The 115,343-nt window shown below is 70.5% G+C and carries 95 protein-coding genes (1 of these 95 only partly in view); 52 read left to right on the top strand and 43 right to left on the bottom strand.

The window, feature by feature from the left end:
- Positions 1–558 carry the 3' portion of a mycothiol conjugate amidase Mca gene (gene mca / locus ACWD02_RS10350; protein WP_451207049.1) on the top strand. Its footprint begins 324 nt before the window's first position, so the window shows 558 of its 882 coding nt (coding positions 325–882); its start codon lies beyond the left edge, outside the window; it ends in the stop codon at positions 556–558.
- Positions 559–577: 19 nt separating this feature from the next.
- Positions 578–826 (top strand): hypothetical protein, encoded by a 249-nt coding sequence (locus ACWD02_RS10345; RefSeq protein ID WP_451207473.1) that lies wholly within the window; start codon positions 578–580, stop codon positions 824–826.
- Here the strand turns inward: ACWD02_RS10345 and ACWD02_RS10340 are convergent.
- A complete protein-coding gene (locus ACWD02_RS10340; protein WP_451207046.1) occupies positions 823–4,026 on the bottom strand; it encodes a tetratricopeptide repeat protein in 3,204 nt (1,067 codons plus the stop codon). The genes ACWD02_RS10345 and ACWD02_RS10340 overlap by 4 nt on opposite strands.
- 272 nt (positions 4,027–4,298) lie before the next feature.
- Here ACWD02_RS10340 and ACWD02_RS10335 point away from each other — a divergent pair, with 272 nt between their 5' ends.
- Positions 4,299–6,311: a thioredoxin domain-containing protein gene (locus tag ACWD02_RS10335; RefSeq protein WP_451207043.1), complete on the top strand. Its 2,013-nt coding sequence runs from the start codon at positions 4,299–4,301 to the stop codon at positions 6,309–6,311.
- Positions 6,312–6,431: 120 nt separating this feature from the next.
- Here ACWD02_RS10335 and ACWD02_RS10330 read toward each other — a convergent pair whose 3' ends face one another.
- From ACWD02_RS10330 to trhA, 4 genes are all read right to left on the bottom strand, one after another.
- Positions 6,432–7,160 (bottom strand): Mut7-C RNAse domain-containing protein, encoded by a 729-nt coding sequence (locus ACWD02_RS10330; protein WP_451207040.1) that lies wholly within the window; start codon positions 7,158–7,160, stop codon positions 6,432–6,434.
- Between the two features lie 65 nt (positions 7,161–7,225).
- The gene (locus tag ACWD02_RS10325; protein ID WP_451207037.1) at positions 7,226–7,888 is read right to left on the bottom strand and encodes a TetR/AcrR family transcriptional regulator; all 663 of its coding nucleotides are present in this window, start codon (positions 7,886–7,888) and stop codon (positions 7,226–7,228) included.
- A gap of 5 nt (positions 7,889–7,893) precedes the next feature.
- Positions 7,894–9,450 carry an MFS transporter gene (locus tag ACWD02_RS10320; protein WP_451207034.1) on the bottom strand — a complete coding sequence of 519 codons (1,557 nt, stop codon included), beginning with the start codon at positions 9,448–9,450 and terminating at the stop codon, positions 7,894–7,896.
- A gap of 127 nt (positions 9,451–9,577) precedes the next feature.
- A complete protein-coding gene (gene trhA / locus ACWD02_RS10315; protein WP_451207031.1) occupies positions 9,578–10,342 on the bottom strand; it encodes a PAQR family membrane homeostasis protein TrhA in 765 nt (254 codons plus the stop codon).
- 309 nt (positions 10,343–10,651) lie between these two features.
- On the opposite strand from trhA, the gene ACWD02_RS10310 reads away from it, so the two are divergent.
- Positions 10,652–12,505 (top strand): phosphoenolpyruvate carboxykinase (GTP), encoded by a 1,854-nt coding sequence (locus ACWD02_RS10310; RefSeq protein ID WP_451207029.1) that lies wholly within the window; start codon positions 10,652–10,654, stop codon positions 12,503–12,505.
- 229 nt (positions 12,506–12,734) lie between these two features.
- Positions 12,735–14,453, top strand: a complete 1,719-nt coding sequence (locus tag ACWD02_RS10305) for an Ig-like domain repeat protein (protein WP_451207027.1) — start codon at positions 12,735–12,737, stop codon at positions 14,451–14,453.
- A gap of 51 nt (positions 14,454–14,504) precedes the next feature.
- On the opposite strand, the gene ACWD02_RS10300 is transcribed toward ACWD02_RS10305, so the two are convergent.
- Together ACWD02_RS10300 and ACWD02_RS10295 are read right to left on the bottom strand one after the other, a co-directional pair.
- On the bottom strand, positions 14,505–14,915 hold the full coding sequence (locus ACWD02_RS10300; protein WP_451207024.1) for an SCO4983 family protein: 411 nt from the start codon (positions 14,913–14,915) through the stop codon (positions 14,505–14,507).
- Positions 14,916–15,082: 167 nt separating this feature from the next.
- Positions 15,083–16,294: a pyridoxal phosphate-dependent aminotransferase gene (locus ACWD02_RS10295; protein WP_451207022.1), complete on the bottom strand. Its 1,212-nt coding sequence runs from the start codon at positions 16,292–16,294 to the stop codon at positions 15,083–15,085.
- Between the two features lie 250 nt (positions 16,295–16,544).
- Between ACWD02_RS10295 and ACWD02_RS10290 the strand changes: the two genes are divergently transcribed.
- The 3 genes from ACWD02_RS10290 to ACWD02_RS10280 all read left to right on the top strand — a co-directional run bounded on the left by ACWD02_RS10290 (position 16,545) and on the right by ACWD02_RS10280 (position 19,381).
- Positions 16,545–17,378 carry a S1 family peptidase gene (locus tag ACWD02_RS10290; protein WP_451207019.1) on the top strand — a complete coding sequence of 278 codons (834 nt, stop codon included), beginning with the start codon at positions 16,545–16,547 and terminating at the stop codon, positions 17,376–17,378.
- Positions 17,379–17,611: 233 nt separating this feature from the next.
- Entirely contained in the window at positions 17,612–18,493 is an 882-nt protein-coding gene (locus ACWD02_RS10285; protein ID WP_451207016.1) for a trypsin-like peptidase domain-containing protein, read from the top strand.
- A 276-nt stretch (positions 18,494–18,769) separates the two neighbouring features.
- Complete coding sequence (locus ACWD02_RS10280) at positions 18,770–19,381, top strand: hypothetical protein (RefSeq protein ID WP_451207013.1); 612 nt, start codon at positions 18,770–18,772, stop codon at positions 19,379–19,381.
- A gap of 2,716 nt (positions 19,382–22,097) precedes the next feature.
- On the opposite strand, the gene ACWD02_RS10275 is transcribed toward ACWD02_RS10280, so the two are convergent.
- Both ACWD02_RS10275 and ACWD02_RS10270 read right to left on the bottom strand, forming a co-directional pair.
- The gene (locus tag ACWD02_RS10275; protein ID WP_451207009.1) at positions 22,098–23,696 is read right to left on the bottom strand and encodes an N-acyl-D-amino-acid deacylase family protein; all 1,599 of its coding nucleotides are present in this window, start codon (positions 23,694–23,696) and stop codon (positions 22,098–22,100) included.
- 138 nt (positions 23,697–23,834) lie between these two features.
- Complete coding sequence (locus ACWD02_RS10270; protein WP_451207005.1) at positions 23,835–25,142, bottom strand: amino acid deaminase; 1,308 nt, start codon at positions 25,140–25,142, stop codon at positions 23,835–23,837.
- A gap of 165 nt (positions 25,143–25,307) precedes the next feature.
- Between ACWD02_RS10270 and ACWD02_RS10265 the strand changes: the two genes are divergently transcribed.
- The 4 genes from ACWD02_RS10265 (at position 25,308) to ACWD02_RS10250 (ending at position 29,139) form a co-directional block, all read left to right on the top strand.
- Positions 25,308–26,342 (top strand): sugar kinase, encoded by a 1,035-nt coding sequence (locus ACWD02_RS10265; RefSeq protein ID WP_451207469.1) that lies wholly within the window; start codon positions 25,308–25,310, stop codon positions 26,340–26,342.
- Entirely contained in the window at positions 26,339–27,097 is a 759-nt protein-coding gene (locus ACWD02_RS10260) for an IclR family transcriptional regulator (protein ID WP_361055395.1), read from the top strand. Before ACWD02_RS10265 ends, ACWD02_RS10260 begins: the two co-directional genes overlap by 4 nt.
- A gap of 7 nt (positions 27,098–27,104) precedes the next feature.
- On the top strand, positions 27,105–27,518 hold the full coding sequence (locus ACWD02_RS10255) for a RidA family protein (protein WP_062770654.1): 414 nt from the start codon (positions 27,105–27,107) through the stop codon (positions 27,516–27,518).
- 127 nt (positions 27,519–27,645) lie between these two features.
- Positions 27,646–29,139 carry a GntP family permease gene (locus ACWD02_RS10250; RefSeq protein WP_451207001.1) on the top strand — a complete coding sequence of 498 codons (1,494 nt, stop codon included), beginning with the start codon at positions 27,646–27,648 and terminating at the stop codon, positions 29,137–29,139.
- A 116-nt stretch (positions 29,140–29,255) separates the two neighbouring features.
- On the opposite strand, the gene ACWD02_RS10245 is transcribed toward ACWD02_RS10250, so the two are convergent.
- Both ACWD02_RS10245 and ACWD02_RS10240 read right to left on the bottom strand, forming a co-directional pair.
- The gene (locus ACWD02_RS10245; RefSeq protein WP_451206998.1) at positions 29,256–30,077 is read right to left on the bottom strand and encodes an MBL fold metallo-hydrolase; all 822 of its coding nucleotides are present in this window, start codon (positions 30,075–30,077) and stop codon (positions 29,256–29,258) included.
- A gap of 155 nt (positions 30,078–30,232) precedes the next feature.
- Positions 30,233–34,816 (bottom strand): nSTAND1 domain-containing NTPase, encoded by a 4,584-nt coding sequence (locus ACWD02_RS10240; protein ID WP_451206995.1) that lies wholly within the window; start codon positions 34,814–34,816, stop codon positions 30,233–30,235.
- A gap of 216 nt (positions 34,817–35,032) precedes the next feature.
- Between ACWD02_RS10240 and ACWD02_RS10235 the strand changes: the two genes are divergently transcribed.
- The gene (locus tag ACWD02_RS10235; protein WP_451206994.1) at positions 35,033–35,488 is read left to right on the top strand and encodes a phospholipase A2; all 456 of its coding nucleotides are present in this window, start codon (positions 35,033–35,035) and stop codon (positions 35,486–35,488) included.
- A 98-nt stretch (positions 35,489–35,586) separates the two neighbouring features.
- Here ACWD02_RS10235 and ACWD02_RS10230 read toward each other — a convergent pair whose 3' ends face one another.
- Positions 35,587–36,927: a M14 family metallopeptidase gene (locus ACWD02_RS10230; RefSeq protein ID WP_451206991.1), complete on the bottom strand. Its 1,341-nt coding sequence runs from the start codon at positions 36,925–36,927 to the stop codon at positions 35,587–35,589.
- A gap of 164 nt (positions 36,928–37,091) precedes the next feature.
- Here ACWD02_RS10230 and ACWD02_RS10225 point away from each other — a divergent pair, with 164 nt between their 5' ends.
- Positions 37,092–38,438, top strand: coding sequence for an Nramp family divalent metal transporter (locus ACWD02_RS10225; RefSeq protein WP_451206988.1), 1,347 nt, complete (start codon positions 37,092–37,094; stop codon positions 38,436–38,438).
- Positions 38,439–38,507: 69 nt separating this feature from the next.
- On the opposite strand, the gene ACWD02_RS10220 is transcribed toward ACWD02_RS10225, so the two are convergent.
- Positions 38,508–39,476, bottom strand: coding sequence for a chitinase (locus tag ACWD02_RS10220; protein WP_451207468.1), 969 nt, complete (start codon positions 39,474–39,476; stop codon positions 38,508–38,510).
- Positions 39,477–39,770: 294 nt separating this feature from the next.
- On the opposite strand from ACWD02_RS10220, the gene ACWD02_RS10215 reads away from it, so the two are divergent.
- The 11 genes from ACWD02_RS10215 to ACWD02_RS10165 all read left to right on the top strand — a co-directional run bounded on the left by ACWD02_RS10215 (position 39,771) and on the right by ACWD02_RS10165 (position 49,901).
- Complete coding sequence (locus ACWD02_RS10215; protein WP_451206985.1) at positions 39,771–40,700, top strand: hypothetical protein; 930 nt, start codon at positions 39,771–39,773, stop codon at positions 40,698–40,700.
- 93 nt (positions 40,701–40,793) lie between these two features.
- On the top strand, positions 40,794–41,507 hold the full coding sequence (cpaB, locus tag ACWD02_RS10210) for a Flp pilus assembly protein CpaB (RefSeq protein ID WP_451206982.1): 714 nt from the start codon (positions 40,794–40,796) through the stop codon (positions 41,505–41,507).
- 358 nt (positions 41,508–41,865) lie between these two features.
- The gene (locus tag ACWD02_RS10205) at positions 41,866–43,473 is read left to right on the top strand and encodes an AAA family ATPase (RefSeq protein WP_451206979.1); all 1,608 of its coding nucleotides are present in this window, start codon (positions 41,866–41,868) and stop codon (positions 43,471–43,473) included.
- 173 nt (positions 43,474–43,646) lie between these two features.
- On the top strand, positions 43,647–43,976 hold the full coding sequence (locus ACWD02_RS10200) for a TadE/TadG family type IV pilus assembly protein (RefSeq protein ID WP_451206976.1): 330 nt from the start codon (positions 43,647–43,649) through the stop codon (positions 43,974–43,976).
- A 10-nt stretch (positions 43,977–43,986) separates the two neighbouring features.
- Positions 43,987–45,345 (top strand): CpaF family protein, encoded by a 1,359-nt coding sequence (locus ACWD02_RS10195; protein WP_451206974.1) that lies wholly within the window; start codon positions 43,987–43,989, stop codon positions 45,343–45,345.
- A 49-nt stretch (positions 45,346–45,394) separates the two neighbouring features.
- Positions 45,395–46,336: a type II secretion system F family protein gene (locus tag ACWD02_RS10190; protein ID WP_451206972.1), complete on the top strand. Its 942-nt coding sequence runs from the start codon at positions 45,395–45,397 to the stop codon at positions 46,334–46,336.
- Between the two features lie 26 nt (positions 46,337–46,362).
- Positions 46,363–47,238 carry a DUF5936 domain-containing protein gene (locus tag ACWD02_RS10185; protein ID WP_451207466.1) on the top strand — a complete coding sequence of 292 codons (876 nt, stop codon included), beginning with the start codon at positions 46,363–46,365 and terminating at the stop codon, positions 47,236–47,238.
- Between the two features lie 520 nt (positions 47,239–47,758).
- Complete coding sequence (locus tag ACWD02_RS10180; protein ID WP_451207511.1) at positions 47,759–47,977, top strand: hypothetical protein; 219 nt, start codon at positions 47,759–47,761, stop codon at positions 47,975–47,977.
- Positions 47,974–48,582 (top strand): pilus assembly protein TadG-related protein, encoded by a 609-nt coding sequence (locus ACWD02_RS10175; RefSeq protein ID WP_451207463.1) that lies wholly within the window; start codon positions 47,974–47,976, stop codon positions 48,580–48,582. The genes ACWD02_RS10180 and ACWD02_RS10175 overlap by 4 nt, the downstream gene beginning before the upstream one ends.
- Before the next feature lie 32 nt (positions 48,583–48,614).
- Positions 48,615–49,223, top strand: coding sequence for a hypothetical protein (locus ACWD02_RS10170; protein WP_451206970.1), 609 nt, complete (start codon positions 48,615–48,617; stop codon positions 49,221–49,223).
- Between the two features lie 3 nt (positions 49,224–49,226).
- Positions 49,227–49,901, top strand: coding sequence for an OmpA family protein (locus tag ACWD02_RS10165; protein WP_451206967.1), 675 nt, complete (start codon positions 49,227–49,229; stop codon positions 49,899–49,901).
- Positions 49,902–50,105: 204 nt separating this feature from the next.
- On the opposite strand, the gene ACWD02_RS10160 is transcribed toward ACWD02_RS10165, so the two are convergent.
- A complete protein-coding gene (locus ACWD02_RS10160; RefSeq protein WP_451206964.1) occupies positions 50,106–50,459 on the bottom strand; it encodes an antibiotic biosynthesis monooxygenase family protein in 354 nt (117 codons plus the stop codon).
- A gap of 104 nt (positions 50,460–50,563) precedes the next feature.
- Here ACWD02_RS10160 and ACWD02_RS10155 point away from each other — a divergent pair, with 104 nt between their 5' ends.
- Positions 50,564–51,319 (top strand): class I SAM-dependent methyltransferase, encoded by a 756-nt coding sequence (locus tag ACWD02_RS10155; protein WP_451206961.1) that lies wholly within the window; start codon positions 50,564–50,566, stop codon positions 51,317–51,319.
- Between the two features lie 91 nt (positions 51,320–51,410).
- Here the strand turns inward: ACWD02_RS10155 and ACWD02_RS10150 are convergent, their stop codons facing one another.
- On the bottom strand, positions 51,411–52,598 hold the full coding sequence (locus ACWD02_RS10150; RefSeq protein WP_451206958.1) for a winged helix DNA-binding domain-containing protein: 1,188 nt from the start codon (positions 52,596–52,598) through the stop codon (positions 51,411–51,413).
- A gap of 60 nt (positions 52,599–52,658) precedes the next feature.
- On the opposite strand from ACWD02_RS10150, the gene ACWD02_RS10145 reads away from it, so the two are divergent.
- A complete protein-coding gene (locus ACWD02_RS10145) occupies positions 52,659–53,075 on the top strand; it encodes a winged helix-turn-helix transcriptional regulator (protein WP_451206957.1) in 417 nt (138 codons plus the stop codon).
- Between the two features lie 266 nt (positions 53,076–53,341).
- Here the strand turns inward: ACWD02_RS10145 and ACWD02_RS10140 are convergent, their stop codons facing one another.
- Complete coding sequence (locus tag ACWD02_RS10140) at positions 53,342–53,671, bottom strand: DUF192 domain-containing protein (RefSeq protein WP_451206954.1); 330 nt, start codon at positions 53,669–53,671, stop codon at positions 53,342–53,344.
- A 335-nt stretch (positions 53,672–54,006) separates the two neighbouring features.
- Between ACWD02_RS10140 and ACWD02_RS10135 the strand changes: the two genes are divergently transcribed.
- Entirely contained in the window at positions 54,007–54,591 is a 585-nt protein-coding gene (locus ACWD02_RS10135; protein ID WP_451206951.1) for a hypothetical protein, read from the top strand.
- Positions 54,592–54,607: 16 nt separating this feature from the next.
- Here ACWD02_RS10135 and mgrA read toward each other — a convergent pair whose 3' ends face one another.
- Positions 54,608–55,645: an L-glyceraldehyde 3-phosphate reductase gene (gene mgrA, locus ACWD02_RS10130; RefSeq protein WP_451206948.1), complete on the bottom strand. Its 1,038-nt coding sequence runs from the start codon at positions 55,643–55,645 to the stop codon at positions 54,608–54,610.
- Positions 55,646–55,799: 154 nt separating this feature from the next.
- On the opposite strand from mgrA, the gene ACWD02_RS10125 reads away from it, so the two are divergent.
- The 4 genes from ACWD02_RS10125 to ACWD02_RS10110 all read left to right on the top strand — a co-directional run bounded on the left by ACWD02_RS10125 (position 55,800) and on the right by ACWD02_RS10110 (position 60,798).
- A complete protein-coding gene (locus ACWD02_RS10125) occupies positions 55,800–56,561 on the top strand; it encodes an isoprenyl transferase (protein ID WP_365820672.1) in 762 nt (253 codons plus the stop codon).
- Between the two features lie 328 nt (positions 56,562–56,889).
- A complete protein-coding gene (locus ACWD02_RS10120) occupies positions 56,890–58,212 on the top strand; it encodes a PhoH family protein (protein WP_451206945.1) in 1,323 nt (440 codons plus the stop codon).
- 405 nt (positions 58,213–58,617) lie between these two features.
- Positions 58,618–59,340 carry an aggregation-promoting factor C-terminal-like domain-containing protein gene (locus tag ACWD02_RS10115; protein WP_451206941.1) on the top strand — a complete coding sequence of 241 codons (723 nt, stop codon included), beginning with the start codon at positions 58,618–58,620 and terminating at the stop codon, positions 59,338–59,340.
- A 126-nt stretch (positions 59,341–59,466) separates the two neighbouring features.
- Positions 59,467–60,798: an AI-2E family transporter gene (locus ACWD02_RS10110; RefSeq protein ID WP_451206939.1), complete on the top strand. Its 1,332-nt coding sequence runs from the start codon at positions 59,467–59,469 to the stop codon at positions 60,796–60,798.
- Positions 60,799–60,873: 75 nt separating this feature from the next.
- Here the strand turns inward: ACWD02_RS10110 and ACWD02_RS10105 are convergent, their stop codons facing one another.
- Both ACWD02_RS10105 and ACWD02_RS10100 read right to left on the bottom strand, forming a co-directional pair.
- Positions 60,874–61,404 carry an alkyl hydroperoxide reductase gene (locus ACWD02_RS10105; protein WP_451206936.1) on the bottom strand — a complete coding sequence of 177 codons (531 nt, stop codon included), beginning with the start codon at positions 61,402–61,404 and terminating at the stop codon, positions 60,874–60,876.
- A gap of 15 nt (positions 61,405–61,419) precedes the next feature.
- Positions 61,420–61,974, bottom strand: a complete 555-nt coding sequence (locus ACWD02_RS10100; protein ID WP_361832984.1) for a peroxiredoxin — start codon at positions 61,972–61,974, stop codon at positions 61,420–61,422.
- 129 nt (positions 61,975–62,103) lie between these two features.
- Between ACWD02_RS10100 and ACWD02_RS10095 the strand changes: the two genes are divergently transcribed.
- Complete coding sequence (locus ACWD02_RS10095) at positions 62,104–63,042, top strand: LysR substrate-binding domain-containing protein (protein ID WP_451206933.1); 939 nt, start codon at positions 62,104–62,106, stop codon at positions 63,040–63,042.
- Positions 63,043–63,090: 48 nt separating this feature from the next.
- Here the strand turns inward: ACWD02_RS10095 and ACWD02_RS10090 are convergent, their stop codons facing one another.
- From ACWD02_RS10090 to ACWD02_RS10080, 3 genes are read right to left on the bottom strand one after another with little or no spacing between them, the layout of a single operon-like run.
- Complete coding sequence (locus ACWD02_RS10090) at positions 63,091–65,520, bottom strand: FtsX-like permease family protein (protein WP_451206931.1); 2,430 nt, start codon at positions 65,518–65,520, stop codon at positions 63,091–63,093.
- Positions 65,517–66,203 carry an ABC transporter ATP-binding protein gene (locus ACWD02_RS10085; RefSeq protein ID WP_451206928.1) on the bottom strand — a complete coding sequence of 229 codons (687 nt, stop codon included), beginning with the start codon at positions 66,201–66,203 and terminating at the stop codon, positions 65,517–65,519. The genes ACWD02_RS10090 and ACWD02_RS10085 overlap by 4 nt, the downstream gene beginning before the upstream one ends.
- Positions 66,200–66,727 carry a PadR family transcriptional regulator gene (locus ACWD02_RS10080; protein ID WP_160506940.1) on the bottom strand — a complete coding sequence of 176 codons (528 nt, stop codon included), beginning with the start codon at positions 66,725–66,727 and terminating at the stop codon, positions 66,200–66,202. Before ACWD02_RS10080 ends, ACWD02_RS10085 begins: the two co-directional genes overlap by 4 nt.
- A gap of 237 nt (positions 66,728–66,964) precedes the next feature.
- Between ACWD02_RS10080 and ACWD02_RS10075 the strand changes: the two genes are divergently transcribed.
- Entirely contained in the window at positions 66,965–69,229 is a 2,265-nt protein-coding gene (locus tag ACWD02_RS10075; RefSeq protein ID WP_451206925.1) for a transglycosylase domain-containing protein, read from the top strand.
- A 70-nt stretch (positions 69,230–69,299) separates the two neighbouring features.
- Here ACWD02_RS10075 and ACWD02_RS10070 read toward each other — a convergent pair whose 3' ends face one another.
- From ACWD02_RS10070 to ACWD02_RS10055, 4 genes are all read right to left on the bottom strand, one after another.
- Positions 69,300–71,384: a SpoIIE family protein phosphatase gene (locus tag ACWD02_RS10070; RefSeq protein ID WP_451206922.1), complete on the bottom strand. Its 2,085-nt coding sequence runs from the start codon at positions 71,382–71,384 to the stop codon at positions 69,300–69,302.
- A 55-nt stretch (positions 71,385–71,439) separates the two neighbouring features.
- Positions 71,440–72,132 (bottom strand): class I SAM-dependent methyltransferase, encoded by a 693-nt coding sequence (locus ACWD02_RS10065; RefSeq protein WP_451206920.1) that lies wholly within the window; start codon positions 72,130–72,132, stop codon positions 71,440–71,442.
- Between the two features lie 127 nt (positions 72,133–72,259).
- The gene (gene fomD / locus ACWD02_RS10060; protein ID WP_451206917.1) at positions 72,260–72,946 is read right to left on the bottom strand and encodes a cytidylyl-2-hydroxypropylphosphonate hydrolase; all 687 of its coding nucleotides are present in this window, start codon (positions 72,944–72,946) and stop codon (positions 72,260–72,262) included.
- A gap of 65 nt (positions 72,947–73,011) precedes the next feature.
- Positions 73,012–74,424, bottom strand: coding sequence for a class II fumarate hydratase (locus tag ACWD02_RS10055; protein WP_451206914.1), 1,413 nt, complete (start codon positions 74,422–74,424; stop codon positions 73,012–73,014).
- A 122-nt stretch (positions 74,425–74,546) separates the two neighbouring features.
- Between ACWD02_RS10055 and ACWD02_RS10050 the strand changes: the two genes are divergently transcribed.
- Entirely contained in the window at positions 74,547–76,100 is a 1,554-nt protein-coding gene (locus ACWD02_RS10050; RefSeq protein WP_451206912.1) for a ricin-type beta-trefoil lectin domain protein, read from the top strand.
- Between the two features lie 64 nt (positions 76,101–76,164).
- Here ACWD02_RS10050 and ACWD02_RS10045 read toward each other — a convergent pair whose 3' ends face one another.
- Positions 76,165–77,832 (bottom strand): fumarate hydratase, encoded by a 1,668-nt coding sequence (locus ACWD02_RS10045; protein ID WP_451206909.1) that lies wholly within the window; start codon positions 77,830–77,832, stop codon positions 76,165–76,167.
- Between the two features lie 179 nt (positions 77,833–78,011).
- On the opposite strand from ACWD02_RS10045, the gene ACWD02_RS10040 reads away from it, so the two are divergent.
- Both ACWD02_RS10040 and ACWD02_RS10035 read left to right on the top strand, forming a co-directional pair.
- Entirely contained in the window at positions 78,012–78,692 is a 681-nt protein-coding gene (locus ACWD02_RS10040) for a DUF1707 SHOCT-like domain-containing protein (RefSeq protein ID WP_451206906.1), read from the top strand.
- A 127-nt stretch (positions 78,693–78,819) separates the two neighbouring features.
- On the top strand, positions 78,820–79,197 hold the full coding sequence (locus ACWD02_RS10035; RefSeq protein ID WP_451206903.1) for a WhiB family transcriptional regulator: 378 nt from the start codon (positions 78,820–78,822) through the stop codon (positions 79,195–79,197).
- 171 nt (positions 79,198–79,368) lie between these two features.
- On the opposite strand, the gene glpX is transcribed toward ACWD02_RS10035, so the two are convergent.
- Entirely contained in the window at positions 79,369–80,400 is a 1,032-nt protein-coding gene (glpX, locus tag ACWD02_RS10030; RefSeq protein ID WP_451206901.1) for a class II fructose-bisphosphatase, read from the bottom strand.
- A 174-nt stretch (positions 80,401–80,574) separates the two neighbouring features.
- On the opposite strand from glpX, the gene ACWD02_RS10025 reads away from it, so the two are divergent.
- Positions 80,575–81,093 carry a DUF4245 domain-containing protein gene (locus tag ACWD02_RS10025; protein WP_451206898.1) on the top strand — a complete coding sequence of 173 codons (519 nt, stop codon included), beginning with the start codon at positions 80,575–80,577 and terminating at the stop codon, positions 81,091–81,093.
- A 70-nt stretch (positions 81,094–81,163) separates the two neighbouring features.
- Here the strand turns inward: ACWD02_RS10025 and ACWD02_RS10020 are convergent, their stop codons facing one another.
- The 4 genes from ACWD02_RS10020 to ACWD02_RS10005 form a co-directional block, all read right to left on the bottom strand.
- Positions 81,164–81,754: a malonic semialdehyde reductase gene (locus tag ACWD02_RS10020; RefSeq protein ID WP_451206895.1), complete on the bottom strand. Its 591-nt coding sequence runs from the start codon at positions 81,752–81,754 to the stop codon at positions 81,164–81,166.
- Positions 81,755–81,908: 154 nt separating this feature from the next.
- A complete protein-coding gene (locus tag ACWD02_RS10015) occupies positions 81,909–82,160 on the bottom strand; it encodes an exodeoxyribonuclease VII small subunit (RefSeq protein WP_451206892.1) in 252 nt (83 codons plus the stop codon).
- Between the two features lie 73 nt (positions 82,161–82,233).
- Entirely contained in the window at positions 82,234–83,484 is a 1,251-nt protein-coding gene (xseA, locus tag ACWD02_RS10010) for an exodeoxyribonuclease VII large subunit (protein WP_451206890.1), read from the bottom strand.
- A 121-nt stretch (positions 83,485–83,605) separates the two neighbouring features.
- On the bottom strand, positions 83,606–84,997 hold the full coding sequence (locus ACWD02_RS10005) for an APC family permease (protein ID WP_451206887.1): 1,392 nt from the start codon (positions 84,995–84,997) through the stop codon (positions 83,606–83,608).
- 76 nt (positions 84,998–85,073) lie between these two features.
- Between ACWD02_RS10005 and ACWD02_RS10000 the strand changes: the two genes are divergently transcribed.
- Positions 85,074–86,066, top strand: coding sequence for a 4-hydroxy-3-methylbut-2-enyl diphosphate reductase (locus tag ACWD02_RS10000; RefSeq protein WP_363208989.1), 993 nt, complete (start codon positions 85,074–85,076; stop codon positions 86,064–86,066).
- A 35-nt stretch (positions 86,067–86,101) separates the two neighbouring features.
- Entirely contained in the window at positions 86,102–86,848 is a 747-nt protein-coding gene (ppgK, locus tag ACWD02_RS09995) for a polyphosphate--glucose phosphotransferase (RefSeq protein ID WP_451206883.1), read from the top strand.
- A gap of 51 nt (positions 86,849–86,899) precedes the next feature.
- On the opposite strand, the gene ACWD02_RS09990 is transcribed toward ppgK, so the two are convergent.
- A complete protein-coding gene (locus ACWD02_RS09990; protein ID WP_451206880.1) occupies positions 86,900–87,541 on the bottom strand; it encodes a DUF6542 domain-containing protein in 642 nt (213 codons plus the stop codon).
- Positions 87,542–87,738: 197 nt separating this feature from the next.
- Here ACWD02_RS09990 and ychF point away from each other — a divergent pair, with 197 nt between their 5' ends.
- The 3 genes from ychF (at position 87,739) to ACWD02_RS09975 (ending at position 91,199) form a co-directional block, all read left to right on the top strand.
- Positions 87,739–88,827: a redox-regulated ATPase YchF gene (gene ychF / locus ACWD02_RS09985; protein ID WP_451206877.1), complete on the top strand. Its 1,089-nt coding sequence runs from the start codon at positions 87,739–87,741 to the stop codon at positions 88,825–88,827.
- Positions 88,828–89,271: 444 nt separating this feature from the next.
- Positions 89,272–90,591: a sensor histidine kinase gene (locus ACWD02_RS09980; RefSeq protein WP_451206874.1), complete on the top strand. Its 1,320-nt coding sequence runs from the start codon at positions 89,272–89,274 to the stop codon at positions 90,589–90,591.
- Positions 90,555–91,199, top strand: coding sequence for a LuxR C-terminal-related transcriptional regulator (locus tag ACWD02_RS09975; RefSeq protein ID WP_451206871.1), 645 nt, complete (start codon positions 90,555–90,557; stop codon positions 91,197–91,199). The genes ACWD02_RS09980 and ACWD02_RS09975 overlap by 37 nt, the downstream gene beginning before the upstream one ends.
- Before the next feature lie 88 nt (positions 91,200–91,287).
- Here ACWD02_RS09975 and fusA read toward each other — a convergent pair whose 3' ends face one another.
- Positions 91,288–93,420 (bottom strand): elongation factor G, encoded by a 2,133-nt coding sequence (gene fusA / locus ACWD02_RS09970; protein WP_451206868.1) that lies wholly within the window; start codon positions 93,418–93,420, stop codon positions 91,288–91,290.
- A gap of 343 nt (positions 93,421–93,763) precedes the next feature.
- Here fusA and ACWD02_RS09965 point away from each other — a divergent pair, with 343 nt between their 5' ends.
- Together ACWD02_RS09965 and ACWD02_RS09960 are read left to right on the top strand one after the other, a co-directional pair.
- Positions 93,764–94,411 (top strand): TetR/AcrR family transcriptional regulator, encoded by a 648-nt coding sequence (locus ACWD02_RS09965; protein WP_451206865.1) that lies wholly within the window; start codon positions 93,764–93,766, stop codon positions 94,409–94,411.
- A 143-nt stretch (positions 94,412–94,554) separates the two neighbouring features.
- Entirely contained in the window at positions 94,555–95,250 is a 696-nt protein-coding gene (locus tag ACWD02_RS09960) for a hypothetical protein (protein ID WP_451206862.1), read from the top strand.
- A 16-nt stretch (positions 95,251–95,266) separates the two neighbouring features.
- Here the strand turns inward: ACWD02_RS09960 and ACWD02_RS09955 are convergent, their stop codons facing one another.
- The 4 genes from ACWD02_RS09955 to ACWD02_RS09940 form a co-directional block, all read right to left on the bottom strand.
- Positions 95,267–95,872, bottom strand: coding sequence for a response regulator (locus ACWD02_RS09955; protein WP_451206860.1), 606 nt, complete (start codon positions 95,870–95,872; stop codon positions 95,267–95,269).
- 69 nt (positions 95,873–95,941) lie between these two features.
- Positions 95,942–97,183, bottom strand: coding sequence for a sensor histidine kinase (locus ACWD02_RS09950; protein WP_451206858.1), 1,242 nt, complete (start codon positions 97,181–97,183; stop codon positions 95,942–95,944).
- 246 nt (positions 97,184–97,429) lie between these two features.
- Complete coding sequence (locus tag ACWD02_RS09945) at positions 97,430–99,733, bottom strand: TOMM precursor leader peptide-binding protein (RefSeq protein ID WP_451206856.1); 2,304 nt, start codon at positions 99,731–99,733, stop codon at positions 97,430–97,432.
- The gene (locus ACWD02_RS09940) at positions 99,730–99,909 is read right to left on the bottom strand and encodes a hypothetical protein (protein WP_451206853.1); all 180 of its coding nucleotides are present in this window, start codon (positions 99,907–99,909) and stop codon (positions 99,730–99,732) included. The genes ACWD02_RS09945 and ACWD02_RS09940 overlap by 4 nt, the downstream gene beginning before the upstream one ends.
- Positions 99,910–100,254: 345 nt before the next feature.
- Here ACWD02_RS09940 and ACWD02_RS09935 point away from each other — a divergent pair, with 345 nt between their 5' ends.
- The 7 genes from ACWD02_RS09935 to ACWD02_RS09905 all read left to right on the top strand — a co-directional run bounded on the left by ACWD02_RS09935 (position 100,255) and on the right by ACWD02_RS09905 (position 109,734).
- Complete coding sequence (locus ACWD02_RS09935; RefSeq protein WP_451206850.1) at positions 100,255–101,034, top strand: thioesterase II family protein; 780 nt, start codon at positions 100,255–100,257, stop codon at positions 101,032–101,034.
- A 26-nt stretch (positions 101,035–101,060) separates the two neighbouring features.
- The gene (locus tag ACWD02_RS09930) at positions 101,061–101,708 is read left to right on the top strand and encodes a thermostable hemolysin (protein WP_451206847.1); all 648 of its coding nucleotides are present in this window, start codon (positions 101,061–101,063) and stop codon (positions 101,706–101,708) included.
- Positions 101,709–101,712: 4 nt separating this feature from the next.
- A complete protein-coding gene (locus ACWD02_RS09925) occupies positions 101,713–103,341 on the top strand; it encodes an AMP-binding protein (RefSeq protein WP_451206843.1) in 1,629 nt (542 codons plus the stop codon).
- Positions 103,338–104,273, top strand: coding sequence for a TauD/TfdA family dioxygenase (locus tag ACWD02_RS09920; protein WP_451206840.1), 936 nt, complete (start codon positions 103,338–103,340; stop codon positions 104,271–104,273). Before ACWD02_RS09925 ends, ACWD02_RS09920 begins: the two co-directional genes overlap by 4 nt.
- Positions 104,274–104,376: 103 nt before the next feature.
- Positions 104,377–106,593 (top strand): MMPL family transporter, encoded by a 2,217-nt coding sequence (locus tag ACWD02_RS09915; protein ID WP_451206838.1) that lies wholly within the window; start codon positions 104,377–104,379, stop codon positions 106,591–106,593.
- A gap of 52 nt (positions 106,594–106,645) precedes the next feature.
- Positions 106,646–108,997, top strand: coding sequence for a LuxR C-terminal-related transcriptional regulator (locus ACWD02_RS09910; protein ID WP_451206835.1), 2,352 nt, complete (start codon positions 106,646–106,648; stop codon positions 108,995–108,997).
- A complete protein-coding gene (locus ACWD02_RS09905) occupies positions 108,997–109,734 on the top strand; it encodes a 4'-phosphopantetheinyl transferase family protein (RefSeq protein WP_451206832.1) in 738 nt (245 codons plus the stop codon). Before ACWD02_RS09910 ends, ACWD02_RS09905 begins: the two co-directional genes overlap by 1 nt.
- Before the next feature lie 47 nt (positions 109,735–109,781).
- Here ACWD02_RS09905 and ACWD02_RS09900 read toward each other — a convergent pair whose 3' ends face one another.
- The 5 genes from ACWD02_RS09900 to ACWD02_RS09880 form a co-directional block, all read right to left on the bottom strand.
- A complete protein-coding gene (locus ACWD02_RS09900; protein WP_451206829.1) occupies positions 109,782–110,276 on the bottom strand; it encodes a hypothetical protein in 495 nt (164 codons plus the stop codon).
- Positions 110,277–110,357: 81 nt separating this feature from the next.
- The gene (locus tag ACWD02_RS09895; RefSeq protein ID WP_451206826.1) at positions 110,358–111,554 is read right to left on the bottom strand and encodes an FAD-dependent oxidoreductase; all 1,197 of its coding nucleotides are present in this window, start codon (positions 111,552–111,554) and stop codon (positions 110,358–110,360) included.
- Between the two features lie 81 nt (positions 111,555–111,635).
- Positions 111,636–112,661, bottom strand: a complete 1,026-nt coding sequence (locus ACWD02_RS09890; RefSeq protein WP_451206823.1) for a 3-oxoacyl-ACP synthase III family protein — start codon at positions 112,659–112,661, stop codon at positions 111,636–111,638.
- Positions 112,658–113,329, bottom strand: coding sequence for an SRPBCC family protein (locus tag ACWD02_RS09885; protein WP_451206821.1), 672 nt, complete (start codon positions 113,327–113,329; stop codon positions 112,658–112,660). The genes ACWD02_RS09890 and ACWD02_RS09885 overlap by 4 nt, the downstream gene beginning before the upstream one ends.
- On the bottom strand, positions 113,326–115,140 hold the full coding sequence (locus ACWD02_RS09880) for a thiamine pyrophosphate-binding protein (protein WP_451206818.1): 1,815 nt from the start codon (positions 115,138–115,140) through the stop codon (positions 113,326–113,328). The genes ACWD02_RS09885 and ACWD02_RS09880 overlap by 4 nt, the downstream gene beginning before the upstream one ends.
- Positions 115,141–115,343 lie beyond the last annotated feature (203 nt).

Raw genomic sequence — 115,343 nt, 5'->3', positions numbered from 1 at the left:
GAGGACGTCGACAAGGCGGCCGGTGAGCTGGTCCGGCAGATCCGCTCCTTCCGTCCGCAGGTCATCACGACGTACGACGAGAACGGCGGCTATCCGCACCCCGACCACATCATGACCCACAAGATCACGATGGTGGCGTTCGACGGCGCGGCGGACGCCGAGAAGTACCCGGAGAGCGAGTACGGCCCGGTCTTCCAGCCGCAGAAGCTCTACTACAACCAGGGCTTCAACCGGCCGCGCACCGAGGCGCTCCACCAGGCCATGCTCGACAAGGGCCTGGAATCGCCCTACGGGGACTGGCTGAAGCGGTGGGACGAGTTCGAGCGGGTCGAGCGGACGCTGACCACGCACGTTCCCTGCGCCGACTTCTACGAGGTCCGTGACCGGGCGCTGATCGCGCACGCCACGCAGATCGACCCCGACGGCGGCTGGTTCCGGGTGCCCATGGAGCTCCAGAAGGAGGTCTGGCCCACGGAGGAGTACGAGCTCGCGAAGTCGCTCGTCGATACATCCCTCCCCGAGGACGACCTCTTTGCGGGCATCCGCGACAATGCCTAGCGTGAACGTACATCTGGCAATGACGCATCTCGTCCCTCTCGCCAAAGAGGTCGACGATGACAAGGTGACCCCGGGTGTTCTCGGGTTCATCGTCTTCGCGGTGATGGCTGTCGCCGTCTGGGGGCTGATGAAGTCGATGAACAAGCACATGCGGAAGGTCGACTTCAAGGAGCCCGCGGAGGCCGCCTCCAGCTCGGCCGGCTCCTCCGGCTCGGCAGGCTCCTCCGCGGAGGGCAAGCCCTCCGCGGCCGAGCCCCGCAAGGGCTAGCCCGCCCTCGCCACCGTCACTCCCATCACCTCTCGGGAGTGGCGGTTCGGCACCATGCCCAGGCGCCAGGCCTGCCAGCCGGCCTCCAGGTCGGCGCCGCGCTCCAGGAGCAGGCCGAACGCCTCCATGTAGTCGTCCAGCTTGCCGTCGCGCGTCGGATGACCGGCGCGTGCCAGCTGGCTGAGTTCCTCCTGGGCCACGGCGGTGCCGATCTCCCAGCCGCCGGGCGATCCGTACGGCAGCAGGGTGCAGCGCAGGAAGCGGGCCCAGTCCTCACCCCTGCGGTCGCCGTACGATGCGAACAGCTCGGCCGCCTGGTCGCACAGGGCAAGCGCCTGCTGGGCGCGCGTGTTCCCCGCGTCCACGACCGCGAGTTCCAGGCACGTCCAGGCCTCGCCGTGGGCGACGCCGATGCGCTGGAAGTCGGCGCGGGCGTCCACCAGGAGCTGGCGGGCGAAGCCGGAATTGCGCAGGGAGCCCGTCTGCGCGGCGCGCTGGTCGCGGGTCACCCGGGCCGAGTGGTGCCGGGCGCAGGCCAGGCCGTACACGTCGCGCATCCGCGAGAACATCGTGCGTGAGCGCTCCAGCTCGCGCACCGCCTGGTCGAGACTGCCCGCCTCCTCCAGGGCCTGGCCCAGGTAGTAGGCGCTCCACGCCTCGCCGCGCGCGTCCTCGTTGTCGCGGTGCCGGGACACCGCCTGCCGCAGCCCGTCGACCGCGGCCGACGCGTCGCCGTCCACCAGACGGGCCCGCGCGAGCTGCGTCAGCGCCCAGGCCTCGCCGCGGCCGTCACGCGTGCGCCCGTACAGGTCAAGGGCGCCCCGCAGCTGCTCCTCCGCGCGCGGTACGTCGCCCATGCGCAGGCAGAGCTGGCCGAGCTGGAAGTGCGCCCAGGCCTCGCCGTGCAGGGAGTCGTTCTCGCGGTGCAGGGTCAGGGAGGCCTCCAGGAGCCCCAGCGCCTTGTTGAGGTTGGAACGGTCGCGCTCCACCGCGGCGAGGGCGTGCATCGTCCAGGCGCGGTCACCGGCGAGTTCGTCGGCGTCCTGCAGTGCGAGGGCCTCGCTCAGGCGGGCGGCCGCCTCCGTCAGATTGCCCTGGTGGTGCAGGGTGATCCCCAGCGAACACAGGGCGAGGGCGGCTCCCGCGTCCTGGTGCGCCTCCATGTAGAGGTCCACGACCGAGGTCAGGGTCGTCCGCGCCTGGTCGAGCTCGCCGAGCTGACGGGACGCGATGCCGGTGCGCCACCGCACGCTCCGTACGAGAAGGCCCTGGTCGACGGCCTGCGTCAGTTCGCTGATCTCGCCCAGGCGGTAGAGGTCGCCGCGCAGCAGGCAGTAGTCGCACAGCGCGCCGAGCAGGTTGAGCACCGCTTCCTGGTCGACGCCCTCCGCGTGCCGCAGCGCCGCCGTGATGAAGCTGGACTCGTCGTCCAGCCAGCGCAGGGCCGCCTCCAGGGAGGAGAAGCCGTGCCGGTCGAACTGGCCGGCCCGCGTCGACATCTTGCCGTCGACCAGGCGGATCACCGATCCGGCGAGCTCGCTGTAGCTGACGATGAGACGTTCCTGCGCGGCGGTGCGCTCCGCGGGCTCCTCCTCGTCGATGAGCCGGGCGAGCGCGAAGGCGCGTACGAGATCGTGCAGGCGGTAGCGGCTGCCGCGCACGTGGTCGACGAGACCCGCGCGGGAGAGCGCGGTCAGCTGCCGGGCCGCCTCCTGCTCGTCGGCGCCGAGCAGGGCAGCGGCGGCGGCCGCCCCCATGGAGGCGCGCCCGGCCAGCGCGAGCCTGCGCAGGAGACGCCGGGCGGACTCGGACTGGTCGGTGTAGCGCAGCCACAGGACGCGCTCCACGGGTGCGACCTTTTCGAAGGGCCCGTACGCGGCCAGGTCAGCGGCGAGCTGACGGGTCGTACGCGAGCCGATCGAGGAGCCGGCGACGCGCAGGGCGAGCGGCAGCCCGCCGCACAACTCCCGCACGGCGTCAGCCGATTCGGCGTCGTAGGGCCCGGAGGTGTCCGCCGCGGTCTCGCGCAGAAGCTGCTCGGAGCCCGCCGCGTCGAGCGGCTCCACCGGCAGCTGGTGAACCCAGGCGGGCAGGTCCGCCGGGAGCTCCAGGGGCCCCCGGGTGGTGACGAGGACGAGGCTGTCGGAGCGCTCGGGCACGAGGGTGCGCACCTGCTCAGGGTCGCTCGCGTCGTCGAGGACGACGGTCACGGGGAGCCCGGTCAGATACTGGTGATACAGCTCGCTGAGCCGCTTGACCTGCTGCTCCTGTGAGGAACGCTCGCGGAACAGGAGCTGCTCGCGCGGGGCGCCCAATCGATTCAGCAGATGCAGGAGCGCGTCCCGCGTGGACAGCGGCTGGGAGCTCTCGCCCCGCAGGTCGACGACGCAGGCGCCCCGGAACTGGTCCCGCAGATCGTGCGCGGCCCGCACGGCGAGCGAGGAGCGCCCGGAGCCGGGCGCGCCGTGCAGCACGACGACGGTGGGCCGCGTCTCGGTGCTGGCCCGCGCGGCGTGCACCCACTGGGCGACACGCGCGAGCTCGGCCCGCCGCCCGGCGAACGGGCCTTCGGGCTCAGGCAGTTGGGTGAAGGACTGCTCCAGTACGCTGCGCCTGCGCGCCGCCGCGCTCTTGTCCGTGCCGCGCAGCTGCGGCGAGGTCTTCTTCTTGCCGGAGGAGGGCTGCAGCACGCGCTGCTGGTCCAGGAAGGGCCGGATGCCCCGCACCTCAAGGGCCGTCAGCCACTGCAGCCGCAGTTGTTCGGGCCCGCCCGGCTGGCTGATGGCCCCGGCGCGGCGGCTGGCCGCGGGCACGTGGGCGGCGGTGACCTTCAGGACGGTGGTGGCCGCGCCGACGACGGCGACGGCGGCGCCCGCGCCCATGGCGGTCGAGACCCCGGTCCCGAGGGCGAGGTCGGCGAGACACGCGCCCACAGCGGCAACGGCGGCCACCAGCAGGGGAGTTCCGGCCCCCTCTCTGGCATACCGCTGCCCGAAGGAGAGCTGCCCGGCCTCCGACTCGTCGACCGCCTGCGTATAGGCGGCGTACTCCTCGGCGGCGGTCTGCCCCATGGCGTCCAGCGCGCCCCGGGCCCGCGAGAGCAACACGCCCCCGTCGATGCGCCCGCCGGAGCGCCGCACCTCTTCTTCCACTGCCCGCACCAACAGCCGCTCGGCTTCGGCCCGATGGCTGTCCCGCATATGGGTCCCCCTCCGAGTGCAATGGTCACCTGCGGCCACAAGTGTCCTGCGTACGGGCCCCCGACGCGAGTGAGTCCGAGGATCACGTGGAAGCATCTCGGTGGTCCAGGCCAAGCACCCCTCCTGGTGGACGGACGCGCCGACGCCCCAGGTCGGCGACCGGCTGCACGTCATCGCCCGGAGGCTGCGCAACCGCCGGGCCCGACGGCGCGGCTCGCCGCGAACCGGTGGGACCTGCGCGGCGCACTTCCGTGTGCGCGAGGATGGAGAGCATGCCGAACCGACTGGCCCATGAGACGTCCCCCTATCTTCTTCAGCACGCCGACAACCCCGTCGACTGGTGGCCCTGGTCGGCGGAGGCCTTCGCGCAGGCCCGGGAGCGGGGCGTGCCCGTGCTGCTCAGCGTGGGGTACAGCAGTTGCCACTGGTGTCACGTCATGGCGCACGAGTCCTTCGAGGACGCCGGCACGGCCGCCTTCCTGAACGAGCACTTCGTCAACGTCAAGGTCGACCGCGAGGAGCGGCCCGACATCGACGCCGTCTACATGGAGGCCGTGCAGGCCGCGACCGGGCAGGGCGGCTGGCCCATGACGGTCTTCCTGACGCCCGACGCCGAGCCCTTCTACTTCGGCACGTACTTCCCGCCCGAGCCGCGGCACGGCATGCCCTCCTTCCAGCAGGTCGCCGACGGGGTGCGGCGTGCCTGGACGGACCGGCGTGACGAGGTCGACGAGGTCGCCGGGAAGATCGTGCGCGACCTCTCCGAGCGTCAGCTGGCGTTCGGCTCCGACGAGCTGCCGGGCGAGGACGAGCTCGCCCAGGCGCTGCTCGGCCTGACCCGCGACTACGACGCCTCGCACGGCGGCTTCGGCGGCGCCCCCAAGTTCCCGCCGTCCATGGTCGTCGAGTTCCTGCTGCGGCACTACGCCCGCACCGGCTCGGAGGGCGCCCTCCAGATGGCGGCCGACACCTGCGAGAAGATGGCGCGCGGCGGGATCTACGACCAGCTGGGCGGAGGCTTCGCGCGCTACTCCGTGGACCGGGAGTGGGTCGTGCCCCACTTCGAGAAGATGCTGTACGACAACGCGCTGCTCTGCCGGGTCTACGCCCACCTGTGGCGGGCCACGGGATCGGACCTCGCGCGGCGCGTGGCCCTGGAGACCGCCGACTTCATGGTGCGCGAACTGCGGACGAACGAGGGCGGTTTCGCCTCGGCGCTCGACGCGGACAGCGAGGACGCCGCGACCGGCAAGCACGTCGAGGGCGCGTACTACGTCTGGACGCCCGAGCAGTTGCGCGAGGTGCTCGGCGACGCGGATGCCGAACTGGCCGCCACGTACTTCGGGGTGACCGAGGAAGGCACCTTCGAGGAGGGCGCATCGGTGCTCCAACTGCCGCCCTCGGAGGGCGTGGTGGCGGACGTCGCGCGGCTCGACTCGATCCGGGAGCGGCTGCTCGCGGCGCGCTCCGAGCGGCCCGCGCCCGGCCGTGACGACAAGGTCGTCGCCGCCTGGAACGGTCTCGCCGTGGCCGCGCTCGCCGAGGTCGGCGCGTACTTCGACCGCCCGGACCTGGTGGCGGCCGCGGTCGGTGCCGGTGACCTTCTCGTACGGCTGCACATGGACGACAGGGCGCGGCTCTCCCGTACCTCCAAGGACGGCCACGTCGGCGCCAACGCGGGCGTGTTGGAGGACTACGCCGATGTCGCCGAGGGCTTCCTCGCGCTGGCGTCCGTGACGGGGGAAGGGGTCTGGCTGGAGTTCGCCGGGTTCCTGCTCGACCATGTGCTCGCCCAGTTCGTGGACACGGAGTCCGGGTCCCTGTACGACACCGCCGCGGACGCCGAGCAGTTGATCCGGCGGCCGCAGGACCCCACGGACAACGCGGTGCCCTCCGGGTGGACGGCCGCCGCGGGGGCGCTGCTCTCGTACGCGGCGCAGACCGGGGCCGAACCGCATCGGGCGGCGGCCGAGCGGGCGCTGGGCGTGGTGAAGGGGCTCGCGCCTCGTGCGCCCCGGTTCATCGGGAACGGGCTGGCGGTGGCCGAGGCCGCCCTCGACGGGCCTCGTGAGGTCGCGGTGATCGGCCCGGTGGGCGGGGAGCTGCATCGCACCGCGTTGCTGGGGACCGCGCCGGGGGCCGTCGTCGCCGCGGGGCCTGCCGGTGGCGGTGAGTTTCCGCTGCTCGCGGGGAGGGAGAAGCCGGCGGCTTACGTGTGCCGCCGGTTCGTCTGCGATGCGCCCACCACTGACGCGGGGGAGCTGGCGGCGAAGCTGTCCGGCTGAGGGCTCGGGGGCCCTGGCCTCGGGTGCCGTAAACACCGGCTCCGCCGAGCGCGCCCGCAAACGGGCTGTTTCAGCCCGTCCGGCGTTCTTCGGGGAGGGGCGGGGTCGGGGAGAATTCAGTTACCTCGGGGAGAATTCAGCTACCGCCCGCGCCACGATCCCCTCCAGCCGGTCGTGATGCGCCCCGCGCCAGTACACCCGCCCGCACTCCCCGCACTCCGCGAACACGTCATACGTCCCCCGCGTACCCCCCTCCAGGCGCTCCGCCACGTCCTCCTTGCTCGCCGCTCGCAGCGACCCGTTGCACGCCGTGCAGCGCGACCAAGGCAGCAGGGCGGGAGCGAACCGGCCCAGTACGTCCCGCAGTTGTTCGTCAGGGGCGTCGCTGTAGATGTACGCCCCCGCCCACAGCTCCCGGCGTCGCAGCAAGCCCCGGTCCCGACTCAGCAGCACCCGCCGTTCCGCCGCCGAGCGCGTGGCGAGGGCGGGGTCGCCGATGTCCGTGCTCTCGTACGCCGCGTCGACGCCCAGGAGGCGCAACCTGCGGGCCAGCGTGCCGAGATGAACGTCCAGGAGGAAGCGGAGAGGGGCGCCGGGGACCGGCTGGGGGCGGGGGACGGGGCGGACCTCCACCGACTCGTCCTCGCGCGGCACATGCGAGGCCGCCACCTCCGCGCCGTCCACGACCAGCGAGCCGACCTCCGTCAGCGGCACCCCGAGCGACTCGACGACGTGCCCGAGCGTGGACACGCCGTCCGTAACTGCCTTGGTGGGGCCGCCCCTTCGCCCGTGCGGAACGAAAAGCCCCAGCTCGGGGGCGAAGCGGATGAGGATCTCCGGACCATTCATGCGGTCAGGATGGCATGGGCGAGCAACGGCGGCCGGGGAATTTCCGGTGGCCGTCGGCACCGGCCTCAGGCCTTGGGCGCACCCGTCCCGAAGCCGGTGGTCAGCATGGACAGGGCGCGGTCCACCAGCTCGCCCAGGTCGTCCTCGTGGCCGTGCTCCGCCCAGTACGCGGCCGTCTCCGTGAGCGCGGCGATGAGGCTCATCGCGAACACCCGGACCTCCAGCTCCCCGGGATCACGGCCCGCGCGTTCAGCGATGACGCGGCACAGCATCCGGCCGGTGACCGACATGCTCTCGAGCAGCCGGGAGCGCACGGCGGGTACCTCGATCATCAGGCGCGTACGCAGGCGTGAGACCTCCGGCTCCTCGGTGAAGCCGAGGCCCACCGCCCTGCGCAGCACGTGCCGCAGGGACTCCACGATCGGCTCGTCGACGGGGCGCGCCCGCAGCTCGTCCTCCAGGAGCGGGTCGTACTCGTCGGTGAGGACGATGTCCTCCTTGGTCGGGAAGTAGCGGAAGACGGTCGACGCCGACACCTCCGCGGCCTCCGCGATCTGCTCGACCGTCGTCGCGTCGTACCCCTGCTCGTCGATCAGCCGGTACGTGGCCTCACGGATCGCGATGCGCGTCTTGAGCTTCTTCCGCTCACGGAGCCCGAGCTGTCCCATGTGTCCCGTCTGTCCCAGCTGAGGGTTGTGCGTGGAAGGGGAGATTCGTGCGGCCGTCATGGCGCTCATTGTCGGGCATCCTCCGGCTGCCGTGCCATGTCGGCGTCGTCCGGCGGCGGGGGAGCCTTCGGCAGCAGGGCCGCCACCAGCAGCGCGGTGACCAGCGCCGCGATGCCGCTGACGAGGAGGACGGTCACCATGCCGTCGATGTACGCCTCATTGGCGGAGTCGGCCAGCCGCGAGATCCCCAGCCGTTCGGCGACCGCGTGGGCGGCCACCACCGACTCGCCCGCGGCGTCCGCCGCCGCGTCCGGGATCTTGCCGGTGTCGAGGCGGTCGACGTACACGCCGGAGAGCAGCGAGCCGAGCAGCGCGATCCCGATGGCGCTGCCCACCTGCCGCACGGTCATCATGAGCCCGGCGCCGGAGCCCGCCCGCTCCACGGGAAGCGCTCCGAGGGCCGAGTCCATGGAGGGCACGACGGCGAAGCCGAAGCCGATGCCGGCGATGGTGAGCCACAGCGCGGTGAAGCCGTAGCCGGAGTCGGCCGTCGTACGGCTGCCGAGGATCGCCGCGAAGGCGAGCACGACCAGCCCGGCGCTGATCACCGCACGCGGGCCGAACTTCCGCACGACGGGCTCCGCGCCCCGCGACGCGATCAGCAGTCCGCCCATCATCGGCAGCATCCGCACACCGGTACCGAAGGCGTCATGGCCGAGCACCGCCTGAAGATACTGCGGAAGCACGAACATCAGGCCCGACAGGACGAACATGACGAGCGTCGCCGCGATCGTGTTGAGCAGGAAGCCTCGGTTGCGCAGCAGCGACATGTCCAGCATCGGGCGCGGCATCTTCCGCTCCCGCAGGACGAGCGCGGTGATCAGGACGGCCGCCCCGCCGAACATGCCGAGGATCAGCGGGTCGCCCCAGCCGCGTACGGGCGCCTCGATGATCCCGTAGATGAGCGCGCCGAGCCCGGCCGCGGTGAGCGCGGTGGAGGCGACGTCGACCTTCGGGGACGACGGGTCGGTCGTCTCCGGGAGCAGGAAGACGCAGGCCGTGATGCCGATCGCGACCATCGGGACGTTGATCAGGAAGATCGAACCCCACCAGAAGTGGTCCAGGAGCCAGCCGCCCACGATCGGCCCGAGCGGCGCGCCGAGCGCGGAGGCGGCCGAGACGATGCCGACGGCCTTGGTCCGCTCGCCGGGAGCGAAGAGCGCGGGCAGTACGGCCATGGCGAGGGGCATGACGAGCGCGCCGCCCATGCCCATGATCGCCCGGGCCACGACGACCAGCTCGACGGAGTCGACGAGGGTGCCGATCAGCGAGCCCACGAGGAAGATCCCGAGTCCGGTGATCAGCATCCTGCGGCGCCCGAACCGGTCGCCGAGGAGTCCGGCCGGAAGCATCAGGGCCGCGAACACGACGACGTACGCGTCCGCCATCCACTGTTGCTGGCCCGTACTCGCGTCCAGCTGCCCGGCCATCGTCGGCAGGGCGACGTTGAGGATCGTCATGTCGAAACCGAGCACGAGCATGCTCGCGACGAGGGCGGCGAGGGCCCACCAGCGGCGCGGGTCCTGCCGGTGCGTGGCGGACGAGTTTGTGACAGTGGCCATGAAATTGAGAGTAACTCTCAAATAGGAGTCACCGTCAAGTCGTACGAGCGCCGACGCGCCCAGGCGCACGCAAATGGCCGCGGCTCGAAAGCCGCGGCCATGAAAAGGGGAGAGGTCGGAAGCTGGTCTAGCCGTGCTGGTACGCCACCATGGAGATGCCCACGTAATGGACCGCGAAGGCGGCCAGCGTGAGGGAGTGGAAGACCTCGTGGAAGCCGAAGAACCGCGGGGACGGGTTGGGGCGCTTGATGCCGTAGATCACGCCGCCCGCGCTGTAGAGCAGGCCGCCCACGACCACCAGGACCAGTACGGCGATGCCGCCCGCGCGCAGGAAGTCGGGCAGGAAGAAGACCGCGGCCCAGCCCATCGCGATGTAGCACGGGGTGTAGAGCCAGCGCGGCGCGCCGACCCAGAAGACCCGGAAGAGGATGCCGGCCACCGCCGCTCCCCAGACGCCCCAGAGCAGCCACTGCCCCTTGGAGTCGGGCAGGAGCAGCATCGTCAGCGGGGTGTACGTGCCCGCGATGATCAGGAAGATGTTGGCGTGGTCGAGTCTGCGCAGCACGCCGTCCGCGCGTGGACCCCAGGTGCCCCGGTGGTAGATCGCGCTCACTCCGAAGAGCAGGCAGGCCGTCAGGACGTAGATCCCGCAGGCGATCCGCGCGCGGGTGGAATCCGTGAGCGCCATGAGCACGATGCCGGAGACGAGCACCGCGGGGAACATGCCCGCGTGCAGCCAGCCGCGCATCTTCGGCTTCACTTCTTCGAGATCGGGAAGCGGCAGGGCGTCGAGCACGGACGAGTTGGAGCCGGAGGCCGGGTCGGAGCCGGAGGTCGAGTCGCGGCCGGCGTCCTGGTTGTTCGTGATCGCGTCAGGGACGGGAGCGGTCATATCGGAATCGTACCTACGCAACCGTAAGTTAGGCATCAGTCATGGGGGAACCGTGGCGCACAAGTGGCGATGCTCACGGTGATACCCGAGCGTACAAGTGACGGATTCGTGGCCGGAAGGCCGACCTGGTGAGTGGCGATACTCACGCCGCTCACCTGTGAGGCCCTCTGGACATATGCGCGGATGCGTCGGATGATCAAATGAGTGCGGTCGGCACCGGATGAGCGCCAGAGGGAACAACACGTGAAGCGTCCGGGTCGCAGCCCCCACGGGGCAACAAACCTATAAACCCCTCGTATAGGAGCAATCGTGGCGCGCGACATCGCGGCTCCCCTTCTCTCAGAGACCCTGGGCACCGTTCCCACCAACCACCGGGAGCTCGTCTCCTGGGTGAACGAGATCGCCGAACTGACGCAGCCGGACAGCGTGGTCTGGTGTGACGGATCCGAGGCCGAGTACGAGCGCCTGTGCGAGGAGCTCGTCGCCAAGGGGACGTTCAAGAAGCTCGACCCGATCAAGCGCCCCAACTCGTACTACGCGGCCTCCGACCCGACCGACGTCGCGCGCGTCGAGGACCGCACCTTCATCTGCTCGGCGAAGGAAGAGGACGCGGGCCCGACCAACCACTGGAAGGCCCCCGCCGAGATGCGGGAGATCTTCCAGGGCTCGGGCGGCGAGGGCGGCGTCTTCCGCGGCTCGATGCGCGGCCGCACGATGTACGTCGTGCCGTTCTGCATGGGGCCGGTCGGCTCACCGCTGTCCGCCATCGGTGTGGAGATCACCGACTCCGCGTACGTGGCCGTCTCCATGCGCACCATGACCCGCATGGGTCAGGCCGTCCTGGACGAGCTCGGCGAGGACGGCTTCTTCGTGAAGGCCGTCCACACGCTCGGCGCGCCGCTCGAAGCGGGCGAGGCCGACGTGCCGTGGCCCTGCAACTCCACCAAGTACATCTCGCACTTCCCCGAGGACCGCGAGATCTGGTCGTTCGGCTCGGGCTACGGCGGCAACGCCCTGCTCGGCAAGAAGTGCTACGCCCTGCGCATCGCCTCCGTCATGGCGCGCGACGAGGGCTGGCTCGCCGAGCACATGCTGATCCTCAAGCTCACGCCCCCGCAGGGCGAGTCGAAGTACGTCGCGGCCGCGTTCCCGAGCGCCTGCGGCAAGACCAACCTCGCCATGCTGGAGCCGACGGTCCGCGGCTGGACGGTCGAGACCATCGGTGACGACATCGCCTGGATGCGCTTCGGCGAGGACGGCCGGCTCTACGCGATCAACCCCGAGGCCGGTTTCTTCGGCGTCGCGCCCGGCACCGGCGAGCACACCAACGCCAACGCCATGAAGACCCTGTGGGGCAACTCGGTCTTCACGAACGTCGCGCTCACCGACGACAACGACGTCTGGTGGGAGGGCATGACGGAGGAGACTCCCGCCCACCTCACCGACTGGAAGGGCAACGACTGGACGCCGGAATCCGGCGTCCCGGCGGCCCACCCGAACGCCCGCTTCACCACGCCCGCCTCGCAGTGCCCGATCATCGCGCCCGAGTGGGAGGACCCCAAGGGCGTGCCGATCTCGGCGATCCTCTTCGGCGGCCGTCGCGCCAGCGCGGTGCCGCTGGTGACGGAGTCCTTCAACTGGCAGCACGGCGTCTTCCTCGGCGCGAACGTGGCGAGCGAGAAGACCGCCGCGGCCGAGGGCAAGGTCGGCGAGCTGCGCCGCGACCCGTTCGCCATGCTGCCGTTCTGCGGCTACAACATGGGCGACTACATGGCCCACTGGGTCAAGGTCGGCGCGGACAAGCCCGACCAGTCCAAGCTGCCGAAGATCTACTACGTGAACTGGTTCCGGAAGAACGCCGACGGCAAGTTCGTGTGGCCCGGCTTCGGCGAGAACTCCCGCGTCCTGAAGTGGATCGTGGACCGGCTCGACGGCAAGGCGGAGGGCGTCGAGACGCCCATCGGCATCCTGCCGACCGTCGACTCGCTCGACACCGAGGGCCTCGACCTGGACAAGGCTGACCTGGAGTTTCTGCTCACGGTCGACAAGGAGGTCTGGCGCGACGAGGCCTCGCTGGTCCCCGAGCACCTGAACACCTTCGGCGACCACACGCCCAAGGAACTGTGGGACGAGTACCGCGCCCTGGTGCAGCGCCTCGGCTAGACGTTCCACCAGGCGTTCCGCGCATTCCGGATGAGCCCCGCACAACGGCGTGCGGGGCTCATCCGCGTATATGTGCGGGGCTCATCCGCGTATATCCGCATCTCGCATACGCCGCCTTCACATGCCCCTCACATGTTTCAATGACCCCACACGGGGGGCCGCTGATCGACGCGCGCCCCAAAAGAGCCTGTGGGGGGCCAAGTTGAAGCAATCTCAGCGGTTAAGACGTGTGACGGGTGCCGCGCTCGCGGTGGCTCTGAGCTCGGCCTGTCTGGTCGCCGTCACCGCACCCGCCGCGCACGCCGCCACTCCGTCGGACGAGGTGGCGAAGCTGCCGATCTCCTCGTTCGGGGCGATGGTGGTGGACGACACGCACGAGCGGGTCTACGTCACCGACGGGAACAAGGGCGGCAGCGGGGCGAGCGCCGTCCTGGTCTACAACTTCGCGGGGCAGCGCGTCGGTTCGCTCGCCACCGATCAGCCGGCGTCCGGCATGGCGCTCAGCGCGGACGGGGCGACCCTGCACGTGTCGCAGTCCAACCGCATCCTGACGTTCGACACGGCGACCCAGACCAGGACCGGTGCCTCGGGCACGAACTTCGATGTCACCTGCGGCCGGGAGGTGGCCGTCGCGGGCGGCAAGACGTGGTTCACGGAGACGCCGTACACCGGCAGCTCGTACTGCGAAAGGCCCGACAACACCGCCCTGCTCTACCAGGTGAAGGACGCCTCGTACGTCAACACCGGCTGGAACAGCGAGGGACGGCTGAAGATCGAGTCGGGTCCCGGGGCCCCGGACCGGCTCATCATGGGGCAGGCGGGCGTGAACAGCGCGGCCAACGCGTTCGTCGCCACCTTCGACGCGAGCGGCGCCAACCTGGTGCGCGGCCCGCAGCGGCGCTTCGCGGACGCCGAGGGCAAGGGCGCGCTCGATCTCAAGGACCTCGCCCAGAGCGCCGACGGCAAGCGGATCGCCGTCGCCGACGCGGCGTACGGCACCCGGCTGCTCGACGCCTCCGACCTGGCGGACGCGCCGACCGGCTATCAGTCGCTGCCCGAGGGCGCGAAGGCTTCGGCGGTGGCGTTCAGCGGGGACGGAAAGTACGTGGCGCGCGGCGCGGTCGCCTCCGGCAGCGTCTCCGACCTGCTGATCCAGCCCGCCGACCCGGCGGACGGCACCACCCCGATGGAGTTCGCCTTCGAGGGGGAGCTCGACGGTTCGCGGGTCGTGCCGCGCGGCCTCGACTGGTCCAAGGACGGCTCACGGCTCTTCGCGGTGACCTCGGACGGCGGCTACAACCACTGGCTGCACGTCATCAAGCCGCCGGCCGCCCAGTACGACTCGCGCTTCACCGGCACCCTGAGCACCACGCCGTCGAAGCCCGTCGTCGGTGAACCGCTCGGCATCCGCGGCAAGCTGGAGCTGGACGGTCCCGCGCCAGCGGAGCCGGTGAAGGTGGAGGCGGTCCGCAAGGACGCGGACGGCACGACGGAGGTGGCCCCCGCCAAGGTCGCAGCCGACGGCAGCTTCACCGTCCTGGACGTACCGGACCGGCTCGGCGAGGCGACGTACACGCTGCGGTTCCTCGGCGATGTCACGCACCGTCCTGCCGAGGACGTCACGCTCACCGTCGACGTGGCGAAGGCGCCGACCTCGATCGAGCTGACGGCGCCCGCCGAGGCCACCCGCACGGGTGGCGTCGAGATCACCGGGAAGCTGACCGGGCAGGGGCGCTCGCTGCCCTCCGGGATCGCCCTGAAGGTGACGAGGACCGACCGTTTCGGCACGACGGGCGAGCTGACGTCGGCGTCGGTCGCGGCCGACGGCACGTTCAAGGTCAAGGACCTGCCGAACAAGCGGGGCAAGACCGTCTACGCCGTCAGCTACGAGGGCGACGACCTGCACTCGGGCTCGTCGGCGGAGGCGACGGTGCGGGTGACCGGCTGATCAGGTAGGTGGCGCCCGGTCCGCGGCCTCGCCGGCCGCGGACCGGGGCCGTCAGTGGGCGCCGACGAGGTGCGCGGCGCCGGCGTGCGCGTCCATGCGGTGGGCGGCGAGAATCGCCGCCGCCGTGTCGGCGCGGGACGCGGCCACCACCAGGGCGCGGCCCGCGAGGGCGTGGGCGCGCTGGTGCAGGGCGGTGAGGTGCGGTTCGTGAATCGCGGTCACCACGGCCGAACGGACGGGCGCAAGCCCGCCACGCAGCCGGGCCACCTCGGACGACAGCTGCTCGGCGGCGTCATCCAGGTCGGTGGAGGGCGCGAGGGCGCGCAGCTCGTCCGTGACGGCGAGCAGCGCCGCCAGATGCGCGGCGAGCTGGATGTCCAGCTCCTCCTCGCGGGAGCGGTGCGGGAAGTCGCCCGGGTCGGCCATGGCATGGACCGACTTGGTGCGGATCGGCTCGTACATGGGATGGCCTCCTGGCGGGTAGCTTGAAAGCCATCCTACATTAGATTCTGTCTAAAGTTGAGTCGGGCTGCTTCTGGAGGACCTGGCGGCCTGTAGGCCTGTAGGGCCCGGCGGGTCTGGAGGCCTGTAGGCCTGTAGGGCCCGGCGGGTCTGGCGGGTCTGGAGGCCTAGGGCTGGCTGTAGCCGTCCAGGAAGTTGCCGATGCGGGTCACGGCCTCGGCCAGGTCCGTCGCCGTGGGCAGCGTGACGACCCGGAAGTGATCGGGCTCCGGCCAGTTGAAACCGGTGCCGTGCACGACCATGATCTTCTCGGCGCGGAGCAGGTCGAGCACCATCTGCCGGTCGTCCTTGATCTTGAAGACCTTCGGGTCGAGCCGCGGGAAGAGGTAGAGCGACCCCTTCGGTTTCACGCAGCTCACGCCGGGGATCTGCGTCAGCAGGTCGTACGCCGTGTCGCGCTGCTCCACGAGCCGCCCGCCCGGAAGCACGAGGTCGTTGATCGTCTGCCGTCCGCTGAGCGCGGCGACCACGCCGTGCTGGCCCGGCATGTTCGCGCACAGGCGCATGTTGGCGAGGATCGTCAGGCCCTCGATGTACGAGGACGCGTGCGCCTTCGGGCCCGAGATGGCCACCCAGCCGACGCGGTAACCGGCCACCCGGTACGCCTTCGACATGCCGTTGAAGGTGAGGGTGAGCAGGTCGGGGGCGATGGCGGCGGTGGGGGTGTGGACCGCGTCGTCGTAGAGGATCTTGTCGTAGATCTCGTCCGAGCAGACCAGGAGATTGTGGCGCCGCGCGATGTCGGTCAGGCCGCGCAGCATGTCCTCGCTGTACACGGCGCCCGTCGGGTTGTTCGGGTTGATGATCACGAGCGCCTTGGTGCGGTCGGTCACCTTGCGCTCGATGTCGGCGAGGTCCGGCATCCAGTCCGCCTGCTCGTCGCAGCGGTAGTGCACGGCCGTGCCGCCGGAGAGCGAGACCGCGGCCGTCCACAGCGGATAGTCCGGCGCCGGTACGAGGACCTCGTCGCCGTCGTCGAGCAGGCCCTGCATGGCCATGACGATGAGTTCGGAGACGCCGTTGCCGATGAAGACGTGCTCGACGTCGGTCTCGATGCCCAGGGTCTGGTTGTGCATGACCACCGCGCGGCGGGCGGCGAGGAGGCCCTTCGCGTCGCCGTAGCCGTGCGCGTCGCCGACGTTGCGGAGGATGTCCTCCAGGATCTCCGGCGGGCACTCGAACCCGAAGGCCGCGGGGTTGCCGGTGTTGAGCTTCAGGATGCGGTGGCCCGCCGCTTCCAGCCGCATCGCCTCCTCGAGCACCGGGCCCCGGATCTCGTAACAGACGTTGGCGAGCTTTGTCGACTGGATGACCTGCATGTCCGCGAGCTTACGGCCGCGTAAGGAGAGCCGCCTCGTGTTTTGCGCCACGTCGGGCCGGGGAGTGTCTCCCGGCCGTGTGGCGGGAGGTGAACGGGCTCGGTGCGACTCACCTCTGACCCGGGAGTGTCCTCTCAGCGGTCAGTTGTGTCCGCATGCGGTCTTGTTCTCGCGGGCGAGTACCCCCAACAATGCGCATGACAAAACCGAAGCAACTTCGGTCACATAGTCAACAGAGGGGACCCCCCACATGCACAAGCCTCTCGTCGTCGCGTGCTTCTCCGCCCTGCTCCTCGGAGCAACGGCGGTGCCCGCGACGGCCGTCAGCGACGAACGGCCCGTGAAGGCGAAGGCGGTTGACTTCGCGGGCACCGTGGCGCTGAGCAACTGTTCCGGCTCCGTCGTCCGGGTGCCGGACTCGCAGCCGGGCGACCCGGCGCTCGTGATGTCCAACGGCCACTGCCTGGAGGCCGGCTTCCCGGCGCCCGGCGAGGTCGTCGTCGACAAGCCGTCGTCGCGCAGCTTCACCCTGCTCGACGCCGGTGGCGGCGACGCGGGCACGGTCAAGGCGAGCAAGATCGCCTACGGCACTATGACGGACACCGACCTCTCGCTCTACGAACTCACCAGCACCTACAGCGAGATCGAGAGCCAGTTCGGCATCAAGGCGCTGGAGCTGAACGCGGCGCGGCCGGAGCAGGGCAAGGCGATCACCGTCGCGTCCGGCTACTGGAAGAAGATGTACAAGTGCAGCATCGACGGCTTCGCCCACCGTCTCAAGGAGGGGAACTGGACCTGGAAGGACTCGGTCCGCTACACCCCCGACTGCAAGACGATCGGCGGCACTTCGGGCTCCCCGGTGATCGATGACGCGACCGGCAAGGTCGTCGCCGTCAACAACACCGGCAACGAGAGCGGCGAGGAGTGCACGGACAACAACCCGTGCGAGGTTGACGAGAACGGCAAGGTGACGGTTCGCGAGGGCATCAACTACGCCCAGCAGACGTACGGCGTGGTGCCGTGCGTCGCCCCCGGCAACAAGATCGACCTGAGCCGCGAGGGCTGCGAGCTGCCCAAGCCGTAAGGCTGCTGCGGTCCACGGCGGGACCGCCCTTCCCGGCGGTCCCGCCGAATTGTCAAGAGTTCTCACCCCTTGTCCCCCTCAATGGGCCCCCCGAAGAATGCCCATGACAACCACACAGGGCACAGCCGCTAAGACAGGGCACAGCCAACAAGTCAGGGCACAGCCAGCAAGTCAGGGCAGAGCCAACAAGTCAGGGCTCAGCCAACAAGACAGCTACAAGGGGGGCTCCACACATGAAGAAGGCTCTCGCGGGCGGCTTACTCGCCCTCACCCTCGTAGGGTTCGGCTCCGCACCGGCCGTCGCGGCTCCGGACAGCGCACCGTCCGCACCGTCGACGCGGGCGGCGGGGGAGGCTGCCGCGAAGAAGAGCGTCGACTTCGCCGGAACCGTCGCACTCAGCAACTGCTCGGGCTCCGTCGTCCGCGTGCCGCAGTCGAAGGCGGACGACCCCGCGCTCGTCCTCTCCAACGGCCACTGCCTGGAGAGCGGATTCCCGGCGGCCGGCGAGGTCATCGTCGACCAGCCGTCCACCCGCACCTTCAAGCTGCTCGACGCGAAGGGCGCGGAGAAGGCGACGCTCACGGCGAGCAAGATCTCGTACGCGACGATGACCGACACCGACATCTCGCTCTACCAACTCACCACCAGTTACGCCGACATCAAGAAGAAGTACGGCATCAAGGCGCTGGAGATCGAGGACGCCCACCCGGTCAAGAAGCGGGCGATCACCGTCGTCTCCGGGTACTGGAAGAAGACGTACACCTGCAAGATCGACGGCTTCGCGTACCGGCTCAAGGAAGGCGAGTGGACCTGGAAGGACTCCGTCCGCTACACCCCCGAGTGCCAGACGATCGGCGGCACGTCCGGCTCACCGGTGATCGACCACAAGACCGGCAAGGTCACCGCGGTCAACAACACGGGGAACGAGGACGGCGAACGCTGCACCCTCAACAACCCCTGTGAGGTCGACCGCCGCGGCAACGTGACGGTTCGACAGGGCATCAACTACGCCCAGCAGACGTACGGGATCGTGCCCTGCGTCGGACACGACAGCAAGATCGACCTGGGCCGGAAGGGCTGCAAGCTGCCGCGTCCGGCGGCCGTCACCCCGTAAGGCGGCTTCCGAGCGCTGCCACCCTGCGGGGCGCCTCCGGGGTGCCTCCGGGGGTGGCAGCGCTACGGCGGGAACGGCGAAGGGGGGGCCGGCGAAGGTGGGGCCGGCGAAGGGGGGCTTCCCGTGGGGCCGGTCTTGCCGTGGGGCCGGTTTCGCCGGTGGGGCCGGTCTTGCCGAGCGCAACCGGACGGGCCGCCACCTGGTGACGCGCCACCCTGGCGGTGAGACGTTGCCCGCGCACCTGCCGGACGGGCCGGCGGGGACGAGGGGGTCGTCATGACCAGGATGATCGGCAAGGTGGAGTACGCGAACGACGCCACGGAAGCACTTCAGCTGCTGAAGGCATACAGCGCCCAGATCGGCCTGCCCTGGGGAGTGATCGGCCAGCGTCAGCGGGACGCCTCGGTTCGTATCGCGTGGGTCGAGGACAAGTACAACGGTCTGGACGCGGCCAAGAAGACTCTTGAGGACGACCTGATCGAACAGCGGCGCGGGGAGCGGGTGGCGGAGCGCAAGGCGGCGATCGCGGACCAGGGCGGCGCCCTGGTGAAGGCGGTCGGGGCCAAGACGACCGCCGGCGAGCTCATCGACCAGTGCAAGCACCGCTACGAGCAGGCCAGTCCGCCCGACTTCACCTTCGGGCCCGACATGTCGGAGGACGACTACGCCGCCTTCCGCGTGGAATGGCGGGAGGCCGGAGAACTCGCCGACACCCGCAACTTCGACCAGTTCACCGATTTCCGGGCACTGAAGATCCAGGACAAGGGGGCGCTCGGCAAAGGCCAGGTCGGAGACACCCTGGACACGCGCCGCTGGCAGGGCAACGTATTCCTGACGGTCCTCGGCGCGGAGTTCAACGCCCACATCAACATCCGGAAGAAGTCGTAGTAGCGGGGGGCTTTGCGCGGACGTGGCCGGGAGCCTTGCTGGGCCGGGGGCGTTGTTTCGTACCGGGCCTGGGGCTTCGGGCGGGCCGGGGGCTTCGATCGGTACCGGGGCCATCCGGTTGTCGCGAGGTTGGTGGTTACGGGCCGGGAGTCAAGGGCGCTCCGCTGCGCTACGCGTCGGCTGCGCCGATTCCGCTGCGCTCCACCCTTGACACCCACCCCTCCACCACGCGAGGGAAGACGACCGGACGGCCCAGGGGGCGAGACTCTCGACCACTCCCGTTACGTGGACCGGCTTGCGTGCCGGGCGCGGACTGGTTCTTCCGGGGCGGGCCGGGGGTGGCACGGTGCGCGACCGGCCCCGGGGACCGGTGCCGGTCTCGTCAAGCGTGTGCGGACTGGTTCGTCGCAGGGCGCCCGGGGGGTGGAGGGGTGCGCGGCCAGCCCCGGGGCTGGGTGACGGTTTCGTCGGGCGGGCGCGGACTTATTCGTCGCAGGGCACCCAGAGGTGGCAAGGTGCGCAGCCGGCTCGGGAAGTGGTGGCGGTCCCGTCAAGCGGATGCCGACTGGTTCGTCGCGGGGCGCCCGGGATGGCACGGTGTGCGACCGGCCCAGGGTTGGGTGGCGGTCTCACCAAGCGGATGCGGCCTGGTTCGTGGCGGGGCGCCGGAGGAGTGGAGGGGTGCGCGGCCAGCCCCGGGGACGGGTGAGGGTTTCGTCAAGCGGGGGCGGACTGGTTCGTCGCGGGGCGTCCCTGGGTGGCAGGGTGCGCGGTCGACCCGGGGAGGGGTGGCGGTTTCGTCGAGCGGATGCGGGCCGGTTTGTCGCGGGACGCCCGGCGGTGGAGAGGCGCGGTGGGTCTGGTAGGGACTGCCGGTTCCGTCTAGCGCTCGCGAGCCGGTTTGTTGCGGGGGGAATGTCGGGGGGTTGGGTGGCGGGTCGCGGGTGGGCAGGCGACTGGCCCAGGCCGGAGGGCAGTGTGTGTGGGGGTGGGGGGAGTCGGAGGGCTGTGGCGGGGAAGGTCGGCGACCGGGTATCGGGGCTGCGGGGGCTGTGTCGGCTCGCGGAGATTGCGCAGGAGGCGGGGGTTGCGGGGGTGGGGTGTGCCGAGGCTGGGGGTCCGGCACCTAATTCGCGGAAGGCGCGTTGGCCAACTTGCGCGCCCCCTGACTGTCAGAACGCAACCTTCCCAAAGTAGGTCCCGCCCCAGGCACCGCAACCTCCCTGCCGTTCGGCTCGGCTCGGCTCGGCTCGGTTGGGGCCGGTCCCGCTCTCGTGCCCTTCCGATACGCATCGGTTCGGCCCCGACCTCGGGCCCTTGCGACGCGTCACGGGCGCGATGTGCAATAAAGTCCCAGGAATCGCGCCCCAGAGCCCCTTCTCGCGGGAATTTGTTGCATTCGGCGCCGTCCGGGGTGCACTTCGGCGACTGGCAGGCCGACGCGAGAGGCCCCGGCGAGACATCTCGGCGAGAGGTCGGTCTGGCGGGAGCCCGCGAGGGGCGACGCAACCAGAACGGGAAACCGGCCCGCAGAGACGTCCGCTCGACCAATGCGCCGCCACCTCTCCCTGCACCGCCACCGCCGCACCTGGCGCCCGCCCCGCGACGAACCGGCCCGCACCCGCTTGACGAGACCGCTTCCGACCCCATCTGGCCGCGCGCCTCTCCGCCCCGGGCGCCCTGCGACGAACTGGTCCGCGCCCGCTCGGCGAGACCGTCACCTGTCCCCGATCCGGCCGCGCACGTCTCTACTTCTGGGCGCCCTGCGACGAATTAGTCCGCGTCCGCTTGACGAAACCGTCACCCGGCCCCGGTCTGGCCGCGCACCCTGCCAATCCGGGCGTCCCGAGACGAACCGGCCCGCGCCCGCCTGACGAGATTGACAGTCCCTACCGGGCCGGCCGCGCGCCTCTCCGCCTTCCGGCGCCCCGCGACAAACTGGCTCGCGCCCGCTTGGCGAGACCGCCACCCGTCCCCGGGCCGGCCGCGCACCTGCCGCCCTGGGGCGCCTTGCGACGAACTAGTCCGCATCCGCTTGACGAGACCGCCACCCCTCCCCGGGCCGGTCGCGCACCCTGCCATCCCCGGGCGTCCCGCCACGAACCGGCCCGCGCTCGCTTGACGAGACCGACAGTCCTTACCGAACCGGTCGCGCGCCTCTCCACTCCAGGGCGCCCGCGACGAACCAGTCGGCATCCGCTTGGCGAGACCGCCACCACTTCCCGAGCCGGTCGCGCACCGTGCCACCTCTGGGCGCCCTGCGACGAACCAGTCCGCACACGCTTGCTGAGACCGGCACCTGTCCCCGGGCCGGCTGCGCACCGTGCCACCCCCGGCCCGCCCCGGAAGAACCAGTCCGCGCCCGGCGCGCAAACCGGTCCACGTAGCGGGAGTGGTCGAGAGTCTCGCTCCTTGGGCCGTCCGGTCGTCTTCCCTCGCGTGGTGGAGGGGTGGGTGTCAAGGGTGGAGCGCAGCGGAATCGGCGTAGCCGACGCGACGTAGGAGCGCCCTTGACTCCCGGCCCGTAACCACCAACCTCGGGACAACCGGATGGCCCCGGCCACCCTCAACGCCCCCGGCCCAGCAAGGCTTTGGGTGGTGTCCGCGCAAACCCCCAGCCGCGCCCGCGCAGGGACCCCCCTCGCGATGAAGTATGGCCGCCCGTCCCGCGGCAGTGGGTGCTTCGCGTTCGAGGGGGAGGGGGAGACCGCGCCGCTTAGGGAGTTCGGCGGATTGAGCGGCCCGCGAGGGTGTTCGTGCGTTGGCCGTTCTTCATCACGAACTTGCCGTCGATCAGGACGTGCGGGATGCCCGTCGGGAGGGTGCGGGGAGCGTCGAAGGTGGAGCCCGCCGCGACCGTGTCCGGGTCGAAGAGGACCAGGTCGGCGCGGTAGCCCTCGCGTACGAGGCCTCGGTCGGGGAGGCGGAGGCGGGCCGCGGGGCGTGACGTGAGGTGGGCGACGCACTCCTCCAGGGTGAGGACGCCGAGTTCGCGTACGTAGCGGCCGAGGTACTGCGGGAACGTGCCGTACGCGCGCGGGTGCGGCTTGAAGCCCTGCAGGATGCCGTCGCTGCCGCCCGTGTGCACGCGGTGGCGCATGATCGCCCGGACGTTCTCCTCGTGGCCGACGTGCTGGAGGATCGTCGAGCCGAGTTTGTCGTTGATGAGGAGGCGGCGCGCGGTGACCCAGGGTTCTTCACCGCGCTGCTCGGCGGACTGGGCGACCGTCTTGCCGACGCAGGAGGCGAGCCCCGGGTCGGAGACGCCGGAGATCTCGATCTTGTCCCACTCGATCGGCACGCCGTGACAGCCGTCGGCGCCGATGACCTCCATGTGGTGGCGGATCTTCTCGGCGGTCCCGTCGTCCTGTAGGCGGGCGAGAATCGCGTCGGGGCCGCCCTCGCTGGCCCAGCTCGGCAGCATGGCGACGAGCGTCGTGCAGCCGGGGGTGTAGGGGTAGGTGTCCAGGGTGATGTCGGCGCCGCCGGCGAGCGCGGTGTCCAGGAGCGCGAGCAGGTCGGGCGCCTTGCCCTTGTTCACGCCGAAGTTCATGGTGGCGTGCGCCAGGTGGAGCGGGCAGTTCGCGGTGCGGGTGAGGTTGACCATCTCCTCGTACGCCTGGAGGGCGCCGGCGCCGTAACTGCGGTGGTGGGGGCAGTAGTAGCCCTTGTACTGGGCCACCACCTTGCAGAGCTCGGTCAGTTCGGAGTCGTCGGCGTACATGCCGGGGGTGTAGGTGAGGCCCGACGACATGCCGACGGCGCCCTGCTCCATGCCCTCGGCGACGAGCTGCTTCATCCGCTCGACCTCGGCGGGGCTCGCCGGGCGGTCGTCCCAGCCGACGGCGTACATGCGAACGGCGCCCTGCGGGATGAGGTAGGCCGCGTTGACGGCGGTGCCCTGCCGGTCGAGGCGGTCCAGGTACTCGCCGACCGTGCGCCAGTCGAAGTCGATGTCGCTGCCGTCGCCGTTCCAGCCGGTGATGGCCTGGCGGACCTGGGCGAGGGTGCGGTCGTCGACGGGGGCATAGCTCAGGCCGTCCTGGCCGATGACCTCCAGGGTCACGCCCTGGGCGGCCTTCGCGCTGTGGTCCGGGTCGCGGAGGAGGGCGAGGTCGCTGTGCGCGTGCATGTCGATGAAACCGGGGGCCAGGGCGAGGCCTTGGGCGTCCACTGTCGTGGCCCCCGTGAGACGGGGGCCTTCGCCCTCCTTGCGGATCTCGGTGATCCGCCCCTCGTGTACGCCGACGTCGGCTCGGTACGAGGCACCTCCGGTGCCGTCGATGACGCGTGCGTCCCGGATCACCAGGTCCATGGAGGTGCCTCTCTCTTAGCTTGGTTGTGCGCTGTGTTGTGCACCCCGGCTGCCGGGTGCACCCCGGCCTCCGGCCGGGTTGTTGTTAAGGGGGGTGCCCCCGCCGCCCCCCGCTGCGGGGCCCCCAGGACCCAGGGGTCAGAAATAGGTGCGGATGTACTCCGTGACCGTGCCGTCCGCCTCGACCAGGGGAATCAACTGCCACTTGTCGAAGGACGTGCAGGGGTGGGAAAGACCCAGGCCCACCCAGTCACCCACGGCAAGATCCGCCTCCGGAGTGGTCCGCACCCACCCGTGCTGATCGGAGAGGCCCGTCACCGTGACCCCCGTCGCGGGCCGGTCCACCCCGTCCCGGTGGACGACCTGCGCCTCGGGCAGGTCGATGTCGTACGCCGCGTCCCGCTTGCCCGCGTTCGTGAACGCCTGCTCGGGCGTGGGCCGCGACACCACCTGCGTCCAGAGGCGGAACGCCGGGTGCAGCGCGCCCTCGTCCGGGATGCGGTTGAACGGCGTCAAGTGACGGTAGTGGCCGTCGTCATGGGAGACGTACGCCCCGGAGCGGAGCAACTTCAGTACCGGCGCCGACAGTTCGGGGATCTCCTCGAAGACGTCCGCGACGGCGTCGAACCACGCGCTGCCGCCCGCGCTGACGACGATCTCGTCGAGGTCCGCGAACCGGTTCGCCTTGTCGAACTCGACGGCGAGCGCGGTGAGTCGCCCGAGCCAGGCACGCACCCGCTCGGGCGTCGCCTCCGGGACCTCGCCCTCGTACCCGGCGACGCCCACCAGACGCAGCGTGTCCGCGGCGGCGACCGCGTTGGCGATCTCCACGCACTCGGTCTCCGTACGCACGCCGGTGCGCGCCCCGTCACCCGCACCGAGCTCCACCACGACGTCGACGGGACGCGTCGCGCCCGCCTCGCGCAGAGCGGCGTCCATCAGGGCGACGCCGGGGACGGAGTCGACGTAACAGATGAAGCGGAAGGAGGGGTCCGCCGCCAGCTCGCCCGCGATCCAGCGCAGCGCCGCCGCGTCCACCAGCTCGTTGGCGAGGAAGATCCGCTCGATGCCGTAGGCGCGCGCCACCCGCACCTGGTGCGGCACGGCCAGGGTGATGCCCCACGCGCCCCGCTCCAGCTGGCGGGCGAAGAGCTGCGGCGCCATGGACGTCTTGCCGTGCGGGGCGAAGGCGAGACCGTGCCGCTCGGAGTACGCCTCCATCAGCGCGAGGTTGTGCTCGAGGCGCTCGGCGGAGAGGGCGAGGACGGGGGTGGTGAAACCGCCCGTGAAGAGGTTACGGCGCTGGGCCGCGAGCTCGCCGACCGTAAGGCCCTCCGCGTCCGGCGGAAGGCCCTTGAAGCGGTGATCGACCCGCTCGTCCGCGAGCCGGTCGAGCTCCCGGGCAAGACGTCCGGCGGAGCGGTCGGCTGCGTTGTCGGCGGCCATGGCGCCTCCTCGAAAAGGTGCGTTGCATTATGTGCAACGGTCATTGCGTATGTCGCTTACTGCTGTCTAACATCCGAGCCAACGCCGGGTCAACGGATCCGGGCAGTCGGTTGGCAGTCGTCGAGGGGCAGGAAGATCGTGACCGCAGAGGCCGCGCAGGCAGCGATGGACGCGCAGGCAGCAGTGGACGTCGTCGCGCTCGGCGAGTCCATGGTCACCTTCCTGCCCTCACGCGCCGGACGCCTCGCCGACGTCCCCTCCTTCGGCCGCGGGATCGGCGGCGCCGAGTCGAACGTCGTCTGCGCGCTCGCCGCCGCCGGGCACCGCACCCGCTGGGTCAGCCGCGTCGGCGCCGACGGCTTCGGGGACCACCTCGTCGAGGCGATCGCCCGCTACGGCGTGGACACCGGGTCCGTGGGACGTGACCCGCACCGCCCCACCGGCATCTACTTCCGCACCGCCGACGACCGCGACACCGACGCCCACGAGGTCCTCTACTACCGCGCGGGATCGGCCGCCTCCGCGATGTCCACGGCCAACGTCGATCAGGCCGCACTGCGCTCCGGGCGCCTCCTGCACCTGTCCGGCATCACCGCCGCACTCTCCGCGGACTGCCTGGACCTGCTGCGCGCCCTCACCGATGCGGCGACCGGGGCGGACGGCGTCTCCTTCGACGTCAACCACCGCCCGGGCCTGTGGCCGGACGGCGGCCAGGAGGTGCTCCTCGACCTCGCGCGCGGCGCCGACCTCGTCTTCGTCGGCGAGGACGAGGCCGCCGAGGCCTGGGGCATCACCGGCGGCCCGGACGCGATCCGCGCCGCGCTGCCCGAGCCGCAGCTCCTCGTCGTCAAGCGGGGCGCGGACGGCGCCGTCGCCTACGGCACCGGGGGCAGCCGGTACGAGGAGCCCGCACCCCGCGTCGACGTCGTCGCGGCAGTCGGCGCCGGTGACGCCTTCGCCGCCGGGTTCCTCTCCGCGACGCTGCGGGGGCTTCCCGTGGGCCTGCGGCTGCGCCACGGCCACCTCATGGCCGCCGCCGCCCTCACCGTCCCCGGCGACCTCGCCACGCCCCCGTCGCGGGACCACGCCGACCGTCTCGCCGCCCTCGACGCCGCCGCCTGGGGGAGACTGCACCTCGGCCCCGGCTGGACGGACGGCGTCCCCGTGAACACTGAGGCCAAGGAGGAGGCACGTACATGAGCCAGACCGTCGACCGCGCCCTGTCCATCCTGCCGCTGCTCGCCGAAGGCCCGGCCGATCTCGGCCAGGTCGCCGAGCGCCTCGAAGTGCACAAGTCCACCGCCCTGCGACTCCTTCGCACGCTGCACGAACACGGCCTGGTCTACCGCCAGTCCGACCAGCGCTACCGCCTGGGCGCCCGCCTCTTCGCGCTCGCCCAGGAGGCCGTCGAGAACCTCGACGTACGCGAGATCGCACACCCCCACCTCCTCGCCCTCAACGAGAAGTGCGGCCACACCGTGCACCTCGCGGTCTACGAGGAGCAGGAAGTCCTCTACATCGACAAGGTCGAGAGCCGCTATCCGGTGCGGATGTACTCGCGCATCGGGAAGCCGGTGGCGATCACCGTCGCCGCCGTCGCCAAGCTGCTGATCTCCGACTTTCCCGAGGCCGAGCGCCGCGCGATCGCGGAGAAGCTCGACTACCCCACATACACGTCCCGTTCGACGCCCAACGCCGCCGCGTTCCTCAAGGAACTGAGCGCCGTGCGCGAACAGGGCTGGGCCACCGACCTCGGTGGTCACGAGGAGTCCATCAACTGCATCGGGGCCCCCATCCGCGGTGCGGACGGCCGGGTCGTCGCCGCCATGTCGGTCTCCGCGCCGAATGTCGTCGTCACCGCCGACGAACTCCTCACGCTGCTCCCGCTGGTGCGCCGTACGGCGGACGCCATCAGCCGGGAGTACTCCGGCAAGTCACCCCTCAAGGAAGCCTGAGCACGTCATGACCACCGAGAAGACCGCTCTCACCCCGGCCACCCACACCACTCCGCCCGCGAAGTTCTCCCACGGCGTCAAGAAGGGCAACATCCTTCAGGTCGCCGGTCAGGTCGGCTTCCTCCCCGCCGAGGAGGGCAAGGCCCCCACCCCCGCGGGCCCGACCCTGCGCGAGCAGACCCTCCAGACGTTCGCCAACGTCAAGGCGATCCTCGAAGAAGGTGGCGCGACCTGGGACGACGTGATGATGATGCGCGTCTACCTCACGGACGTGGACCACTTCGCCGAGATGAACGAGATCTACAACGCGTACTTCGAGGAGCAGGGCCTCAAGGCCCCCGCCTCGGCCCGCACCACGGTCTACGTGGGCCTGCCCAAGGGTCTGCTCATCGAGATCGACGCGCTCGCCGTCCTGAGCTGACGCGGCCCGTCCCTCTGATCCAAATCCCGCAAGCCGCTAGTCGTCACGGCGCGGTGCCAACTCCCCCCGAGGCGCCGCGCCGTGATCCCCCCTGCCCTGAAAGCCCCATGCACTTACGAGGTCAAAGATGTCCCCGTCGTCCCCCTTCGCCGCGCTCGCGGCCGCCGCCCCCGCCGAGGAACCACCCCACACCGGCGGAATCCTCACCCTGATCGACGGCACCGCCGGTCTGCTGACCGTCGCCGCGCTCGGCATCGTGCTCCTGCTCTTCCTGATCATCAAGGTCAGGCTGCAGCCCTTCGTGGCGCTGCTCGCGGTGTCCATAGTCGTCGGCCTCTCGGCCGGCCTCTCCGTCACCGAACTCTTCGGCACGGTCCAGAAGTCCGACGCGGTCTCCGTCATCGAGTCCGGCATGGGCGGCATCCTCGGCCATGTGGCGATCATCATCGGCCTCGGCACGATGCTCGGCGCGATCCTCGAAGTCTCGGGCGGCGCCGAGGTGCTGGCATCGCGCCTCCTGGGCCTCTTCGGTGAGAAGCGCGCCCCGCTGGCGATGGGCCTGACGGGTCTGATCTTCGGTATCCCCGTCTTCTTCGACGTCGGCATCTTCGTCCTCGCGCCGATCGTGTACGCCGCCGCCAAGCGCAGCGGCAAGTCGATCCTGCTCTACTGCCTGCCCCTGCTCGCGGGTCTGTCGATGACCCACGCGTTCCTGCCCCCGCACCCCGGCCCGGTGGCCGCCGCCGGTCTGCTCAAGGTGGACCTCGGCTGGGTCATCCTGATGGGCATCGTCTGCGGCATCCCGGCCGTCATCGCCGCCTGGGTCTACTCCGCCTGGATCGGCAAGCGCATCTTCGTGCCCGTCCCGCAGGACATGGTCGAGGCCGCCGACGAGGCGCGCCAGGCGGTCGTCGCCGAGCAGCGTGCGGCCGGCGTCGAGCCGCGCGAGAAGCCGGTGCCCCTCGCCATGGTCTTCGCGATCATCGGAACGCCGCTGTTCCTGATCCTCCTCGCGACCTTCTCGTCGATCGCCTTCGACCCCTCGACCCTCCGCTCGGTCATCGAGTTCTTCGGCAGCCCCTTCGTCGCCCTGACGATCGCCCTGCTGATGGCGTACTACCTGCTCGGCATCCGGCGCGGCTGGTCCCGCAAGTCCCTGGAGACGGTGTCGACCTCGTCCCTGAAGCCGGTCGGCAACATCCTCCTGGTGGTCGGCGCCGGCGGGATCTTCGGCGCGGTCCTCAAGGCGAGCGGCGTGGCCAAGGCCCTCTCGGACACGTTCCAGGACGTCGGCCTGCCGATCATCGTCCTCGCCTACCTGCTCTCCCTGGTGCTCCGTGTCGCCCAGGGCTCGGCGACGGTGGCGATCGTGACGACGGCGGGCATCGTGGCCCCGCTCCTCGCCGAGGGCGACCACTCGCAGGCGTTCGTCGCCCTGGTCATCATGGCGATCTCGGCGGGCTCGATCTTCGCCTCGCACGTGAACGACGGCGGCTTCTGGATGGTGGCGAAGTACTTCGGCATCTCGGAGCGGGACACGCTGAAGACGTGGACGGTCCTGGAGTCGGTGCTGTCGCTGGCCGGGTTCGCGGTCGCGGCCGTGGTGAGCCTGTTCGTGTAGCCGGTCGTTTGGCTGTTCGTGCAGCCGCACCACTTCTCCTTCTCCTACTCCTCGTACGTTTCCTTCCCGTACGTGAGTGAGGGCGCCCCGGGCCGTCACGGTCCGGGGCGTCTTTGTCAGGTCGCGACCGGATGCCCGCCCGCGGGCTCGAACCCGGCCAGCATCTGCTCCAGCGCCGCCTGGTCGGGACCCACGAACGGCGGGGCCCCGGGCGCCGAGCCCAGCGTGTCCATCATCGTCCCGGTGATCCCGAGGGCCGGCGGCAGATGCGTGGAGAGTACGAGCTCGGGCGCCCCGTCCCGCAACGGCCGGAAGCTGCCGAGATACTTCTCCACGTCCACGTTCTGCACCCACGGGCTGTCGACCGTGGCCCACAGGAGCTGCGCGGCCCGCAGGTCCTCCACCGGGACCTCGCGGACGTCGTCGGCCTGCGCCAGCTCGGCGCTGGGCATCGGCCCTCCGAAGCAGTCGGAGCTGAAGCAGACCCCCGACTTGTCGTCGAAGAAGCCGACCGTGGCCGGGTTGTCGAAGAGGGGCGGCCTGAACCCCGTGAGGGTGCGGTCGCCGACGTCCAGGGTCTGCCCCGGGTTGAGGAGGAAGACGCGGTCGAGCGGCAGCGGGCGCTCACAGGACATGATCCCGGCCCCCGCGAACGTGGTCACGACCCGCGCCTGGGGTGCCGCGACCAGCAGATCGAAGATCCCGCCCGTGTGATCCCGGTCCGGGTGGGTGAGCCAGATCCATCGCACGTCGGCGGGATCGAGGACGGTGCTGACCGCCTCCAGGAAGTTCCGGTCGGACAGGCCGAGACCTGTGTCGACGACGACGGGCTGGGTGGCGTGCAGGACGAAGGCGTTGACCGGGATGTGGCCGATCCCCGGCACCTCCAGGCTGTCGCTCAGGACACTGATGTCGGGGCGTACCTTGTGGACGCGCATGACACATCTCCAAGCCCCCTCAGGGATGGTGATCGCGTCGCGGCCCTGATGAGTCCATGCTCGTCCTTTTATGCCGGCACCGCACCCGGACGGGCCGTGTCACGGGGGCCATGTCACGGGGGCCATGTCACGGGGGCCACGTCACGGGGGCCGTGTCACGCACACGTCCTGCCGTGCGGCACCCCCGGAACGTGTTTCTCCCACTCGGCGGCGGAGAACCCTCCCCCGGCGCGTGCGCAGACCCGTTCGACGAGGTACCCGTGACCGAGGCGGTAGGCGTGGGAGGACGTGTGCTCGCCCGCGGCCAGGACGGTCCTGCCGTCCGGGCCGAAGGCGAGCGCGCGGACCGCGTCACCCGCCGTGGGCAGGGCGGCGACCAGGAGCCTGCTGGACGGTACGTCGTACAGCGCGACGCGGCCCCCGCTGTCGCCCGCGGCGAGCGTGCGGCTGTCGGGGCTGAGGGCGAGGGCGGTCACCGGGGACCCGGAACCGTCCCCGCTGACGTCGAACGTGCCGTGCAGGTCCGCGAGCAGCTGGGTGCCGTCGCCGTTCCAGAGGGCGACCCTTCCCGTGGACCCGCCGGTGGCGAGCAGGGTGCTGTCGGCGCTGAAGGCGATGCGGTGCGCGCTCCGTGCCAGGAGGGGTGGACGGGTGGGCCTGCGTCCGGACGGCAGCCGGTAGAGCCCTCCGCTGTCCGCGGCGAAGGCGCCGTCGGGGCGCAGGACCAGGTGGCCGTTGCCCGGTGACCGGCCGTTGAACGCGACGGGCGCCGTCTGAGCGTCGCCGCCCGCACGCAGGTCCACGGTCTCCAACTGCCGTGCGGTGTCCCGCAGTACGAGAAGCCTGGTGCCGTCCGGTGCGAGGGCGAACCCGGTGGCGTCCTCGTCCTCGCGGCCCGCGCGGGCCAGCACGTGCCGGCTCTCCTCGCGGCCCTCCCGTACGTCCCACACATGTACGGACTGCGGGTGACGGCGGCTGGTGTAGCTGTGCCGCGCCCTGATCCCGTACGCAAGGTGGCGGCCGTCGGCGCTGAACGACATCAGCACGTCGCAGCTCCGGTCCGCGCGGTCCACGTCACCCGGCTCGGAAAGACCGCAGTCCGCGGACGTGAGCAGGCGGGGCGCCGCGCCGGGAGAGCCGGGAGAGCTGCGAGAGCCGGGAGCGGTGGGACGCAGCTCGAAGCGCATCCGCCCGCCGGAGCGGCGCGCGAGCGCCAACTGGCTCCCGTCGGGGCTGTACTGCGCCTCGACGACCCTCTCGCGCCGCCAGCCCGAGGTCAGCGCGTTGCCCAGGGCCAGGGTGCGTACGGTCGTGCCGTCCTCCCAGTAGCGGATGGCCCGGTCCTCGGTGTCGATGCGCAGTTGCGTGGCGGTGCCGCCGTTCAGCGAGTGCCGGTACACCGGCCGCCGGGGTTCGGAGGTGCGCCACAGCAGGACCTCCTCGTCGGTGGTGACGCCGAGGAACTCGCCGTCGTCGCTGAACGCGGCGCTCGCGTGGACCGGCGAGGCGAGCCACGACCGGCCGGTCCGCATGTCCCAGGCGCGGGCGGTGTCTCCCAGGGAGACGAGGAACCGGCCGCGCGGGTCGAGGACGATCCGGTGACCGAGCCGCTCGTTCCCGCACACGGTCCTGCGGTCCTTGCGGGAGAGTTTGCCGAGCGGGGAGGAGGGGGTGGGGCCGCCCGCCGTGCCGAGCATCTCCAGCATGGCGGGCCCGTTCGGCTCGGCGGCACGGCAGAACGCCATGACGCGGTCGTCGCGGCTGATCACCACCTCGGGGACGTCCGCGTACGGGGTGAGGGTGACCCGCCGCGCGATGCGGCCGCTCTCCGTGCGCCGTACGCCGATCGACGACAGGTCCTGTACGACGACGTGGCGCCCGGTGGGGGAGAAGGAAGCCGGCTCGGACGGTGTACGGAACGCGGGTCCCACGGGGCGGGCGGACCGCACGTCGTGGACCCGGGAGCGGCTGCCCTTGCCGAGGACGATCCGTCTGCCGTCCGCCGACAGATCCTGCACCTGCCGTCCGCGGTGCCTGATCCGGGCCACGCGCTCGTGGCGCACGACGTCCCAGGCGTGGACGTGCCGGTCGTCGCGGGTGAGCACCACGCGGCCGTTCCCGCTGAGGTGCGCGCCGTGGTACTCGTCGGCGCCGTCGCCCGACGGGGGGCGGAACGCGTCCTGTTCGGCCTGGGCCGCCGAGGCGAGGAGCGCGGCCTCGGCCTCGGGGGTGTGCTGGACGTGCCAGGCCGCCAGGCTCATCCGCATGGCTTCCACCGGATGCGTGTAGCGCAGGCCGTCGGCCCGGGAGGCCAGCTGCCGCGAGGCCGCCTCGGCGTCCCGCTGGACACGGCCCCGGGCCTGCTGCCAGGCGGTGACGCTCGCGAGGAGGACCAGGACCGTCAGGAGGACCAGGCCGGCGCGGGTGTTCCTGCGGCGGCGTGCGTGGCGTGAAGCGGCCGTACGCGCGGCGGCGACGAACCGGGCCTCCGGGGTCGCGCGGCCGGTGTGGGTGCCGGCCAGGGCCTCTGTGGCCGCGGCCAGTTGGGAGCCGCGGTACAGGACGGCGGGGTCACGTCCGCAGCTCTCCCATGCCTCCGCCGCCTCGGTCAGCCGCTGCCGGTCGCGCAGCAGGGCGTGATCGGTGTCGATCCACGTCCGCAGCCTTGGCCAGGCCGACAGGAGGGCTTCGTGGGCGAGTTGGGCGCCGTCGGCGTCCAGGGTGAGCAGCCGGGCGTCGGCGAACGCGGTCATGACGCGGTGCGTGGTGTCCGGGCCCGGCGGCAGCGAGGCCAGCTGCTCGTGGGAGATGCGACGCCGGGCGGTCTGTTGCTCCGGGCCGATCCGGACCATGGCGAGCAGGAGGTGCCGGGCGGCGCTCTGCCCTGCCGGGTCGAGGCCGCGGTACACGTCCTCGGCGGTCGCCTCGACGGCGCCTCTGATGCCGCCGGTGAGGCGATAGGCGGCCACGCTCATCCGCCCGTCCTGCGCGTCGCGCTGCTGCCAGGTGGCGAGCAGCGCGTGCGCGAGGAGCGGCAGGGTGCCCGCGTCGTGCGGCGCGGGGGCGTCACCGTGGACGCCGAGTTCGGCGAGGAAAAGCTCGGCCAGCCCCGGATCGAGGACAAGCCCGTTCCGCCGGGCGGGCCCCTCGATGGCCGCACACAACTCCCCCCGAGCCATGGCCCCAAGCGGCAACTGCCCCTCCCGCAGGGCAACCACAAGCTCCGGATGCCCAAGACAGGCCGCGTAAAAGTCGGCGCGAATACCGACGACGACGAGGACGGGGGGTGACTGCTGGGGTGGGGTGGGCGCGAGGGGCGCGCCGGGTGCATCGGGCGAGGCGGGCGTAGGAGGGGCGATGGGAGTGGGAGGCGTGAGGGGTGTGGTGGGCGCGGCGTGCGTGGTCGGGTCGGCAGACGTGACAGCTGCACGGGAAGCGACGGGCGCGCCGGGTGCATCGGGCGAGGCGGGCGCAGGAGGGGCAACGGGAGCGGGAGGCGCAAGGGGTACGGCGGGCGCGGCGGGTGCAGCAGGCACGGCAGGCCGGACGTGCGTGGCCGGCTCGGCGGGTGCAGTAGGTGCGGCAGGTGCAGCAGGTGCAGCAGGTGCGGCAGGGGCGACGTGCGTCGTCGGGGCGGCGTGCGTGGCAGGTGCACCGGCAGCGACGTGCGTGGTCGGCGCGGCAGGCACGGCACGCACCGCACGGTCGACGTGCGTCGTCGGGGCGGCGTGCGTGGCAGGCGCACCGGCAGCGACGTGCGTGGTCGGCTCGGCAGGTGCAGCAGGTGCAGCAGGTGCAGCAGGTGCAGCAGGTGCAGCAGGTGCGGCAGGTGCGGCAGGGGCGACGTGCGTCGTCGGGGCGGCCGATGTGGCAGGTGCGCCGGAAGTGACGGGGGCGGGCAGGGCGCAGAGCGTTTCGATGAAGCGGCGTCGTTCGTCCTCCGACGTGCACAGGGTGAAGACCTCCTCGAACTGGTCGGCCACCAGCACGAGTCCGCCCACGGCACCGGCACCGCCCACGGCACCGGCACCGGCACCGGCACCGGCACCGGCACCGGCACCGGCACCGGCGCCAGCACCCTTCCCGCCGCCCGCGCCCCCGACCGCTTCCCGCACCGCATCGGCGTACGACGGGGAGGACGGCCCCGCACCGATCTCAAGCCCCGGTACACCGGCGAGCGCCGCGGCGAGGCTGTCGAGCGGGTGGGCCCCCGGGGAGAAGCACACCACCGGCCACGACCGGGATCCGGCCACCGGCAGCACACCGCGGGCCACCGCGGGGACGAGCCCGGCCCGCAGCAACGAGGACTTTCCCGCACCCGAAGGACCCACGACCGCCACCAGGCCCGGCCGCCGCAGCCGCTCCGCGAGACGCGCGGTCAGGGCGGCGGTGGCCCGCTCGCGGCCGAAGAACCACGCGGCGTCCCGCGGACCGAAGGCGGCGAGGCCCGGATAGGGGCAGACCCCCCGCCCGGGCCCGCCCACCGGCGGAGGCGCGAGGGCGATCAACTCGCCGCCCGCGTCCAGCGCCTCGTCGCAGCCGCGGGCCACCTCCGCGGTCGGCGGCTTCTGTCCGTTCTCGACCTTGCTCAGGTAGCCCCGGCTGTAGTGCGCGACCCGCGAAAGATCCGCGAGGGACAGGCCGCGGTCGGCGCGCAGCCGCCGCAAACAGTCGCCGAAGCTCTCCGTCGACGGAAGAGCCCGCAGGTCAGATGGTGTTTCCCGTTTCCCGTCGGACAAGGCGACAGGCACCTCCTTGGCCACCCGCGTCCCGTGCCCCACGCTGAGAACCGGCAACGCTGCGTACTCGGAAAGTTACGCATAGCTGCCGCCGGGCGTGATCCATCCGCGCTCATCCCCTCCTTTGGAGTGATCGGCTCCGGCGGGGTGACCGGCGGCCGTTGCCGTCACCTCCGGGCGGCAAGACGCCCGGTCCGACCCACGAAGGACTCAGTCATGCGTGTACGCACCGCCCTGCGCAAAATCCTCCTCGCGGCGACCACCTGCCTCGCACTGACCGCCGGAGCGGCTCCCGTCGCCGCTGCGGACGACATCCGCGGCGAGGCCGACCGCATCATGAACCTCAACCGGATCGACTTCGTCAATCACCCGCACAACGCTCCGTACGACTGGAGCAACGACGGCTGCACGTGGTGGCCGGACGGCATCTTCTTCGAGGCCTGCGCCCAGCACGACTTCGGTTACCGCAACTACGGCAACCACGGCGCGCTCAAGCTCAGCGCCACGGCGGAGACCAAGGCGTGGATCGACGAGCACTTCTGGCACCAGATGCGGGCCTCCTGCCTGGAGACCCACCCCGAGGGGAGCACCGCGCAGAACCTCTGCCTCGGCGAGGCGAAGATCATGTACGACGGCCTGCGGGCCGGCGTCGCCGACGGTTCCTTCTACTAGGCCGCCCGCGGGCGGCCCGCGCGACTAATCCGCCCACGGCACACCGCGGCCCCGGACCCACCACACGGGTCCGGGGCCGCGGTGCCGTGCCAAAGCCGTCAACTCGTGCAGTACTGCTGCTCCTTGCCGATGGAGCGGTACATGCAGTCCGAGTTCTCCAGGAGCTGCAGGACCGCGTCCCTGTTGCGGTTCGTCTCCCGCTCGATCACCTCGTCGGGCGGGTAGAAGCCGCCGCCGCCCGCGGACGACGGGTACATCTCGAAGGTGTAGCTGAAGATCTTCTGGTTGCCCCAGAGCCAGTCGTTGATCGACCCGTCCGTGATGTAGAGGTCGCTGGACTGCTGCGGCGTGTAGCCGTTGCTCGCGGCCATCTTCCGGCCGATGGCGGCGTGCGCGTCGCGGTCGTCCTGGGTGAGGCCGGGGCCCGTGTCGCTGTACGTGTAGCCGTACGGCCACAGGACCAGCTCGCTGTACGTGTGGAAGTCGATGGAGGCCTTGATCTGCTGCTTGCCGCCGACGATGCGGCTGCGGACGAAGTTGGAGACGACCTGCGTCTCGGGGGCGGACTCGGCGCGGGGGCCGCGGTAGGTCTCGGAGCCCGTGGAGCCGGACGAGCCACCACAGCAGCCCCACCGGTAGGCCCAGTTGCGGTTCAGGTCGGTGCCGACGTTCGAGGAACCGCTGTTGGGCTGGCGGTTCTTGCGCCAGCTGCGGTAGGAGCCGGACGCGATGTCGTACTCGCCGCCGTCCGGGTTCAGGTCCGGCACGATCCAGATCTCGCGCTCGTCGACCATCTTCTTGATGCGCGCGTCCGTGCCGTAGTCGTCGCCGAGTTCGCGCAGGAGGTACAGCGCCATCTCGACCGTCAGGTGTTCGCGGGCGTGCTGGTGGTGGGTGAAGAGGACCTCGGGCTCGGCCTCGTCGGTGCCCACGTTGTCGCTGATCTTGATGGCGACGATGTCCCGGCCCGAGTAGGACTTGCCGATGACCCTCTTGCTCATCAGGGTCGGGTGGGCGGCGATGCGCTGGTTGATCTCCGCGTTCATCTCGGCGTAGTTGTGGTACCTCGCGTCGGCGGGCGGGAAGTCCTTGGCCTCCACGGGCTCCCCGTTCGTACGCTTCGGGGGTCCGGCCAGGGCCTTGAGCTCGTAGCCCGCGTCCCGGAGCCCGGCCGCCTCGCGGCCGTCGGCCGAGACGACCACCGCGCGGGCGTCGACCTCGTCGATCGCGACGCCGGTGCGGGCGAGCGCGGTGCGGGCGGCGGGATCGTCGCCGAGGGGGATCTCGTACTGGCGCGTTTCGTTGTCGGTGGCGGCCGTGCCGCGCGTGGCGGGTCCTGCGGAGTCCGGTGAGGCGTTGGCGGTGATGGGCGCCGCCACGGCGAGGGCGAGAAGGACCGCGAGGGCGGCGGATCTTCTGCCGCGTATGCGGAGTCGCATGAAGTCTCCTGGGGGTGGGGGGGGGTGGTTCAGTGCGACGCGTGCGGTGCGGGTCGTGCGGTGCGGGTTGCGCGGCCCCATCGTCGGGGCATGGCATGCTCCGGTCAACGCAGTCTTCGGCCAACCCCTTGTGTCACGAGCCGCCATGCGGTTTCTTGATCGGCATGGCTGAAACGACAGGCAGCGACCCTGCCGCCACGGGAGACACGGCACCCCGGATGCGCAAGGCGAGCTGGAAGTACATCGGACCCGGAATCGTCGTCGCCGCCACCGGCGTCGGCGCGGGCGACCTCGTCGCGACGCTCATCGCGGGCAGCAAGTTCGGCTACACGCTCATGTGGGCCGCGATCATCGGCTGCCTGGTGAAGATCTCGCTCGCCGAGGCGACGGGCCGCTGGCACCTCGCCACCGGCCGTACCCTCTTCGAGGGCTGGCGCAGCCTCGGGCAGTGGACCACCTGGTACTTCGCGATCTACGTCGTGATCTGGGGCTTCGTCTACGGCGCCACGGCGATGTCGTCCAGCGCCCTGCCGCTGGTCGCGCTCTTCCCGGACGGGCCGAGCCTGAAATTCTGGGCGATCCTCTGTGGCCTGCTCGGCCTCGCCTTCGTCTGGTTCAACCGGTACGCCGTCTTCGAGAAGGTCATGACGGTCGTCATCGGGATGAAGTTCCTGATCGTGGTGTACGTCGCCATCCGCGTCGCCCCCGACCTCGGCAACGCCTTCGCGGGCCTGGTGCCGGTCCTCCCCGACGGTTCGCTCCTGTACACGCTCGGCCTGATCGGCGGGGTCGGCGGCACCATCACCATGGCCGCGTACGGGTACTGGGTGAACTCCAAGGGCTGGACCGACATCAGCTGGCTCAAGGTCATGCGGCTGGACAACCGCGTCGCCTACATCACCACCGGCATCTTCGTCGTCTCGATGATGATCATCGGCGCCGAGCTGCTGCACTCCACGAACATCGCGCTCACCTCCGGCGACCGGGGTCTCATCGACCTCGGCAACGTCCTGGAGGACAAGTTCGGCGCGGTCACCGCGAATCTCTTCCTGATCGGCTTCTTCGCCACGTCCTTCGGCGCCCTGATGGGCGTGTGGCACGGCGTGAGCCTGATGTTCGCGGACTTCGTGGAGCGGCTGCGGCGCGAGCGCTCGGGTGCGATCGAGGCCTCCGGCGCCCAGGGGCCGAGCGAGGGCCCCGACGGCATGGTCAAGGAGGTCGCGGCAGGCAAGCGGGAGAAGTCGGTTCCCTTCCGGGCCTACCTGCTGTGGCTCACCTTCCCGCCGATGGGCCTGCTCTTCCTGGACCAGCCGTTCGGCCTGGTAGTCGCCTACGGCGTGCTCGGCGCTTTCTTCATGCCGTTCCTCGCGCTCACGCTGCTCTGGCTGCTCAACTCCTCGCGCACGCCGAAGCAGTGGCGCAACGGCATCGTGAGCAACGTGATGCTCGCGGGGGCCGGACTGCTCTTCCTGGTGCTGTGCGTGCAGCAGGTGCGCGACCTGCCCTGGTAGGGGCGCGGGGGAGAACAGCAGCGCCGCCGGGGGAGCGGCGGCGCTGCGGGTGCGAGGGGTGCCCGCCGGTTACGGCAGCCCGTGGACGTGCGGCCCGACCGCCTTGGACCAGGAACTTCCGTCGGCGGCGTCCCAGTTCGTCGACCAGGTCATCGCGCCCCGGATGCCGGGGTACGTCTTGGACGGCTTGAAGGAACCGCAGCTCGTGCCCTTCGCCAGGCAGCCGAGTGCCTGGTTCACGACGGCCGGCGAGACGTATCCGCCGCCGGCTGCCTTCGCCGACGCCGGGACACCTATGCCGACCTGCGACGGGGCGAGGCCGCCCTCCAGCTGGATGCAGGCGAGCGCGGTGAGGAAGTCGACCGAGCCCTGGCTGTAGACCTTGCCGTCGCAGCCGAGCATCGAACCGCTGTTGTAGTACTGCATGTTGACGACCGTGAGGATGTCCTTCACGGCGAGCGCGGTCTTGAAGTACTCGTTCGACGTCGACTGCATGTCGATCGTCTGCGGCGCCATGGTCAGCACGAACCCCGAACCGGCCCTACCGGCGAGGGATTTCAGCGCCTGCGACATATAGGTCGAGTTGAGCCCGTTCTCCAGGTCGATGTCGACACCGTCGAAGCCGTACTCCTGCATGAGTGCGTACGCCGAGTCCGCGAAGGCGGTCGCCGAGGCGGCGTCGTTGACGGACACCGCGCCCTTCTCGCCGCCGACCGAGAGGATCACGGACTTCCCGGCCGCCTGCTTGGCCTTGAGGTCCGCCTTGAACTGCTCGACGGTGTACCCGCCGAGCCCGGCCGAGTCCAGGTTGAAGGCGAGCTCACCCGGCGTGCCGGTCGCGTCCGCGAACGACACCGCGATGATGTCGTACTCGTCCTGTACGTCGCTCAGCTTCTGGACGGTGGCGCCGTTGTCGAAGTTCTGCCAGTAGCCGGTCACCGCGTGCTTCGGTACGGCGCGGGTGTCCGCGTCGGCGTCGTCGGCGCCGCCGGTGAGCAGGCCGGTGAGCGCGAGGGCGAGTGCCGTTGTCAGACCGATGACGGACCCTGCCTTCCTGCGTGTCCTGCCGCGTGCGTGGTCCACTTCTGCCTCCGGTGGGGGGAATTGGGGCGCTCGGAGAGCTTTCGCCGGGCCGTACGAGGGGGTTGCCCGGCGCCTTGCCTGGTCGTACAAGCTGGTCCAGACCAATTGCGTTGTCAAGACCTCTGACATCACCCGGACCCCGCGCGTCCGGCCAACCTCAATGTGAACAGTGGGAAGTTGGGTGTTGAGGTGGCGATGACCTGGATAAGGTGCTGAGGCAGAAGTGCACGAAGACCGGGGGGTGTGCGTATGCCGACCGCCATAGCCGTCACCGGCCCTGACCTGGTGCTGCCGTCGCCCGACCGGCACACCCCGTCCGCGGCCGTCCTGCAGAGCGCCGTCCAGTCACCACGGACGTACTCCCTGGACCAGGCGCTCACCGAGATGCACACGCTCATCGAGCACCACGGCTATGTGATCGTCCTCTGCCCCGCGTCGGCCCCGCCCGCCCTCGTCCAGCGCATGCACGCGATCCGCTCCGTCCTGGAGAGCGACCGCATCGCGATCCTGCGCCCCGACCTGCCGCCGCTCGGCCTCGCGGTCCTCGCGCTCCAGCTCCGCCAGCTGTCGATCTGCGACTTCAGCCCGGGTGTCCTCGCATCGGCCGCCCGCCTCCTGTCCCACTACATCTACGCGGGCGCACTGCTCGGCTCGGTGGCGAAGCTGGACCGGGTCCCGGTCACGCTGCAGTCGCACGCCAAGTCATGGGTGCCGGGCGCCCAGTTCGCCGTCCTCGCCACGCCCCGCCCCGAGCTGATCAAGGTGACGGGCGACGCGACGCTGCCGGGCCCCGGCTTCGGCACGAAGATGCTGTACGCCGCCGGACAGCTGGGGTCCGACTGGGTCACCGAGACGCTCGCTGCGGCCTGGCGGACCCAGGAGGTCGCGGAGGCGCGGCTTCCGGGGGATTCCGCGCGCTGGTGGGCCACGGGCAAGCTCGTCGAGTTCGCCGCGGCGATCCCCGACATCTCGGTTCTCTACCAACTGGTGTCGTCCGTCCGGCGGGACGACTGCCACTGGTGCGGTCTCGAACTCATCGGTGACCGCTGCGGGTTCTGTGCCGCGCCACTGCTGTCACCGCCGGAACGCGCGGCACCGGCCGCATCCGCCCCCGCCGCAACCGCCCCCGCCCCTGCTTCGACTCGTGCCGTACGGGCGCTTCCGCGAGGCAGGACGTAAGGCCGGGCTCCGCTGGGTACGAACCCGAACTGAACGCGCGCCACAACGATCACTGTCCGTAGCCGCCCGCACCCGATCGAGGTAGTCCGGTCCATGAACTCACGCCAGCGCCGCGGCGTCATCCTGCTGGTCCTTTCGGTCCTGGCCGCGTTCGGCGCGTTCGCGGGCGTCCTCTCCGTGATCCGGGACGTGAACTCGAAGGTGGGCCCCGAGGTGGCCGCGTACAAGCTCAAGGGGGACATCGCCCCCTACAAGGAGCTCAGCGCGGACCAGTTCGAGAAGGTCGAGATGCCGGAGAGGTGGCTCTCGGACAACGCCGTCACCGATCTCCGCCAGGTCCGCGGCAAGATCGCGGTGACCGAGCTGCGCAAGGGCTCGCTGCTCCAGACGGACATGATCGTGAACCGCCCCGAACTGGAGCCGGGCCAGCAGGAGATCGCCATCATGATCGACGCGGCGACGGGCGTCGCAGGCAAGATCACGCCGGGCTCGACGGTCAACATCTACGCCACGTTCAAGGGCGAGACCGACAACGCCAAGGACCAGTCGAAGGTCATCGTGGAGTCCGCGAAGGTGATCGACGTCGGCAAGCTGACGGCCCTCGACCCCGACCAGGACGACCGCAGCAGCCGTCGTACGGCGACCGAGGCGGTGCCGATCACGTTCGCCCTGGACACCGCGGACGCGCAGCGCGTCGCGTACGCGGAGTCGTTCGCCACGCATGTCCGCCTGGCCCTGGTGGGCCAGGGCGAGGAGGCGGCGATCCCGCGGGGCGACCGGACTTACACACTCGACGAGGACAAGTAGGGGGCCTGCGGATGTGCTGCACGTCTGAACCGCCGCTTCTCGCTCCCGCGACGGGCAGCCGCTCAAGGCCGCCGCTGCGCGGCGGATCTCTCCCGCCCACCCACCTGTTCACCCCGCGGCGTGCGGCGGGCGGGGAGGCCCTGTCCGGTGAGCCGTCGATCGCGGGTGAACGGGTGGGTGGGCGGAAAAAGCCTGTTCGTCGGCGGAGACTGCCGGGGAAGCACGACCACGGCGCTGGCCCCGGCGCAGGCGGGCGAATCCCACTGCCGGGCGCGGACGCTCCGCACGCTGGCTCCGCCGCCCCCGCGCGCCCCGCGCGCCCCGCGCGCCCCGCCGCCCCGCGAGGAGGCGACTCCGTATGACGACCCGGATCCTCCCCGCCGTGGGGGACATGGACGTCGCCCGAGCGCTGTCGACGCTGACCGCTCAGCTGCCCGACGCCGAACCCGCCCTCCCCGTGCCGGACTCGACCACGCTCCTGGACCACTTGGCGCGCCTCGCCGCCGAGTCCATCGACGAGCTACCCGAAGTCGTCCTCATCCATGAGCGCATCGGGCCCGTCCCCGCCCTCGACCTGATCCGCGACCTCGTCCTGCGCTTCCCCGCGGTCGGCGTCGTCCTCATCACCGCCGACACCAGCCCCGGCCTCCTCACCGCCGCGATGGACTCCGGTGCGCGCGGCATCGTCGGCTTCCCGCTCGCCTACGACGCCCTCGCCGAGCGCGTGCACGCGGCGGCGGCCTGGTCCGCGGGGATGCGCAGGCACCTGGGCAGCTCGGGCATGGAGCTCTACGCCGGTACGGGGGAGACCCCCGGCGGCGGACACGTCGTAGCGGTGAGCGGGGCCAAGGGAGGCGTGGGGACCACCCTCGCCACGGTGCAGCTCGCCCTCGCCGCCCGCGCCTCCGGCCGCAGCGTCGCCCTCCTCGACCTGGACCTCCAGGCAGGCGACGTCTCCTCCTACCTCGACGTCCAGTTCCGCCGCTCCATCGCCGACCTCGCGTCGATCACCGACATCACGCCCCGCGTCCTCCAGGACGCCGTCTACACCCACGAGACCGGCATCGGCCTCCTCCTTGCCCCCGGCGAGGGCGAGCGGGGCGAGGAGATCACCGACCGGGTGGCCCGCCAGACACTCGGCGCCCTGCGCAGCCGCTACGACGTCGTGCTCGTCGACTGCGGCACGTACGTCACCGGGGCGAGCGCCGCCGCCGTCGAACTCGCCGACCAGGCCATCCTGTTGGTCACCCCGGACGTCGTCTCCGTACGCGCCGCCAAGCGCATGGTGCGCCTGTGGGACCGCCTCCAGATCCGCAAGGCGGAGGAGACGCTCACGGTCGTCAACCGCCACGGCAAGGGCGCGGAGATCCAGCCGTCCCTGGTGGAACGGGTGACGGGGACGCGAGTGGCCCGCACCACCGTCCCCGCGAACTTCAAGGAGCTGCAGGGCGCGGTCGACGCGGGCCGCATGCAGGACCTGGACAGCAAGTCGACGGTCAAGCAGGCGCTGTGGGCGCTGGCGGGCGAGCTCGGCCTGGTGGACCCGGAGGCGGCGAGCGGCAGCGCCAAGCGGCTGACCCTGCGCAAGCGCGTCAGCGGCGACCGGGGCGCGGTCACCCTGGAGTTCGCCGGGATGTTCCCGCTGCTGCTCGCCGTGATGGGCCTCCTGTGGCAGTGCGCGCTGTACGGCTACACGTTCTCCCTGGCGGGAAACGCCGCGGACGAGGCGGCGCGCGCCGCTACGGCCGCGTACGCGGTGGGAGAGGGCGGCGCGGCGGCGTGCGAGGCCGCGGCCAAGGAGCATCTGCCGTCGGCATGGCAGGGCGCGGAGGTGGCCTGCACGGACGAGGGGACGGTGTGGAAGGCGCACGTGGACGCGGACGTCCCGCTGTTCTTCCCCGGAATCGACGCGGGGTGGAGCGTCAGCGGGGAGGCGGGGGCGGCGAAGGAGGGTGAGGACGGGTGAGGCCATGGAAGAGCCGGCCCGTCCGGTGCGTCCGGCCCGTCCGGACGCATGCGGCCAAGCCGGTGACAGACGGCGCGCGTCGGCTCCGGCACCGGCCCCGGCATCGGCTCCGGCACAGGAATCCCCGCTGGAACGCCCTCAGGACCGCCCTCAGGACCGACCGTGGCGTATCCATGCTCGAATTCGCCGGCTTCCTGCCCGTCCTGCTCCTCATCGGCCTGGCCACCATCCAGCTGGGCCTCGTCGGATACTCCGTCAACCAGGCGGGCTCGGGCGCCCGCGCTGCGGCCCGCGTCGCCTCCCAGGGCGAGGGCGGCGAAGCCGCGGGCATGGCGGCGATGGACGGCAACCTCGACGCCCAGGTCGCCATCAGCGGCGGCGGCGCCACGACCACGGCGGACGTCACCGTCCAGGTCCCCACGCTGCTGCCCTTCGTGGACGCGGGCTGGTCCGTCACGAAGTCGGCCACGATGCCCAACGACGACGACGAAGACGGGAGCTGAGAGAGAACAGATGAGCCTCCGCGACCGCATGGCGACCCCGCACGACCACGGCAAGGGAAACGACCCGAGCCGCGACGACAGCCTCGTCGCCGTCTACCGCTCCAAGCTCCTCGAAGAGATCGACCTCGCCGAGATGTCGTCCCTGACGGCGGCGGACCGCCGCGTCCGCCTGGAACGCGTCATGGGCCACATCATCAGCCGCGAGGGCCCCGTCCTCTCGACCTCGGAGCGCTCCCAGCTCATCCGCCGCGTCGTGGACGAGGCCCTGGGACTCGGCGTACTCGAACCGCTCCTCGCCGACGCCTCCATCACGGAGATCATGGTCAACGGCCCCGACTCGATCTTCGTCGAGCGCGCCGGACGCGTCGAACAGCTCCCCCTCCGCTTCGCGTCGAACGACCAGCTCATGCAGACCATCGAACGCATCGTCTCCACGGTCAACCGCCGCGTCGACGAGTCGAACCCCATGGTCGACGCGCGCCTGCCCACCGGCGAGCGAGTGAACGTGATCATCCCGCCGCTCGCCCTGACCGGCGCGACGCTCACCATCCGCCGCTTCCCCCGCGCGTACACGCTGCACGAGCTCATCGGCCTCGGCTCGCTCGACGAGCACATGCTGCTCCTGCTGTCCGCCTTCGTACGGGCCCGATTCAACATCATCGTCAGCGGCGGCACGGGCTCCGGGAAGACGACTCTCCTGAACGCCCTCTCCGGCCTCCTCCCCTCCCACGAACGCATCATCACCATCGAGGACTCGGCCGAACTCCAGCTGCAGCAGGACCACGTCATCCGTCTCGAATCCCGCCCCCCGAACGTGGAGGGCAAGGGGCAGATCACCATCCGCGACCTCGTACGCAACAGCCTCCGCATGCGCCCCGACCGCATCATCGTCGGTGAGGTCCGAGGCGGCGAGACCCTCGACATGCTGCAGGCCATGTCGACGGGCCACGACGGCTCCCTCGCGACGGTCCACGCGAACACGGCCGAGGACGCCCTGATGCGCCTGCAGACCCTCGGCTCGATGTCCGAGGTCCAGATCCCCTTCGAAGCACTGAAGGACCAGATCAACTCGGCGGTCGACGTGGTCGTCCAGCTCGCCCGGCACGCGGACGGCTCCCGCAAGGTCGCCGAGATCGTCCTGCTCGTCTCGCACGGCCGCGAACAGTTCCGCATCGCCCCGGTGACCCGTTTCGTGCCGCGTCAGCCTGGCGGCAACGGCCTGGACCGCCGCGTGCACGGCTACTTCGAGCATCTGCCGCTGCCGCGCTCAGTGGCCGAGCGGCTGTACGTCGCGGGTGAGCCCGTGCCGCCCGGTTTCGGCGTGGCCCAGGCCATCGACGTACTGAACACGAGAGAGGCGATCGGCTGATGACCGTGACGAGAGGGGCGGCGACCGTGGCGAGAAGGAGGGCCGGCTGATGGACAACCCTGAGCTCCTGGCCCTCGGCGCGACGATCCTGACCGGCACGCTCGCCGTCGCGGGAGTCCACGCGTACGCGTCGGGCCGTGCTCAGCGCCAGGCACTGGTCGACCGCCTGTCGATCGGCCCCGGCACGGCCGACGCCGGCGGCCGTGGTCGCCGCTTCTCGGCCGTCGACCGCCGCCTGCGCCGCACCCGCCTCGGCCGGGCCATCCACCTGCGCCTCTCGGCGACGGGACTCGACCTCACGGCGGGCGAGTTCTTCATCTACGTCGTGGCGGTCGTCGCCGCGCTCTGGCTCATGGCGGCGGCCACACTGGCCCCGTTCTTCGGCCCGATCGCGGGCATCGTGGCCGTCTGGAGCGCGGTCGTGTTCCTCAACTGGCAACGTCAGAAGCGCATCGAGGCGTTCATCAACCAACTCCCGGACGTGGCGCGCATCCTGGCCAACGCGACGGCGGCCGGCCTGGCGCTGCGCACATCGCTGGCGATGGCGGCCGAGGAGCTTGAGGCGCCGGCGGGCGAGGAACTCTCCATGGTGGCGGACCAGTTGACCATGGGCCGTTCGATCGACGACACCCTGGGTGAACTCGCCCAACGCCTCCCGTCCCGCGAACTGGTGGTCCTCGTCACCACCCTGGTCCTCTCCAACAAGGCGGGCGGCTCGGTGGTGAACTCCCTCCGGAACCTCACGCAGACCCTGGAGGACCGCAAGGAGACGCGGCGCGAGGTACGCACGATGCTCTCGGAGGTCCACGCGACGGCCTTCACGGTCCCGCTCCTGGGCCTCGGCTCGCTGCTCCTCATCAACTCCTCCAACGAGGGCGCGCTGGCCAGGGTGACAGGCTCACCGATGGGCCAGACGCTGATCCTGATCGCGCTGGGCCTGTACGCGGTGGGCTTCTTCGTGATCAGGCGCCTCGGCAAGATCGAAGTGTAGGGAGGGGCGACGTGTTCGGTCTGGCGATGGCGGCCGTGATGGGCCTCGCGGTGGCGGGCGTCTGTCAGGGCATCCGCATGTACCGCGCGGAGGCGAAGCTCCCCTCCGACCTGGCGATCGCCCTGGAGGTCGGCGCCACCCGCGTATCGACGGCGGGCTCGGCGGTGGACCGCTTGGGCATGCGCTTCGCACCCCTGGTCCTGCGCCTGATGGGCCCGAAACGGGTGGACGCCAAGCGCCGCAAGATCGACATGGCGGGCAACCCGGGTGGCCTGACGATCGACCGCTATGCGGCACGCAGGGCGGTCTACGGCATCTTCGGCGTCGTGATGGGCCTGGTCTTCCTCACCAACGGCGCCGCGCTCTTCGGCCTCCTGACCTTCGCCTTCGGCGTGACGGCGGCGGACGCGCTGATCTGGCAGGCGATACGGGAACGGCGCGAGGTCATCGACCGCACACTGCCGGACTTCCTGGACGTACTCGCGGTGGTGGTCTCGGCGGGCCTCGGCTTCCGCCAGGCCCTTGACCGCGTGGCGGAACGCTATGAGGGCCCCTGGGCGGACGAACTCCGCATCACCCTGCGCCAGATGGACATGGGAGTGAGCCGCAGACAAGCCTTCGACGAACTGCGCCGCAGGAACGCCTCGGAACAGGTCTCCCAGTTCGTCTCGGCGCTCCAGCAGGGCGAGGAGCTCGGCTCACCGATCGCGGACACGCTCATCCAACTGGCAACGGACATGCGCCGCACGGACGCCCAGAACTCCCGCCGCAGGGCGGCGAAGACGATCCCCAAGGCCACGATGGTCACGCTGGTCTTCATGCTTCCGGCCACGATGATTCTGATCGCGGCGGGAATGTTTCTCGGCTCGGGTTCGGACTTCGGCTCGATCCTGGGGAAGTGAGGGAACCATGAGCGGTCCGTACCACCGCGGGGCGGGTGCCGGTATCCCCCGTACCCCCGGCATCGCCGGTATCAAGCCACTCCGCGAAATCTCTTCGCGGCTGCAACCAAGTATGGGACAGTCGCTCGATGAGCGGGAAGGGCGCGGCAACCCCGGGGTCGGCCCCCGCCGTGCCGCCACTCCCCAACTGGCTTTTGCAAAAGCTGAGTTCACGGTATGCGCGAAAGGGGAAGTCGTGAAACACGTCGGCTCACCGCCTGCCCGGTCGTGGACCTCCACCGCATGCCCCCGGGGTGCGTGATGACCTCGCCACCGGGGAAGGGAACTCGCCAACTTCCGCGCCGCAGAAGGTATTGGTTGCGGAGAGTGGCTGTTGGGTCACAAGATCTCGCGTACGTTGCCTATGACGACAGCGGCGTCGGAATTGGTCGCGCCAGCGGTGCGATGCGCGGTGCGGGCGCGAGTGCGAGTGCGGATGCGTGTACGTGTGCGTGTATCGGGTGGGAGAGAAGGGGCCGTCGTGCTGAAGGAACGCGTACTCAGAGTCTGGGTCGATTGGACCGCCACCGTGACTTCCCGGGTTCGGGGGAGGGAGCGGGATGCGGGGGCTGGGTTTGTGGAGTATGCGGGGTTGATGATTCTTATTGCGGGGATCTTCGTTCTGATCGACGGCTTGGGGCTCGACGGCCAGATTTCCGGAGCGATCCAGGACGCGGTGTCGGACGTGATCGGTGGCTGAGGCGCAGTCGTCGCCTCGATGACACAGGGCAGACTCTCCCCATCTACATCTGGTTGACGGGGATTCTGCTCTTTGTTGCGTTTGCGTTCTTCGCTTTCGCGCAAGCCGCATCTGCGCGGAACGGTGCCCAATCCGCTGCTGATGCTGCAGCCCTGGCGGCTGCGCAAGATGCCAGGGACGAACTCGTCGACGGCCTTGGGGAGTCCATCGGTGAGGGCGATGACTGGCTCGACTGGTTGGACGGCGACGGATTCAACGGCGCCGGCGCCGAAGGCGCGGCGGATGCGCTCGCTGCGGACAACGACTCGTCCGTCGTCGGCTTCGGCCCGGCCGAAGTGAACGGTTATCCGGGTTTCCGGGTGGAGATCGAGACCAACTACACGGTGGGCGATTCGATCATCCCGGGCACGGAGTCCCAGCACGCTCAGGCCGAGGCCACCGCTGTCATCAAGCCGCGCTGCGATGTTGCCCCTTCGGAGGACCCCGAGAAGGCCGTGGAATTCGACTGCGACGGCGGCGAATCTTTCGAGATCGATCCGGACGACTTCAAGCTGGACGATCTTCCGGATGCGTCCGTTCTCTTCTCTGTCCACCTGGCTGACTGATGAGTGGCCGACGAAAGAAGGAATCCGTACCGATGAGCATTCGGCGCACCAAAAAGACCCGCAGGGCAATGACCGCTGTGGCGATCACTACTGGGCTGGTCCTCACGGTCGCCGGCTGTGGTGGTGGGGACGACGGCAACGATGACAAGTCGGAGAAGGGTGCTTCGTCACCCGCGACGACCAAGAGCAGTGGGGGTGACGAGGACAAGGACGAGCAGACCAAGGCTCCGGCAACGGACCAAGTGTTGGCAGAGGTGAAGGGGGAGGAGAACATCACCCTGACGGTCTCGTCTGCCGTTCGTGACGAGGGCGGTTTCGTCACCGTGTCGGGCAAGGTGACCAACAGCGGGGGCAAGTTCTGGGCTGCGGCCAACTGGCGGGGCGAAGAGCGCGAGCTGAACAAGAACGGGTCATCGGTGGCTGGAGCCAACCTGATCGACAACGCGGGGAAGAAGAAGTACCTCGTACTCCGTGACACGGAGGGACGGTGCCTGTGCACGAAATTCACGGGCGGTGTGAAGCCCGGCCAGACCGCTGACTGGTTTGCCCAGTTCCCTGCCCCGCCGGAAGCCACATCCAAGGTCGATTTCCAGGTGGGCGCCATGCCCCCCGCCTCCATCGAAATCTCCGAGGGTGAGTGACCCATGGGCCACCCACGATCACGCAGCCGCACCCGCACCCACACCCGCACCCTCGCCACAGCCACAGTCACCCTCGCGGCCTTGGTCTTCCTCAGCGGCATCCCTGCCCACGCCGACGACGAAGACCCCAGCGCACCCCCGGGCAGCACCACCACATCCCCGCCCCCCGAGGTCGACTCCAACAGCCCGGGGCTGAAGCTGGCCGATGGGGCGACCCTCGCTCCGGCGAAGGTCCTGGACATCAAGTCGGTCGTCGAGGATCTCGGCGGCGAGGAGCGCCGCGAGGACACCAACACGGACGTGAAGTTCGCGCTGCAGGCGGAAGTCCTCTTCCCCAAGGACAGCAACAAGCTGAACCCCGAGGCGAACGCCCGTATCAAGGCGATCGCGGAAGAGGCCAAGGCGCAGAAGGCGACGACCGTCAGGGTGTTCGGCTTCACGGACAACCTCGGCTCCTACAGCCACGGCAAGACCCTGTCCCGTAAGCGCGCGGAAGCGGTGCACGACAAGCTGGCGAGCTACTTGGGCCCCGAGGTCACGTACTCCGTACGCGGCTACAGCGAGGACTATCCGATCGCGGACAACACCTCCGAGCAGGGCCGCAAGAAGAACCGCCGAGTCGAGGTCACTTTCCCGCGAGGGGGGACGGGAGCCAGCGACGCGGGCGCGCAGAGCTAGGCGACGGCACGAGGCAGATGGGTCGAAGCGACGTATCTGAACGAGGACTTCGACAGACTTCGACGGGCTCGTGGCGAGGCAGCCGCACCCCGGCTGACCGACACAACCTCTGGCCCCCCTGGAGCGGACACGCATGCTAGGGGTGCTAGGGGTGCTCGGGGTGCTCGGGGTCGTATCCGGACCCGGCACCCCGCCCCGGGTGCGTCAAGGGAAACGTACGACCACGTCGTACAGCCCCGGGTTCGCCGTGACCGGGGTTTCCTTGGAGTCGCGCGCGGCGTTCGCGCGGTTCGCGAAGGCCGGGTCGGCGGCTGCCGTTTCCCACGCCTCCTGGCTCTCCCAGTGGGCCACGTTCACGAGCTGGAAGCGGCCGTCGGGGGACTGGGCGCGATGCAGCCGGGTGTCGATGAAGCCGGGCTTCTGGCTCATGAGGGCGGCCCGCTGCTCCCACTTCTCGGCGAAGGCGTCGACGTCCTCGGGAGCGATCTCGAAGATGTTGATGAAGGTGACGGGCGAGGGGGCCGACGCGTCACCAGGCCGCTGGTTCTCTGAAGTCATGATCGGACTCTATGCGTGTCCTAATTAAGGCTGGATAAGCGGCAGTTGGGATGCGGGGGACGGCAGTCACCGCAGATGCCCCTGTGTGATGCGAAGATCGGTCCATGAGCGGTTTCGACGTACTTGTGGCGGAAGCGGAGTCGGCACCGACCGAGGGCTGGGACTTCTCCTGGTTCGAGGGGCGGGCCACCGAGGAGCGGCCCTCCTGGCGGTATGCGCACGCCATGGGGGAGCGGCTCGGGCACGCCACCGCGTCGCTCGACATCCAGACCGGCGGCGGCGAGGTCCTCGCGTCCGCGCCTTCCCTGCCGCCGCTCGTAGTCGCCACGGAGGGGTGGGCGCCGAACGTGGCCAAGGCCACCTCGCTGCTGCATCCGCGGGGCGCGGTGGTCGTGGCCTCGCCGGAGGACGCGCCGCTGCCGTTCGCGGCGGAGGCGTTCGACCTGGTCACCAGCCGGCATCCGGTGAAGGCGCACTTCGACGAGATCGCCCGCGTGCTGCGTCCGGGGGGCACGTACTTCGCCCAGCACGTGGGCCCCGCGAGCGTCTTCGAGGTCGTCGAGTACTTCCTCGGTCCGCAGCCCGATGAGGTGCGCAACGCACGCCACCCCGACGGCGAGCGGGCCGAGGCGGAAGCGGCGGGCCTGGAGATCGTCGACCTGCGGGCGGAACGGCTGCGGATGGAGTTCTACGACGTCGGTGCCGTCGTCCACTTCCTGCGCAAGGTGGTGTGGATGGTGCCGGACTTCTCGGTGGAGCGGTACTGGTCGCGGCTGCGGGAACTGCACGCCCAGATCGAGACGGACGGCTCCTTCGTGGCCCACAGCACACGCCACCTCTTCGACGCCCGCAAGCGTTGAGCAGCTGTGCACCAGCAGTGCACCAGCAGTACGGCACCAGCAGCGACACCAGCCGGTGCCGCCGTCCCATGTAAGCCCGGTCGTCGTCCTCCTAGGCGTGCGCCCCCACCTCCACCCTCCCCACCACCAACTCCGCGACCCCCTCCAGCACTTCCCCCACCCGCTCCACCTGCCCCGCGAGCTCCCGCTCCTGGGCCGCGCCCAGTGTGTCCAGGGGCTCAACCGTGACCGTCAGGCGGCGTCCGGAGCGGCGTTGGTGCCAGACTCCGGACACGACTCCGTCGACCAGCAGCACCGGGAAGTTGCCCGCCTGGCCCCCGGCCAGTGCGCGCTCGTAGGCCCGGCCCGGGAAGAGTTTCGCCCGTGGGTGTGAGGCGATCACGTACGCGTCGAAGTACGGCAGCAGTCGCACACCCCGCGCCGGCTCCCCCAGGAACTCCGTGTCCCCCGCGACCACCCACGCGGACGCCGCCCCGTCCGTCCCCGGCGTCTCCATCGACACCTCCTCGATCGTTCCGGCGGATGCCAGCGACGCGAAGACGCCGGCCGCCCAGCCGTCCGGTGCCGCCGCCCACTTGGCGAACTCGCGTGGCTTCGCGGGCCCGTACGCGTACAGGAAGCGCCGGACCAGCTGTCCCGTCGCCACCTCGGCGGACAGCGGCGGGGCATCGGACACCGGCGGGCGCGTGTACGTCACCTTGCGTCCCCGGTTCGGTGCGAAACACAGCACCCCGCGGTGGCCCGCGAGATGCATGACCGAGCGCCACCGCGGCCACATCCCCTGGAAGGCGGGCAGCACCAGGTCGCCCGCCCAGGGCCCCGTACGCGCCACGACCTCCTCGCTCAGCTCGTCGATGGTCAGGCGGACCCCGTCAAGTGCTTCGCCGATCGCGCTCACGATCTCCTCCGTCTGGGTGGGGGAGAGCCGGTCACCCGCCTTGAACGGGCTCGGTCCGGAGGGAAACGCGGACAACGCGGCCGTCCAGAAGGGGAGTTCCGCGGTCGGCAGGAAGTGGATCGTGCCACGCGGCCCGTACGTCTTGACCAGGCTCGGCTCCACACCCCACAGCGCGTCCCGTACGTCCTGCCGGGTCGCCCCGTCCATCCGCAGCCCCACCGAGAGTTCCGCGGCCGACATCACCTGCGCCTGCGCGGCGAGCATCGCGTCGACCACCTCGGCGGGTCCGGCCTCGCCCGGCCTCGCCGGAGTCCGCAGGAACTGCCGCTCCATGCGCCGGGCGTTGGCAGCACTCCATGTGACGGTGGAAGGGGCGCTCATCGGGGTCTCCTTCGGTACTGTCGACCGGGGAACTGGCTCTGCGGACACGAGGAGTGGACCATGCCGAAGAGCGGCGCGGAGGGTAATTCGGGGAGCGCGGATCCGGTGAGCGGCAAGGAGACCAAGACGCTGTACGCCTGCGGGCTCGACGCCGCCGTGGACGTCGTCGGCGGCAAGTGGAAGCCGATGATCCTCTGGGCGTTGTACGCGGGCAGGACGCTGCGCTTCGGCGAGCTCCGGCGGCACATCACCGGCATCAGCGAGAAGGTCCTCATCCAGCAGCTGCGCGAGCTGGAGTCCGACGGCATCGTGCATCGCGAGGTGTACCGGGAGGTGCCGCCGAAGGTGGAGTACTCGCTGACCCCCCTCGGCGCGTCCCTGAACGAGGCGCTGATCCCGCTGGGCGTGTGGGGCGACGACAACATGGAGCAGCTGGTGGCCAACCGCGAGTGCAAGAAGGACGGCAAAGCCGCCTGACGGGGAAAGCGGGCCGATGGTTGCCTGCCGGGGCCGATCGTTGGCCAAGCGTGGCCTACGGGCCGAACAAGCCAAGTGATCCCGGAACAGGTGGCGTTGATTCCGCATCGTTATCCGGACTGGCTCGATCCGGCGGCGAGAATCACGTAAGTTCAGACCAAGGCGAATTCGCGTGAGCAAAGCCACGTGTGCGGCGCCGCGCGGTGGAGGGGACTGCGCGGCCCGCGCGCCCCCTCTCTGCACCTCTTGGCTTCTGCTCGGCCGGGTCACACCTGGACCCGCACCCGCACCCCCCGGCACACGCCCCACCCCGCCATCGCCCCGGCCTCCGCCTCCAGGACGTGCCGGGCCCGTGGCCGGGGGCGGCCGATCCGCCAGGGGCGCATCGTCCGCACGGACAGCACCCGCAGCTCCCGGTCCAGGTATGCCACGTCGACGGTGAACCGCATTCGCACCGTGTGCACGCTGCTCGCCGGGCTCAGCAGCATCGCCCCGGTCACCCCGTCACGGCCGAGCAGCCCGCGCCGCCGTGCGGCCGCGGAGTCCGCGATCTCCAGGGGGAGCGTCCGGCCGGTCGGGAGCAGAAGCATCGCCATGCCGGCCGAAGCTAGTGGCCCGCACGGCCACGGCGTCAAGTGGGCGCCCGTGCCCCGTCCCTCCAACGGGCTACCGCTGGGCGGGGCCGGAATATGCCGCCAAGGCCGAAATGCGGTGGGGGAGCAGGGCCGCGGAGTCGCCGGGCGATTTCGGAGAGTAGTTGTGGCACGCCGATGCGCGCGACTTCCCTCACGAAGGGTTATGGTGGAAACCCCCCCTCGGGCCGGTCCGTCTCCCCCCCACGGACCGGCCCGATTTTTTGTGCCCGCAGGGCCGGGGGTGCGGATGAGCCCACATGATCGTCGGCGCGGGTCGTGCGGCTATCGTCAGGGACATGTCGAATCAGGTCCCCTCATTCCCCCCGCCGCCCGAGAACCCTCAAGCGGGAATACCCGCCTACCCGGGCCCCGCACAGGACCCCGGCCCCGGGTACGGACAGGGGTACGGGCCCGCTTACGGGCAGGGGTACGGACCCGGTCACGGGCAGGGCTTCGGACAGGGCTACGGGCCCATGCCGCCGCAGGGGATGCCGAGCAGCGTGCGCGCCGCGCAGATCATCATCTGGGTGCTGTCCGGGATGTGCGTGCTCGGTTCGATCATCGGCGGCGCGGTCTACGGGCCCGCGGCCGCCGGCGCGGTCATCGGAGCCAACTTCCTGCTGATCCCCCTGTGCGTACTCGCTTCCCTCTTTCAGTCGCCCGGTCACGGGAAGCGCGTCGCGTCGATCGTGCTCAGCAGTGTGCAGATCCTGGTCGGGCTGGGCTCCCTCGGCCGAGGCGCCGGGCTGGGCGGCCTCATCCTCGTGGGTTGCTCGATCGCGCTCGTGATCCTGCTCAGCCAGGGCCCCGCAGGTGCCTGGTTCAAGCGCCCGCGCACCCCCGACCCGGCGCAGTGGCAGGGCCAGGGGTACCCCGGCTGAGGCGTCCACGCCAGAACTAGCCGCGCCCGGCCCAGATGTTCGTGCCCGGCGTCGACACCGCGAACGTGTCGATCTCGGCAAGCTCCTCGTCCGTGAGCTTCGGGCCCGCCAGCGCCGCGACGTTCTCCTCCAGCTGCTTCACGCTGGAGGCGCCGATGAGCGCCGAGGTCATCCGCTCGTCGCGCAGGACCCAGTTGAGGGCCAGCTGTGCGAGCGACTGGTCGCGGCGCGCCGCGATGTCGTTCAGGCCGTTGAGGCGGCGTACGACCTCGTCGCTCAGCAGGTCGGGGTCGAGCGACTTGCCCTGCGTGGCGCGCGAACCCTCCGGGATGCCCTTCAGGTACTTGTTCGTGAGCAGGCCCTGCGCCAGCGGCACGAACGAGATGCAGCCCATGCCCGCGTCCTCGAGCGTGTCGAGCAGGCCGTCGTCCTCGGTCCAGCGGTTGATCATCGAGTACGAGGGCTGGTGGATGAGCGCGGGAACGCCCATCTCCCGCAGCAGGCGCGCCGCTTCGGCGGTCTGCTCGCTGTTGTAGGAGGAGACACCCACGTACAGCGCCTTGCCCTGCTGTACGGCGGAGGCGAGCGCTCCCATCGTCTCTTCGAGCGGGGTCTCGGGGTCGAAGCGGTGCGAGTAGAAGATGTCGACGTAATCGACGCCCATCCGCTTGAGCGAGGCGTCGAGGGACGAAAGCAGGTACTTGCGCGAACCCCACTCGCCGTACGGGCCGGGGTGCATGAGGTAGCCCGCCTTGGTCGAGAGGACCAATTCATCGCGGTACGGGGCGAAGTCCTGGGCGAACAGCTTGCCGAAGTTGAGCTCGGCCGAACCGGCCGGCGGGCCGTAGTTGTTCGCCAGGTCGAAGTGCGTGACGCCCAGGTCGAAGGCGCGGCGCAGGATCGCGCGCTGGCTCTCCAGGGACTTGTCGTCGCCGAAGTTGTGCCACAGGCCGAGGGAGACGGCGGGCAGCTTCAGGCCGCTGCGGCCCGTGCGCCGGTACTCCATGGCGTCGTAACGGTCCGCTGCCGCTTGGTACAGAGACGTGTCGTTCATGGGTATGAAGCTACTTCAGCCATGCAACTTCCGGGGCCCGGCCCGGCGCCACCGGGAGGCGGAGGGCCCGCATCACCCGAGGGCAGCGGCCCGGCCTCACAGCGGTAGGCTTTCGCCTTCGGGGACTGCCATCTGCATGGAGGGGCTGACAGAAGTGAACCTGCGCGACCTGGTGTACGGACTTTACGCACGCCGGGTGGAAGGCCGCCTCGACCACGATCAGGTGCCCAAGCACATCGGGGTCATCCTCGACGGCAACAGGCGCTGGGCGAAGGCATCCGGCGGGACCACCGAACAGGGCCATCAGGCGGGCGCGTACAAGATCGAGGAGTTCCTCGGCTGGTGCGCCGAGACGGACGTCGAGGTCGTCACCCTGTGGATGCTGTCGACGGACAACTTCGACCGCCCCGAGCAGGAGCTCATCCCGCTCCTCGGCATCATCGAGGACACGGTCCGCAGCCTCGCCACCGACGGCCGCTGGCGCGTGCACCACGTGGGCACGATGGACCTCCTTCCCGCCCGCACCCAGGCCGTCCTGAAGGAGGCCGAGCAGGCCACCCACGGCAACAAGGGAATACTGGTCAACGTGGCCGTCGGGTACGGCGGCCGGCAGGAGATCGCCGACGCGGTCCGCTCGCTGATCCTGGACCACGCCGACAAGGGCACGAGCCTGGAGGACGTCGCGGAGACCGTCGACGTCGACCTGATCTCCAAGCACCTCTACACCCGTGGCCAGCCGGACCCCGACCTGGTGATCCGAACGAGTGGTGAGCAGCGTCTGTCCGGCTTCATGCTCTGGCAGTCGGCCCACTCCGAGTACTACTTCTGTGAAGTCTTCTGGCCGGCCTTCCGCAAGGTCGACTTCCTTCGTGCGCTGCGTGACTACGCGGCCAGGCACCGGCGCTACGGCGGCTGACGCCCCACGGGGCACGGGAGGTGCTCGCGTCGGTGGGGCGCGAGTAACCCAGAGTTCACGGACGCGCCGTCATATGCCCTGGCATGGCTGCGCGCGTTCGAGGGAATAAGCCTTCCAGGTCGACATCCGATTCACGGATGTCGTATCTCAGCGGGCGGCATGGGGCCGTCCGCCCGGGAGGCCCTTTGCACCAGGACGACCGTGCGGTGAGTACGGGCGAAGTGGAGGGCCGGAGCTCGGCCCGCGCATGCGGCACGAGACCGGTCCGGACTTCTCCCGGCATCCTTCCCGTCGCTCCCCGACCTCATCCGAGGGGGTACGTCCTTCCGTGGTGACCAGCACAAAGCGCCGCATGCCCGACAGGCGCACCTATGTTCTCGACACCAGCGTTCTGCTCGCTGACCCGAACTCCATGTACCGCTTCGACGAGCACGAAGTCGTGCTGCCCGTCGTCGTGGTCACGGAACTCGAGGCGAAGCGGCACCATCCCGAGCTCGGCTACTTCGCCCGGCAGGCCCTGCGCCTCCTGGACGACTGCCGGGTCCGGCACGGTCGCCTGGACGCGCCGATCCCGATCGGCGACCTGGGCGGCACGCTGCGCGTCGAGCTCAACCACTCCGATCCCGGCGTGCTTCCGGCCGGCTACCGGTTGGGGGACAACGACTCACGGATTCTCGCCGTAGCGCGCAACCTCCAGGCAGAGGGATACGACGTCACCGTCGTGTCGAAGGATCTGCCCCTGAGGATCAAGGCGTCCTCGGTCGGCCTCCTCGCGGAGGAGTACCGCGCCGAGCTCGCCATCACGGACTCCGGCTGGACCGGAATGTCCGAACTGACCCTCTCCGGCGAACAGGTGGACCTCCTCTTCGAGGAAGACACTCTGTATGTACCGGAGGCGGCGGACCTGCCCGTCCACACGGGTCTCACCATCCAGTCGGAGAGGGGCAAGGCGCTCGGCCGTGTCACGGCAGAGGGCAATGTCCGTCTCGTGCGGGGTGACCGTGAGGCCTTCGGCATCAAGGGGAGGAGTGCGGAGCAGCGCATCGCGCTGGATCTGCTGCTCGATCCGGACATCGGCATCCTGTCGATGGGTGGCCGGGCGGGCACCGGCAAGTCGGCTCTGGCGCTCTGTGCGGGACTTGAGGCGGTCCTGGAGCGCCGCCAGCACCAGAAGGTGATGGTCTTCCGGCCGCTGTACGCGGTGGGCGGGCAGGAGCTCGGCTATCTGCCCGGCACCGAGGCCGAGAAGATGGGTCCCTGGGCCCAGGCGGTCTTCGACACGCTGGGCTCGGTCGCCGGCAAGGCGGTCATCGAGGAGGTGACGGCGCGCGGCATGCTCGAAGTGCTCCCGCTCACCCATATCCGAGGGCGCTCGTTGCATGACGCGTTCGTGATCGTCGACGAGGCCCAATCCCTGGAACGGAACGTCCTTTTGACCGTTCTGTCCAGGATCGGGGCGAACTCCCGGGTCGTGCTGACCCATGACGTCGCCCAGCGCGACAACCTCCGAGTGGGGCGCTACGACGGGGTAGTTGCCGTCGTCGAGAAGCTGAAGGGCCATCCGCTCTTCGCCCACGTCACGCTCACCCGCTCCGAGCGTTCGCAGATCGCGGCGCTCGTGACCGAAATGCTGGAGGACGGCCAGATCTGACCAGTTCACCCTGGTTACGCAGTAGTTGGCGCCGCCCGGCGAAGCGAAGGAGCTTAGCCGGGCGGCGTCTTGGCGTCCGCCCTTTTCCGAAAAACTCCTGGGGCAAACGAGGTGTGAGCTTTCACACGGCACGGAGAATTGCCTTGCGGCATCCGGCTGGGGCAGAGTCTGGGTCCTGTCAGGCCCCGCATGCGACACACGTGTACCCCCAGCGGTACGGCAACACAGGAAAACCAGAACTTCATAGTGGCCGTCGCATGCCGCCCGAGCACCACGCGGCGCTCCCGTCACGGGAGTTGCCCACCGGGCCCGTGCCTCCCGTGACCGATACCAAGCGGAGGCCAGCGCCAGGGGCAAGATTGCGTCCGCGAGGTCACCTAGCGGGCGATGCTGGAAGGAAACCGTGTGAGCCGGATTTCGGTCCGGGGATTCGCCGTGGCATCCGCCACCGCGGTCACCACTGTCGGCGCTGTTGTCGGTGTCGCCTCGGGCAGCACCCCGGGCGCCTCGAATGACAACGACTTCGAGGCGACCGCAAGCGACGCGACACTCCTCGCAGACATCCCCGCGGGTCAGCAGGCCCAGGTGCAGACCGCGTCCCTGACGCAGCAGGCCGACGCACAGGCCATGGCTGCGGACACGGCCGCGAAGAAGTCCGCGGCAGAAGCGGCCCGCAAGAAGGCCGCCGAGTCGGCGATCGCGAAGCAGAAGGCCGCCGAGAAGGCGGAGGCAGCCGAGAAGGCGGCCGCCAAGAAGGAGCGCGAGGAGAAGACGGAGGTCAAGGCCAGCCGTTCTTCCGCGCGCGACGCCTCGGACTTCGCCCCGCAGTCCTCGTACTCCGTCTCGCAGGTCCAGGCGATGGCACGGCAGATGGTCCCCGGTGACCAGTTCCAGTGCTTCAGCAACATCGTCAACCACGAGTCCACCTGGAACTACAAGGCCAGCAACCCCTCCTCGGGTGCCTACGGCCTCGTCCAGGCGCTGCCCGGTTCCAAGATGTCCTCGGCCGGTTCCGACTGGCAGACGAACCCCGCCACGCAGATCAAGTGGGGCCTCGGCTACATGAACGACCGCTACGGAAGCCCGTGCGGAGCCTGGGACTTCTGGCAGGCGAACAACTGGTACTGAGCCGCGACTCAGCTCAACCTTTCGAGGCCCCTCACCGTCAACCGGTGGGGGGCCTCAGCCGTGTACGGTCGGACCCGCAACTTCCAGGAGGGAGTGATGGGGAGAGACGGGGGAAGAGGACGGATCATGTCGCGAGTACCGGAGTGGATCGGCCGGCTGGGAGCCGGACTGTCTGAGATGGGGGAGCGGAGGAGCAGGCGGTCGGACTCGGACGACGACTTCGGGGACGACGCCCGGCCTTCGCGGCAGTCGGCCGCGGACGACGCCGAGGGGACGGAGACCGTGGTCCCCGCACCGCCCGCGTACGCCCCGGACGTAGCGGCGAGGCCCGACCCCGTCGACGCGGTGCCGTGGGGCATGCGCGTGGCGGCCGAGGCCGGCTGGCGTCTTCTCGTACTCGCGGGCACGCTCTGGGTGTTGATGAAGGTCATCAGCGCCGTGCAGCTGGTCATCTTCGCCTTCGTGGCGGCGCTGCTCATCACGGCGATGCTGCAGCCGACGGTGGCCCGGCTCAGACGGCTCGGTCTGCCGAGGGGCCTCGCGACCGTCGTCACGGCCGTGCTCGGCTTCGTCGTCATCGGGCTCGTCGGCTGGTTCGTCGTCTGGCAGGTCATGGAGAACGCGGACACGCTCTCCAGCCAGCTCCAGGACGGCATCGACGACTTGCGCAACTGGCTGCTCAACAGCCCGTTCCATGTGACCGAGGACCAGATCAACGACATCGCCAAGAGCCTGCGGGACGCGGTCGGGGCGAACACGGAAGAGCTGACGTCGGCAGGGCTCGAAGGCGTCACCGTGATCGTCGAGACCATGACCGGCATGCTGCTCGCGATGTTCTCGACGCTCTTCCTGCTGTACGACGGCAAGCGCATCTGGCAGTGGGTCCTGAAGCTGGTCCCGGCGCCCGCACGGCCCGGCATCGCGGGCGCGGGGCCGCGTGCGTGGCGCACGCTGACGGCCTATGTGCGCGGCACGGTGATAGTGGCTCTGATCGACGCGATCTTCATCGGGCTCGGCATCTACTTCCTCGGGGTGCCGATGGCGGTGCCGCTGGCCGTCTTCATCTTCCTGTTCGCGTTCATCCCGCTGGTGGGCGCGGTGATCTCGGGTGCGCTCGCCGTGGTGGTGGGTCTGGTGACCCAGGGCGTCTTCACCGGTGTCATGACGCTGGTGGTGGTCCTCGCCGTGCAGCAGATCGAGGGGCACATCCTGCAGCCGTTCATCCTCGGCCGTGCCGTACGGGTGCATCCGCTGGCCGTGGTGCTCTCCGTCGCCGCGGGTGGGCTCGTGGCGGGCATCGGAGGCGCTGTGGTGGCCGTGCCGCTCGTCGCCGTGACGAACACGGTGGTGGGCTATCTGCGGGCGTACTCCCGGGAGGCGGCCCTGAAGCAGTCGCCGCAGCCGCGGGGTGCGACGGCGGCGGACGTCGCTCCGGTGGAGCCGCCACCTTCGGGCTGAATCACGCATTGCGCATCGCGAAAAGGCCCCGCTCAGCAGCTGCTGAGCGGGGCCTTTTCGTCGTGCCGGGAGGCGTTACGCCAGGGACTCCTCGGAGTCCAGCGTGACGCCGACCGCCTGGATCACGGCGGCGATCTTGAAGGCTTCCTGGATCGTCTCGCGATCCACGCCGGCCTTCCGCAGCACCTGCTCGTGCGAGTCGAGGCACTGGCCACAGCCGTTGATCGCGGAGACCGCGAGCGACCACAGCTCGAAGTCGACCTTCTCCACGCCCGGGTTACCGATGACGTTCATCCGCAGGCCGGCCCGCATCGTCCCGTACTCCGGGTCCGAAAGCAGGTGGCGCGTGCGGTAGAAGACGTTGTTCATCGCCATGACGGCCGCGGCCGACTTGGCGGCGGTGTACGCCTCGGGGGAGAGGTTCGCCTTCGCCTCGGGCTCCAGCTCGCGCAGCACCTTGGGGGAGCGGGATGCGATCGCGCAGGCGAACACCGTGCCCCACAGCTGCTGCTGCGGCAGGTCCGAGTTGCCGATGACCGAGCCGAGGTTCAGCTTCAGGTCCTTGGCGTAGTCCGGTACGGCGGACTTCAGTTCGTCGAGTGCCATGTCAGATAGCTCCGTTCACTCGCCCGAGAGCAGCGCGACCGGGTCGAGGGTCTCGTCGCCCTGGGTCCAGTTGCAGGGGCAGAGCTCGTCGGTCTGCAGGGCGTCGAGGACCCGGAGGACCTCCTTGGGGTTACGGCCCACGGAACCGGCGGTCACCATCGTGAACTGGATCTCGTTGTTCTGGTCGACGATGAAGACGGCGCGCTGCGCGAAGCCGTCCTCGCCCTCGATGCCGAGGTCACGCATGAGCTCGTGCTTCGAGTCGGCCAGCATCGGGAAGGGCAGGTCCGTCAGGTCCGGGTGGTCCTTGCGCCAGGCGTGGTGCACGAACTCGGAGTCACCGGAGAAGCCGAGGATCTGGGCGTCGCGGTCAGCGAACTCGTCGTTCAGCTTGCCGAAGGCGGCGATCTCGGTCGGGCACACGAAGGTGAAGTCCTTGGGCCACGCGAAGACGATCTTCCACTTGCCCTCGTAGGTCTTGTGGTCGATCTGCTTGAACTCAGCGCCCTTCTCCAGCGAGACGCAGGCGGTCAGATCGAACTGGGGGAACTTGTCACCGACAGTGAGCACGGACTCTCCTTGCAGCATAGGAACCCCGGTAAGGGGCTCCGCAGGGTTGGACTGCTGTCGATCGTGGCACAGGGTGCATTGATTATGGAAATAGCTACACTCTGTCCTGTTGATCGGAGGTGGCTATCAGTGCCAGTAATAAATAGGGGCAAGCAGCCCAGCCTGGCGCAGCTGCGCGCCTTCGCGGCCGTGGCCGAGCACCTGCACTTCAGGGACGCAGCGGTAGCAATAGGGATGAGTCAGCCCGCGCTCTCCGGTGCCGTGTCCGCCCTGGAGGAGACACTCGGTGTCACCCTGCTCGAGCGTACGACCCGCAAGGTGCTGCTCTCCTCGGCAGGCGAGCGCCTCGCGGTGCGGGCCAGGGCCGTGCTCGAAGAGGTCGGGGCGCTGATGGAGGAGGCCGACGCGGTGCGCGCGCCGTTCACCGGGGCGCTGCGGCTCGGCGTGATCCCGACCGTGGCGCCTTACCTGCTGCCCACGCTCATCGGGCTCGTCCACGAGAAGTACCCGGACCTCGATCTCCAGGTGCACGAGGAGCAGACGTCCTCGCTGATCGAGGGGCTCGGTGCCGGGCGGCTCGACCTGCTCCTTCTCGCCGTGCCGCTCGGCGTGCCCGGTGCCGCCGAACTCCCGCTGTTCGACGAGGACTTCGTGCTCGTCACGCCGCTCGACCACTGGCTCGGCGGCCGCGAGGGAATCCCGCGCGAAGCCCTGCGCGAGCTGAAGCTGCTGCTGCTCGACGAGGGGCACTGCCTGCGCGACCAGGCCCTGGACATCTGCCGGGAGGCCGGGCGCGCGGACGCCCCGGTGACCACGACGGCCGCCGGGCTCTCCACCCTCGTACAGCTGGTGGCCGGCGGGCTCGGTGTGACGCTGCTCCCGCGCACCGCGGTCCGCGTCGAGACCAGCCGCAGCAACCAGCTGCTCACCGGGTACTTCGCGAACCCGGCACCGACCCGGCGGATCGCCCTTGCGATGCGTACGGGCGCCGCGCGCGCGGCGGAGTACGAGGCGCTGGCCGCCGCGATGAGGGGGGCCGTGAAGCCGTTGCCGGTGCGGGTGCTGTGACCCCGCACCGGCAACGTTCCGCCGTATCTGCCGCCCCTGACAGGGGAGTTACTCCGTGCGCAGGCCGTCCGGGCGCATCATGCGCCACAGCGGCGGCAGGCTGAGCACCGTCACGACCGCGACGAGGGCGGCTCCCGCGACCGTCAGGGGGGCGAAGAGCCACCAGTCGGTGACCGACTTCTGGATCATGCGGACCATGACCCAGCCGAGGCCGAGACCGCCCGCCACGGCGAGCGCGAGACCGATCGCGACCGGGATCGCGGTCTGCCACAGGATCGACCACGCCATCGACGCGCGGCGGGTGCCGAACGCGGTGAGGGCGGCAAGCAGGCGCTTGCGCTCCCGCAGTTGCTCGATCATCGAGACCAGCATGGACGCCGCGATCAGCGCCATCGTCGCCATCGCGCCGATCTGCAGACCGGTCTGGATGGTGGCGTACTGCTTGTCGCGCTCGACCGCCCGCAGCGTCATCACGTCGAGGAACGGGTCCACGTGGGCCGCGGTGTTGCGGATGTACTCCTCGGCGTCCCGGGTGCCCGGGTCCACCTGGATCATCGCGGTCGTCGACGCGTCGGCCATCTTGGACATGTCGATCGCGCCGGGCGTCGCGTAGATGCCGTCGTGCAGTTCGCCGCCCGGGTCGGGGCGGGCCTTGACCGTGCGGGAGTCCGCGGGCAGCGTCCAGGGGACGTGCCGCTTGCCGGGGTCGTCCCAGCTGTCGACGCTCAGGTCGACCGGCTTGCCGGGGCGGGCCGACTGGTCGACCCACGCGTTCATCCTCTTGTTGCCGGTGTGCACGACGTAGGTGTCGCCGTCCCGGCACGAACCGATCCGGGCCAGCTCGCGCAGGTTCGCGCAGGTGCCGACCGTCAGCTCGGTCAGGGGCCGGAAGTCCTCGCCGCTCTCCAGCTTGCCCGGACGCACGACGTACGAGGCGGTCGTGGCGATGACGTTCTTGACGCCCTTGGTGGTGCGGAACTTCTCGATCATCCGCTCGGCGAGCTCACCGTCGCCGAAGTCGGCCTTGACGACCAGCTTGGCGCGGGCGGGGTCGTTGTCCGTCGTCTGGTTGAAGTCGTCGTGCATCGCGACGAACAGCATCTGCAGGGCGATGGCACCCGCCACCGCGACCGTGATGCCGCTGACCGCCCGAGCCGCCGTCCCGCTGCTCAACTGGAGCCTTCGGGTGGCGAGTTGCCAGGGCACGGGCCCGCCGCCGCGCAGCCGCGTCACGCTGGTCTCGACGAGCCAGGGCAGCAGCACCGCGAGGCCCACCAGGGTGAGCGTCGCGCCGGCGCCGATGGCGAAGACCGGCGGGGCCATGTCGCCGCCGACCTGGCCGGCGGCCAGCAGGATGCCGAGGCCGAGGAGCGGCATCACGACGCGCCACCACACGCGGCGCTTGCGCGGCTTGGTGCTGCGCACGACGCCCAGGGGCTCGATGGAGACCGCCCGCAGCGAGATCAGCGTCACCAGGACGGAGGTGACCGGCACGGTGAGCAGGACGAGTACGGCGAGGCCGGGCAGCGGCACCACGTCGGACGGGAAGGCGCTGATCTTCCACCCTTCGAGGGTGCCGATCAGCTCGCGCACCCCCAGGAAGAACAGGCCGCCGAGCGCCAGTCCGAGCAGCGCGCCGCACAGGGCTTCGCCCGCCGCGATCCGCCGGACGCTGCGGGCGTCGGCGCCGACCAGGCGCAGCGCGGCCAGCCGCCGGTCGCGCCGGTCGCCGCCGAAGCGGACCGCCGTGCCGATGAAGATGATCACCGGGGTCAGCAGGACCACGCAGATCAGGACCACCAGGACGATCAGCATCGGGTCCAGGGGCTCCGCGGGCTCCTGGTAGCCGAAGTCCGCCACCCGATGGCCGCCCTTGGCCGGGGTGAGGGCGTCGGAGCCGGCGTAGTAGTAGAGCTCCCTGGGGTTGGTCAGCCCCGCGTCGCCGATGGTGCCCGTGACGCGGTACTCGCCGAACCGCTCCTTCAAGAGGGCGCCGTCGGAGCTGTCCAAGAGCTCGCGCAGGGCGGGCGAGACGACCATCTCGCCGTCCGCCGGGATCTTTCCCAGGCCGGGCGGCAGGGTCGGGTGCGCGCCCTCGGCACGCAGCACGCGGCCGCTCACCGTCGCGTCGCGGAAGTCGGTGGGGAGGTCGCGCTGGAGGACCGTGGAGTCCGACCGCTCGACCTTCTTGCCGGAGAACTGCCCCTCGGCAGAGCGGGCCACCGAGCGGTCCTCGCGGTGCTGGAGCAGATTGGGCACGGACGCAGCGCCGAGCAGCAGGGCCACGCCGAGGCCGACGCCGACCGCCGTCAGAAGGGTGCGGGTCCAGCCCTCACGGCCGCCGCCGACGGCGAAGCGGATGCCCATGGCGAGGTCGCGGACGAAGGCGCGGGGTCCCCCCATGGACACGGTCGCGGTGCCGTCGGCGAGCGGCGGCCGGGCAGCCGTATCGGCTTTCGCGCGGGTGTCGAGGCTCATATCGCCCGCTCCATGTCGCGTGACCTGCCGTCGCGTACGACGATCTCGCGGTCGGAGTAGGCGGCGACCCGCGTCTCGTGCGTGACCAGGACGACGGCGGCGTTCGTCGAGCGCGCGGCGTCGGTGAGCAGCTCCATGACGCGCTCGCCGTTGAGGGAGTCCAGGGCGCCGGTCGGTTCGTCGGCGAAGAGCACGCGCGGGCTCGTGGCGAGCGCGCGGGCCACGGCGACGCGCTGGCCCTGCCCGCCGGAGACCTCGCCGGGCCGCTTGGCGGCGACGTCCTCGACCTCCAGGCGCTCCAGCCAGGTACGGGCGGTCGCCTCGGCGTCCTTGCGCCGTGCGCCGTTGAGCCGCAGCGGAAGCGCGACGTTCTCCACGCACGTCAGCTCGGGGACGAGCTGCCCGAACTGGAAGACGAAGCCGAACTCGCTGCGGCGCAGGGCGCTCAGCGTGGCGTCCGGCAGGCCGGTGAGCTCACGGCCGTTGTAGGTGATGGAGCCCGAGTCGGGCCTGACGATCCCCGCGAGGCAGTGCAGGAGGGTGGACTTGCCGGAGCCGGAGGGGCCCATCACGGCGACGACCTCGCCGGGGTGGATGGAGAACTCGGCGTCGTCGAGAGCGGTCGTCGGACCGTACGCCTTGCGGAGTCCGGAGGCGGTGAGAAGGGAACCGGCGGGGGTCATGCGGAGCGGACCTCCTGGGCGAGCTTGCCGAGGCGTGCGGCGGCGAGTTCCAGCCAGCGCAGATCGGCTTCGAGGTGGAAGAGGGCGTGGTCGCAGATCAGCTGGTCGGCGAGGTCGCCCTTGCGCTTGCGGTCGGTGAGTATGCGCATCAGGCGCAGGTGTTCGGCGCGCTGGGCGTCGAGCATCTCCGAGGCGTCGCGCTCGGTGAGGAGGGCGAGGACGACCTTCGTGTAGAGGGTCGACTGGAGGTAGGGCTCGGGTTTCTCGGGGGTGGCGAGCCAGCGCTCGACGTCGGTGATGCCGGCTTCGGTGATCGCGTACCGCTTGCGCTCGGGGCCACCGCCCGCCTCTATGCCGTCGACCTCGACGAGGCCGTTCTTCAGGAGGCGGGACATGGTCGAGTAGACCTGCCCGTAGTGCAGGGGCTTGTCGTGCCCGAACTTCTCGTCGAAGGTGCGCTTGAGGTCGTAGCCGTGGCGCGGGCCCGACTCAAGAAGGCCGAGGAGGGTGTGACCGATGGACATGCGGAGCACTCTACACCGTGTGTATACGTGGTGTGTATACCTGTCACGGGCAGCTCACAGGTTCGAAAGACGGGCAACCTTCTGAGGCCTGTGTTCGTCGGTACTCAAGGGCAGGTGCTCATTGTCACGTCCGGAAAAGACCGGATCGGCAGGAGTTTGTCCCAGGGTGCGGTGTTAGCTTCATGAGCTGACTCGACGTACGCATGAGGACTAGACGGAAGCGGAGCACTCAGAGCCATGGGCCGAGCGGAAGAGCGACAGGCGCGGCAGCGCGGCGCGCGCCGGGCAGCGCGCGTACGCCCAGCCGGCGGCGGCAAGCCCAAGCGCACGGGCATACGCCGCTTCTTCACGCTGAAGAAGATACTCGGGACGTTCTTCGGGCTGTGCCTGCTCGGCATGCTCGGCTTCGTCGTCCTCTACATGATGGTCGACGTGCCCGAGGGCAACGCCGCGGCCAAGCTCCAGAGCAACGTCTACAAGTACAAGAACGGCGATGTCATCGCCAGGACCGGCGAGCTGAACCGCGAGGTCGTCGACCTGGCCAAGGTGCCCAAGAAGGTCCAGCGCACCTTCGTGGCCGCCGAGAACAAGTCCTTCTACAAGGACAGGGGCGTCGACTTCAAGGGCACGGCCCGCGGCCTGATCAACACCGTCACCGGCAAGGGCAAGCAGGGCGGCTCGACGATCACCCAGCAGTACGTCAAGAACTACTACTTGACGCAGGACCAGACGGTGACCCGGAAGTTCAGGGAACTGGTCATCTCGCTGAAGGTGGACCAGAACAGCAGCAAGGACAAGATCCTCGCCGGGTACATCAACACCAGCTACTACGGCCGCGGCGCCTACGGCATCCAGGCCGCCGCCCAGGCGTACTACGGCATCGACGCCGAGAAGCTGGACGTCTCGCAGGGCGCCTACCTCGCCGCGCTCCTCCAGGCCCCGAGCCAGTACGACTGGACGTCCGCCACGCCCGCCAGCCGGAAGCTGGTCGAGGCGCGCTGGAACTACGTGCTCGACAACATGGTCGAGGAGAACTGGCTGTCGGCGAGCGAGCGCGAGGGCCTGAAGTTCAAGAAGCCGCAGGAGCCCAAGGCGGCGCCCGGCCTGGAGGGGCAGGCCGGCTATCTCGTCAGGGAGGCCAAGGCCGAGGTCATGAAGGCCGGTCACCTCAGCGAGGAGCAGTTCGACGCGGGCGGCTACACGATCACGCTCAACATCGACAAGAAGAAGCAGAAGCTTCTCGAGAAGGCCGTCGACAAGAAGCTGAACGACCAGCTCGACCCCGACAAGCGCAAGGCCGACGCCCGGGTGCAGGCGGGCGCCGCGTCCGTCGACCCCAAGACCGGCAAGGTCGTGGCCATGTACGGCGGCGAGGACTTCGTCAAGCACCAGATCAGCAACGCCACCCGGCGTGACTACCAGCCCGCCTCCACCTTCAAGCCGCTGATCCTGGCCGCGGCCCTGGAGAACGGCGCCAAGACGCAGTCCGGCCAGCCGATCACGGCGAGCACGGTCTACGACGGCACCAGCGAGCGCCCGGTCAAGGGCAGCGACGTCGCCTTCGCGCCGCCGAACGAGGACGACAAGAGCTACGGCCCGGTCACCGTCCAGAAGGCGATGAACAAGTCCATCAACTCCGTCTTCGCGCAGATGGGCGTGGACGTCGGCATGGACGAGGTCCTGGAGACCGCGGGCAAGCTGGGCATGGACGTCGAGGACCTGCCCGCCGTACCCGCGCAGACCCTGGGCACCATGGGCGCGAGCCCGCTGGAGATGGCGGGCGTCTACGCCACGCTCGACAACCACGGCAAGAAGGTCACCCCCCAGCTCGTGGCGTCCGTCGAGCACAAGGACCGTTCGATCGAGCTGCCGGACGCGATCGGCGAGCAGGTCGTCAAGCGCGGCACCGCCGACTCGCTCACCTCGGTCCTCACCGGCGTGGTCGACGACGGAACGGGCCGCGCGGTGCGCAGTCCGGTGCAGGACGTGGCGGGCAAGACCGGTACGTCCGACGACAACAAGTCGGCCTGGTTCGTCGGTTACACGCCGAAGCTGGTCACCTCCGTCGGACTGTTCGGCGAGGGCGCCGCGGGCACCGCCGAGCAGAGCAAGCAGGTCTCCATGAAGGGCGCCGGCGGTCTGCCGCGTGTCGACGGCGGCAGCTTCCCGGCACAGATCTGGGCGGCGTACACCTTCGACGCGATGGGCTCGCCCAGCGAGTTCCACCTGGACACCTCCATGGGCGCGGCCGTCGCGCCGCCGCCGGAGCCGACGACGCAGGCCCCGAAGGAGCCGACGGAGGAGCCCTCGGAGACCGAGGACCCGACGACGAAGCCGCCGACGGACGACCCGACGACGGAGAAGCCGACGGAGGAGCCGACCACCGAGGAGCCGACGGAGGAGCCGACCACCGAGGAGCCGACGGGCGACCCGGAGGAGCCGGACCCGACGGACTCCATCGAGATCCCGGAGAACCCGAACGGGCGGCCCGGCAGGGACTGAGGGACACCTGGCACGGCGAAGGCCCCGGAAGCGGACGCTTCCGGGGCCTTCGCCGTGAACTGCTCCGCGCTCAGCTGTGGTTCAGCTCGAACCAGACCACCTTTCCGGTGCTCAGGCGCGTCGCGCCCCAGCGCCGGGCCAGCTTGTTGACCAGGTAGAGCCCGCGGCCGCCCTCGTCCGTGGCCCGCGCCTGACGAAGGCGCGGCAGCTGCGGCACGTCGTCGCCGACCTCGCAGCGCAGCACGTCCGTACGCAACAGGCGCAGGGTCACGGGTCGCGACGCGTACCGCACGGCGTTCGTCACGACCTCGCTGACCAGGAGCTCCAGGGAATCCGTCAGCTCCTCCAGGCCCCAGCGCTCCAGGGCGCTGCGGGCCAGGCGCCTGGCACGGGCGGGCGTGGCGTCCTCCGGCTCCAGGAACCAGTACGCGACGTCGCTCGGCGCGATGCCGTCGAAGCGGGCGGCGAGCAGCGCGATGTCGTCGTCCCGGTCGCCGGGGCCGAGCATGTCGAGCACGTCGTCGCAGAGGGCCTCCAGGGGCGGCGGGTGGTCATGGCCCGTCAACTGGGCGGTGGCGGCGAGCCGTTCGCGCAGCTGCTCTATGCCCGTCCACACGTCACGCAGGCGGGACTCGACGAGGCCGTCCGTGTAGAGCAGCAGCGTGGCGCCCGCGGGCGCGTCGAGCTCCACGGCCTCGAAGTCGACGCCGCCCACGCCGATGGGGGCGCCCGGCGGGACCCGCAGGACCTCCGCGCGGCCGCCCAGGTGCAGCAGGACGGGCGGCGGATGACCGGCGTTGGCGATGGTGATGCGGTGCGCGACCGGGTCGTAGACCGCGTAGAGGCAGGTCGCCATGCGGTCCGAGCCGAGCCGCTGGGCCTGCTCGTCCAGATGGTGCAGGACCTCCTGGGGCGGCAGGTCGAGCCCGGCCAGGGTCTGCGCGGTCGTCCGCAGCTGGCCCATGATCGCCGCCGACGTCATGGAGTGCCCCATGACGTCGCCGACGACGAGCGCGACCCGGCTGCCGGGCAGCGGAATCGCGTCGTACCAGTCGCCGCCGACCCGGGCCGTCTCGGCGGCCGGGAGGTAGCGGGACGCCAGGCGCACGCCGGTCGGACGCGGCAGGGTCTCGGGCAGCATCGTGCGCTGCAGCTCGTCGGCGATGTACGCCTCGCGGCCGTAGAGCACGGCCTTGTCGATGCCGAGCGCGCTGTGCGTGGCCAGCTGCGCCGCGACGAGCAGGTCGTCGTTCTCGAACGCGGGCCGGTCGGGGCGGCGCAGGAACACCGCGGCGCCGATCACCCGGCGCCTGCCCCGCAGCGGCGCGAGGATCGTCCGCTGCCCCGAGGGCACCGTCCGCCCCTCGCCGAGCAGTTCGGGCAGGGCGGCGCGGGCCGCGGGGGCGTCGGCGAAGACCGGGCGCACGCCGCGCAGGACCTCGGCGAGGGCGCCGCCGGGGCGCACCTCGCACAGTTCGTTGGTCGCCACGAGGTCGCTCTGCACCTGGAGGGCGGGCAGGGTGCCGCCCTCGGTGTCGGGCTCCTCGGCCCCTTCCTCGATCGAGCGCAGCCGGTCGGTGCGGCGCAGCCGCAGGATGAGCGCACCGCTCGGCCGCTCCTCGCCGACCGGCAGGGGGTCGCGCAGATAGACCAGTATCGCGTCGGAGAACGTCGGCACCGTGGCCCGGCACAGGCCCATGACGATCTCGTCCAGGTCGATGCCGCGGGCGATGCGCCGGGTCGCGGCGCCCACGAAGCGCAGCCGGTCGCCGTCGCGCCGCATCGCCGCGGGGCCGGAGCCCGCAGGCCGTGGCTGTCCCGTACGCCGCTCCTCACCGCCGGGGGCGCCCGGGGGGACGCCGTCGGGCTTGTCGTGTCCGCCGTCGTGTCCGCCGCCCTGCCCGGTCCCCTGGTCCGGGCGGGGCCGGTGCGGGTCGGGCTGCTGTCCGGGGAGCCCGGACGGCTGGGAGTGCTCGTCGCTCGGGCTCGCGGTGCAGTCGCCCGTACGGGCCTGGGCCTGTGCGGGGAGAGCGGCCGCGCCCGGGGTGTCCCGCGCCTTCCGGGCACGCGCCTGCGCCCCGCGGGGTCCCGCGGGGGCGGCGGGCCGGGCAGCTCGGGGCTGTCGGCCCTCGTCGGGGATGGAGTGCTCCGTCACGCGTTTCGAATCCGTCCGTCCGGGGCTGCGCCTTGGTGTCCGGTGGCTACGTTGGTCAGCCGCGTCGGCAGTGCATAAAGAGCTGGTGCTCGGGTGGTACGTCGGTGCTCGCCGGGGCGTAGGAGTACGTGTCCTCGTCGACGATGTCGAAGCCCGCGTCACGCACGACCTGCCGCAGTTCCTCCCGCAGGTAACCGGATACCCGGATTGTGTGCCCCAGGAACGGGATTCCCGCGTCGTCCAGGTCGGCCTCGACCATGGAAAGCGCGAGCAGGCCGCCGGGGCGCAGCAGTCCGTGCAGCAGCCGCAGAGCGTACGGGATTTCGGCGCGCGGCAGCATCAGGAGCGCGAAGAATGCCGCGATCCCGTCGAACTTCCCGACGCCGTCCGGGCCTTCGGCACGCAGCGCCGCCACGTCGAGCTGCCGGAACTCGGCGTTGTGCGCGGGCACGTTCTTCCTGGCGAGGTCGAGCATGCCCGCGGACAGGTCGATGCCGAGGACGAGGTGCCCGGCGTCGGCGAGTTGACGGGAGGTCGGGACGCCGGTGCCGCACCCCACGTCGAGCACCCTGGACCCGGGCGGCAGCGCCTCGGCGAGCCTGCGGCCCGCGGCCACCTGCCCGTCCTTGTGGGGGAAGGCATCGTCGTACTGCCTGCCGATGGCGTCGAAGGCCTCGGCCTGGCCCGTCCGGTCGGGCAGCGCGCCGGATGGCCCGCCGTACCCGTCGAACTCGCTCGCCTCGCTCACGTTCTGCCGCCCTTCGATGACATCCTGTCAGGCAACGCGCAAGCTCAGGGAGTTGCTGCTGAGTTGCTGCTGTGCGCCCTTGCGGAGGACGATCCTACGTTTGAACCATGGGGGCGCATCAAGGGTCTCATGACGTCACATGCGCGGGCGTGCGGTCCCAGTCATCCGGAAGGGGGGGAATCGCCCAGTCCGGATCGGGGCGCCAGTCCGGCCAGTTGTCCGAAAAGGGCTGCCCCCACGAGCGGATCACGTCGATGGCGGCATGCCCGGCCGCCCGCACTTCCCGTGCCTTTTCGGCGCCCATCAGACCGGCGCTCCGGGCCTGGGCGAACTCGTCCTCGTCGTGCCACTGCACCGTCCGGTCCGGCCGCACGGAGATGTCCAGAAAGTGATCCTCGGAATCGATGCCTCCGGCCCAACGGGTGCGTGGCTCCTCGAGGTTCACGTACCAGCTCCTGAACTGCCACCCCGGGTCCCAGAACAGCCACACCGACCACGGCTCGGCGGGGCGGGCCAGCTTCAGCACGCCGGTGCCGAACCAGCGGTCCCTGAGCAGGGCGCGAGGCTTCGTGTAGCGGGTGGCGAGGGGTTCCTGATGGACGGAGGTCCCGTCGGCCATGACGGGTTTCACGCATTCGGTGCCGGGAGCCAGCCAGACGGCGAGCAGCTCTTCCGTGTCCCGCACGACCGTGACGGGCCGGCAGATGTGGATGCCGTTCCCGGCGTTCTCCTTGTACCGCCACAGGACGTGGGAGCCGGGGGCCCAGCGTGCTGTCTCGCTGCTCGTCGTTGGCGGCGTGGTGAGGTCTGTCATGCAGAGATATTAGTCGGCGCCCGGACAAGCTTCTCAGAACTTGTCCGGGCGTAAAGGAAAACAGCCTATGGATGCGTCATCCGCAGGACGTCCAGTGCCTCGTCCAACTGCGTCAGGGAGAGCTCGCCCCGCTCGACGTACCCGCCCTCCAGGACGACCTCCCGGATGGTCTTCCGCTCGGCGAGGGACTTCTTGGCGACCTTCGCCGCCTCCTCGTAGCCGATGTACTTGTTCAGCGGAGTGACCACGGAGGGCGAGGACTCGGCGTACTCCCTGGCCCGTTCGGTGTTCGCGGTGATCCCGTCCACCGTCCTGTCGGCGAGAAGCCGCGATACGTTGGCGAGGAGCCGCACGGACTCCAGGACGTTCTTGGCGATGACCGGCAGCATGACGTTGAGCTCGAAGTTGCCGGCGGCGCCCGCGGCGGCGACCGTCGCGTCATTGCCGGTGACTTGCGCGGCGACCATGAGCACCGCCTCCGGGATGACCGGATTCACCTTTCCGGGCATGATCGAGGAACCGGGCTGCAGATCGGGCAGGTTGATCTCGGCGAGCCCGGTCCGCGGGCCGGAGGCCATCCAGCGCAGGTCGTTGGCGATCTTCGTGAGGCCGACGCCGATCGTCCGCAGCTGCCCGCTGGTCTCGACGATGCCGTCGCGCGCGCCCTGGGCCTCGAAGTGGTCCCTGGCCTCGGTCAGCGGAAGCCCCGTGGCCCGTGCCACCTCGTCGATCACGGCCGCCGAGAAGCCGGGCGGGGTGTTGATCCCGGTGCCCACAGCCGTGCCGCCGAGCGGCAGTTCGGCGAGGCGTGGCAGCGAGGCGTTGAGCCGCTCCACGCCGTAGCGCACCTGGGCCGCGTACCCGCCGAACTCCTGGCCCAGGGTCACGGGGGTGGCGTCCATCAGGTGCGTGCGCCCGGACTTCACCACGTCGGCGAACTCCGCCGACTTCCGCTCCAGGGCGGTCGCCAGATGTTCGAGCGCGGGGATCAGGTCCTGCGTCACGGCGCCGGTGGCCGCGATGTGGATCGAGGAGGGGAAGACGTCGTTCGACGACTGGGACGCGTTCACGTGGTCGTTCGGGTGGACGTCCTTGCCCAGGCGCTCGGTGGCGAGCGTGGCGAGGACCTCGTTCGTGTTCATGTTGGACGACGTGCCGGAGCCGGTCTGGAAGACGTCCACGGGGAAGTGCTCGTCCCAGCGTCCCTCGACGACCTCGCCCGCGGCGGCCACGATCGCCTCGGCGACGTCCTTGTCGAGCACCCCGAGGTCCGCGTTGACCTTCGCGGCCGCCGCCTTGACCCGGGCGAGAGCGGCGATGTGCGCGCGCTCCAGGCGCTGTCCGGAGACGGGGAAGTTCTCCACCGCCCGCTGCGTCTGCGCCCGCCACTTGGCGTGTTCGGGGACCCGCACCTCGCCCATGGAGTCGTGTTCGATCCGGTACTCACCGCTTGCGCTTGCGCTGGCGTCGCTGGTCATGCCTCGAACCTACCTCTCCGTCAAACCTCGCTGAAAAGTTGAGCACTTGTCTTGTTCTAGGTATTCCCAAGGCTCTTACTCACCAGTAAAAACCGTGGGTAACACCAAACCGGGGAGGCGCAATGAAGCGCACCAGACAGGGCCGCCAGGGCAGGCCGCGATGTATGTTCGCGGCGGCCGTGGCGATGGCGGCGGTGCTCGGCACCGTGGCGGGCACGCCCGCCCAGGCGGCGGACGGCAAGGACCGCGGGAGCCTCGCACCCGCCGCCACGCCCCTGCCGCCGGACCTGGAGAAGATCCGGGCGGCCGAGGCCACCGAGCTCTACGGCGACCCGGCGGAGCGCCCGCTCGCCGACCGCAGGACCGGGCTGATCTCCCTCGGCGACAGCGAGATCTCGGGGGAGGGCGTCGGCACGTACGAACCGGGCACCGACGGCCCCGACAACTGGTGCCACCGCTCCCCGGACGCCGCGATCCACCGCACCGGCATCCCCGCGGACGAGACGTACAACGTCGCCTGCTCGGGAGCGCAGACCGTCAACATCAAGATCGGCGGTCAGCAGCAGTACCCCGACGAGCTGGTGCAGAGCGACAATCTCGCCGTCAAGGCGCGCAACACGAGGATCAAGGCGGTGCTGCTCGTCATCGGGGCCAACGACGACCTCCAGTTCGCGCCCGTGATGACCGACTGCGTGACGCGTTTCCTGCTCAGCCAGGGCGCCTGTGCGGGCAAGTACACGGCGGGCTGGCAGGCGCGGGTCGACGCGCTGGTGCCCAAGGTCGAGCAGTCCGTCCGCGACCTGAAGACCGTCATGAGGGACGCGGGATACGCGGGCGACGACTACAAGCTGGTCGTCATGGGCTACCCGAGCCCGATCGGCCCCGACTTCCGGGACAACCCCAAGTTCCCCGGCAAGCTGGCGTGCGGCGGTCTCGGCTACGACTCCGACACCGAGTGGGGCCGCAACTACGCCGTCCCCACCTTCGAGACCGGCATGCGCAAGGCGGTCAAGGCAGCGGGCGCGACCTACCTCGACAACTCCCGCCTCTTCCACGGCCATGAGGTCTGCATGGAGGACACCTGGGCGCGCGGTCTCTACGTGGACCTCTCCAACCCCTTCCCGCCGGACTCGAATTCGGTCCGCCAGTCCTTCCACCCCAACGCCCGCGGCCATGCCGCCTTCGCCTCCTGCCTGACGCAGATCTACGACTCCGGCCTCAGCGAGGGCGGTTGCGCGGACCCGGCGAGCACGGGCAGCCCGAAGCTCTACCCGGGCGGCTGGGACGACGCGTACAAGCAGCTCAAGAACGCGGGCACGGGGACCTGCGTGGACGTCGACGCGTCGAAGAGCCGTAACGGCACCAAGGTCCAGGGCTGGGACTGCACCGGCAACCGCAACCAGACGTGGTGGTACGACGGCGGGGCCGGCGGGCAGCGGTCGCTGCACACGGGCCTGACCCAGGACCGGTGCCTGGACGTGCCCGACAGCGCGTACAAGGAAGGCACCGCCGTCACGCTGTGGAACTGCCACGGCGGCGGCAACCAGAAGTTCGTCCGTGACGCGGGCACCGTGCGTCCCGCCGCCGACACCGGGCTCTGCCTGACCCTCGCGGGGGCCAAGGAGCCGGTACGGCTGCAGAAGTGCACGGGGGCGGCGAACCAGCGGTTCGCCTGACCGCCCGGACAGGCGAAAGGCCCCCTCCACGCGCGCGTGGAGGGGGCCTTCTCGTTTCGAAGTACTACGCCAGGCCGGGTCCGCGGACCGGGATGGACGTGAACGTCGGCTCCGGGGCCGGGTTCTGGAAGAAGTCGTTGCCCTTGTCGTCGACCACGATGAAGGCCGGGAAGTCCTCCACCTCGATCTTCCACACCGCCTCCATGCCGAGCTCCTCGTACTCGACGACCTCGACCTTCTTGATGCAGTCCTGGGCCAGACGCGCGGCGGGGCCGCCGATCGAGCCCAGGTAGAAGCCGCCGTGCGCGTCACAGGCGTCGGTGACCTGCTTCGAGCGGTTGCCCTTGGCGAGCATGACCTTGGAGCCGCCCGCCGCCTGGAACTGCTCCACGTAGGAGTCCATGCGGCCGGCCGTCGTCGGGCCGAAGGAGCCGGAGGCGTAACCCTCGGGGGTCTTGGCGGGGCCCGCGTAGTAGACCGGGTGGTCCTTCAGGTACTGCGGCATCTCCTCGCCCGCGTCGAGCCGCTCCTTGATCTTGGCGTGCGCGATGTCGCGGGCCACGACGAGGGGGCCGGTGAGCGAGAGGCGGGTCTTCACCGGGTGCTTGGTCAGCTCGGCGAGGATGTCGTCCATGGGCTGGTTGAGGTCGATCTTGACGACGTCGGCGGCCTCGTCGAGGTGCTCGTCGGTCGTGTCGGGCAGGAAGCGCGCCGGGTCCGTCTCCAGCTGCTCCAGGAAGACGCCCTCGGGGGTGATCTTCGCGGTCGCCTGGCGGTCGGCCGAGCAGGAGACGGCGATGGCCACGGGGAGCGAGGCGCCGTGCCGGGGCAGGCGCACCACGCGTACGTCGTGGCAGAAGTACTTGCCGCCGAACTGCGCACCGATGCCGATCTTCTGCGTCAGCTCGAAGACCTTCTCCTCGAGCTCCTTGTCCCGGAAGCCATGGCCGGTCGGGGAGCCCTCGGCGGGCAGCTCGTCCAGGTAGTGCGCGGAGGCGTACTTCGCGGTCTTCAGGGCGAACTCGGCGCTGGTGCCGCCGACGACGATCGCGAGGTGGTACGGCGGGCAGGCGGCCGTGCCGAGCGAGCGGATCTTCTCCTCCAGGAACTTCATCATGGAGGTCTCGTTCAGGACGGCCTTCGTCTCCTGGTAGAGGAACGACTTGTTCGCCGAGCCGCCGCCCTTGGCCATGAAGAGGAACTTGTAGGCGCCGCCGTCGGTCGCGTACAGCTCGATCTGGGCCGGGAGGTTGGAGCCGGTGTTCTTCTCCTCCCACATGTTCAGCGGGGCCATCTGCGAGTAGCGCAGGTTCAGCTTCGTGTACGCGTCGAAGATGCCCTTGGAGAGCGCCTTCTCGTCCTCACCTTCGGTGAGGACGTTCTGGCCGCGCTTGCCCATGACGATGGCCGTGCCGGTGTCCTGGCACATGGGGAGCACGCCCGCGGCCGCGATGTTCGCGTTCTTCAGCAGGTCGAGCGCCACGAACTTGTCGTTGCCCGACGCCTCCGGGTCGTCGACGATGCGCCGCAGCTGGGCCAGGTGCGCGGGCCGCAGGTAGTGCTGGATGTCGTGGATCGCCTCGGCGGCGAGCGTGCGCAGCGCCTCGGGGTCGACCTTGAGGAACGTCCGCCCGTCGGCCTCGAATGTGGAGACGCCCTCGGAGGTCACCAGCCGGTACGGGGTGGTGTCCTCTCCCAGGGGGAGCAGATCGGAGTACTCGAACTCTGGCATTACGGCCATTCCTCACTCGGCAGACAGCGGCGCGGCCTCCATTGGCGACGCGCCAACCAGCGTAGAACGCCATGGGGCGGCCGGGCTTGTGAGGTAAGGCTCAGTAGCGCTCGCGGGAGCCCTCGTGAGTTGTCCACAGGGGTAGTCGCGATCTATCGCGTTTGGGTACGCTGAGTGGTGTGGACCTAGACAAGCGCCCTCAGCAGACCCACCCGGAACCGCGGCCCGCAGGGCTGCGCGCGTCGGACGCCGACCGGGACCGCACGGCGGACATCCTGCGCGAGGCGCTCGCCGAGGGGAGGCTGACCGCCGAGGAGCACGGCGAGCGGATCGACGGCGTCTATCGCGCCAAGACCATGGGTGAACTGGAGCCGCTGGTCAGCGACTTGCCCGCGGCGAGCGGCGCGGCGCACCCGACGGTGACGCCCGAGCCCGTCCCCTCCCGGCCCTCGGACGGCGTGGTGCCCCCGGTCGCCGACGAGAACCTGGTCGCGGTCTTCAGCAGCTCCGTCCGCAAGGGCCGCTGGCGCGTGAGCCGCCGCACGCACGCGTACGCGATCTTCGGCAATGTGGAGATCGACCTCAGCGAGGCGATCTTCGAGCAGCGACAGGTCGTGATCAAGGCGATCTCCGTCTTCGGGAACGTCGAGATCCGCGTCCCGGAGAACATCTCGCTGCGGGGCAACGGCACCGGCGTGCTCGGCAACTTCGAGGTGGACACCCTCGATTCGGCCGAGCGGGACGCGCCGGTCGTCTTCGTCGACGGTTTCACGGTCCTCGGCAACATCGAGGCGCGGCCGAAGCGGGGCAAAGTCGTCCGGGACCTGCACAAGCACCTGCGCAAGCATCTCGGCCACTGAGGGGCGCATCAGGGCCACTGACGGCGTGAAGTTCCGTTAATCGGAACTCAGTGCATAGGCGTGTGCACAGCGGGTAGAGCTTGCTGCATCGTCTCTCGCTCGCGAAGCCGTCGTCAGGAGTAGACCCGTGCCGCAGCCGTCGCATCAGTCCCTGCAGGTCGCTGTTCCGGTCCAGCAGGTGCCAGTGCGCGATCATGATTCGGACGCCCCATGGCACACCGAGGCGGTGTGCCGACGAGACGAGGCCGGGCTGTTCTTCGCCCCGTCAAAGGAGCCGACCGCCTCACGCCTGTCCCGGGAAGAAGCCGCGAAGCGGGTGTGTGCCCGCTGTCCGGTGATGGTCGAATGCCGGGAGCACGCCCTTCTCCAGCCCGAGCCGTACGGCGTCTGGGGCGGCCTGACGGCCGCGGAGCGCCGCGTGGTGCTCGCCCGGCGGCGCCGGCGCGAGGTGGAGCTCAAGAAGGCCGCACACACGTCCGCCGGGCCGATCGCCGCGGCCGGATAGCCGATCGCAGGCGGGCGCGCGGACAGACCGATCGCTGCGGCCGGACACATCGTCCGCGCTTTCGCGACTTCGTACGCCGAAGGGGGCGTCCCCCGCACGGGGCGCCCCCTCCGGTGTGCGCAACTCGCGCCCTGCAGACCCTACTTGGTCACTCGGCGCGGTAGTGTCCGGCTACTTGGCGCGGTCGAAGTCGATGGCGCTGTAGGCGCGCAGTTTCGCGAGCCGGTGGTCGGAATCGATCTTGCGGATCGTGCCCGACTTGGAGCGCATGACCAGGGACGAGGTCGAGGCCGTCTCCGCGGCGTAGCGCACGCCCTGGAGCAGTTCGCCGTCCGTGATGCCGGTCGCCACGAAGAAGACGTTGTCCCCGCGGACCAGGTCGGTCGTCGAAAGCGTGCGGTCCAGGTCGTGGCCCGCGTCGAGCGCGCGCTGGCGCTCCGCGTCGTCCTTCGGCCACAGCTTGCCCTGGATCGTTCCGCCGAGGCACTTGATCGCGCAGGCCGAGATGATGCCTTCGGGGGTGCCGCCGATGCCCATGAGCATGTCGACGCCGGTGCCCTCGCGCACGGCCATGATCGAACCGGCGACGTCGCCGTCCGAGATGAACTTGATGCGCGCGCCGGTCTCGCGGATCTCCTTGACGATGCCCTCGTGGCGGGGGCGGTCCAGGATCATCACCGTGACGTCCTCGGGCGAGCGGCCCTTGGCCTTGGCGACGCGGCGGATGTTGACGGACGCCGGGGCGTTGATGTCGACGTAGTCGGCGGCCTCCGGGCCCGTGACCAGCTTGTCCATGTAGAAGACCGCGGACGGGTCGAACATGGCACCGCGGTCGGCGGCGGCGAGCACGGCGATGGCGTTCGGCATCCCCTTCGCGCACAGGGTCGTGCCGTCGATCGGGTCGACGGCGATGTCGACCTCGGCGCCGGTGGAGTCGCCGATGCGCTCCCCGTTGAAGAGCATCGGGGCCTCGTCCTTCTCGCCCTCACCGATGACGACGATGCCGTTCATCGAGACGGTGGAGACGAGGGTCCGCATGGCCCGGACGGCGGCGCCGTCGGCGCCGATCTTGTCGCCGCGGCCGACCCAGCGGCCCGCGGCCATGGCGGCGGCCTCGGTGACCCGGACGAGCTCCAGGGCGAGGTTGCGGTCGGGAGCCTCGGGAGAGACTTCGAGCTCGGAAGGGAGATGATGCTCGGTCATCGGAGCGCACCTTTCTGCTGATACGACGACGGCCGGATGAGGGTGTGGCATGACTCTATCGGCAGGTCGACAAAATGAGCAGAGGGCCCCACGCATGAGCGGACCGGACGCCCGGGGGAGGTCAATGGAAGACCGGGGGAAGAGCCGTGCCCGGGGCCTGAGAACATGGGGGGCGTGGCAGGCAGACAAGGCAAGCAGACCGTACGGAACATGCTGTGGTCGATGGCGGTGATCGCCCTCGTCGCCGGCGTGATCTACGTCTTCATCCCGCACGACGACTCCAAGGCCCCCGTCAAGCGCGTCGACTACAGCATCGAGCTGCTGACCGCGCGACGGGCCGCGGCCTACCCCGTGGCCGCCCCCGAGGGCCTGGCCAAGGCGTGGAAGCCGACGTCGGTGCGGTTCGACGGCTCCAAGGGCGACAGCTGGCACCTGGGCTTCCTCGACCCGTCCGGTGAGTACGTCGCGGTCAAGCAGTCCACGGCCAAGCCGGTCAAGTTCATCGAGGAGGCCACGCAGCGGGCCGTCCGGACGAAGGCCACCGAGAAGATCGACGGCCAGACGTGGCACCGCTACAAGGGGCAGACGTACGACGCCCTGGTGCGCGAGGACAAGGGCGCGACCACGGTGGTCGCGGGCACGGCGTCGTTCGGTCAGCTGACGGAGATGGCGCAGGCGCTGAAGGCGTCCTGAGTGTCGGGCAGTAACGGGTGAGGGCCCCGGCGGTGTCCGCCGGGGCCCTCACTGTGTCAGCCGGTCACGATCAGACGGTCTGGATGACCTGGTCCAGCTCGAGGCGCGGGGAGCGCGGGAACCAGGCGTTCTCGGCGGGCTTGCCGATGTTGACGACCATCAGCGGGGTGTGGTCGCCGTCCAGGAACTCCTTCTGGACGCCGGCGGCGTCGAAGCCGGTCATCGGGCCCGCGGCCAGGCCCGCGGCGCGCACGCCGATGATGAAGTACGCGGCCTGCAGCGCGGCGTTGAGGTGCGCGGCACCTTCGCGGGCCGGACGCTCCGAGAAGAACACGTCCTTGGCCTGCGGGAAGTGCGGGAACAGCGCCGGCAGCTCCTCGTGGAACTCGTTGTCCGCGGAGAGGATCGCGACGAGCGGGGCGCCCGCGGTCTTCGGCTGGTTGCCCTCGGCCATGTGCTGGACCAGGCGCTCGCGGGCCTCGGGGGAGCGGACCAGCGTGATGCGCAGCGACGACAGGTTGAAGGCGGTCGGGCCGAACTTGACCAGGTCGTAGATCGCCTGCACCTGCTCGTCGGTGACCGGCTCATCGGTGAAGGAGTTCGCGGTGCGGGCCTCGCGGAAGAGCAGGTCCTGTGCGGCGGGGTCAAGGACGAGAGACATGGATCAACCTTCTCGGTGCGTGCGTGGATCAGCTTGCGTCACCGACGGTACGGGGTTGCGGTTTAATCTTCAACAAAAAGCGGGGCCTGGTGATCCGCTTCACAGCGGCGGGGTGAGGCGTGGGGTGGGCGGGGCGTGGGCTCGGTCCTCCGTGTCAGGCGTCCTCGTCGCCGTCCGTGTCCGCGTCGCCGCCGGCCAGGGCCGCGTCCAGGCGGGCGCGGGCGCCGTCCAGCCAGCGGCGGCACACCTTGGCCAGTTCCTCGCCGCGCTCCCACAGGGCGAGCGACTCCTCCAGGGTGGTGCCGCCCGTCTCCAGGCGGCGTACGACCTCGATGAGCTCGTCCCGCGCCTGCTCGTAGCCGAGTGCGTCCGCCGGGCTCGCGGCCTCGTCCGTCTTGCTGGTCATGTGCCCCACCCTAAATGTCGGTTCGTACGGCTTGTGCGGCTCGCGCGTCCTGCGTCCTGCGTCGTCCCGCGTCCTACTCGGCTGGTTCGGCTCCTACGGGCTCCGCCGCTTCCGCGGCTTCCACGGCTCGTACGGTGAAGGCGCCCTCGGCGACCCGCGCCCGCAGTTCCTCGCCGGTGGTCACCTCTTCCGCGGCCCGCACCACGGAACCGTCGGTCTTCTGCAGCACCGCATACCCCCGCTGGAGCGTCGCGGCGGGGGAGAGGCCCACCACGCGCGCGTGGGTGTGCGTCAGCTCCGACTGGGCGCGGTCCAGGAGATGCCCGAGCGTGCGGCGGCTGCGGTCGACGAGCGCCGAGACCTGCTCCTCGCGCTCCTCGATCATGCGGTGCGGATTCTCCATGGAGGGGCGGGCGAGCGCGTGCGCGAGACCCCGGTCCTCGCGGTCGAGGAAGGCGTCCATGCAGCGCCGGGCCCGGTCCCGCAGCCACCGCACGCGCTCGTACTCCTCGCCGACGTCCGGCACGACCTTCTTGGCGGCGTCGGTCGGGGTGGAGGCGCGCAGGTCGGCCACGTAGTCGAGCAGGGGGTTGTCCGGCTCGTGCCCGATCGCCGAAACGACGGGCGTACGGCAGGAGGCGACGGCGCGCACGAGCTGCTCGTCCGAGAACGGCAGCAGATCCTCGACGCTGCCGCCGCCGCGCGCCACGATGATCACGTCCACGGCGTCCAGCGCGTCGAGGTCCTTCACGGCCTGCACGACCTGCGGTACGGCGTGCACGCCCTGGACGGGGACGTTGCGCACCTCGAAGCGGACGGCGGGCCAGCGGTGCCGGGCGTTCTCGAGCACGTCACGCTCGGCGGCGGAGGCGCGGCCGGTGACGAGGCCGATGAGCTGGGGCAGGGAGGGGAGGGCCTTCTTCCGGTCGGCGGCGAAGAGCCCTTCCCCGGCGAGGCTCTTCTTCAACAACTCGATCCGCGCGAGAAGTTCACCCACACCGACGGGCTTTATCTCGACGGCCCGCAGGGACAGCTGCCCCCGGGGTGCGTACCACTCGGGCTTGGCGTGGACCACGACTCGGGCGCCCTCGGAGACGACGTCCGCGACGGCGTCGAACACCTGGCGGTAACAGGTGACGCTGACGGAGATGTCGTGCGAGGGGTCGCGCAACGTCATGAATACGACACCGGCGCCGGGCCTGCGGGACAGCTGGGTGATCTGCCCCTCGACCCACACGGCACCGAGCCGGTCGATCCACCCACCGATGAGCCGCGACACCTCGCCGACGGGCAGCGGTGCGTCAGCGGACGTGTTCAAAGCCATGCACCGAGCGTATCGGCAGGGTCCGACACTGATGCTGATACTCAGGACCCGCTGGCCGTGGCTCGGGGTCCGCGCTCCGGCTCCTGCGCCGAGGATCGGATGCCGCCGGACAAGGGGTGGTTCAGGACTCCCCGCGACGAGCCCGCTGAGCAAGAAGCACGGCAAGCCCCACGACGAACCACGCCGCACCTACCACCTGCGCGGACCCCGCGGCCTCCACGATCACCGCGATGGTGATGGCGGCCCCCAGCACGGGGACGAGTACATGCCGCCACCAGCTCACGGGCCCCCCTTGACGACGCACGGCGAACCACCCCACGACACTCGCGTGCAGAAGCACGAACGCGGTCAAGGCCCCCACATTCACCACCGACACCAGGTGGTCCATCCCGTCGTCCCGCCGAGCCGCCCAGACCGCCGCCACCATCGTGATCACGGCCGCACACAGAAGAGCGACGCGAGGCGTCCCGGAATCGGTCTTCGACAGAGCCCCCGGCAGCCGCCGGTCACGGGCCATGGCATACAGCAGCCGTCCCGCAGCCGCCTGCCCGGCCAGCGCGGCGAAGGCGGCGCCGATCGCCTTGCTGACGGCCACCAGATCGTGCAGCCAGTCCCCGACGGCCGAGTCGACCGCATCGTAGAAAGCGGACCCCTGCTTCCCCGGCTCCGCGGCCAGCTGCGCCGACGACACCGGCTCAAGAAGCGCGACCAGATACGTCTGGGCGATGAACAGCACACCGGCCAGCGCCAAGCAGAACAGCACCGCCCGCGCCACCTTCGCCGAGCCCCCGGTCACCTCCTCCGCGAACGAGGCGATCGCGTCGAAGCCCAGATACGAGAGCACCGCCACCGACACCGCCCCCACCACGGCACCCAGCGCGAACGCCCCCTGCGTACCGTCCCCGCTCAGCGGCGAGAGCCAGTCGCGCTCCGCCCCGTCCCGCGCCAGGACGACGATCGCCGACACCATGAAGACCAGGAGGACCACGATCTCCATGGCGAGGACGAGGAACCCGACCCGCGCGGCCGCCCGTACGCCCCACAGGTTCAGCGCGGTCGTCACCAGGACCGCGATCGCCGTCCACACCCACCGGGACACGGAGGGCACGAGCGCCTCCATCGCGATCCCGGAGAAGAGATAGGCGACGGCCGGGATGAGGAGGTAGTCGAGCATCGCCATCCAGCCGGCGATGAACCCGGGGCCGTTGCCGAGCCCCACGCGCGCGTAGGCGAAGACGGAACCCGCCTGGGGGACCACCTTCACCATCTGGGCGTAGCTGAACGCGGTGAACGCCATCGCGATCGTGGCGATGATGTAGACGAGCGCCACGGCGCCGTGCGACTTGGCGTCAAGCGTCCCGAACACTCCGACCGGCGCCATCGGGGCGATGAACAGCAACCCGTAGACGACGAGATCGCGGAAGCCGAGACTTCGCCGCAGGCCGTCGCCCTCGGCAGCGGGGGCGGTGTGGGCGCCGCCCGTCGGGTCTGGCTTGCCGGAGTAACCGGACATCGTGCCTCCGTAAGTGAACGCAGGCCTCCAGTCTCCCCAAGAAGCCGATCTTTGACGCGCTGGGCTCGGCCTTACGATGGGGGGTATGACTGCTTCGACTCCTGCCCGCCGAGTCCTGCTCGCCGCCCCCCGCGGCTACTGCGCGGGTGTGGACCGTGCCGTGATCGCCGTCGAGAAGGCCCTTGAGCAGTACGGGTCCCCGATCTATGTCCGCCACGAGATCGTTCACAACAAGTACGTGGTGCAGACCCTGGAGAAGAAGGGGGCCATCTTCGTCGACCAGACGGCGGAGGTTCCCGAGGGCTCCATCGTCATGTTCTCCGCGCACGGCGTGGCGCCGACGGTCCACGCGGAGGCCGCCGAGCGGAAACTGGCGACGATCGACGCGACGTGCCCCCTGGTCACGAAGGTCCACAAGGAAGCCGTCCGGTTCGCCAAGGACGACTTCGACATCCTCCTGATCGGCCACGAGGGCCACGAGGAGGTCATCGGCACGTCCGGTGAGGCGCCCGACCACATCACGCTGGTCGACGGCCCCGACGACGTCGCGAACGTCGAGGTCCGTGACCCGGACAAGGTCGTCTGGCTCTCCCAGACCACGCTTTCGGTCGACGAGACCATGGAGACGGTCGACGCCCTGAAGACCAAGTTCCCGGGCCTGATCTCCCCTCCGAGCGACGACATCTGTTACGCCACGCAGAACCGCCAGGTCGCGGTGAAGAAGCTGGCGGAGGACGCCGAGCTGGTCATCGTGGTCGGCTCCAAGAACTCCTCGAACTCGATCCGCATGGTCGAGGTCGCCCTGGACGCGGGCGCGGCCGCCTCGCACCTCGTCGACAACGCCGACGAGATCGACGAGGCCTGGCTGGAGGGTGTGACCACGGTCGGCCTCACCTCGGGCGCCTCCGTCCCCGACATCCTGGTGGACGGCGTCATCGAGTGGCTCGCCGAGCGGGGGTACGGCGACGTGGAGACGGTGAAGACGGCCGACGAGTCGATCACCTTCTCGCTGCCGAAGGAGCTCCGCCGCGACCTGCGCGCCGAGGCCGCGGAGCTGTCGAAGAAGTAACGCGAAGGCCAGGCCCGGGTCGTACGGTGGGTCTCATGCAGATCTTCGGTGTGGACATCGGCGGATCAGGGATCAAGGGCGCTCCCGTGGACCTGGACCGTGGTGACCTGGCAAAGGAACGGCACAAAGTACTGACACCGCAACCGGCCACGCCCGACGGCGTGGCCGACAAGGTGCGCGAGGTGGTCGAGCACTTCGGCTGGACGGGCCCGATCGGCGCCACGTTCCCCGGCGTGATCACGGACGGCACGGCGCGCACGGCGGCCAACGTGGACAAGAGCTGGATCGGCACGGACATCGAGAGCCTGATCGCGGACCGGCTCGGTTCCACCGCGCCGGTCACCGTCCTGAACGACGCGGACGCGGCGGGCGTGGCCGAGATGCACTTCGGGGCCGGCCGCGGCCGTACGGGCACGGTCATCCTGCTCACCCTCGGCACGGGCATCGGCAGCGCCCTCTTCACCGGCGGCCGCCTCGTCCCGAACACGGAGCTCGGCCATCTGGAGCTGCACGGCCACGACGCCGAGAAGCGGGCGTCGTCCAAGGCCAAGGAGGACGAGGACCTCAGCTGGGAGCACTGGGCGCACCGCGTGCAGAAGTATCTGGCGCACGTGGAGATGCTGTTCTCGCCCGAGCTCTTCATCATCGGCGGCGGGGTGAGCCGCAAGTCACACAAGTTCCTGCCGCTGATCAAGGACATCAGGGCAGAGATCGTCCCCGCGGAGCTGCAGAACAACGCGGGGATCGTGGGAGCGGCGATGGCGGCGGCGGAGAAAAAGTAGCTCGAGTCAGGTCCTACGACTTGAGGTAGGCCCTCCGACTTCAGCCAGGCCCTACGAGGTGGGCATGCGCCTCTTCGCCGAGACCGCCGGCCCTCGTGGCGGGGCGGTGACGGGGGAGGCGGCGCGTGCCCGGCGCCGCTGCCCCATGAGCTTGACGCGGCGCACGATCGCGACGAGACCGGCGACGAGCGTCCCGGCGTACAGCCAGCCCGCGTGCAGTGCGAGCGACGTGACGAGCCCCATGAAGTGACCGCCGAAGCCGCCGCCGTTGCCGCCCGAGAGGGGCACGAGACCGACGGCGAAGGCGATCGGCGCGGCCACCGGCGCGGTGAACAGGTCGGCGGGCCGCACCCAGTACGCGGTCAGCGCGCTCACGGGCAGGAAGAGCACGCCGTACGCCACCACGGAGCTGCCGAAGAGCAGCCACAGCAGACAGGCGAGCAGAAACATCGTCGCGGCGCAGAAGAGCCCGCTGCCGAGCCCCGTGAGGCGCGGGTTCGGCATCGCGCGCAGTCTGCGGTAGAGCGGCAGTGCACGCAGTTTGCGTACGACGGGCGGGACGGGGCGGCGGGGACGCGGCGCGGCGCGGTAGACCGCAGCCGCGTCGGCGGATCTGCCCTGCGGGGGCAGGGGCGCGGTGCGTCGCGGCCGGGCCGCCGGGGGCTGAGGGGGACGCGTCCTGTGTTGCTCCACCGGACCAACCTAGGTCGCGCCATACCGATAATCCTGCACGGGACACGCCCTTTGGCTGACCTTGGCCAAGCGTTCGATACAAGTCCGGTACGCCGACGAGCGCGGGGCCCGCACGCCGTAGACTGGGGGATCGCCCTACGGTCGCTCCGGCCCTCCGGGCCGTCCACCCACAGCCTCCACGTACGGGAAGTCGCAACGTGTCGCTCACGATCGGAATCGTCGGTCTGCCCAATGTCGGCAAGTCGACCCTGTTCAACGCCCTGACCAAGAACGACGTCCTTGCGGCCAACTACCCGTTCGCGACGATCGAGCCGAACGTCGGCGTGGTCGGCGTCCCGGACCCCCGCCTCACGAAACTGGCCGAGATCTTCTCCTCGCAGAAGGTCCTGCCGGCCACGGTCGACTTCGTCGACATCGCGGGCATCGTGCGCGGCGCGAGCGAGGGCGAGGGCCTGGGCAACAAGTTCCTCGCGAACATTCGCGAGTCGGACGCGATCTGCCAGGTCATCCGCGCCTTCAAGGACGAGAACGTCGTGCACGTGGACGGCAAGGTCTCGCCCAAGGACGACATCGAGACGATCAACACCGAGCTGATCCTCGCCGACCTCCAGACCATCGAGAAGGTCCTCCCGCGCCTCCAGAAGGAATCGCGCATCAAGAAGGACGTCGCCCCGAAGGTGAAGGCGGTCGAGGAGGCCCAGGCGATCCTGGAGAAGGGCGACACACTCTTCTCCCAGGGCATCGTCCAGGGCTCGGGCAAGGAGGAGCTCCTCCACGACCTCCACCTCCTCACGACCAAGCCCTTCCTCTACGTGTTCAACGTGGACGAGGACGAGCTGACGGACGACGCGTTCAAGGCCGAGCAGAGCGCCTTGGTCGCCCCCGCGGAGGCGATCTTCCTCAACGCCAAGCTGGAGTCGGACCTCGCGGAGCTGGACGAGGACGAGGCCCTCGAACTCCTGCAGTCGGTGGGCCAGGAAGAGCCCGGCCTCGCCACCCTGGCGCACGTGGGCTTCCGCACCCTCGGCCTCCAGACGTACCTCACGGCCGGCCCGAAGGAATCCCGCGCCTGGACGATCCCCCAGGGCGCCACGGCCCCCGAGGCGGCCGGCGTGATCCACACGGACTTCCAGAAGGGCTTCATCAAGGCCGAGGTCATCTCGTTCGAGGACCTGGTCGAGGTCGGCTCGGTCGCGGAGGCCCGCGCGAAGGGCAAGGCGCGCATGGAGGGCAAGGAGTATGTGATGCAGGACGGGGATGTGGTGGAGTTCCGCTTCAACGTGTGAGCCGCGCAATGGCGTGGATCCGGCCCTTTTTAGTGAACAGCCAGGTCAGATGGGGTCGTCCCGAGGTCGGGGCGACCCCGTTCGCGTACCTGCGGCTGGATGTCGGCTGGGTGGGGTTGAACGGGGAGCTGGTGACAAGGGCTCCCCGTCACGGAGTACGGCACCATCCCCATTGCCCGATTCCAGAAGGAACTCCAGCTGACGGATGTCCAGTTGCGGCGGTACCAGCGCTTCTACGGACTTTCCGAGGTCTGCCGTGAGCCGCAGGCGACCGAGACGGAGCTGCTGCCGTGGCCCGTCCGGCAGGGGTGGAAGAAGTACCCCCCACCGGCCACCCAAGAGGGGAGGTAGTACTACCGATTTCCGTGTCTGGACGCCGACACAATGAGGGCACGGGACCTTCGGCCCCGGTACTGCGAATGGCACCAGAGAGGAGCGAGTCCAATGGGCCGCACGATGCAGCTCGGAGAAGGCCGCCCGGCAGGGGAGATCAGGGGATTCTCCGTTGCGGCCGGGGCAGTGGCCCTGCGGCGGGCGCTGAGCCTGTGCTGGATGTCGGCCGCGTCCCTGGGCCGGTCCCTGGCGGTCTCCTCGGCGATACTCCTCGTGGGTCCTGGCCTCGGAATGGTGCCCCGAGCCATGGAGGGCGTACGCAGCCTGGGTGACCGTCAGCGCGAACTGGCCCTGCGCTGGTCCGGCGTGGAGATCAAGGCTCCGGCGAGTCCGCCGCCGCCCGTGCCCGCCGGCGCCTCGGGCGCCGTCGCACGCTACCGCTGGATCATGAGCGACCCGCAGACCCGGCGCGAGTGGGTCTGGGTCCTCGCCGACCCGCTGGCAGGCGCCTTCCTGGCCTTCCTCCCGATCGCCCTGTTCCTCAGCGGCCTCTGGGGCATCTTCCTCGCGTTCTTCGGCGTTCCCCTCTCCACGGAGTGGGACGGCCTCTGGTACCAGTTCATCCCGATCGAGGGCCGGATCACCGCGGTGCTCGCGGGCGTGCTCGGTGTGCTGCAACTCCCGCTGTCCTTGTGGGCGGCGCCGCGAGCCGTACGCAAGCACGCCCTCTACACCCGTGCGATGCTCGCTCCCAGCGAGAGCGAGCTGATGGCCGGACGGATCCAGCACCTCTCCGAGACCCGCTCCGACGCGGTGGACACACAGATGGCCGAGATCCGCCGGATCGAACGCGACCTGCACGATGGCGCCCAGGCCCGCCTGGTGGCGATGGGCATGACCCTGGACGCCGCGGAGCACCTTCTGGAGACCAACCCCGAGGCCGTGCGCGCCCTCCTGATCGAGGCGCGCCAGTCCTCCTCCAAAGCACTGCAGGAGCTGCGCGATCTGGTCCGCGGAATCCATCCCCCGGTGCTCGCCGACCGCGGACTCGCGGACGCGGTAAGGGCGTTGGCCATGGTCTGTCCGGTCCCCACCGAGGTCACGGTCGACCTGCCGGGCCGCCCCGAGATGCCGGTCGAGTCCGCCGCGTACTTCGCGATCTCGGAGATGCTCACCAACGTCGCCAAGCACTCGGGAGCCGTCCGGGCCTGGATCGACATCCGTTACGATCACGGAATGCTGTGCGTCACCGTCACCGACGACGGACACGGTGGCGCGGACGCCTCCCGTGGCACCGGTCTGCGCGGCATCGAGCGACGACTTGCCACATTTGACGGGGTCCTGGCCGTGAACAGCCCCGTCAACGGCCCGACGTTGGTGACGATGGAGCTTCCGTGCGTATTGTCCTCGCCGAAGACCACTTCCTCCTGAGGGACGGGCTGATCCGCCTCCTCGAGGCGTACGGCCACGAGATCGTGGCCGCGGTGGAAAGCGGGACGGAGCTGCTCGCGGCTCTCACCCGGGAGCAGCCGGATGTCGCCGTCGTGGACGTCCGGCTGCCACCGAACTTCACCGACGAGGGTCTGCGCGCGGTCCTGGCCGCCCGCCGCGAGATGCCCGACCTGCCCGTCCTGCTCCTCTCGCAGTACGTGGAGCCGCTGTATGCACGTGAGTTGCTGGGCAGCGGCGGCCGGGGAGTCGGCTACATGCTCAAGGACCGGGTGACCAACGGAACTCAGTTCCTGGACTCCGTCCAGCGGGTGGCCGATGGCGGCACCGCGATGGACCCCGAGGTGATCTCCCAGCTCCTGATGCGCAAGGAGCGCGACGAGAGCGTGGGCAGCCTCTCCGCCCGCGAGCGGGAGGTCCTGGAGTGGCTGGCGCAGGGCCGGTCCAACGCGGGGATCGCCCAAGGGCTCTTCATCTCAGAGAAGGCCGTCGCCAAGCACATCAGCAGCATTTTCACCAAGCTGGGCCTGCTTCCGACCGACGGCGACAACCGCCGCGTCCTGGCGGTCCTCGCCTACCTGGAGAAGTGAACGCGCACCGGCGAGACCCTCGCCTTCTCCACCGACTGCCACCGCCGGAAACCGGCCCCGCTCGTGAGAGCGGGGCCGTCCCTTCGTGCTACCTGGGCGAGGCTTCGGTGGGGGTCCCCACCGGCACCCCCGCATACCCCACCGGACGCGTGGTGAAGGTGCCCCGGCCCTGGGTTCGGCTGCGCAAGCGGGTTGCGTAGCCGAAGAGTTCGGACAGGGGGACCGTTGCCGTGAGGGTGGCCGTGCCGGAGCGGGTGGTGGAGTTCGTTACTCGGGCTCGGCGGGCCGCCAAGTCGCCCAGTACTCCGCCCACCGCCTCCTCCGGCACCGTTGCCGTCAGCTCCGCCACCGGTTCCATCAGCTGCATCGTCGCCTCCCTCAAAGCCGTGCGCAGGGCGAATCTGCCCGCCGTGCGGAATGCCATCTCCGAGCTGTCCTTGGAGTGCGTTGCACCGTCCGTCAGCGTGACCCGTACGCCCGTCACCGGGTGGCCGCCCAGGGGGCCCTCCATGAGCGCGTCCCTGCAGCCCGCCTCCACCGCCCGGATGTACTCCTGGGGGACCCTGCCGCCGGTCACCGTCGCTTCGAAGGCGAACGTGGGCGTCGGGCCCGGGTCCACCTCCAGTGGTTCCACGTTCAGGACCACGTGCGCGAACTGACCCGCTCCTCCGTCCTGTTTCACGTGCCGGTACACCAAGCCCGACACCCCGCGCACCACCGTCTCGCGGTACGCCACCTGCGGGCGGCCCACGCCGATCTCGATGCCGTGGGCACGGCGGATCTTCTCCACCGCGACCTCCAGGTGCAGCTCACCCATGCCGGAGAGCACCGTCTGGCCCGTCTCGCGATCGACCCGGACCGCCAGCGACGGATCCTCCTCGACCAGGCGGGCGAGGGCCGACGAGAGGCGTCCCGTGTCCACGCTCCTGCGTGCCTCCACCGCCACCGAGACCACCGAAGCCGCCACCGCGGGAGGTTCCAGGACCAGAGGGGCCGCGGGGGAGCACAGCGTGGTGCCGGCGCGGGCCGTCTTCAGGCCCACCACGGCCACGATGTCCCCGGCCGTCGCCCGGTCCAGCTCCGCGTGGCGGTCGGCCTGCACGCGCAGGATGCGGCCGATCCGCTCCGTGCGGCCCGTGCCCGCGTCCATCACTGTCTCTCCCTTCGTGATCGTTCCCGAATACACCCGCACATACGTCAGTCGTCCCGTCGCCGTCGCGTTCACCTTGAACGCCAGACCCGCGAACGGCGCCTGCGCGTCAGCGGCCCGCTCCTGCACCGCCTCGCCCAGGGTCCCGCGTACCGCCGGAACGTCCTGCGGCGACGGCAGGTACGCCACGACGGCCTCCAGCAGCGGCTCGATCCCGCGGTTTCGGTACGCCGACCCGCACAGGACCACCACACCCTCACCGCTGAGAGTGAGGTCGCGCAGCGCGGCCGTCAGGGTGGCGGTGGTGAGCGCCGACGTGGCGACGTACTCCTCCATGGCCGTCGGATGCAGCTCGGCCACCCTTTCCTCCAGCTCGGCCCTACGTGCGTGGGCCCGGGCGGTCAGGGGGTGGGGGATCTCCGTCGTCTCGTACGTGTCGTTGCCCGGGGGCCAGAGCAGTGCGCGCATGCGCAGCAGGTCCACCACCCCGGTGAACTCGTCCTCCCGCCCGATCGGCAGCTGCACCACCAGCGGGACCGTGTGCAGGCGTTCCCTGATCGACGCGACCGCCGTGTCGAGGTCGGCGCCCATCCGGTCCAGCTTGTTGACGAACGCGATCCGCGGCACGTCGTACCGGTCCGCCTGCCGCCACACCGACTCGCTCTGCGGTTCCACGCCCGCGACCGCGTCGAACACCGCCACCGCGCCGTCGAGCACCCGCAGCGAACGTTCCACCTCGTCGGCGAAGTCGACGTGCCCGGGGGTGTCGATCAGGTTGATCCGGTGACCGTCCCAGGCGCAGCTGACCGCTGCCGCGAAGATGGTGATCCCGCGGTCGCGTTCCTGCGCGTCGAAGTCGGTGACGGTCGTGCCGTCATGGACCTCACCTCTCTTGTGGGTGGCACCGGTCAGGAACAGGATGCGTTCGGTGACGGTCGTCTTGCCCGCGTCCACGTGGGCGAGGATGCCGATGTTGCGGATCGCGGGTGGGGGTGCTGTATGGCTCGGCTGGTGGCGGGTGTTGGTGTTGGTGGTGGTGCTTGTGGCGTTCGTGGGGGCGTTGGTGCGCATGGCCCTTTGTCCTTCGCTTCGTGCGGGCGGGGCAGCGCGATTTCCGGGCGGGGCTGAGCCAGGTGTCAGCAGACAGGGCACAGGAGTCGAGGAGCCGGGCTTCAGCAGCCTGGACTCAAGGGGTCGCCGCGGAGATTCAGTGACGGCCGCGCAGCCGGCACCGCACGCGCGAAGACACCAGGATCACGTCGAAACGTGTCCGGGGAGGGCGGGCAGCTGTGCGGTGACGCATGGCCCTGCCCCCTCACTTGGTCGATCCTTCGGCTGATCGGAGTCTAGGCAGCAGGGTCCTGCGCCGCACCGGAATATTCCCGGCCCGCGACGCCGTGGATACATTACGGAGATGCCGAGCACCCGTACCCGTGCCGACCTGATAGCCGACACCGCCCTGGCCCTGCTCGCCGAGCGCGGTGCGCGCGGGCTGACCCATCGTGCGGTGGACGAGGCCGCCGGGCTTCCGCTGGGGGCGACCTCCAATCACGCGCGTACCCGGGCCGCGCTCCTCGCGGCCGCGGTGCGGCGGCTCGCCGAGCGGGAGTCGGAGCCGGGCCTCGGCGAGCGTGAGGGCAGGGAGCACGGAGTGGAGGGGTTCGCCTCGGCGCTGGCCCGCGTGATGCGGCGCTCCGTGACGGAAGGAGCGCAACTCACGCGTGCGCGCATGGAGTTGGCGCTCGAAGCAGGTCGGCGGCCGGAGCTGCGTGCGGCCTACGACATCGCGGGGCGGCGCTTCCGGGAGCAGATGACGGCGATCATGTCCGGGCTCGGATTCCCTGACCCCGACCGGCAGGCGCGCTCGCTGATCGCCTGGTGCCAGGGGACGCAGTTCGCGGTGGTGGCGGGGACCGAGACGGATGCCCCGGTCGTCGAGGAGTGGCTGCGGGACGACCTCGTCGAGCTGCTGCACGGAATGCGCGCAGGCCGCTCACGTCGCCGCCTGGCTTCGGTACCGGAACAAAAGCGCTTCGACGGGCCGGTGGGCGGCACTTCCTGAACCCGCAACTTCGACACGGCGGCGGCGGTGGCCCCTCCCGGACCCGTGAAGAGATCACAGACCCGTGCATGAGTTCATGACTGTCGGGACACCTCCGTGCGCCTCCAGAGTGGACACTCTCAGACACTGCGAGGAGAGCGCGCATGGAGGCCACCATCGACCTGCTGGAGCTGCCCGGCGGACGGCTGCGGCATCTCTGGTCGTTGCGTGAGGACGTGGTGGTCGAGTCCGACGCGCTCACGGGGTCCCTGGTGCTCACCTGGGACCAGGGCACCGCTCGCATGGCGAGCCCGGAGCCCACCGTCCTCGAAGTGCTCCGGCGGATGCAGCTGGGGCCGGTGCTTCTCGGCAACGCGCTGGACGGCAACGCGCTGGTCGACGACGGCGAAGGGGGCCGGGACCGCGACGCGAAGGTCTACTTCATGATGCGGCCGGTGTTCGGGCGCTTTCCCCATCTGCTGGTCCGCACCCTCGGGCTCGACGGCCTGAGCGGTCCGCTTCTGTCGATCGCGCCCCTGGCGCACCTGGACGGGGCGTCCCCGGGCGAGGCGAGCCGCGCGTCCCTCGCCGTTCTGCCCCTCGATCAGGCGCGGCCCATCCGCCTCTTCCTCGGGCTGTCCTTCGCCTTCGACCCGCTCACGGCCACCTTCGAGTCGCGTACGGCATCGCATCGTCTGGTCATCCACCGGCAGGAGGCCATGATGGTCTTCGCGCTCGCCCTCGCCCGACCAGTGACGCTCAAGGCCATCATCGCCGTACTGCCGTTGCCCGGCGACGTCACGGAGGGCATCCTCTGCTACCTCGCGGCAGCGGGCGTGGCCGCTCAACCACAAGCCTGACAGGCCCGGTCGGGCCTCACAGCCACCCGGAGTCATTGGCGATGCGGATCGCGTCCACCCTGTTGCGGGCGTTGAGCTTCGCCACCACGGTGGTCAGATAGTTCCGTACGGTCCCCACCGACAGGCGCAGCCGCTTCGCTATCTCACCGGCGTCCGAACCCTGTGACGCGAGGCGCAGCACCTCGGTCTCGCGTGAGGTGAGCGGACTGTCCGCGCTGCCCCATGCCGCCAGCGCGAGTTCCGAGTCGATGACCCGCTGGCCGGCCGCCACTTTCCGTACCGCCTGCGCGAGTTCCTGCGGCGGGGCGTCCTTGAGCAGGTAACCGGAGACCTTGGCGGACATCGCGCGGCGCAGCGTGCCGGGGCGGCCGAGGCTGGTGAGGATCAGGGTGCGGCACTGGGGAAGGCGTTCGTGCAGCTGCTCCGCCGCGCTCAGTCCGTCGAGGCCGGGAAGATCGATGTCGATGATGGCGACGTCCGGCTGGAACTCGCGGGCCGTGGAGAGAATCTCGTCGCCGCGTTCCACGCTCGCCACGACGTCCAGATCATGTTCCAGGTTCAACAAGGCGACCAATGCGCCTCGCAGCATGTACATATCCTCGGCGAGCATTACACGGATCATCGATAGCCCCCCATGATTACCCGTATCGCGAACCCCTGTTGTTGCTCGCGGCCACATGTTATCAGCCGCCTAGAACGCGCCATTCGGATTTATTCGCCCGGTTTTCTGAGGTTGTTCCGCACTGTTTCGGCCGACGGCCTGCGCGGGCACCTCGGCTACGAGGCGGAACCAGCCCCCGCAGGCCGGGGGTATCTCCTTCTCGCGTTCGGTGATCAGTCTGCCGCCGATCTCGCCGAGCCGTTGTTCCAGGTTGCCCAGTCCGTTTCCGCTGTCGGGCGAGGCGTCGTGATAGTCGTCCACCACACCGTCGTTGATGATCGTCAGCCGGGCCGTTCCGTCGTCGACCACCGCGGTGATGTTGCAGCGAGTCGCCTTGCTGTGGCGCAGCAGATTGGTGACGCCCTCGCGCAGGACCGTGGCGAGCGCCGTGCCGGCCTGGGAGCTGATCTCCTCGACGGCCGGGTCCAGGACCACCTCGACCTCGACCTCCGCCGCGTCGAGCACCGACGTGGCCGACGACACCTCGGGTACGAGGGACATGTCGCGGTAGCTGCGGGCCACCCGGCGGACGTCGCCGAGCGCCTGCCGGGAGATGGCGAGGACCTCCTCCACCTCTTGGTCGGCGCGCGGGTGCTGGGCCCGGATCAGCCGCTGGAGGAGCTCGCTCTTGAGGACGATCGCGGAGATGCTGTAGCCGAGGAGGTCGTGCAAGTCCCGTGCCAGGCGCAGGCGTTCACTGGCGACGGCCATTCTGGCTATCTCCGCGCGCGCCGCGTACACCTCGTCGACCAGGGACGACAGGCGGGACAGGCCGTAGATCACCAGGCCGGTGAGCAGAGTGCTCTGGCACATGTAGATGAGGTCGATCACCGACATCCCGGCGATGGCACCGGGCACCAGCAGGCTCAGCCCCGTCACGCCGTAGAGCGGCCAGGCCACCCGGGGTCTCAGGAGGAGCAGCAGCGAGCCGCCGAGGAAGCCCGCCATCGCCCCCCACAGGATGCCGAAGAAGACCAGGGGCAGATACGTGAGCAGGGCCTGGGCGCCCAGGGTGGCGGCTTTCCTCCAGAGGGGGGCGCGGTCGGCTCCCGGTTTGGAATGCACGAGTTGCAGGCCGAATACGGCGGAGAGCGTGACGAGTCCGGTGATGAGCTGAGGCGTGGAAGGCTTCTGGCTCAGCAGGTTGATCGCGGTGATGCCGAGATAGCAGATGAGCGCCGCCAACAGGATGACGTGGGCCAGCCGGGGGGCAGGCCGCGGGCTCCATCGGGAACCAGCCACGTCAGACGTGTCCTTGGTGTCGCTGTGCATCCTCGAAGTGCTCCTCTTCTGCCAGGAGAGCGTACGAGAGCGCGTCTTCTCGGGCGCTCCCGAACCCCGGGCCCGTGGTATTCGGCCACAACGCTCGTCCAGCAGACCTTACGTGGGATGGCTGCGCATCAGTCCCTTCCGGGGAAAACCGTGCTTTCGCATGAACTCGCGCGGCGGGGCTCGGAGTTTGCGTTGTGAGTCGTCCGGGGAAATGCCTCTCCCGCACGCGTGCCGCGTGAACTCGTGTCAGACGAAGAGAGGGATCGGGTTGAGTTCCTCGTACGGCGTGGGTTCCGCGATCCGGCCGAGCGCGACGGGAACGTCGTAGAGGCGACCGGGCGCGTATCTCGCCCAGAAGTGCCGGAGCCCGGGAACGACGACCTTGACCACGGGAAGGCCGATGTCGGGGCGGGTCTGGTCGAGCACGAGCAGATCCATGCCGTGCGAGGCGAGCAGGCCGGTGGCCGCCGAGAGGTCGTCCCGCAGGTCGCCCCTTGCGGTGTAGTCCCAGGAGTGGGGCGCCTTGGGGGCCGCGTCGGGGGCGGGAGCCAGATAGGGCTGGGTGGCCGTCGTCTCGCGCCGCCACCAGTTGACGGCTTCCGGCTGGTCCACGCGGTATCCCGAGCCGTCGAGGCGAGCCCCCGAGACGGCGGGCAGGAGCTGGCCCATCTCCGTCAGGGCCCGGCGCAGCGCGATGCGGGGATCGAGGTGGGCGCCGAAGCCGAAGATGATGTCCTCGGCAGGTTTGTCGGTGCGCCGGGAGAGGGCCACGATCACCGGGATGCCGAGGTCGGACGTGAGGTCGAGCGCCCAGATCTCCCGGTTGAACCTGCCGTAGCCCTCCCGCAGTTGGTCGATGTACGGCTCGGCGAAGGAGTGCAGGTCGATGCCCGGCTGACGCGTGCGGTTGTACCACCACAGGGCCACCGCGTCGCGCTCGACCAGTTCCAGGAAGCCCTGCAGCACGGCGTCCTCGAAGCTGCTGCCGGCCGCGTTGCCGTTCGAGTCGGCGACCGGCTCGTGCGGGGACACCGTGTCGGCGGGGAAGTACAGCATGCCGGTCGGCAGGAGCCGGTGCGTGCCCGTGGCCAGGGACCACAGAGGGGTCCAGTCGACGGGACGGTCCTCGTCGAAGCGTTCCGGTACGTGGGTGAAGGGCGAGCGGGCCGCGTTCCAGCGGGAGCGGTCGCGGAACTGCCGGTCGTCGTACAGCTGGCAGGAGTTGGGGTGCAGGGCCACGTCGCCGAGGCCGCGGAAGGTGTCGCGCACCATCGCCTCGTCACCGCGCCGGGTTCCGCTGTAGCGCTCGATGGCCTCGCCGAGCGCGCTGACCTTCGCCTCCTCGGCGGTCAGGCCCTTCCCGCCGCTGAGCGAACGGAGCCCCGCGCGCAGCCCGGACAGGGTGCTGGCCTCCATGGCGAGGTTCTGGCCCGACACATAGGCCTGGGTGAAGTCGGGGGCGCCGGGCGCCCGCCGGATCTCCTTCACCACGCCCGTGACCGGGCCGACCAGGTGGCCGTAGCGCTCCAGCATCAGCGCGGTCCCCATTGCGCGATGCCCGCCGCCCGTGCCGTCCGCGGCCTTCGGGCGGCTCCGCGGCCGGGTGGGCCGCCAGCCGCGTTCGCTCATGAGCGCCGGGTCACCGCACGACGCGCACTGCGGGAGGCGGGACACCGGGTGGGTCGCGGTCCGCAGCGTGAGGGTGTCGAGAGTGCGTACGGTGCTCTGCTCCGGGCTGCGCAGACCGCTCGCCCACTTCACCGCCTCGAGGACCGCGGCCTGCACGGCGAGGGCGCGCCCGGTGGGCAGGTCGGCCGCCGGCCTGGCCACCGGGTGGTCGAGGCGCAGGGCGCGCTGCAGGGGCAGTTCGGTGGTGCGGTGGCCGCGCAGCCGGGTCGCGAGACAGGACCAGCAGGGTCCGTCGTCGGGCCGGAACACCGGCCCGAACCAGGGCTCGGGGCCACCCAGGCGTACGAGGAGCCAGGGGCGCCCCGTCGCCCGGTGCTCGGCGTCCACCTCGCGCAGGCCGGGGGAGAGATAGTCGTCGCACAGGACGAGGCTGAGGCAGGAATCCTCCGCCGAGTCCGTGATCCGCAGGCCCGAGGCGGCGCAGGCCTCGCGGACCCGGACCTCGTCGGCGAGGCCGGGCTGCCCACAAGGTCCGGGCGGCGTCACGATCCGTACGGCCGCCCGCGCCGCCTCCTCGGTGGCGCGGGCACCGTCGAGGCCCGCGAGATCCCAGTAGGCCTCGGCGGCCCGGTCGGCCGGTGACCTGCCGGGCCGTTGCTGGAAGCGGAGCAGCCCGGCGTCGGCGAGGACCCGCAGAGCGTCGCCGACCTCCTCCGAGGACAGCGAGGAGGCGGCGGCGAGGGCGATGGCGGCGGGTGTGCGGGTCCCGTCGAGCAGGGGGGCCAGCGCCTCCGCCTGCGCCCCGCGCAGTGCCGTGATCCCGGAGTGCGACACCAGATAGGCCGCTTCTCCGGGGACGACCGCGCAGCGCAGGTGGCTCTTGAACTCGACGAACGCGGTCTGTTCCCCCGTCGGCGTCATGCGTGGGAGAGCTCGTTGACCGTGCTGGTGCCGGACATCAGGGTGCAGAAGGTGAACAGGGCCACCGCGTCGTCGGCGCCGGAGTCGAGGTGGTCCACGACGAGTGCGGGACGCGCGGAAGTGTGGCCGTCCGCGGCGGCGGGGAGCGTGAGTGCGCCGGCAATGATCTCGATCATCAGCACGTTCCTTTTCGGTCTGGGGAGGCGTTCTCCGTTGCCAGGATCCTCATACGGGGAAAGCGTCCGCAGAAAGTGAAGGGCTCATCACTGGGGGGTGAGACTTTCCCATGCGACACCTTCACATCTCACTCCGGTGTCGCCCCGGAACCCCCGCGGTAATCGGAAACCTCCATTCACCTTCGTGCCACCGAATGGCAGGGGCTCTTCTGGAGGATTCGATTCCGGAGTTGTGATTTCTTCACGGGCGTGACGTGGTCACATCCCGGGGCAGAGAAACCCACCCCGAACGCCGGTACGCACCCACTGTTTCCGGCCCCGGTCCGAATGGAATCTTCGGTGTCCATGAGGGTCACCGAGACGCCGTACCTGCCACAGGCGGCGCACACCGCCGCCGTCGGGCCGAACCTGTTCTGCCTGCCGTGTGCGGGGGGCGGCGCGTCCGCCTACGCCCGGTGGCAGCGGGAGCTCGACGTGCGCGGCGCCGGGGTCCAGGTGCTCGCCGTGCAGCCGCCGGGCCGGGAGGAGCGCGCCCACGAGACGCGGTTCACCGACCTGGACGCACTGGTGGAGGAGATGGACGAGCAGCTGGACGACGCGTTCGCGCGGCCCCACCTGCTCTACGGGCACAGCATGGGGGCGTTCATCGCCCACGCGCTGACCCTGCGCAGACAGCGGCGGGGTGCCGTACTGCCGCGGGCGCTCGTCCTCAGCTCCCACCGCGCGCCCCACATACCGCCCAACCGGATCCTGGACCCGGCGGCGGACGACGAGGAACTGGCCACAAGGCTGGCGGAACTGGGCGGCATTCCGCCGGAGCTGGCCGCGCGGCGCAGATTCCGTCAGCGCTTCATGCCGCTGGTCCGGGACGATCTCAGGCTCTGCTCGGGGGTGGTGAAAGAGGACGAGATCGAACCGCTGCGGGTGCCTCTGCGCCTGTTCGTGGGGGAGCGGGACCGGCTGGTGCCGGTCCACAAAATGGCCGCTTGGTCGGAGCACGGAAGCCGGGGGGCCGAGCTGCGCACGATGCCGGGCGGACACTTCTTCGTCCGCTCCCAGGAGAGCGCCTTGCTGGATGAACTCGCCGCCGTTCTTGGCGAGTTCGGTGCCGTACCGGCCGAGTAATCCCATTCTCGAAAGGAACACGGAACGTGAAGATAGTGATCGCCCGGCGGGGGACTCCGGTCTGGCTGGAATCCGCATCGCTGGTCAGCAAGGTGTTCGGGACGAGTTTCGGGGCGCGGGTGTCCCCGGATCCGGATCAGTTCATCGCGTACGTAGGACACAAGGACGGCGGCCCCGACGAGGTGGAGGCCTGCATCGGGATCTCCTTCCCGGAGAACGGGCCGGTCTTCCTCGAGCGGTACCTGGACGGGCCGATCGAGGACGCGCTGCGCGAGGCGGCCGGCCAGGACGTGCGACGCCACCAGATCGTGCAGCTCGGCAGCGTCGCCTCGGTGGCGAACCTGGCGGGTGCGGAGATCTACCGCGCGCTTCCGCTGATCCAGGCCTGCCTGGGCCGGTCGTACGCCGCCATGACGATGACCAACCGGTCGGCGGCGCTCGCCAAGCGCCTCGGCCTGATCACCCACCGCCTGTGCGACGCCGACGGCACGCGCCTCGGCGCCGAGGAACTGGCCCGCTGGGGCACTTTCTACGACCAGCGGCCCGCCGTGCGCTGGGGTCGCCTGGCCGACCACTCCCAGCAGCTGGTCACCGGGGTCGAACGCTACGCACTCGACTCCGTCGACATCCGCCTGCTCTCCCCGAACCGAACGGAGCTGACCCGTGCTGCCTGACGTCATGTCACACACCAACGCCATGCCGCACACCACCTCCCTGGCGGCCGGGCTCCTGAGGCGAGCCACGAGCGACGCGGTCATGGTCGAGGTCCTCTCCACCACCGGAGGGCCCGGAGTCCGTCACACCTACCGCGAACTCATCGCCGCCGCACGGGTGTTCGCCGCGGAACTGCGCAGGCGCGGGGAAGCCCTCGGCCGCCCCGTGCGGGTGGGGCTGCTCGCCGACAACTCCGCGCAGTGGGTGGTCGCCGACCTCGCGGCCCTGTTCGCGCGAGCCGTGGAGATCCCGGTCCCCATGGCCTTCACCGCCGAACAGGCCGCATCGCTGCTCGCCGACGCCGACCTCTGCCTGGTCGACGCGCGGGGCGAGCGGTGGCTGGAGCGCGCCGCGGCCAAGGGGGCCCAGGTCCTGCCCGCGGACTGCGCGGTCGTCGGGATCGACCTGCCGGGGCTCATCGAGGCCGCCGCCGACGCTCAACTCCCGCCGCTCGCAGCAGATATCGCCGAGGCGGAAGCGGCCGGTGACACCGTCGTCAAGGTGGTGCACACCTCGGGCACGACCTCCGCGCCCAAGGGGGTACGGGTCAGGCTGCACGGCATGGAGGCACTGCTCGCCTCCCTCGGCGGCCGGGTCGACGACGCGGTCTTCGGCCGCTATCTCTCCGTGGTGCCGCTGAGCCTGCTCATCGAACAGGTCGCCGGGCTCTACATGCCGTTCCTGAACGGCGGCAGCGTCACCTTCCTGCCGCCCGGCACCGCCCTGATCGGCACCGTGGCCGACGCGGGCCCGCGGATGCTGTCGCTGCTGCGGCAGGCGCAGCCCACCGCCATGGTCGTACCGCCCACCGTCGCGGGCCTGCTGCTCGCGCTGTGCGAACAGAACCCCACGGAGGACCTGGCCCAGCGCAGGCACCGGCTCTTCGGCCACACCGGGCCCGTCTTCGTCGCCTGTGGCGGCGCGCCCGTCTCGCTCGACGTCCTTCAGCGTCTCGAAGCGTTCGGGATTCCCTTGTACGAGGGGTACGGCCTGAGCGAGAACAGCTCGGTCGTGGCCTGGAACTTCCCCGGGCAGTTCCGGTTCGGCACCGTGGGCCGGCCGCTCGACCACGTACGGGCGCGGCTCGCGCAGGACGGCGAACTGCTCATCCAGAGCACGTCGTTGTTCGCCGGATACACCCAGGAGGACCCCTCCAGCGTGGTCGTCGACGACCAGGGGTGGCTGCACACCGGCGACCTGGCCACCATCGACGACGACGGCTACATCCGGATCACCGGCCGCAAGAAGAGCCTGGTCATCACGGCGGCGGGACGCAATCTGTCCCCCGAGTGGGTCGAGGCCCGCTACCGCGAACTCGGCTTCGTGCGTGAGGCGGCCGTCGTCGCGGACGGCCTCGACGAGGTGCTCGGCCTGTTCGTGATCGACGCAGGGACGGACCGCGTCGAGGCCCGCCGCCAGATCGAGGAGTTCGGCGCCGGACGCCTCTCCGCCATCGAGCGGGCCACCTCCGTACGCCTCATGGCCGAGGACGACCCGGAGTACTCCACCTTCTTCACCGTGACCGGGCGCCCCCGCAGGGACGCCGTACGTGACCTGCTGACCCGCACCGCACCCGAGGAGATCACCGCATGAGCACCGCCCTGAGGACCACTCCGTACGGCACCGGCGGCGGACTGCTCGTGACGCCTGCCGAGCCGGGAGCCGAGCCGGGAGCCGGGCCGGGCACGCTGGCCGGCGTCGAGCCCAAGGAACTTCTCGACCTGCTCGCCGAGGCGGGCTTCCTCCTGCTGCGCGGCTTCGGCGCCGACATGGCCTCGTTCACCGGCCTGGTGCAGCGCACCTCCACCTCCACCACCCTGGACCCGGCACGCGACTTCTACTCGGAGGTCGCGCAGAAGGTCGACGCGGGCCACGCCGAGGTCGGCCTGCACACCGAGAACGGCAACAGCCCCTTCCGCTCCCACCTGGCCTGGTTCTTCTGCGAGAAGGCGGCCGCGTCCGGCTCCCAGACCACGGTCTGCGACGGCTACCGGGTGTGGGACGAGCTCGCGGAGCCCGTACGCAGGGCGTTCCTCGGCCAGGACATCGTCTACAGCAGGCATGTCGCCGAGCCCCAGTGGCGCGCCATGGCCCACCACCTCACGGGCAGGCCCGCCGAGGAGATCGCCGTGGACGAGCTCGTCGGCCTCGCCGCCTCGATGCCCGGCACCGAGGTGACGCCGGAGGCGGACGGCGGGGTGCGCTACTCGTTCCGTACACCGGCGGCGGGAGCGACGCTCTTCGGCGAGCGGATCTCCTTCGCCAACAGCATCCTCGGCCCGTCCTTCAACTACGAGAAGCCGCGCATCACCTTCGCGGACGGCCAAGAGCTCTCCGCCGAGCTGCTCGCCGCCGTCACCGAGACCACCGGCGCCCTCACCGAGAACCTCGACTGGGCCGACGGGGACGTCGCGATCATCGACAACACCCGGGTGATGCACGGCCGCAGGGCCATCACCGACCCCCGGCGGACCATCTACAACGCGCTGAGCTTCGTCGAAGCCCCCGAGCCCGTGGCCGCCTGACCCGCGCCGCCCGAGCGGCGGCGCACCCGACCGGCGGAGGCCGGTACCACCCCCCGGCGCCGGCCTCCGCCCCCGTACCACCGAACCTCGAAGGTGATCTCGCATGTTCTCTGCCCTGGGCTCCGCCCTCCACGCGAAGCGGAGGCTGACCCTGTACGTGGTCATCGGCCTCGCCGTGCTCTCAGCCCTCTTCGGCGGCACCCTGCAGAGCAAGGTGACCAACGGCCTCGCCGACTACGACGACCCGACCGGCTCGCACACCGTGGCCCGCGAGGTCATCAAGGAAGCCACCGGCATCGACGTGCAGCAGGGGTACGCGCTCCTCATCCGCACGGATGAGGCCATCGACCCCGGCGGGACGCAGCCCGATGCGGTGGCGGCGGGCATCGCGCTCCTGAAGGAGCGGCCCGAGGTGAAGCGGGTCGTCGACTACAAGTCGGCCGGGGACCCGGCGCTCATCTCCGAGGACTCGCGCTCCACCGTTCTGATCGGCGCGGTCAGGCCGATGAAGGACAAGGAGACCAAGGACGCCGAGAAGGCGTTGCAGAAGGCGATCGACGCCGACCCCGCGCTGCGCGGCCACGCCGACCTCGGCGGGCCGACCATCGGCATGGTCCAGGTCGGCGAGGTCACCACCAAGGACCTGTCGATGGCCGAGGGCATCGCCCTGCCGGTCGTCCTCGTGCTGCTCTTCCTGGTCTTCCGCGGCCTGGTCGCGGCGCTCCTGCCGGTCATCGGCGCGATCTTCACGCTGCTGCTCACGATGGCGGGCCTGCGCCTGGTCACCCTCTTCGACAACGTTTCCACCGGGGCGCTCAACCTGGCCTTCGCGCTCGCGCTCGGCCTCGCCGTCGACTTCGGGCTGCTGATCGTCTCCCGCTACCGCGACGAACTCGCGCGGCACGGGGCCGGGGCGCTCGCGCTGCGCCGCACCATGGAGACCGCGGGACGCACCGTGCTCTTCAGCGGCCTCACCGTGGCCGCCGCGCTCGCGGCGCTGCTCGTCTTCCCCCAGCCGTACCTCCAGTCCATGGGCATGGCGGGCGTGATCACGTCGCTCGCCGCCGTGCTGTTCGCCCTCCTCGCCCTGCCCGCCGTGCTCGCGCTGCTCGGCGACCGCGTCAACTCCTGGGCCCCGCGCCGCTGGCAGCGCGTCACGCAAGCCGAGGGGACCGAGGGCGCTGGCGACCCGGCCGTCAGGCGCTGGCGGCGGATCGCGCAGCTGGTGATGCGCAGGCCCGTGGTCGTCGCGGTCGCCGCCACCGCGATCCTGCTCGCGCTCGCCTCACCGGTGCTCGGCATCCGCTTCACCGGCGCCGACGCGTCGGCGCTGCCCACCAGCATCAGCGCCGGGAAGGTCTCGGCCGCCATGCAGGACGACTTCGCCGCGCCCGCCACCTCACCGCTGCGCGTGGTCGCCGACACCACCGACGGAGGCAAGCTGGACGCGTACGCGAAGAAGATCGCGGAGGTACCCGGTGTCGAGGCGGTCGCGAAGCCGGTACGCCTGGACGCCACGCACTGGGAGATCGACGCCGTCCTGGAAGGGCAGCCGCTCGGCACGGCCGCCAAGGACGCCGCCGGCGAGGTCAGGTCGCTCGACGCGCCCACGCCCGTACGGTTCACCGGGCAGACCGCCGACTTCCTCTCGCAGAAGGACGGCATCCGTGACCGCCTTCCCCTGGCCATCGGCGTACTCGCCGTCGTGACCCTGCTGCTGCTCTTCGCCTTCACCGGCTCGGTCGTCCTGCCGTTCAAGGCGCTCCTCATGAACACCCTCTCCACCGGGGCCGCGCTCGGCTTCCTCGTCTGGGTCTTCCAGGACGGGAACCTCGGCTTCGACGCGGTGAGCGGCATCGAGTCCACCACTCCGGTCCTGGTCTTCGCGCTCGCCTTCGGACTCTCCACCGACTACAACGTCTTCCTGCTCGGCCGGATCAAGGAGGCGCGGGCGGCCGGTCTCGACGACCGCGAGGCGGTGGCCGAGGGCCTGGCCCGCACCGGACGCATCGTGACGTCGGCGGCGCTGCTGTTCTGCGTGGCGGTGGGCGCGCTCGCCCTCTCGCGCCTGGTCTTCGTCAAGGAGCTCGGCCTCGGCACCGCCTTCGCGGTCATCCTCGACGCCACGGTCGTCCGCGCACTCCTGGTGCCCGCCCTGATGACCCTGCTCGGCGGCGCCAACTGGTGGGCTCCGAAGCCACTGCGCCGACTGCACGCCGCGCTGCGGCTCGACCGCATGGAGTCCTCGGAGGAGGCCACCGCGCGGACGGATGCCGGGGCCGCGCGGAGCGGCCGCGAAGAGGTGGTGAGCAGGGCCTGAACCAAGGACTCACCGGCTGGGGTTGCGGGGAACCACACAAGGGAGCGCGGAGATGTTTGCACCAGAGCGGGAGTACGAGGTCGTGATCCCGGCGGTGTCGGGGGGCGGCGGTGTGGCGGCGGAAGCGGAAGCCGACCGCCTGATGGGTCACGGCTTCGGCGTGATCCGTGGCCGGGAGAGCGAACTCGCCTTCCTGGAGCGGCTGTTGGCCCAGCCCCAGGAACGCCTGATCACACTGACCGGGCCGGCCGGAGTGGGCAAGAGCCATCTGGCCCACGCGGCGCTGATCGCGCGGACCAGGGCCGCGGGCGCGCCCCTCCTCTGGACGGACCTCGCCGAATCGGCCGGGGCCACAGCGGTCTGGTCGAGCGTCGGCGTCGACACCGTCAGGGCGGCCGCCGCACGGATCGGCACGCGCCAGACGCTGCTCGTCCTCGACAACTGCGACCCGGTGGCCGCGCGGGTGGCCCTGGACATCTCCGCCCTGCTCAGGGCCTGCCCGCGGCTGAGGATCCTGGTCACGAGCCGGGTCTCCCTGGACATCCGGGCCGAACGCGTCCTGGTGACGGAGCCGCTGCCCACAGGCGTGGGTTCACCGGCCGAGGAGCTCTTCACCGATCACGTGAGCCCCCGCCACCGCGCCGGACTCGACGGCGCCCAGGCGCAGTCGGCGGTGACGGAGCTGTGCCGGGAACTCGACGGCATCCCCCTTGCCATCGAGCTGGCGGCGGAGGCGGTCGGCGCCGAAGGCCCCCAGGCCGTCCTGGACAGGCTGGGCAGGGGCGAACCCATCGGACGGCGCAGGCTGCGGGACGCGTCGGCCCGGCACGACGGCATCAGCAGCGCCCTCGGCTGGGCCACCCAGGGGCAGAGCGCCGCCGACCGTGAACTCCTCGCCACACTGGCGGTGTTCGAGGCGCCGCTCGGCCTCGCGGAGGTGCGCCGGGCGGCCGGTACGGGCCCGTCGGACGCCGTGGCCGGCATCGAGTCGCTTGTCCACCAGAGCCTGCTGCTCAGCGGGCGCGGCCCGGACGGCGAGCCGGAGTTCCGGCTGCCGCGCATGGCGCGCGCCCACTACCACCAGGCACTGGCGGCCGATCCGGACGCGCTGGCCCGAGCCCATGACCGGCACGCGGCGCACTGCACGGCCTTCGCCGCCGTGCTCGCGGACGGGCTGCGCTCGGGGCGCGACATGGGCCAGCTCCTCGCGGCCGTCGAGGCCAGGCTGCCCGACCTGCGCAAGGCCACGGCCCATCTGCGGGCGCGCGGCGACCACGCGGGGGTGCTGCGCATGCTGACCGCGCTGGAGGGCCCGCTGCTCGGCCACGGGCTCGGCCTCGACGCGGTGGACGTCATGGAGACCTCCGCGGCGGCGTGCGCCGACGGTGCGCTGGCCGCCGAGGCGCTGATGGCCGTGGCCCGCTGGGCACTCGGCCGGGACGAGCGGCAGCGTGCGGAGACGGCGCTCGACCGGGCGGCCGTCGCCGCCGCCGGGCTCCCCGCGGTCCGGGCGCGGGTGGCGGCGCACACCGGGGAGCTGTTGCGGCGCAGGGGCGAGACGGCGGCCGCGGCCGCGCTGCTCGAATCCGCGCTGAGGGAACTCGACGCCGTGGGCGATGTGTACGGCGCGGCGCTGGCCCGCCGGTCGCAGTCGCTCCTGCGCGCCGGACACGGCGACCCCGACGCGGAACGCCCAGCGCTGCAGGCGCTGGCCGAACTGCCGTGCGCACCGGCCGAGTTGGAGCCCGAAGTCGCCGAGTTCTGGCGGGACCCGTGGTCCCCGGTGGTGGTCCGTGCCGCCCTGCTCAACGCGCTGGCCCGGGTGCGCCGACTGCTCGGCCGTTCCCCGGAGGCGTACGTGAACGTGCGGGAGTCGATCCGGCTCCTGATGGGCACCAGCGGCCCCGTGGAGGCGGCCGAGGCCCTGGAGACGATGGTGATCGTCGCCGTGGGGCCGGGGAACGAGGAGCACCGGGAGGCGCTCGCCCAGGTCCTCGCCCACGCCGAGGCCCTGCGCCGGCAGCACGCGCTGGTCTCCGAGGAGGGCGTCGCGCTGCGGGCCGTGGCCGACCGGCTGCACCAGGGCTTCGACCCGGCCGCATTGCGCAGGCTGCGTCTGGAGGCCCGCCAGGTCTCGCCGCACAGCGCCCTGATCGCGGGCCTGTTCGCGCCCGCGCCCAAGGAGGAACGGTCCTCGCGGACCGGGCCCGCCGCCCCGCACGGGCTCACTCCACGGCAGCACGAGGTCGCGCTGCTCGTCGCCGAGGGAATGACCAACCGGCAGATCGGCAGGCAGCTCGGCATCTCGGAGTGGACGGTGACCAACCATCTGCGCGTGGTGATGCAGAAACTGGAGTGCGGCTCACGGGTGCACGTCGTACGCGCCATCCAGCAGGCCGGGTGATGAGCGGGGCCGGGCGCGCGGGCGTCCACATCTGGGCGGGGCAGGTGTCCGACACGGCGGCCGACCAGGACGTGGCGCTCCTGGACGACCGGGAGAGGCACCGCTTCGACGCCTTCACGGACGAGGTGACGCGGGCCCGGTACGCGGGCGCCCGGGCGGCGATCCGGCGCACGGTCGCGCGCTGGCACGGGGTCGGGCCGTCCGCGGTGCACTGGGGCGTCGCGCGCTGCCCGGGCTGCGGGAGCCGGGACCACGGTCCGCCGTACGTCCGCCTGCCGCGCTCCGAGTGGCGTTGCGGTGTGTCGCGTTCCGGGGCGTGGTGGATGCTCGCCCTGTCGTACGGGGTGCCCGTCGGCGTCGACCTGGAGCGCCGGAGCGCCCCCGAGGCCGAGGCGGTGTTCCGCCGCGCGCTCACGCCGCAGGAGCGGGCCCATGTCGAGGACGCCGGCGAGGGGGAGGCGCGGGACGACGCCCTGATGCGCTGCTGGGTGCGGAAGGAGGCGGTGGCCAAGGCCTGGGGCGTCGGCCTCGGGACGGACCTCGCCGGGGTGGCGGTGCGGCCGTGGCAGGAGTCGGCGGTCGTGGAGCGGACGGGCCGGGGCGGCGTCGAGCGCTGGGCGGTGCGTGAGGTGAGCGTGGGGGAGGGGTGTGTGGCCGCGCTGGCCCGCCCCGCGGATGCCACGGCCCCGGTGGTGGTGCACGGGACCGACGGCGGGCGGGCGGCCGCGAGGGCCTGACTGTGCGCACAGTCAGGCCCCCGGGAGTGTGCGTGTGGAGCAGCGGATCAGAAGACGATCGGCCCCGGCGTCTGCTTCGAGACGGCCTTGCAGGTGTTGGTGCTGCCGAGAATGTTGAGGCTCAGCGAGGCGTCGGCGGAGCCGGCGGCCGGGATGTACGAGTCGAGGCTGTCGCCCGCGGACACCGCACCGGTCAGTGCGCCGATGGTCACCGGCTGCCCGGCGGCGGCCGCGTCGTTGGCGGTGCCGGTGAAGTCCACCGTGCCGCCCCCGGCGCGCTCCAGACGCAGCGTGGCGGTGATGGAGTTCGCCGGGATGTCGACCGGGGCCAGACCGCTGCTGGTGGAGATCTTGACGGAGCCGACGCCGTCCGCGGCCGAGGCCTCGATCGTCAGGTCGGAGACGCCGTAGCTGCCGCAGTCGTACGAAGCCGTCACGGTCTGGGAGGCCGTGGGGGCCGCGACGGAGGGGGCGGCGAGGGCTATCCCGCCCGCGAACAGGGCGGCGGTGGCAACGGTGCTGGCCTTGAGAATGTGACGCACAGTCAATTTCCTTCTGTTGGGGGTTGTTCTGCCGTTACTGCAGGGGTGTTGGGCAGACGGACGGCCGGCGGGCCGCCCGGGTCATAGGGGGTGGCGCTCGGCCACCGGGATGCGCACGGTCGGCGGATGCCAGTCGGCGATTCCGTCGAACCCGCGCAGGAGCAGGCCGGGGACGGCCCTCGATGCGGCCCTGAAGACCGCGTCGCGCGTGGCGACGGCCGCCCGAGAGCGCAGCGACGTCAGCTTCAGGATGCGTTCGGCGCGGCGCACCATCGCGGTCGTACGCGGTCTGCGGTCCTGGTCGTACGCGGCGAGCGCGGCGAAGGGATGCGAGTTTGGCACCGCGTGGTGGGCGAGGACGACGGCGTCCTCGATCGCCATGTTGGCGCCCTGCCCCAGGGTCGGCACCATGGCGTGCGCCGCGTCCCCGAGCAGCGTGGTGCGGCCCCGGTGGAACGAGCCGAGCGGCACGGCCATGTGATGCACGTCGTGGCGCAGGATGTCGTGCTCGTCGACCGAGCCGATCAGGGTCGGCACGGGATCGTGCCAGTCGCCGAAGAGCCTGATGAGTTCGGCCTTCTCGCCGTCGGGGGAGCGGCCGCCCTCCTCGGTCGCGGCGCAGGCGTAGATGAACACGCTGTCCGGGTCCCGGACCAGGCTGCCCCAGACGAGGCCGCCGCCCCACGACTCGTGCGGCACGAAGCCGGGGCCGGGTGTCGGCGCGAGGATGCGCCACACGGTCCAGCCGCCGTAGGCGGAGCCGGGGTGGCCGGGGAAGAGGATGGCGCGGGTCTTGGAGTGCACGCCGTCGGCGGCGACGACGAGATCCGCCTCGTACACCCCCTGCGGGCTGCTGACGTGCGCCTTGCGGACGGCCGATCCCGCGTCCGTGAGGTAGGCCGCCTCGCCGGTGCGCAGGACACCTTCGGGCAGCCGGTCGACGATCAGGTCGACCAGGTCGCTGCGGCGCAGGACCACCAGGGGGCCGCCGAACCGGGCGGTGACGGCCGAGCTGTGGGTGCGGGTCAGCGGGCGGCCCCGCGGATCGCACATCAGGCCGTCGCCCTGCCACGCCGCGAGGGCGGTGACCTCGGCACCGAGGTCGAGGGCGGCGAGCGCGCGCTGTGCGTTGGGGGCCAGGGTCAGGGCGGCCCCGATCGGGGCCAGGGTGGGGGCGCGTTCCAGGACGGTGATGTCCCAGCCGCGTCGGTGCAGGGCGAGGGCGGTGGTCAGGCCACCGATGCCGGCACCGATGACGACGGCTTTGGGGCGGGTCATGGACTCTCCTCGAAAGTCAGGCGAGTTGCCGTGATCTGCGGGAGGACCGGGGGCGGCGCGAACCGCCCCCGGGCCCGTGGGTCACCCCCGCGCACCTCCCGCCCGCCAGTGCACGGCTGCGGCTCCCGCGAAGTCCCCGGCGTGGGCGAAGCCGGCCAGCATCAGCAGGCTGCCGTCCTCGACCCGGCCCTCGCGTATGCCGTGGTCGAGGGTGATGGGGACGGCCGCGCCGAAGAGGTTCCCGAACCGGTCGAAGGTGTCCAGATGGCGGTCGGGGCCGATGGAGAGCCGCTCCTGCCACTGCTTGAGGAACATCCGGTTGGGCTGGTTGGTGATCAGCAGATCCAGGTCGTCGGTCTTCAGGTCGAGCGACTCGCAGACCCGGTTCACCACCTCGGGCACCAGACGGTTGCCGCGCTCGACGATGTCGGCGACCTTGTCGGGCGTGAACCCGACGTGCATCTGGCTGGCGCCCGCCTCCCAGTACTTGCGCCCGTCGTGCAGCGCGAGGCCGCAGTCCCGGGTGTACTCGCCGTGGTTGGCGACCTCGATGCCGAGGATCGGTGACTCGTCGGACGCCGCCACATAGGCGGCGCCGCAGCCGTCACCGGGGATGACGGCCTCGGGGAGCCTGCGCACGTCGGGCTGCGTCATCACCGGGCCCGCGCTGTTCTGCACGTTGAAGAGCAGCGCGGACCTGGCCTGGCCCGAGCCGATCAACGCACGGGCCAGGCGCAGCAGATGGACGAAGGACGCACAGCCGCCGTTGTGGGCGTCGAGCACCCATTCGGCCCTGACGCCGAGCCGGTGGGCGACCTCCGCCCCCGGCCCGGTGAACGGCACCTCGGGAAGCAGTGAGTTGGTGATCACCACGTCGACGGCGCGCAGGGCGTCGTCCCCGATCCGGTCCCGCAGAACGAGACCGGCCTTCTCCATCATGTCCGCGGGCGTCTCGTCCCTGGACACCTGGTGCCGGGTGCGCGGCGCCTTGAACATCGTGTGACCGGCCAAGTCGCCGGCGCCTTCCTGATGTTCGAGGAAGTACTCCGTGCCGACCGGTTCCCCGGGCAGGTAGGAGGCGAGCTCCAGCAGACTGACGGCTCTCATGCGCCGGTGCTGCCGTTGCGCAGCTCCAGGATCTTCTTCATGTTGTCGATCTCTATCTGGTGACCGGCGTAGAAGAGGTTCCACATGTCGCCGACCCACGGGCGCTCGGGGCTCGACGCCAGCTCGGGGTGCGGGTTCTTGTCGTAGTACGGGTGACGGCAGTTGGTCCAGATGACCACGGAGCCGGGCTTGTTCAGGACGGTCTGCGCGTCGATGATGCGGTGGATGTAGACCATCCACAGCTCCTCGCCCTGGTCCCAGGCGCACTTCATGTCGACGGTGAGGGCACGCGGGTCGCCGTCGATCCGCAGGAAGATCTTGGTCTCGTCGTCGAGGAGGGTGTCGCGGCCCTGGTAGAGGCCCGGGGTCTCGGTGGGCGCGAAGTCACGGGTGCTGTAGGTGTACTCGTTCAGGTTGCGCTCGTTGGTGAGGTAGTCGTAGACGTCCTGCGGGGGCGCGTCGATGTACTGGTGGACGGTGACGAACTTGCCGTACACCTCGTCGTACGTGAACGACTCCTTGGTCATCTGCGCGGCCTGCGCGAGGGCCTCCTCGCGCGGCGTGGTCTCCCAGCGGAGCAGCCCGGGGACGTCCTTGAGGTCGGCGGGGATCGGCTCCGGCGCGACGTAGGCGGCGGTGGTGGTTTCCGTGCTCGTGACGGTGGTCATCCTGGTACGACTCCTTGGTTGCTGGGCCGGCTCTTTCCGACGGCCATGGCGTGCTGCTGGAAGGGACGGAACGGAGGCATCTCGGTGGGGTCGGTCTCGACGCAGATCAGTGCGGGCGAGCCGGTGGTCTCGGCGCGGGCGAGCGCGGCGCGCAGCTCGTCCGCGGTCGTCGCGGTCACCGCGTCGAGGCCGGGGAACATCGCGGCGGCGCCTTCGCCGATCCGGGCCGGGCGGAAGAGGTTGTAGGTGTAGTCGCCGGAGTAGAAGAGCTGCTCGCGGGTGTGGCACATGCCGTGCGAGTTGTTGTTGAAGATCACGAAGGTGACGGGCAGCCGGTGCTCGACCGCGGTGTGCACCTCCATGCCGTGCATGAAGAACGCCCCGTCACCGGCGAACACGCAGGTGCGCCTGCCGGTCGCGAACGCGGCGCCGATGCCGGCCCCGAAGCTGTGGCCCATGCCGCCCATGCCCATGGCGACGATGAACCGCCCGTTGGCCGGTACCCCGACGTGGTGGATCACGGTGGCGCCGGTGTTGCCCGCGTCGCTCACCACGGTGGCTCCCGCGGGCAGCGCGTCGCCGACGACCATCGCGGCGGCACGCATGTCCAGCGGGCCCGAGTGCGCGAGACCACCCGGAGGCGGCGGCGGGGGCACCGCCCCGACCGCGAGGGGCCGGACGTCCGCCCCGGAGGCTGCCGGTGCTCCCGCGCCCCTGCACGTCAACTCCTGTGCCAGTAAGGTCATTTCGTCGCCCAGAGGGCCGGTGAGCCGCACCAGGTCCTCGTGAGGCTCCAGGAACGGCGGCCGCGGGTCCACGCAGACCACCGGTGAACCCTTGAGGTGGTCGTGCAGTCCGGCGCCCGCCATCTGCGGCAGCCGGGTGCCGGCGAGCACCACGGCGGACGCCTGCTCCAGGGCCTCCTGCACGTCCGCGGTGCCGATCACCCCGGCGATGCCCAGGTGACGCGGGTCGCGGTCGTCGAAGACGTCCTTGGCGTCCGGGGCCACGGCGACCCGTGCCCCGAGCGCCTCGACGAGCCGGGCGAGCTGGGGCCGCGCGTCCGCCCTGGCCACCGCCTCGCCGGCGATCACCACCACGCCCTGGCGCTCCCCGGCCGAGCGCAACAGAGTCACGGCCCGCTCGCGTTCGGCCGCCGAGGAGAGCTCACGTACGGCGACCTCGGGGCGCCCCGGAGCGTCCCAGGCGGGCAGCACGGCCTGCTGCACGTTCTTGGGCAGCAGGAGCACGGCCGGCCCAGGCGCCGCCGGGTCCAGCGCCGCCGCGAGGGCACGCGGCAGCGACTCGACGATGGACTCCGGGTCCTCGACACGTACGCAGTGCACGGCGATCTCGCCGAACAGCCGCTCCGCGTCGATGGACCCGGCGAGCCCGCTGGTCTCCTGGAAGGAACCGTGCCCGTCCAGTGAGGTGGGCGGCTGCCCGATCAGGACGAGGGCGGGCACGAACGAGGCCCTGAGTTCGGCGATCCCGGGGACCAGGTTCATGGCCCCGGCGCCCGAGGTGGCGGCTATCACCGGTATGCGCTGGGAGGCGCGGTGATAGCCGTCCGCCATGGTGGCGGCCGAGAACTCGTGCTTGGCGACCACGCCGATCGGGCCGGAGCCGAGGCTTGATCCCGGACCGGCGCCCGGTCCTGCGCCCGGACCGGATTCCGCACTCGATTCCGCGTGCTGAATCGCATCGTAGAGGTCTTCGATATTGGCGCCACCGACTCCGAATACGTGCCCGACATCCTGCCGGCGAAGAAAGTCGACGATGAAGTCGACCACGCGGAATTGGTTTCTCATGGACCGTCCCTCTTTCCAGGCGGTGGTCCAGCTATTGCAGGCCGTGCGGTCCACCGCGGGCAAGTGGCACATCCCTGTCAGCCGGGCCGGCCCACGGTATGGCAGGGATCTGCCATACCGCTCTGTCATGTCCGGGGAGGGCGGCCGTAGTTAGGTTCTGGTCAATCGCTCACCGCACATCGCACCGACCGGAAGGAACAACC

It is taken from the genome of Streptomyces sp. NPDC002853, assembly GCF_053591915.1.
This window is presented reverse-complemented; position numbering and strand designations above follow the sequence as displayed.

Coding starts and splice junctions, on each gene's coding strand:
- ACWD02_RS10020 (WP_451206895.1), bottom strand. CDS start 81,754: ATGTCTCTCGTCCTTGACCCCGCCGCACAGGACCTGCTCTTCCGCGAG.
- ACWD02_RS09945 (WP_451206856.1), bottom strand. CDS start 99,733: ATGACGCCGACGGGGGAACAGACCGCGTTCGTCGAGTTCAAGAGCCAC.
- ACWD02_RS09920 (WP_451206840.1), top strand. CDS start 103,338: ATGAGCACCGCCCTGAGGACCACTCCGTACGGCACCGGCGGCGGACTG.
- ACWD02_RS10260 (WP_361055395.1), top strand. CDS start 26,339: ATGAGCCAGACCGTCGACCGCGCCCTGTCCATCCTGCCGCTGCTCGCC.
- ACWD02_RS10170 (WP_451206970.1), top strand. CDS start 48,615: ATGAGCATTCGGCGCACCAAAAAGACCCGCAGGGCAATGACCGCTGTG.
- ACWD02_RS09885 (WP_451206821.1), bottom strand. CDS start 113,329: ATGACCACCGTCACGAGCACGGAAACCACCACCGCCGCCTACGTCGCG.
- ACWD02_RS10165 (WP_451206967.1), top strand. CDS start 49,227: ATGGGCCACCCACGATCACGCAGCCGCACCCGCACCCACACCCGCACC.
- ACWD02_RS10195 (WP_451206974.1), top strand. CDS start 43,987: ATGAGCCTCCGCGACCGCATGGCGACCCCGCACGACCACGGCAAGGGA.
- trhA (WP_451207031.1), bottom strand. CDS start 10,342: ATGACCGCTCCCGTCCCTGACGCGATCACGAACAACCAGGACGCCGGC.
- ACWD02_RS10320 (WP_451207034.1), bottom strand. CDS start 9,450: ATGGCCACTGTCACAAACTCGTCCGCCACGCACCGGCAGGACCCGCGC.
- ACWD02_RS10230 (WP_451206991.1), bottom strand. CDS start 36,927: ATGCGACTCCGCATACGCGGCAGAAGATCCGCCGCCCTCGCGGTCCTT.
- ACWD02_RS10185 (WP_451207466.1), top strand. CDS start 46,363: ATGGCGGCCGTGATGGGCCTCGCGGTGGCGGGCGTCTGTCAGGGCATC.
- glpX (WP_451206901.1), bottom strand. CDS start 80,400: ATGACCGAGCATCATCTCCCTTCCGAGCTCGAAGTCTCTCCCGAGGCT.
- ACWD02_RS10265 (WP_451207469.1), top strand. CDS start 25,308: ATGGACGCGCAGGCAGCAGTGGACGTCGTCGCGCTCGGCGAGTCCATG.
- ACWD02_RS10245 (WP_451206998.1), bottom strand. CDS start 30,077: ATGCGCGTCCACAAGGTACGCCCCGACATCAGTGTCCTGAGCGACAGC.
- ACWD02_RS10335 (WP_451207043.1), top strand. CDS start 4,299: ATGCCGAACCGACTGGCCCATGAGACGTCCCCCTATCTTCTTCAGCAC.
- ACWD02_RS10145 (WP_451206957.1), top strand. CDS start 52,659: ATGCCGAAGAGCGGCGCGGAGGGTAATTCGGGGAGCGCGGATCCGGTG.
- ACWD02_RS09880 (WP_451206818.1), bottom strand. CDS start 115,140: ATGAGAAACCAATTCCGCGTGGTCGACTTCATCGTCGACTTTCTTCGC.
- cpaB (WP_451206982.1), top strand. CDS start 40,794: ATGAACTCACGCCAGCGCCGCGGCGTCATCCTGCTGGTCCTTTCGGTC.
- ACWD02_RS10325 (WP_451207037.1), bottom strand. CDS start 7,888: ATGACGGCCGCACGAATCTCCCCTTCCACGCACAACCCTCAGCTGGGA.
- ppgK (WP_451206883.1), top strand. CDS start 86,102: ATGCAGATCTTCGGTGTGGACATCGGCGGATCAGGGATCAAGGGCGCT.
- ACWD02_RS09915 (WP_451206838.1), top strand. CDS start 104,377: ATGTTCTCTGCCCTGGGCTCCGCCCTCCACGCGAAGCGGAGGCTGACC.
- ACWD02_RS10150 (WP_451206958.1), bottom strand. CDS start 52,598: ATGAGCGCCCCTTCCACCGTCACATGGAGTGCTGCCAACGCCCGGCGC.
- ACWD02_RS10275 (WP_451207009.1), bottom strand. CDS start 23,696: ATGGACCTGGTGATCCGGGACGCACGCGTCATCGACGGCACCGGAGGT.
- ACWD02_RS09965 (WP_451206865.1), top strand. CDS start 93,764: ATGCCGAGCACCCGTACCCGTGCCGACCTGATAGCCGACACCGCCCTG.
- fusA (WP_451206868.1), bottom strand. CDS start 93,420: ATGCGCACCAACGCCCCCACGAACGCCACAAGCACCACCACCAACACC.
- ACWD02_RS10000 (WP_363208989.1), top strand. CDS start 85,074: ATGGGGGGTATGACTGCTTCGACTCCTGCCCGCCGAGTCCTGCTCGCC.
- ACWD02_RS10215 (WP_451206985.1), top strand. CDS start 39,771: ATGCCGACCGCCATAGCCGTCACCGGCCCTGACCTGGTGCTGCCGTCG.
- ACWD02_RS09980 (WP_451206874.1), top strand. CDS start 89,272: ATGGGCCGCACGATGCAGCTCGGAGAAGGCCGCCCGGCAGGGGAGATC.
- ACWD02_RS10110 (WP_451206939.1), top strand. CDS start 59,467: ATGTCGCGAGTACCGGAGTGGATCGGCCGGCTGGGAGCCGGACTGTCT.
- ACWD02_RS09905 (WP_451206832.1), top strand. CDS start 108,997: ATGAGCGGGGCCGGGCGCGCGGGCGTCCACATCTGGGCGGGGCAGGTG.
- ACWD02_RS10135 (WP_451206951.1), top strand. CDS start 54,007: ATGTCGAATCAGGTCCCCTCATTCCCCCCGCCGCCCGAGAACCCTCAA.
- ACWD02_RS10075 (WP_451206925.1), top strand. CDS start 66,965: ATGGGCCGAGCGGAAGAGCGACAGGCGCGGCAGCGCGGCGCGCGCCGG.
- ACWD02_RS10330 (WP_451207040.1), bottom strand. CDS start 7,160: ATGAATGGTCCGGAGATCCTCATCCGCTTCGCCCCCGAGCTGGGGCTT.
- ACWD02_RS09935 (WP_451206850.1), top strand. CDS start 100,255: ATGAGGGTCACCGAGACGCCGTACCTGCCACAGGCGGCGCACACCGCC.
- ACWD02_RS10055 (WP_451206914.1), bottom strand. CDS start 74,424: ATGACCAGCGACGCCAGCGCAAGCGCAAGCGGTGAGTACCGGATCGAA.
- fomD (WP_451206917.1), bottom strand. CDS start 72,946: ATGACAGACCTCACCACGCCGCCAACGACGAGCAGCGAGACAGCACGC.
- ACWD02_RS10155 (WP_451206961.1), top strand. CDS start 50,564: ATGAGCGGTTTCGACGTACTTGTGGCGGAAGCGGAGTCGGCACCGACC.
- ACWD02_RS09910 (WP_451206835.1), top strand. CDS start 106,646: ATGTTTGCACCAGAGCGGGAGTACGAGGTCGTGATCCCGGCGGTGTCG.
- ACWD02_RS10190 (WP_451206972.1), top strand. CDS start 45,395: ATGGACAACCCTGAGCTCCTGGCCCTCGGCGCGACGATCCTGACCGGC.
- ACWD02_RS09950 (WP_451206858.1), bottom strand. CDS start 97,183: ATGCACAGCGACACCAAGGACACGTCTGACGTGGCTGGTTCCCGATGG.
- ACWD02_RS10225 (WP_451206988.1), top strand. CDS start 37,092: ATGGCTGAAACGACAGGCAGCGACCCTGCCGCCACGGGAGACACGGCA.
- ACWD02_RS09940 (WP_451206853.1), bottom strand. CDS start 99,909: ATGATCGAGATCATTGCCGGCGCACTCACGCTCCCCGCCGCCGCGGAC.
- ACWD02_RS10085 (WP_451206928.1), bottom strand. CDS start 66,203: ATGACCCCCGCCGGTTCCCTTCTCACCGCCTCCGGACTCCGCAAGGCG.
- ACWD02_RS10140 (WP_451206954.1), bottom strand. CDS start 53,671: ATGGCGATGCTTCTGCTCCCGACCGGCCGGACGCTCCCCCTGGAGATC.
- ACWD02_RS10235 (WP_451206994.1), top strand. CDS start 35,033: ATGCGTGTACGCACCGCCCTGCGCAAAATCCTCCTCGCGGCGACCACC.
- ACWD02_RS10205 (WP_451206979.1), top strand. CDS start 41,866: ATGACGACCCGGATCCTCCCCGCCGTGGGGGACATGGACGTCGCCCGA.
- ACWD02_RS09955 (WP_451206860.1), bottom strand. CDS start 95,872: ATGATCCGTGTAATGCTCGCCGAGGATATGTACATGCTGCGAGGCGCA.
- ACWD02_RS09960 (WP_451206862.1), top strand. CDS start 94,555: ATGGAGGCCACCATCGACCTGCTGGAGCTGCCCGGCGGACGGCTGCGG.
- ACWD02_RS10050 (WP_451206912.1), top strand. CDS start 74,547: ATGAAGCGCACCAGACAGGGCCGCCAGGGCAGGCCGCGATGTATGTTC.
- ACWD02_RS10270 (WP_451207005.1), bottom strand. CDS start 25,142: ATGGCCGCCGACAACGCAGCCGACCGCTCCGCCGGACGTCTTGCCCGG.
- ACWD02_RS10080 (WP_160506940.1), bottom strand. CDS start 66,727: ATGTCCATCGGTCACACCCTCCTCGGCCTTCTTGAGTCGGGCCCGCGC.
- ACWD02_RS10255 (WP_062770654.1), top strand. CDS start 27,105: ATGACCACCGAGAAGACCGCTCTCACCCCGGCCACCCACACCACTCCG.
- ACWD02_RS10250 (WP_451207001.1), top strand. CDS start 27,646: ATGTCCCCGTCGTCCCCCTTCGCCGCGCTCGCGGCCGCCGCCCCCGCC.
- ACWD02_RS09925 (WP_451206843.1), top strand. CDS start 101,713: ATGTCACACACCAACGCCATGCCGCACACCACCTCCCTGGCGGCCGGG.
- ACWD02_RS09895 (WP_451206826.1), bottom strand. CDS start 111,554: ATGACCCGCCCCAAAGCCGTCGTCATCGGTGCCGGCATCGGTGGCCTG.
- ACWD02_RS10280 (WP_451207013.1), top strand. CDS start 18,770: ATGACCAGGATGATCGGCAAGGTGGAGTACGCGAACGACGCCACGGAA.
- ACWD02_RS10285 (WP_451207016.1), top strand. CDS start 17,612: ATGAAGAAGGCTCTCGCGGGCGGCTTACTCGCCCTCACCCTCGTAGGG.
- xseA (WP_451206890.1), bottom strand. CDS start 83,484: ATGGCTTTGAACACGTCCGCTGACGCACCGCTGCCCGTCGGCGAGGTG.
- ACWD02_RS10160 (WP_451206964.1), bottom strand. CDS start 50,459: ATGACTTCAGAGAACCAGCGGCCTGGTGACGCGTCGGCCCCCTCGCCC.
- ACWD02_RS10290 (WP_451207019.1), top strand. CDS start 16,545: ATGCACAAGCCTCTCGTCGTCGCGTGCTTCTCCGCCCTGCTCCTCGGA.
- ACWD02_RS10300 (WP_451207024.1), bottom strand. CDS start 14,915: ATGTACGAGCCGATCCGCACCAAGTCGGTCCATGCCATGGCCGACCCG.
- ACWD02_RS10045 (WP_451206909.1), bottom strand. CDS start 77,832: ATGCCAGAGTTCGAGTACTCCGATCTGCTCCCCCTGGGAGAGGACACC.
- ACWD02_RS10015 (WP_451206892.1), bottom strand. CDS start 82,160: ATGACCAGCAAGACGGACGAGGCCGCGAGCCCGGCGGACGCACTCGGC.
- mgrA (WP_451206948.1), bottom strand. CDS start 55,645: ATGAACGACACGTCTCTGTACCAAGCGGCAGCGGACCGTTACGACGCC.
- ACWD02_RS09890 (WP_451206823.1), bottom strand. CDS start 112,661: ATGAGAGCCGTCAGTCTGCTGGAGCTCGCCTCCTACCTGCCCGGGGAA.
- ACWD02_RS10090 (WP_451206931.1), bottom strand. CDS start 65,520: ATGAGCCTCGACACCCGCGCGAAAGCCGATACGGCTGCCCGGCCGCCG.
- ACWD02_RS10345 (WP_451207473.1), top strand. CDS start 578: ATGACGCATCTCGTCCCTCTCGCCAAAGAGGTCGACGATGACAAGGTG.
- ACWD02_RS10295 (WP_451207022.1), bottom strand. CDS start 16,294: ATGCAGGTCATCCAGTCGACAAAGCTCGCCAACGTCTGTTACGAGATC.
- ACWD02_RS10005 (WP_451206887.1), bottom strand. CDS start 84,997: ATGTCCGGTTACTCCGGCAAGCCAGACCCGACGGGCGGCGCCCACACC.
- ACWD02_RS10200 (WP_451206976.1), top strand. CDS start 43,647: ATGCTCGAATTCGCCGGCTTCCTGCCCGTCCTGCTCCTCATCGGCCTG.
- ACWD02_RS10340 (WP_451207046.1), bottom strand. CDS start 4,026: ATGCGGGACAGCCATCGGGCCGAAGCCGAGCGGCTGTTGGTGCGGGCA.
- ACWD02_RS10105 (WP_451206936.1), bottom strand. CDS start 61,404: ATGGCACTCGACGAACTGAAGTCCGCCGTACCGGACTACGCCAAGGAC.